A 113,797-nucleotide genomic window follows, 5' to 3' on the forward strand; every position below is an offset into this window, starting at 1 on the left:
AACCTCGATGAGGCGCTGCGCATCCGCACAGAAGAAGAAATACCCGTCTACGAAAGACTCGGCGACGTCCGCGAGAAGGCCGTCACACAGGGCAAGATCGCTGACATCCTTCAGGCCCGCGGAAACCTCGATGAGGCGCTGCGCATCCGCACAGAAGAAGAAATACCCGTCTACGAAAGACTCGGCGACGTCCGCTCCAAGGCCGTCACCCAGGGCCAGATCGCTGACATCCTTCAGGCCCGCGGAAACCTCGATGAGGCGCTGCGCATTTTGACGGAAGAAGTTCTCCAAGCCTTCGAAAGACTCGGCGACGTCCGCGAAAAGGCCGTCACCCAGGGCAAGATCGCTGACATCCTTCAGGCCCGCGGAAACCTCGATGAAGCGCTCGCGCTACATGAAACAAGGCTTGCGGTCTATGAAGACCTACAGGATATCGCCGGCATCGCGCATGCCCGATTCGCCATGGCAGGCATCCGTCTACAGCGAGGAGATCACCAGAACCAAGGCTTGCAGGACATCCATGACGACCTGGCTCAAGCCTTCGTCATCCTGCGCCAACTGCAACGTCCGGATGGCATCGGTGCCGTCGGGATGCTCCTGGCACAGGTATTGGCAATGGGCGGGCATCCGGATAAAGCCTTGGAGATCCTGGACCTGGCACAAGCGGCCTTCGAGAAACTGGGAAACACAACCGCCGTCGAACAAGCCCGTCAACTTCGCCAACACCTGACCACGCCCTCCTAACCCCCGCTACACCGTAGGGTGGGCAAAGCGCAGCGTGCCCACCCTGTACGCGCCAGCGATCGAGGCCCCGCAGGGGACGAATGAACGCCGATCGAGGCGATCAGAGCACCGGACACATGACGCTTTCGCTTTGCTGGGCACGCGACGCTTTGCCCAGCCTACGGGGTAACCTTACGGGACGACCCAAGATGTCATAGAGGTTCGGAGCATTCGGATGGCCGACTACCGCCGCTGTTTCCAACCCGGGGGCTGTTATTTCTTCACCGTGGTGACCGAAGGACGACGCCCGTTGCTGGTCGCGCACATCGATGCCTTGCGCCGGGCCTTGCGCATGGGGATGGCGCGACGTCCCTTCCAAATCGATGCATTGGTGGTGTTGCCGGATCATCTGCACACCATCTGGCGGCTGCCCGAGGGGGACGCGGACTTTTCGACGCGCTGGATGCACATCAAGCGTTGTTTCTCCACCGCCCTCGACTCCCAGCCGACCTCGCCATCGCGGCAACGACGTCGCGAGACAGGGGTATGGCAACGTCGTTTCTGGGAGCATCTCATCCGTGATGAGCAGGACTGGCGGCGACATATGGACTATGTGCATGGCAACCCCGTCAAGCACGGCTACTGCGCCGCGCCGCGCGATTGGCCGTATAGCTCCTTCCGGCGCTGCGTGAGGGCCGGGTTATACAGCCCGGACTGGGGTGGTGAGGCGCCGGAAGATCTTGGTTGGGATTCCTAGCGTCGGTCGGGCCAGGTGCAGGCTGATCCGTTACCGCGACACATGAAGGTTCGGGACGCCGGGCACGCTGCGCGTTGCCCGGTCTACAAGGTTCCACGCGCCATCGTTCGTCGGGTGGGCAAAGTGCAACGTGCCCACCCTGTACGCACCAGCATCAAGGAGCAGCGGCAAGACCGACACACGCCGATCGCGAACGCGACGCGGCGGCCTGTGACCGATGTCGGACATCGGCCACAGGCCTTTGCGAATCAATCGCCTGGGACGCTTACTTCACGCGGAATATGTCGAAGATGATCGCCTGGTCGTCACTAAAGTCCTGGTGGCCGGGGATGTAGGGCTGGGGCTCGGAGTGATGGACGTGGGTCCAGTGGCCTTGGTCGGTGAGCGCGCCGAGGGCCTGTCTGTAGGCGTCGTCATAGAGGTCGACACGGTGGCTGAGCTGGACGATGCCGCCGGGCTTGACCACGCGATGGAACTCGCGCATCAGCCCGGCCATGTTGTCGATATAGGTCAGGGTGCCGATGCACTGGGCGGCGGCGAAGTGGTTCTCGGCGAAGTCCAGCGGCTTGTTGAGGTCGACGCGCGCCAGCTCGGCGTAACAGTTGCGCGCCTCGGCTTTCTCCAGCGACTTGGGGGAGTAGTCGACACCGGTGATCGCGGTGTAGCCGAGCTTGCCCAGGTGCAGCCCGGTCAGGCCCACGCCGCAACCGGCGTCGAGGATCGGCTGCGCGGGGTCGATCTGGTGCGACTTGATCGCCTCGGCGGCGAGGCGCGGGGCCTCGTAGCCCATCGACGTCAGGTCGTCCTCGTAGGTCTCGGACCAGCTGTCGTAGTACTGCTCGAGCTCGTCGAGCTTGGCGGCGGTCACACCGATCAGCTTGCTGACATCACGATCGGCCTGATTCATGGACTTGGAGTCGGTCATGGTCTCTCCGTGGTGTTGTGGCAAGCACGAGAAGCGCACTCGCCGTGGTGATTGCCTCGCACTGGTGAGGAGCAATGCGTACCCACGTCCTGAGCATCGCGGATGACGGGCCTCACTTCATTTCGTCAGGGGTCTCTCCCCAACACATTGCAACGGTCGATAACATCGCGACGGCGCGCGCAGCCGCATCGCGCGGTTCGTTGCGCGCGCGGTCCGTTGGACACGCGCGCTTTTATGGCGTGGACCGAAGACCACACGCTGACGCCGAGCGACGATTGACATTGGCTGGCCACCCGATTCGCGGGTGGGCACGAGGCGCGAGATTCGCGCGAGACGCCGCATGCGGCGGCGTCGGGGGCCGAGGGCCACGCCACTGGGCGGCGCGACGACCTGTCGGCGGATCGCGAGGCATGGACCCGAGACCTGAGTCGGGCAGACACGCCACGCGGCGGATACGCGCACTGCTGCGCGAATGGAGACGGGACGTCCCGGCGATCATCGGCGATGACCGAGCCGCCGGATCATCAGCGGAAGCGCGATGGCGCTCCCGCGTGCGTCCTCGGTTGAACGAAAAGACGGTACAGCTTCACGCCAGTGACCTGGGCGATCCGATCAACCGGCGCATATCCGATTCCGGCGTAGATGGTGCGCGGGGACTGGCCGCGATCACCCTGTCCTGTCACGCCATCACAGGGGTCGAAACAGGCATCCCCGCAACACCCACCGACTTGGTGAGAGCATGGCGCCGTGAAGCTGATTTGTGTTTTTTATGATACCGATAAAACGAAGCGACACAAGCGAAGACTTCTCAAGAACCCCCGAAAAATGGCCATAAGACCCTGATAAAAAACAATCAAAAAGATTCGAAACCGAAAAAGTCACGCGCATGGAAAGATCGGCGAGGAACACGTAAAGAGCGCGAACACAAGAGCGCCTCGGCCCCTGAGAGGCTGGATCAGAAGACCATTCACAGCCACGCGGGAACACCTCGCCTCGGACATCGGCCTCCACCCCGGACGGGGTCCGGGGTTTACCCTCCCCGGAGGCATCCCTAGACTGGCCGATTCAGTTCCCGGAGCCAGACGCCATGCACGACACCACCGACGCCCCCACCCGCCAACTGATCGAGGACTGGACCCGGTTGCAGACCGGCACCATCGAACCCGAACGGCTCGCCCGGCTCGATCGCGACCAGCCGGAATGGCGCTGCCGGGCCGCGACCCTGGTCGCCGAGAGCCTGTTCGCCTACATCACCCTGGAGATGGTGGCCCCGGATCTGGCCTATCGGCATCGCGACCAGCCCGAGCACGAACCCGAGGCCGGCGAGATCGACGCCCGGCTGGGCGCACACCTGCTCGACTTCCTCGATTATCGCGACGAACTCGCCGAGCGCCGCGCCACCGCCGGAGCCGACTGAGCCCAGGCGCGCCGCCAACGCCCCCAGGGCAGCCGCAGCGCCAGCAGCACGCCGAGGATGACGGCATAGATCAGCGGCTCGCGCAGATCGGCCTTGACCAGCCAGAGGAAGTGCAACACCCCGAGCACCGCGATCAGGTAGACGACGCGGTGCAACCGCTTCCAGTTGCGCCGCAGCCGACGCTGCCAGCCACGGGTCGAGGTCAGCGCCAGCACGCTCATCAGCACCAGCGCCACCATGCCGACGATGATGTAAGGCCGCTCGGTCAGGTCCTCGACGATCACCGGCCAGTCGAGCGCGCGGTCGAGCCACAGATAGACGAGCAGATGGAGCATGCCGTAGAAGAAGGCGAACAGCCCCAGCATGCGCCGCAGCCGGATCGGCCAGGGCCGCCCGAGGGCGCGACTGAGCGGGGTCAGCGCGAGGGTGAGCAGCAGCATCCGCAGGGTCCACAGCCCGCTGCGATGGAGCAGCGTCTCGACCGGATTGGCCCCCAGCGCCAGCCCACCACCGAGCCCCTGCGCCAGGGTCAACGCCAGCGGCAGCAGACAGAGCAGAAAGACCCCGGGCTTGGCCCAGGCCACCCAGTCGCGCCCGGTCATCAGTAAAAGCGCCTCAGGTCCATGCCGGCATAGAGCCCGGCGACCTCCTCGGCATAGCCGTTGAACGGCAGGGTCTCGCGCCGCTTCGCCAGCCAGCCGCCACCGATCATGCGATGGCTCTTCTGGCTCCAGCGCGGATGGTCGACGGCGGGATTGACGTTGGCATAGAAGCCGTACTCGTCGGGTTGCATCCTGTTCCAGGTCGCCGGCGGCTGCTCGGCGGTGAAGCGGATGCGCACGATCGACTTGATGCTCTTGAAGCCGTACTTCCAGGGCACCACCAGCCGTAGCGGCGCGCCGTTCTGGTTCGGCAGGGTCTCGCCATAGAGCCCGGTGGCGAGCAGCGTCAGCGGGTGCATCGCCTCGTCGATACGCAGCCCCTCGCGATAGGGCCAGTCGAGCACCCGGCGACGCTGACCGGGCATCTGTTCGGGGTCGAACAGGGTCTCGAAGGCGACATAGCGCGCCTGCGAGGTCGGCTCGAAACGCGCCAGCAGCTCACCGAGCGGGAAGCCGAGCCAGGGGATCACCATCGCCCAGGCCTCGACACAACGCAGCCGATAGATGCGCTCCTGCTGATCGAACCCGCTGAGGATGTCCTCGATGCCGATCTCGCCGGGACGCGCGCACTCGCCATCGACCACCACCGACCAGGGCCGGGTGCGCAGCCGATGGGCGTGTGCCGCCGGGTCCCCCTTGTCGGTCCCGAACTCGTAGAAATTGTTGTAGCCGGTGACGAACTCGCGCGGGGTCAGTGGTTCGTCCTCGCCGGGACGCGGATAGGTCGCAGCGACGGCGCCGAGCGGCGCCAGCGCCGCCGCGCCCACACCCAGCGCGGCGCCCTGGATGAAGGTACGACGCGCGCGCCATACCTCCGGTGGGGTGATCTCGGAGGACGGGATATCGGCAGGCTTGCGAATCAGCATGACGGAGGCTCCTCGGGTCGTCACCCACCGCCGCCGACGCCACCACCACGCCCACCCCGCCAAGGGGTTAGGCACCAATAGAGCAGTGGTTTCGAGCGATCCGGCAACCGATGGAAGGATTCCCACGAGGTGGGGCAAACACCTCCCCCGCGCAAGCCCTCATCCTCGATCTAGGATCATCAAAAATTTACAAGCCGTTGATAATCAAAAAATCGCAAAGACACGAAGGACGCGAAGGGGGTTAAGCCTCCAGTCGTCAGCCTCCAGTGGGCGCCGTACTCGACGGCAGCGCGACCCTTGATGGGCACGCTGCGCTTTGCCCATCCTACGACGCTGACAGCCGCCTTTAGCTCCAGCGACTGCGCTTCGCGCCAGTGATTGAGGACAGACCACCACTGGCGGCTGGCGGCTGATCGCTGGAAGCTCTTCCCCCCCTTTGCGCGCTTTGTGCCTTCGCGGTTCAAGATGCGGTTCAAGCCCCAGACGGCGGTGGCCGCCGCGACCACCAGGCGGCGAGCAGCGCGCCGGAGAGGTTGTGCCAGATCGAGAACAGCGCACCGGGCAGTGCCGCGGCGGCGGAGAAGGACTTGATCGCGAGCGCCACGGCGAGCCCCGAGTTCTGCATCCCGACCTCGATCGCCAGGGTCCGCGCCCGCGCCTCGCCCTGCCCCAGCAGGCGCGCCAGCGTATAGCCCAGACTCAATCCGGTGAGGTTGTGCAGCACCACGGCAAGCGCGACCAGCGGCCCGAGGGTGACGAGCTGGTCGTGATTGAGCGCCACGATCACCGCGATGATGAACACGATGGCCGCCACCGAGATCAGCGGGAAGACCCGCTCGAACATCGCCAGCCGCGCCCCCAGCAGCCGGTTGACCAGCACCCCGAGTGCGACCGGCACCAGCACGATGCGCAGGATCGACCAGAACATGTCGAGGGCGGGGACCGCGACCCGCTCGCCGACATAGAGCAGGGTGAGCACGGGGGTGAGCACCACCGCGAGCAGGGTCGAGACCGTGGTCAGGGTGATCGAGAGCGCGAGATCGCCGCGCGCCAGATAACAGATGACGTTGGAGGCGGTGCCACCGGGGGCGGCGCCGACCAGCACCAGCCCGGCGAGGAGTTGCGGCGGCAGACCGAGGGCGAGTCCGATCGCCCAGGCCGCAAACGGCATCAGCAGGTATTGCAGGACCACGCCCAGGCCGATGACCCCGGGGCGACGCAACACCGCGCTGAACTGGCCCGGACTCAGGGTCGCGCCCATGCCGAACATCACCACCCCGAGCAGCGGCACGATACCGGGCTTGAGCGCGGCCAAGGGGTCTGGAAAGGTGAGCGCCAGCAGACTCGCAGCCAGCGCCCAGAGCGGAAACAGTGTGGTGATCCGATCCATGACGGGGGGCCCCGCGCCGGGCGCGGGGCCGAACGGATCAGGCCGAGGCGGCCAGGGCCTGATCGAGATCGGCGATGATGTCGTCGATGTGCTCGATGCCGACCGAGAGCCGGATCAGGTCCTCGCTGACCCCGGCGCGCGCCATCTCTTCGGGCGAGAGCTGGCGGTGGGTGGTGGTGGCCGGGTGGCAGGCGAGCGTCTTGGAGTCGCCGATGTTGACCAGCCGCACGGTGAGCTTGAGCGCGTCGATGAAGCGCGCACCGGCATCGCGACCGCCCTTGATGCCGAACGAGAGGATGGCGCTGGCCTTGCCGCCATCCATGTAGCGCTGGATCAGCGGGTAGTCCGGGCTGTCGGGCAGACCGGCATAGCGCACCCAGGCCACGCGCGGGTGGTCCTTGAGATACTGGGCGACGGCCAGGGCGTTCTCGCAGTGACGGTCCATGCGCACCGCCAGGGTCTCGATGCCCTGCAGCACCAGGAAGCTGTTAAAGGGCGCGAGCGCCGCCCCCATGTTACGCAGCGGTACCACCCGGGCGCGGGTGATGAAGGCCGCCTCGCCCATGTCCTGGGTGTAGACCACGCCGTGATAGGACGGATCGGGCTGGTTGAGCATCGGGAAGCGCTCGGCGTGCTCGGCCCAGGGGAACTTGCCGGAGTCGACGATCATCCCGGCGATGGTGGTGCCATGACCGGCCATGTACTTGGTCAGGGCGTGGACCACGATATCGGCGCCGTGCTCGAAGGGACGGTGCAGATAGGGCGAGGGCACGGTATTGTCGACGATCAGCGGCACGCCGTGGGCGTGGGCCATGTCGGCCATCGCCTGGACGTCGGCGACGTTGCCGGCGGGATTGCCGATCGACTCGCAGAACACCGCCTTGGTCTTGGCATCGACCAGGGCATCCATGGCGGCGATGTCGTTGGGCTCGGCGAAGCGCACCTCGATGCCGAGCCGCGGCAGGGTGTGGGCGAACAGGTTGTAGCTGCCGCCGTAGAGCCGCGAGACGGCAACGATGTTGTCGCCGGCCTGCGCCAGGGTGAAGATGGCGTTGGTCACCGCCGACATGCCGGAGGCGAAGGCCAGCGCACCGACCCCACCCTCCATCGCCGTGACCCGACGCTCGAGCACGTCGGTGGTGGGATTCATGATCCGGGTGTAGATATTCCCCGGGACCTTGAGGTCGAACAGATCGGCGCCGTGCTGGGTGTCGTCGAAGGCGTAGCTGGTGGTCTGGTAGATCGGGGTCACCACCGACTTGGTGGTGGGATCGGGTTCGAACCCGGCATGAATGGCAAGAGTTTCGAGTTTCATGGCGCTTCCTGTTGAATGGTCTCGTGAATCGCCCACGAGCGACGGCCGCCATCGGTCGCCGAACCGAGAATCTTATCCGCGTGATCGACAGGCTGTCGATCGGCCCGGGTCGGCGCGGGAGGCGTCAACGACCCCGGCCCCACCCAACAACGACAAGGACCAGGAGGAGATCCCGGCATGATCGAAATCAGACACCGCGACAGTGGCGAGGTGCTGGCGGAAATCGAGCGCGACACTCTCGTCGGCGCCGACCTGCGCGACATGCGGCTCGACGGCGCCGATCTCTCGGGGCTCGATCTCAGCGGCGCCGACCTCAGCGCCAGCGATCTGGTCGGCGCCCGGCTGCACGGGACCTGCCTGCGCGAGGCGATCCTGGTCGGTGCGCAGCTGCGCGCAGCCGATCTCGCCGAGGCCAACCTGACGCGCGCCCGGCTCGGGGCTGAGCGCCCGTCGCGCGCGGCGATGCTCAACGCCGCACGACTGGCCGGGGCCGATCTCAGCGGCGCCGACCTGCGCAACGTCGAGCTGCGCCAGGCCGATCTCGCCGGGGCCACCCTCGCCCATGCCGACCTGCGCGGCGCCGACTTCCAGGGCGCCAACCTGGTCGGGGTGCACGCCCATCGCGCGCTCCTGATCAAGGCCAACCTCGCCGAGGCCGATCTCAGCGGCGCCGATCTGCGCGACAGTCATCTCAACGACGCCAACCTCACCCGCGCCCGGCTCTGCGAGGCCGATCTCGGCAGCGCCTTCAGCGACGGCTTCACCGTGCTCAATCTCGCCAATCTCGAAGGCGCCGATCTGCGCGGCGCGCGGCTCTGTCATGCCTCGGCGCAGGACGCCAACTTCCGCTACGCCGATCTCACCGACGCCGATCTCACCGATGCTGTGCTCGGCGGCGCCATCCTCCATCGTGCCGATCTCACCGGCGCCGACTTCACCCGGGTGGAGCTGGCGAGCGTCACCCTGGAATTCGCCAACGTCTCCAAGGCGCGCAACGCCCAGGTGCCCTCCTACAAGAAGAACCTGCGCTGAGCCCGATACGGGCGCCGGCGGCGATCCACCGGCGCCCGACTTTGCGATACACTCGAACGCCACCCCACAGGGATCGAGCCGCCCGATGGCGGTATCAGGAGTGCCCGCATGCCGTATTTCGTCTACAGCATCACCCAGCAGCCGCTCAAGCTCGAACACCTCGACACCTTCGAGCACTACCAGGACGCCCGCGCCCTGGTGCGCAGCCGCCGCCAGGCCGCAGAGGCCCCGCCGGGCGTCGACTACCGGCTGATCTTCGCCGCCCAACAGGCCGAGGCCGAGCGACTGCTCTCGACCCCGCGCGACGAGCGCGTCATCGGCGAGGACTGAGCACAGCGCCGCTGGCCGTCCACCTCAGTCCTCACCCGGTACGCTCGAGATGGTCACGTGCACCGGGCGCTCGGCCCACAGATACTGCAATACCTTGCGCACATAGGCCTGGGTCTCGGCATAGGGCGGGATCTTGCGCCCGTGCTTGAGCACCGCACCCTCGCCGGCGTTGTAGCCGGCCAGGGCGAGACGCAGGTCATTGTCGAAGAGATCCAGCAGATCGCGCAGATAGGCCGCGCCGCCGCTGACGTTGTCGGCCGGATCGAAGCTGTCGGCGACGCCGTAGCGCGCCGCCGTGGCCGGCATCAACTGCATCAGCCCCTGGGCGCCCGCCGATGAGACGGCGCGCGGATCATAGGCCGACTCGGCGCGGATCACCGCGTGCAGCAACGCCGGCGAGAGTCCGTGACGGCGCGCGTTGGCCGAGACCAACGCCTCGTAGCGCGCGCGCCGGGCCCGCAATGAGCGGCTGAGCGGCTTGGACTCGCCCCTGGGCGAGCGCTCGATCTGCAGCTGCGAGAACCTGGAGCGGTTCTCCTCGGCGAGCTGACCGGACTCACGGTGCCACTGCAAGCGGTACTGTCCACCCTTGAGCGGCACATCGGTGAAATAGACGTTGCCGTGTGCGTCGGCATATTTGTAGACGTCGGCCATCGCGATCGGCACGCCCCCCCAGCACAGCAGCCAAACACCCCCGCCGAAGGCACCAAACAGCATCTGCCACACCTTCACGCGCGCTGATTTATCAATGCGTTGCGCCGACATCATGCGCCTCCCTGAAGTGAGTCCGACGACCATCGTCGCCACACCTGGGTTGACGTTCAGTCCCCGAGCCGGATGGCAGGAACCTCTGCGCGTTTCAGTCATGAAACAACAATCTTCACCGCCATTCAACCACGACTTCTCCAGCGAATGAAAAACAGCAAAGCGCAAAAAAATATTCTTCGAAAAACCTGTCAGAAAAACAAAAAAGAAATCATTCAGAACAAGAGAAACAGCATCAACTCAAAAAGCTGTTAAAGCAATTCCTCAAAACCATCAAAAACAGCAACTTGAAACAACAAAGCGAAACTCAAAAAAGCTTCGAAAATGACGAGCAACAGGACTTCGAGTAGATTCGAGCACCTGAATTAATAAATCACTTCATTTATTAAAACCCAAAAACAGAAAAAACAACAACAAGACCTTACCAATAACACCTAATGTTAATTCTCAGGTTTCCAAATAATCATTATTTGGCAATCTCCATTTGACTCAATCGGCCGCATGGATATAATGAAAACCCCATGGAGCGGGCACATGCACAGGATGTCGACGTCACTTCGGGCTGCTCGCCCGCTCCCAGCTGCACCACTGTCGAACGCAATGCCGTCATTTACACGTCATGCGTTCACGCTGGATGCATTAGGGAAAAATCTTCGCCATACAATCCGTTGAACATCATGTACCGGGGGGGAACATGAACAGACGCCATTTCCTGGGGCTCGCCCTATCGACCGCAGCTGCGCCCGTACTGGCCAAGTCGCCGAGCGAGCGCCCGCGGGTGCTATCCCTGCACCACATGCACACGGACGAGAAGATCGCCGTCACCTATCGCATCGGGGATCGCTACCAACGCGCAGCGCTGAACAAGCTCAATCACTTCTTCCGCGACTTCCGCACCGACGACATCGTCGCCATCGACCCGCAACTCTTCGACATCCTCTACGACGTCAAGCTGCGTCTCGGCGACCCCGACGCCACCTACCAGATCCTCAGCGCCTACCGCTCGCCCCGCACCAATGCGATGCTGCGCCGCACCTCGCGCGGCGTCGCCAAGAAGAGCCTGCACATGACCGGACAGGCCGTCGACGTCCGCTTCCCCGACCTCTCCATCCGCCATCTGCGCGATACCGCCGTCGCGCTCGGTCGTGGCGGTGTCGGTTACTACCCGCGCTCGAACTTCGTCCATCTCGACACCGGCACGGTGCGCCGCTGGGGCGCCTGAGGCATCGAAGCCCGGACGGCGCTCGCCCCCGAGGGGGACGGGCGGCGCCGGCAGACCGCCCGCCGGGGGCGCTCCACGCCCCGGCAGTAAGCCACAAAGTTCGCAAGGGTATACCCGAAGCCGCGACAGCTCAACCGAGCACGCGGAAACTCACGTTCAGCTCGGGCAGATCGACATCGGCGAGCGCCAGCTTGAGGGTGTCGTTGAGCGCCAGCCGCTCACGGGTCCGTATCCGCGCCTCCAGCGCCAGCTCGGGCACCAGCACCACCGCCCTGCGCTCCTCCAGACCGACCACCACGCCCTCGCCCCGCCATCCGGGGTTGTCACGCAGATAGACCAGCTTCCAGTGCTGATTGGAGAGTCGCTCGCCGCGGCGCACCGCAGCGGCGGCCAGCTCCGCCTGCGCGACCCGCTCGACCACCTGCTCGCGATCGAGCGGCGTCGCGCCGGCGAGCCAGGCCCGCAGCTGCTGATGGACCAGCAGGTCGGAATAACGACGCAGCGGGCTGGTGGCACGGGTATAGAGCGCCAGCCCCAAGCCGGCGTGAAGATCGGGCTCACACAGCAAGCGGGTCGGCTTGAAGCAGCGCCGGCGCGCATACATGCTCGCCAGGTCGCTGGCCTCCTCGGCCGGATCCGGTGCGGCCTGGGTGGCGAAGGGGATCGCCAGGCCGTGCTCGAGACAGAGCCGCGCGGCGGCCTCGCCGGCCATCAGCATGGCATCGGTGACCAGCTCGCGACTCTCGAGCCGCGGCAGTGAGCGGATCCGCACCTCGCCGTTCTCGACACGCACACTGACCTCGGGCAACGCCAGTCGGGTGGCGCCATTGGTCTGGCGACGGGCATGAAAACGCGCAATCGTGGCGCGCAACGCGGCAAAGGGCGCCTCATCGAGGCGTCGCTCGACCTCGGTATAGGTCAGGCGCTGCACCCTGACCCAGCTGCGATGGACCTCGATGTCGTGCAGCTCGCCCTGCTCGTCGCAACGCATGGCGAAGGAGAGCGCCGGCGAGACCGGCTGCAACCCGAGCCCGAGCCGGGTGGTGGTCTCGGGCGGGAGCATCTTGACCATGCCCTCGGGCAGATAGAGGTTGGCACCCCGACTGCGCGCCTCGAGATCGAGCGGACCGTCCGGCGCGACCAGGGCACCGACATCGGCCACGTGGACCCAGACCCGCTCGCCATCGAGACTCAGGGCGTCGTCCGGGTCCTCGTTGCCCTCGTCGTCGATGGCGAAGGCCTCGAGATGGGTGAGATCGAGCCGCGGCTCGTCCTCGTCCAGCGCCGGCACCGCGAGCGCGGCGTCCTCCCCGGGCACGCCGCGGCGCGCCGGATAGGGATTGTGGTTGGCCGGCCAGTAGGCGACCTCGACCAGCGCGCGATGGGCGTGCTCCGGGGTCTGCGGATAACCGAGCGCCTCGAGGATACGACTGCGTTCGGTCTGCCCCAGCGCCAGCCGCTCGACCTCGGCGAGTCGTCCGCGATCCTCCGCGGTCGGGGTGGCCGCACGCATGCGCTCGAGAAAGGCCTTCCAGTCACGCTCGGCGGCGGCCTTAGCCTCGCGCTCGGCGCGATCGCGCTCGACCTCGGCACGCGAGCGCACCGTGATCGACTCGGGGGTGCCGCAGAAACGCAGCCCCTCGGCAACCAGCAGCCAGCTCGCCCAGGCCGTCACCGGGGTGAACTCGGCGAAGGCCAGCTCGGCGAGATCCTCGAGCGTGGTCTGCTCGCCCTCGAGCAGCTCCCAGGCGTCCTCCACCGCGCCCTCGGGGCGCGTCTCGAGTTCACCGAGCGAACGCAACGGCCCCGGATGCAGCAGCACGATGTCCTTGGGACGCACGCGCTTGGTACTGCCGCCGTCGAGCTGGATCTCGATCTTGTCGCCGACGCCGAGGACGCGGGCCGGATGGGTCTTGTAGAGCACCAGACTGTCTACGGGCGGGGTCGCTTGATATCTCGACAAGGGGCTGATCTCTCCATATGGACGGGGCCGCACGAACGAGCGCACAGGCTCCCTGCTGGCTTCGGGTTGTGGGTGCCGACGATGGCGAAGACGGTCGCCCGGGGCGACCGTCTCCCGGGCGGCATGCAAGCCGCCGGGGTTGTCTCGGGCACGCTTCGGTCGCATAAGGATTGGCAAGTTCCCAATCAGCAACCGAAGGTTCCCAAGGCAGGGGTTGATGATGACGCAATGGCGAGACTTTCTCGACGCACACGGCGCCCGGTTCGACGATCTCGGTCAGGCGCACTTTCCCGAACACCCGACCGGCGAGGCATGCCGACTGTTCGCGCTCACCCAGTTCGATGTCCTGCTGGCCCGGGGCGAGGATGCCGCGGACTTCCTCCAGGGGCAACTCACCAACGATGTACGCGAACTCTCCGCCGAGCACACCCAGCTCACCGCGCTCTGTACCCAGAAGGGACGCGTACTGGCCTGCGGCCGGCTGATCGCGCTCGACGAGATCCGGGCGCTGCTGCTGCCCGCCGAGCGCATCGAGACGACGCTTGCCCATCTGCGGCGCTATGTGCTGCGTAGCCGCGTGCGGCTCGAGGCCGCCGGCGACCAGTTGGTCGTGCTCGGCCTGGCCGGCACCGAGGCGCCGGCGCTGCTCGAACGGCTCGAGCTGGCGGTGCCGGCGCACGCCAACGGACTCGCGCAGCGCGACGGGGTTGCGGTCATCGCCCTGCCCGACGCCACACCACGCTATCTGCTGCTCGCCGAGCTCGAACGTGCGCGCGGGCTGTGGGAGGCGCTGGCCGCGCACGCCACACCGAGCGACGGCGCGATCTGGCGACGGCTCGACATCCGCGCCGGGCTGCCCAGCGTCCATGCCGGGACCGCCGAGGCCTTCATCCCGCAGATGCTCAATCTGCAACTGATCGACGGGGTGAGCTTCAACAAGGGGTGCTACACCGGACAGGAGGTCGTCGCCCGGATGCATCACCTGGGCAAACTCAAGCGCCGCATGTATCGCGCCACCCTCACCCTCGAGCCGGCCGAGGCGCCGGCGCCGCAGCCGGGCGACGTCCTGTTCGCGGCGGCGAGCAGCTCGGGTCAGGCCAGCGGTCGGGTGGTCGACGCCGCGCCACACGGCGCCGGGCGCTACGAACTGCTGGTGGTCCTCGAGATCGCGATCGCCGAGCATGGCGAGGCGCGGCTCGGCGAGCACGGGCCGGTGCTGAAGGTTCAGCCCCTGCCCTATGCCCTCGAACCCGCGGCCTGAGGAGGCGGTTCGGTAGCTCAGGCCGCCGAACCGCGCCCCTCGGGACGCATGTGCGGGAACAGCAGCACGTCGCGGATCGACGGGGCGTCGGTGAACAGCATCACCAGCCGGTCGATGCCGATGCCCTCGCCCGCGGTCGGCGGCATGCCGTGCTCGAGCGCACGCACATAGTCGGCGTCGTAGTACATCGCCTCGAGATCCCCGGCCTCCTTCTCCTCGACCTGCTTGCGGAAGCGCTCGGCCTGGTCCTCGGCGTCGTTGAGCTCGGAGAAGCCATTGGCCAGCTCGCGCCCGCCGACGAAGAACTCGAAACGGTCGGTAACGAAGGGGTTGGCGTCGTTGCGCCGCGCCAGCGGCGAGACCTCGGTCGGGTACTCGGTGATGAAGGTCGGGTCCATCAGTTGGTGTTCGGCAGTGTGCTCGAACAGCTCGATCTGCACCTTGCCCAGGCCCCAGCCCGGCTTGACCGCGAGACCCATCCCCTCGGCGACGCGACGCGCGGCATCGAGATCATCGATGTCGGCGGCGCCGAGCTCGGGGTTGAAGTGGAGGATCGCCTCGCGCACCGTCATCCGCGCGAACGGCTTGCCGAAGTCGTAGCTCGCGCCCTGGTAGTCGATGGTGGTACGCCCGAGCACGCGCTCGGCCATCGCCCGCAGCATCGCCTCGGTGAGATCCATCAGGTCGCGATAATCGGCATAGGCCTGATAGAACTCGAGCATGGTGAACTCGGGGTTGTGCCGGGTCGAGAGCCCCTCGTTGCGGAAGTTGCGGTTGATCTCGTAGACCTTCTCGAAACCGCCGACCACCAGTCGCTTGAGGAACAGCTCGGGGGCGATGCGCAGAAACAGGTCCATGTCGAGCGCGTTGTGATGGGTGATGAAGGGACGCGCCACGGCGCCGCCCGGGATCACCTGCATCATCGGGGTCTCGACCTCGAGATAGCCGCGGGCGTTGAGATACTCGCGGATGAATTGCACGATCGCGGTACGCACCCGGAAGGTCTCGCGGGTGGTGGCGTTCATGATCAGGTCGAGATAGCGCTGGCGGTAACGGCTCTCCATGTCGGTGAGGCCGTGGAACTTCTCCGGCAGCGGACGCAGCGACTTGGTCAGCAGGCGCACGCTGTCGCACTTGACCGACAGCTCGCCGGTGCGGGTGCGGAAGAGCACGCCCTCGACGCCGAGGATGTCGCCGAGGTCGAGGTCGCGCTTGAACGCCTGATAGGCGTCGGTACCGAGCTGGTCGCGCTGCACGAACAGCTGGATGCGTCCGCTCATGTCCTGGATGTGGGCAAAGCTTGCCTTGCCCATCACCCGGCGGCTCATCAGTCGGCCGCCGAGGCGCACGCGCACCGGCTGCGCCTCGAGCGCCTCGCCGTCGACCTCGGCATAACGCTCGAGCAGGTCGGCGGCGAGGGCGTCGCGACGGAAGTCGTTGGGGAAGGCCACCCCCGCCTCGCGCAGCGCGGCGAGCTTCTCGCGCCGCTGCGCGATCAGCTTGTTCTCGTCGGCGTCGACGGCGGGCTGTTGTGCCTGTTCGGTCATCTGGGTCTCCGGGTCGTCACAGGCCGCTCTTGAGGCTGGCCTCGATGAAGGGGTCGAGGTTACCGTCGAGGACCGACTGGGTGTTGCCGATCTCGACGCCGGTGCGCAGATCCTTGATCCGCGACTGGTCGAGCACGTAGGAGCGGATCTGGCTGCCCCAGCCGATGTCGGACTTGCTGTCCTCCAGCGCCTGCTGACTGGCCTGACGCTTCTGCATCTCCAGCTCGTAGAGCTTGGCGCGCAGCTGCTTCATCGCCTGATCCTTGTTCTTGTGCTGCGAACGGTCGTTCTGGCACTGGGTGACGATGCCGGTCGGGTTATGGGTGATACGCACCGCCGACTCGGTCCGGTTGACGTGCTGACCGCCGGCGCCGCTGGCGCGATAGACGTCGATGCGCAGATCCGCCGGATTGATCTCGATGTCGACGGTGTCGTCGATCTCGGGGGAGACGAACACCGAGGCGAACGAGGTGTGACGGCGGTTGCCCGAGTCGAACGGCGACTTGCGCACCAGGCGGTGCACGCCGGTCTCGGTGCGCAGCCAGCCGAAGGCGTACTCGCCCTCGAACTTGATGGTGGCAGACTTGATGCCCGCGACCTCGCCGGCCGATGCCTCCATCAGCTCGGTCTTGAAGCCACGACGCTCGCCCCAGCGCAGATACATCCGCAACAGCATCTCCGACCAGTCCTGGGCCTCGGTGCCGCCGGATCCGGCCTGGATGTCGACGAAGGCGTTGTTGGCATCCATCTCGCCCGAGAACATGCGACGGAACTCGAGTTCGGCGACCCGGGCCTCGTAACCGGCGAGATCGGCCTCGAGCGCGGCGACGGTGTCGGCGTCCTCCTCCTCGACGGCCATCGCCAGCAGGTCATCGGCGTCGGCCAGCCCCGAGGTGAGTTCATCGATGGTCACCACCACCGCCTCCAGGGTGGCGCGCTCGCGACCGAGTGCCTGAGCGCGATCGGGCTCGTTCCAGACGTCGGGGTCCTCGAGTTCGCGCAGGACCTCGGTCAGGCGTTCTTGACGGCCATCGTAGTCAAAGATACCCCCTAAGGGACTGCAGGCGTCCCTTCAGGTCATTGATCTGCGAGGCGATCGGATTGATATCGAGCATGCGGCGCTCCAGCGGGTAAAACGTCTAATGATAATTCCTCAGCGCCAGCCAACGCCACCCCGGAACCGGCCTGCCCGGCGAGCGCCGACACCGCAGGCCGCGATCGACCACCAACGTACACACACCGACAGCGGCCGCGGCGCACAGCGGTCGCATCGCCCCGCCCCTCATGGAACGGCACCCGGGCGACGCTCTCCGGCATCGATCTCCGGGGTCATCTAGAGCCGCTCGCCAACATGCAGTCTTCGCGCCACTCAGACCCCGAGATCGGTCCTGTCATCAGCCTGCAATCCAGCGCCAGCTGGCTATACTGCAAGGTAAGGCAATCAACCGGATCCGACCCTAGCCATGGCACGTCTACCAAGATTCGTCCTGCCCGGTTACCCGCAGCACGTCATCCAGCGCGGCAACAACCGTCAGCGTATCCTCTTCGAGGAAGATGACTACTGGTTCATCTGGGAGAAGCTCAAGGCGGCGACCGAGAAGTTCCAGTGCTCGATCCACGCCTATGTGCTGATGCCGAACCACTTTCATCTGTTGCTGACCCCACACCAGGAAAACGGCATCGGCAAGCTCATGCAGTATGTCGGGCGCTATTACGTCCAATACTTCAACGCCCGTTACGAACGTACCGGCACCCTCTGGGAGGGTCGCTATCGCGCCACCCTGCTCGACCCCAAGGATTATCTGCTCCCCGTCTCGCTCTATATCGAGTCGAACGCGGTGCGCGCCGGTCTGGTCGATCACCCGGCCGATTACGGCTGGTCGAGCCACGGCGCCAACGCGCTCGGCGAGGACGATCCGCTGACCACTCCGCACACCGAATACAACCGGCTCGGACGCAGCATGAAGGCCAGACGCGAGCACTATGCGCGACTGGCCGAGACCCCCGTCGGCGAGCCACTGCTCGGGCGCATCCGCGACTCCACCAACAAGGCCTGGGTACTCGGCGACGACGCCTTCTGCACACGCATCGCCAGCGCCCTCAACCGTCGCCCGCAGCCCCGCCCCCGGGGCGGCGATCGGCGCTCGGCGGCCTATCGGCGACGCGCGGCCGCTGCGGCCGCAACGCAATGAGCACCATCGAGATCCACCGCCCCGACCCCGGGGCGGAGTACTTCTTCGAGGAAGGCTGCTTCATTCTCGAGACCTGGAACCGGGCCGATGACCCCGAGGTCTCGATCGCGCGCGCCCGGGTCGCACCCGGCACCGCCACCCGTCTGCATCGGCTCGCGGCCACCACCGAGCGCTATCTGATCCTCCGCGGCAGCGGACGCATCGCGCTCGACGACGGCACCGACCGGGATGTCGGACCCGGCGACCTGGTCCGCATCCCTGCCGCCACCCCCCAGCGCATCGCCAACATCGGCACCGATGATCTGGTCTTTCTCGCCATCTGCACCCCGCGCTTCCGCCCCGAGGTCTATCAGGACATCGACCCGGCACCGCGCGACTGACCCCGGAGATTCGTATGCGAGCGCCCTCGCCCCAGTCCGCCGCAACCATCGCCGAGGTGTTCGGTCTCTACGACCCACCGCTGTGGCTGGTCACCGCCAGCGATGGCGCACGCCGGGGCGGCTTCATCGCCAGCTCGGTGACCCGCGCCTCGATCGTCCATGAGGCGCCCCGACTCCTGCTCACCGTCGCCCGTCATCATCACACCTGGGGGTTGATCGAACGCAGCGGTCGAGCCGTGCTGCACCTGCTGCACGCCGACGATCTCGAGGCGGTGTGGCGCTTCGCTCTGGCGAGCGGGCACCATCACGACAAGTTCGCCGGACTCGAGGTCGCGCGCACCCCAAGCGGTACGCCGCGTTATGGTGCCGCCCTCGCCTGGCTCGACACCGAGGTCGAGCAGCGTATGGAGATCGGCGATCGCAGTGTCTACCTGCTTGCCGCGCACGATGCCGGACACGCCGGCACGGCGGCGCCGGCGTTGACGGTCTCCGGGCTGGGCCGCGCACCGGATGCACGGCTGGCCGAGCTCGATCGACGCTATGCCGCCGACCGCGCCACCGACGCCGAGGCCATCCGTGCTTGGCGCGCCCGAGCCCACACCGACAGAGACACCCCACCGGCATGACCATCCCCGCACCGCATGATCGCCGCCTGAGGCTGGGCGACGGGCGTCAGCTCGGTTATACCGAATACGGTGTGCCGGACGGTCACCCGGTCTGCTACTGTCACGGATTCCCCAGTTCACGCCAGGAGGCGGGGTTGCTACACCAGGCCGCGCGCATCGAGGGCATTCGCCTGATCGCCCCCGACCGCCCCGGCTACGGGCTCTCCAGCGATCGGCCGGGACGCCAGATCCACGACTGGCCGGCCGATCTTGCCGAGCTGACCGAGCGGCTCGGTATCGACCGCTTCGATCTGATCGGCGTCTCCGGCGGCGGTCCCTATGCGCTGGCCTGCCTCGCCGCCCTGCCCGCGCGGATCGAACGCTGTACGCTGATCTGCCCGCTCGGGCCGATCTATCTCGCGCCGGTCCGTCGCACCATGGCCCCGGGCGTGCGCGCCAGCCTGTCGCTCGCACGCCGTCTCCCGCGCCTGACCAACCGCTTCTACACCGGCCCCATCCCGGCGCTGCTCGCCGCCCGTCCCGAGGTGGTCGCACGGCTGCGCTATCGCAACGCAGCCGCCCCCGATCGCGCCGTGCTCGACCGCCCCGAGGTCACCGCCGCGCTCGATCGCACCATCGTCGACGCGATGCGCGATGGCGCTCACGGCGCCCGGCGCGACCTCCACCTCTACCCGCGTCCCTGGGGCTTCGAGCCAGATCGCATCGACCGGGCGATCACCCTCTGGCACGGCGATACCGACAACACCGTCCCGGTCGCCCATGCCCATTGGTACGCGCGCCACCTCCCCGACTGTCGCGCACGCATCCTCCACGGCGAGGGGCATTATTCGCTACCGGTCCGTCACGGCCACGGCATCCTCAAGGGGCTGATCACAGTCCATGACTGACACGACAGCAGTCGAGCATCCGCGCCAGCACAGCGCAACGACGCACACAGATCCCACCCCCGGCGACCTCGACCAGCAGGGCCAGACCTGAAAGAAGAAAAAAATCGTGACCGGGGGTTGACGAACCCCGGAGGCGGCATTAATATTTGCAGCCTCTTCGGGGCGCATAGCTCAGCGGGAGAGCACTGCCTTCACACGGCAGGGGTCGGTGGTTCGATCCCACCTGCGCCCACCAAATTCCGCAAAAAAGCCGGCTTCAAGCCGGCTTTTTTTATGTCCGCCGATCACACCGACCGTACCCATCGGTCCCCGGGTGCACCTGCGCCCACGCCTCTCCCCAACCGTCGATCAACTCACCCGACGACCTGATACCGATCAATCTCGGCGCTTGGCACCTACCGCTCACAGCGCAGGCTCGACACGATTGCGCCCGCCGGTCTTGGCCAGATAGAGATTGCGATCGGCAACCCGCAGCAGCGTCTCGGGCGATGCCTGCTCATCGGGAATGATGGTGGCGCAGCCGAAGCTCGCGGTCAGACAGGGGCCTTCGCCGCGCTCGGCCGAGGCCTGGGCAAAGCGGGTCCGGATCTCCTCGCGGATCATCTCGGCAAGGGCACGGGCGCTCCCGGCATCGGTCTCGGGCAGCAGCAGCACGAACTCCTCCCCCCCATAACGCGCCAGCAGGTCGGCCGGGCGTTTCAGGTGCACAGCGGCACAGCGGGCAATGCCACGCAGACATTCATCCCCGACCAGATGCCCCCAGGTATCGTTGACGGACTTGAAGTGGTCGGCATCGACCATGACCACCGAGAGCGGCGTCCGGTGCCGCAGCCCGCGCCGCCATTCGCGTTCGAGCTGCTGATCGAAGACGCGCCGATTGGCCACCCCGGTCAGGCCATCGCGCTCGGCAAGCAGCGCGAGCAGATCGCTCTTGCGCTTGAGTTGCACATGGGTGTTGATCCGCGCCCGCAGCACCGCCGCCGAGTAGGGCTTGGTGACGAAATCCATCGCTCCGGCCTGCAGCCCCTCGGCCTCGAGGTGGGGGTCCTGATCGCCAGTGACATAGATCACCGGGATCTCCGCGGTGAGCGGGTTGGCGTGCAATTGCCGACACACGTCCAGCCCGTCGATGTCGGGCAGATGGTAGTCGAGCAGGATCAGCTCGGGGGCGTCGGCGGCCAGACGCAGCGCATCCTTGCCGTTGGTGGCAATGATCAGGGTGTAGGTCTCGCCGAGGATCCTGGCGATCAGGCGCAGACTGGTAGGGTCGTCCTCGACCACCAGCAGACGCGGCCGCTCCGGCCCGGTCAGGCCATCATAGGGGTCGCGGATATCGACGATCGGCGCACTCATGATGATGTCAACCTCTCGCTCATGATCTGCAGTGTCTCCAGGGCCTGCGGATAGGCGAACCCATCGACCTGCGCCAGCAGGGTATCGACCCGTTCAGCGGCCTCATGTCCGCTCAGGCGCGCGCGCAGTTGCCGCAACAGCTCATCCGACACCATGCGGTGCCCCTGCAACAGCGACTCCAGCTCCGCGATCAGCGTCCGCGCGGCATCCAGATCCTGCCCGCCGTCATCGATCTCGCTCGCGGCAATATCTCCCTCGGCGGCAAGGTCGGTGGCCAGCGCAGTGCGTAGCGCGACGATGCCCGAGTCGAGCGCGGCCAGACACTCGGCCTCCAGCCCGTCGATGGTCTCGGCGTCGACCGTCGTCGAGGCCAGCGCACGCTCCAATGCCTGCGCCGCATGCTGCACCCCTACCGCGCCGACATTGCCCGCCGCCCCCTTGAGGGTATGCGCCAGACGCAGCGCGCCCGGCCCATCGCCGCCGCTGCGGGCGGCGGCGAACTGCGCGGGCCAGTCGGCGACATCGCGCAGGAAACCATCGAGGACGACCCGCAGCAAGGCGTCGTCGTCGTCGAGTCGCTCGCGTACCGAGGCCAGGTCGAGTTCCTCGCTCGGTGCGGCCCCTGCGGCGACATCCACCGCCCCCGTCTCGCCCTCGGACTCGGCGCCATCGAGCAACCAGCGCAGCAACACCGAGACGAGCTGCCGCGGATCGACGGGCTTGGCGATGAAGTCGTTCATCCCCGCGGCACTCACCCGCTCGCGATCGCTCTCGAATGCCGCCGCCGTCATCGCCACGATCGGCACCTCACGCCCCCGCGCGGTGGCACGGAGCGCGGCAGTGGCCTCGAAACCATCCATCTCCGGCATCTGCAGGTCCATCAGCACCAGGTCTGGCGGCTGTTCGGCAAAGCGCGCCAGCGCCTCGCGACCGTTGTCGGCCATGCTCACCTCCAGCCCCATCTTGCCGAGCATCGCCAGTGCGATCTCCTGGTTGGTGTGATTGTCCTCCACCAACAACACCCGCGCGCCACGGATGCGCTCGGCACCCGCATAGGGACTGGCCTCGAAGGGACGGGGCTCGGGCAGGCCCACCTGCCCATGTTGTTGCAGCCCGATGATGGCATCGAACAGGGATGACTGGGTAAAGGGTTTCTTCAACACCTTCTCGGGCTTCACCGGCGCCTCGACAACCGCTCGCAACAGCGCCTGGTGCTCATAGGCCGAGACCATCACCACGGTAGCCGGCCGATGACCGAGCGCGGCGGCGCCATGCATCTGATCGAGCAGCCACAGCCCGTCATGACGCAGCATTCGCCAATCGGCCAGCACCAGCGAGAAGGGCTCGCCCCGCTGATCGGCCTGCAGGATCCGTCCGAGCGCATCGTCGGTGTCGGCGACACTGTCGACCGCCAGGCGCCAGCTACCGAGATAACGCGCGAGGATCTCGCGCGCCTCGGCGTGGCTATCGACCACCAGCACCCGCCCGGGCGTGAGCGCCTCGACATGATTCGAAACAACCTCGCCATCGGCGATCTCGAGCGGCAGCGAGAACCAGAAGAGACTGCCCTCGCCCTCGCGGCTGTCGACACCGATATCACCGCCCATCAGCCGGACCAGTCGATCACAGATGGTCAGCCCCAACCCGGTTCCGCCGAAGCGGCGCGTGGTCGAGAGATCGGCCTGACTGAAAGGCTGGAACAACCGCACGGCCTGCTCGCTGCTGATCCCGATACCGGTATCGCGCACCTCGAAGCGCAGCCACCGCCGGCCGCCCTCCTCGCCTTTCCCCCGCACCGCGAGGACGACATGCCCCTGATCGGTGAACTTGATGGCGTTGCCGAGCAGGTTGTTGAGCACCTGCCCCAGACGCAGCGCATCGCCACGATAGCAACCGCTCAGTGAACGAGGCGCGTCGATCAGCAGCTCCACGTCCTTCTCCGCGGCAGTGACGGCGAACAGCTCGGCGCTCTCACGCAACAGCTCATCGAGCACGAAGGGGGCCGTCTCCAGCTCGACCTTGTCGGCGTCGAGCTTGGAGTAATCGAGGATGTCGTTGAGCAACCCCAGCAGCGCCCGGGCCGAGCGCCTGACCTTGCCCACCAGCTCACGCTGCTCCGGCTGCAGCGGGGTATCGAGCAGGATCTCGAGGAAGCCGAGCACGGCGTTCATCGGTGTGCGCACCTCGTGGCTCATGTTCGCCACGAAGTCACTCTTGGCGGCACTGGCCGCGCGCGCCTCGGCGGTGCGCTCCTCCACCCGACGCTCCAGGTCGAGATTGAGTGCCTGCAGATCACGCTCGGCCTGCTTGCGCGCGCTGACATCACTGACCACGATCAGGCCGCCGATCAACTGACCGTCCTCGTTGAACAGCGGGGCGGCGGCAACCTCGGCCGTCCACTGACGACCATCGGGGAGAGACACCTCCAGCTCCGAGGCGGGGATCGATCGCGCCTCGCGTACCGCACGCTGCAGCGGCAGCTCATCGGTTGTCAGCTGGCGGCCATCAAGACAGTAGCGGACCTTTGAACCAAAGGCGTCAGGATCTATCGAAGAAGCGGAGAGGTTGTCATCGTCGCCGAGCCCGAACAGACGTCGCAGCGCGGCATTGCCGCTGACGCGACGACAGTCGGGCGTATTGGTGAAGCCGACCCCGACCGGCAGTGCCTCGAGCAGCGCCTCGAGACGCGCCGTCATCGCCTGCAGCCGTGCCTCGATGCGGCGGCGTCGGGTGACGTCCAGGGTGATGCCACCGAGTTGGCCGCGCTCGCGCCCGGCGATGGGATAGAGTCGACCGCGAGCACTGATCCAGTGCTCGGAGCCATCCGGCCACAGCGTCCGGTACTCGGTGACATAGTCCTCTCCGGTGTGCACCGAGCGCTGCACCAGGGCGTCGACCCGTTCACGATCGGCCGGGTGCAGCGCCTCGAAGAAGCGTCGATAGCTGACCTCGGTATCGGCCGAGAGGCCGAACTGCGCCTTGCAGCGATCACTGAAGAAGAGGACGTCATCACCGATGTCCCAGGTCCAGACCCCGGCCTCGGCGGCATCGACGGCCAGTCGCAACCGCTCCTCGCTGTGGCGCAACCGCTCCTTGGCCTGCTTCTGCTCGGTGATGTCGAGCACCAGGGCGACGATGTCGGTCACCACCCCGCCACCATCACGTACCGGCGCAACGGCCACCGTCACCCAGATGCCCTCGCCATCGGCACGATGGCAGCGCTTGTCGAGCATGCACGAACGCCCCTGCTGCAGGACGGTCTCGAACATCCGCGCATCGGCCTGCGGATCCTCGGAGGTGGCGAGATCCGACCAGCGCCGGCCGATCAGGTCATCACGATCGCGACCGACGATCTCGCAGAAACGCGCGTTGACCTGCTGCAACTCTCCCTGCGGGGACATCACCATCATCCCCGCGAGCCCCTGGTCGATGAAGCTGAACAGGCCTCGCTGCGCCTCGAGACGCAGCGCCGCCTCGCGCATCCGCTCGACCCGGCGCTGGCTGCGCTGCAGCGCCCAACCCGCGCCGAGGATGACGGTGAGCAGCCCGGTGAGGATGGTGGCATAGCGCAACCAGACGGCGATGAGCTCGGCGCGATAGACCCCGCGCGGCACATGATCGACCACCTTCCACGCACCGGCGGCGGCATCCTCGAACCGCGCCGGATCGCGCGCCACCACCTGCGCTGGCACCAGGGTGTCGAAGCTCCACAGACCGTCATCGTCCTCGAACTGGCCACGCATCGCGCCGGAGATCCGTGACCAGGCGGCGGGATGACGTACCGCGAGGTTCAGCTCGGGACGCCCGCGCATGAACCCCCAGGCATCCTCGGGGCGTGTCGCCCGCAGCCAGTAGCCGTCGTGATTGAGCAGCCAGGTGCTGGTCTGACGCACGTCACCCAGCGCATCGAGCAGACGCACGCCCAGATAGTTGATGACGATGATGCCGCAGTCGTGTCCGCTGCGATCGGCCACGCGCGCGGCCAGGCGCAGCACCGGCTTGAAGGGTTGCTCGACCCCGCCGTACTCGACATTGAGATCGAGCGGCGAGACATAGATCTCGCCAACCGCCAACGCCATGGTCGCGGTGAAGTAATAGCGCGCCGACTTGTCCTGCAACGCGATCGGTGCGGTCGCTCGCGGTCCCTTCGGCGACTGATCGATACGCACGCGCTCCATGCCGGTCTCGTCGATCCAGCGCACCTGGTCGTACTGCGGCTTGGCCGTCATGAAGGCCCCCCAGTCGCGCTGCAGCGCCGACTGGCTCGCCCCCAGTTCATCGGCACAGGCGTTCAGCGCCCGACCCTGGGTCAGATAGCGCAGGTCACGACCGACCTCGCCCAACATCCGTTGCAGGGTCTCCGTGTCGTGCAGCGCCGCCTGCTCGCTCTCGATGAAGAGCCGCGCCGTCACCTGCTGGGTCGCCGCCCAGGCGGCGAAACCGACACCGACCAGGGAGGCCAGGGCCGCAACCATCAGCCAGACCAGCTGAGCTGCCTGCAATGCCCTCCAGCTCATGCTCCCTGCCTCCGCGGAAAGTATCACTGCATGGATATAATCGGCGCGCGGCGGCGCCTTTAAACCCCCGGCCCGTCGATTGCCGACGAAGCGGTCCGGGCACGAGACCGGCCGCTACTCGCCCGCCGGCGCCGGCTGCGGCGATTCGAGCGCGGTGTCGGTCGAGGCGCGGAGGGTCTTGCGGTCGGTGACGGGTGCGCCCCCGAGTGCCTGACCGAGCACCCGGTGGGCGCGCTCGGCGATGAACGTGGGCGACAGCCGGCGCTCGGCGAACAGCACCCGGCGTTCGGCGACAGCATCCAGATAGAGCAGATCCGTCGCGCCCGGCGCGAAGGGGCGGCGGCTGATCCGCGCAACGCGCCCCAGGTTCAGCCCACGACCATCGTCGAGCAACACCAGGTGCGGCGCCAGCCCGCGCGCCGGATCGGGACGCGGGAAGTCGAGCACCGCGAGCAGCTCGCAGGGACGATCGCTGAGATGGGCGCCGAGCTGGCCGACGCCCTCGATCAACTCGACGAGATAGATGGTCTCACCGACGGCGTGCCGCAACCGCTCGACCTGGCGCTGATAGTCGGCGCCCGGCCATAGGTCGTCACCCGCACTCGACACGGTCGCTGCCGACTCACCCTCTGCTGCATGGCGCATCATGGTCTCCCGGGGCTGCTCGTTTCCCGTCAGTCTGCCCCAGCGGCATGGGTTTCGGAAGGGTCGGGAGGGCGGAATCCTCGAATGACGGGATCAGGCGTAGACGTCGACGCCCAGCACCTCTTCGACATAGGCCCGCTCCTGGTGCTGCTGGACGGACTCGTAGGCGTCGAGGGCGCGGCGGGTGCGCGGGTCGGTCCCGCTGTTGGCGACGAGCAGGTCGCGAGACTCCTTGCGCGCCTGCAGGCGCTCGGCGCGTTCGACCTCGGCCACCGGCCGGGCGATGCGCTCGGCCTGATCGGCACGCGGCTGCAGCTGCTCTGGGGTCGCCTGGGGATCGCGCTCGCGCTGCTGATCGAGCGGCAGCGGATAGAGCGGATGCAGCGAGGCGTTGGAGATTTGCATGAGCGCTGTCGGTTCGGGCGTCGGTCGCGGCGAGGCATCAGCAGGGCGCGGTCACACCCGGTATCGGGCGCCTCGCCCGTCAGGCCGGACGGGTGTCGGCATTATTGCCGATACGGACTGAAAATCAACGACCTGACACCCATCAGTGTCCCCAGAGCATGTGATCGACATAACGCTTGACCCGGCGGTGACTGGGGGTATCGATGGCGGTGAACTCCAGGCTGGTACGATAACTCCCCTTGTCGCGCCTGGAGCGCAGCACCCGCGCATAGACCTCCATCGCCTTGCCGGAGCCGATCTCGGGGGCGAGCGAGAGCAGGATCTCGGTGCAGGGCGGCAGCACCATAGGCAGGTCGGCACTCATCCCATAATAGCTGAGGTCGTGCACCTTGCCGACGAAGGACTCGGAGAGGATGCGCTTGGCCACCACCTGACGGAACTCCACCGGAAAGTCGACCGAGATCCGCGGCGCCTTGCGCGGCTCGACCTCGGGGACCTCGAGGCGCTGCGGCCAGTCGACGGCCTTGAGCTCATAGAGCGTGACCGGACCGGTCTTGCCCTTGACGGTGACCTGGTTGACCGCACCGATCTCGATATGCGAGCCGGCGCCGGCCTGGGCCGATTCGCTGAGCAGGACCTGCCCGCGCAGGCTGTAGTTCTCGATCCGCGCGGCCAGGTTCACCGGATCACCGATGACGGTGTATTCGTTGTGGAGCGGCGAACCGAAGCTCCCGGCCATCAAGCGACCACTGCTGACCGCGACCCCGGCATAGAGGCTCGGCTCGTTCCAGGCGCGATGGTCGCGGTTGAGCGCGACCATCGCCCGCTGCATCTCCACGGCGCAGGCGAGCGCGCGCAGCAGGTCGTCGTCACGCCGCTCGGGGACGCCGAAGACGGCCATCACCGAGTCCCCCATGAACTTGTCGACCACCCCGCCGTAGCGGGTGACCAGCTCGACCATGCGGGTGAAGAAGCGGTTGAGCAACCGCACCATCACCTCGACCGGCTGTGACTCGACCAGTGCGGTGAAGCCACGGATATCGGCGATCACCACGGTCGCTTCGGTGGCGACGATCGGCTGGGACTCGAGCAGGAAGTCGTCGAGTTGGTCGCTCAACCGTGCTCGCAGCGCCTCGATCTCGACCGCTGCCGAGGGGGCGTTGCCGGTTCCCTCGATCGCAGCGAGGATTCGCGCGAACAGCAGTTGTTTATCTTGATGTTGCATGAGACCGGACGAACTCCACCGCGTCAGAAATTGACAATCTTCATGGGGTTCGATCCCTCGATCGGCGAAGCTGATTCATCCTCAGAATTCAGGCAGTGTCGCAGCATCGCCTCTCCCCCATCCGAACCGGAGACAAGCATTCATGGATCGTTTTACACGGATCTACAGCATCGTGCTCGGCCTCATCGCCATCGGCCTGATGGGGCTGTGGCTCAAGTCGGCCTGGCAGCCGGCGGTCTGGGAACTCGACGAGATCCTGGTCGAGGACTCGATGCTCTCGTCCTATCCCTACCAGTTCCGTGTCCGCGCCTTCAGCGATGGTGTCGCCACCATCTCCACGCCGCGCTCGTTCGACATCCCGGCGATCCGCTTCCTGGAGATCATCCATCCCAACCTCGCCAACAAGGCGCAGGATGATCCCAAGATGATTGCTGCCCAACAGGAATTGATCAACCATCAGAAACGCGCCCAAGGGTTGATCCTCGCCCAGCCCCAGGTCGAGCGTGTCGACTGGCTGCTCGACACCCAGTGGCTGGCCGATCACGGGGTCCAGGTCGGCACGCGCTGATCAACCGCTGCCGGCGGGCTGGGGCGGGGCCGACCCGCCCCAGGCGTACTCGTGCAGCAGGTAGCCGCCGACCAGCCCGCCGAGCAGCACCAGCAGCAGATTGAGCACGACCCCGCCGCCCAGCAGATAGCCTGCCGGAATCTCTTCCGGCGCCAGGGTGCGCAACACCCGCCGGTGCTGACGCACCGAGTACAGCGCGCAGCCGGCCCCGAGCAGAATGAAGCACTCCCCGAGCAGCAGACTGAGGGGCCGCGCCAGCGGCGGCCGGGCAAGTGGCGCGAACTGATCGAGCGCCATCCCGAGACGATCGATGGCGAACCCGAAGGCCTGCAGCGACAGACTGGTTCGGGTCCAGGCCAGCAGCGTACGCTCGGCGGCGAAGAGTACCCGGGGATCCTGCAAGGCGGACATCGACGCCCCTCCTGGTGCTGGTGTCACCGCCCCGGTCACCGGGACAGGGGCGTGGTAAACGACTATAGTTATGCCCCTCGAGTCACGGATCGCCCAGGCCCCTCGACCTGCGCCGTCCCCATGCCATCGACCGTTCGTTCAGACAGGGTTTCCCAATGCAGGTCAGCGCTCGCATCCCCGCCAAGCTGAAGGCGATCCTCGGATCGCATCGCCGTCAGATCTTCAATCTCCTGGCCTGGTGCTGTTTCGGCCTCGGTTTTGTCGGCATGCTGGTGCCGCTGATGCCGACCACGGTGTTCTGGATCTGCGCCGCCTGGCTGTGGCTGCGCAGTCGTCCCGAGCGGGTACGCTTCCTGATCGATCATCCGCGCTTCGGTGAGTCGATCCGCGATTTCCTCGAACACGGCGAGATCTGCCCCACCGGCAAGAAGGCCGCCATCCTCAGCATGGCCGGCAGCTATCTGATCTGGTTCTCGCTGATCGGCCCCGGGCTGTGGCCGGCGCTCACCGTGGCCACCATCCTCGCCCTGGTCGCCACCTGGATCGCCACCCGCCCCGACAATCGCCACCGCCGCCGAGCCCGTCAGCAGCAAGCGCAGGTTCGGGTCGGACTCGACGAGCTGGTCTCCTCGGCCGAGCCGGTCACCGAGACGCGCGGCGTCTCGCGCTGATCCCTCTCGACCATCATGGAGTCGGTCCTGCTGCTCGACAACGGCTCGCGCCGCGCAGCCGCGGTCGACGCCCTGCGTCGTCTGGCCGAGACGCTCGGCGCCCGCTGCGGCCTGCCGATCGAGCCGGTCTCGCTCGCCCACGCCGATCGCATCCCCGCCGATCGGCTCGACGGTCGGCCCGCGACGCTGCTCGAACCCCTGCTCGAGGCGCGTCTCAGCGCCGGCGCGCGCGATTTCCTGATCCTGCCACTGTTCTTCGGTCCCAGCGCCGCACTCACCGAGGCCGTGCCCGCGCTCGTTGCGCGACTGCGCGCGCGCCACGGCGACTTCGCCCTGCGGCTCGCTCCTGAGCTCTGCCCGCTGCCGGCGGGCGAACCCCTGCTCACCCGGATCCTCGCCGAGCAACTCGCACGCCTTGCCGAGACCACCGGCGATCGGCCACGACGGGTGATCCTGGTCGATCACGGCTCACCCAACCCCGAGGTCAGCGCGGTGCGCGCCTGGTTGGCGGCACGCCTGGCCGAGCGACTTGGTCAGGTGATCGAGCTGGATCAGGCGGTGATGGAGCGCCGCCCCGGAGCGGCCTACGACTTCAACGGGCCGCTGCTCGAGCAGCAGCTCGAACGGCTCGCGGGCAACGAGTGCGACTCGCCGATCTTTCTCTCGATGTTGTTTCTCGCACCCGGCCGCCATGCCGGCCCAGGCGGCGACATCGCCGAGATCTGCGCCCGGGCCGAACAGGCCCATGCCGGGCTGCGCATCCATGTCTCCGGGCTGGTCGGGGAGCACCCGCTGCTCCCCGAGATCCTCGCCGCGCGACTACGGCAACGGGCGACGCATCACCGACTCTGACCGGGCAGCGCGACTCGCAGGGCGCTTGAGGCGATCCTCGGTCTCCCCCATCCTTGCCCGATACGACCTCTGTTCGTGCAGCCGCAGAGCCAAGATGCGCCGCTTTCTCCGTCACCCCTCAGACATCCCCATCCACTACCGACTGCCCAACCGCAACCGCCGGCGGCGCAACCGGCTGTGCAACATCGGTCAGGGCGGACTCTGTTTCCTCTCCTGCAGACGGCTACCGGTCGGCGAATCCATCCAGGTCGAGATCCCGGTCGCCCAACCGCCCTTTTGCGCCGAGGGGGTGGTGGTGTGGTGCAGACCGCGCCGCGGTCTGTTCGAGGTGGGGGTGCATTTCGCCACCGACGAGACCAGCTACCAGCTCAGGATGGTCGAACAGGTCTGTCGGATCGAGCACTACCGGCGCCGGGTACGTATCACCCAGGGACGCGAACTCAGCAGCGAACAGGCCGCAGAGGAATGGATCCGGCGCCATGCCGCCGACTTCCCCTCTGGTTGAGCGACGGCGACACCGACAACCGACATCGATGCCGCCAGCGCGGAGACGATCAATGGAAGTGATGGACGTAGCGCAGGTTCATCCGCGCGCCCTCGGGGCGGTTCTCGGCGCCGGTCTCCCAGAAGGCGTTGAAGAACAGATGATCGTGGGGGCTGAGGTGATAGAGCGCCCCGGGACCGATGGCGAATACCCGCTCCTCGCTGTCGGCGACCGACTCGCCGTCGATCTTGGAGCGGGTGATCTGTTCGAGATAGTAACCGTTGATGCCCAGACGCAGCCGGTTGGGCAACACCTCGTAGGCGGTGGAGAAGTTGATGTGGATCGCCTGTCCGGCCTGGGTGTCCTCGGCGCCGAGCCCCTTGAAGGGATCGTTGTTCTCGGCGTTCCACAGATAGTGCAGACGCCAGGAGACGGTCCAGCGCGGATTGACGAACAGGGTCGCGGCCCAGTAGGGGTTGAACGAGAAGACGTTGCTGCTGGCGTTGATCGGGGCGTCGGCGTCGTAGCTGCCGGTCGGGAGCAGCATCTGCAGCTCGATGCGGTGCATGAAGCGCGGCCCGTTCGGCCCCATGATCGGATCCCACTGCAGGAAGGGACCGACCAGGATATCGCCGAGATTACCCCCATTGGTCGAGAGCGCGAAGTTGTCGCCGGGATCGAGATCGAAATCGACCAGCGGCAGAATCAGGTCCATGCCCCACTTGCCGCCGAACAGCAGCGGCTGATCCGACTGATAGACGAGCTGGGTGAGACTGAGGTTGAGGTCGAGTTCGGCGCGCTCCCGTCCACGTGGAGTCGGGACCCGCAGATCATCGCCGGCGGCATCCTTGAGCGCACCGTTGCGATAGAACTGCAGATACTGGCTGGCATACCAGCCCGGCCCGGATGGCGGGCCGCCATCGAGAAAGCTGGTGAACCCGAGATTGACCGCCGGTAGATCATAGGCGAGCGCGCCCTGCCCCCAGACCAGCCCCACGGCAGCGACCGCCGCCTTCCATCCTCGCACGCCCATGCACACACCTCGCTGTCGTCTTGATGGCGCGGGGCCGAGCGACGACCGGAACCGTCGCTCGCCCGCCCCAGAATGATGATCGATCGCACACGAAAAGACCGCGCGGATCTTAGAGGAATGCAGGGCGGTTGGCAAAGCCTGGGCCGCTCAGCGCGGCGCGACCTCCTCGATCCGCGCATCGCCCAACGCCTCGCGCAGCGCCGCGAGCGCCTCCTCGAGCCGGTCGCGACCACGGAAACCGAGCAGGATGTGCGGATCCTCGTCCATGTGCGGCAGGCTGAACATCTTCAACTCGGGGAAGCGCTCGCCGAAACGCTCCATCAGCGGGACCAACTGGCTCTCGGGGATACCGCGCACCTTGAGCGCGACCTCGCGCTGGCGTGCGGCCAGGCCGTAGCGCGTCTCGAGCACCTGCTCGGCCATCGGCCAGGCCATCTTCGGGAAACCCGGCAGGAACCAGTGGTCACACACCATGAAGCCGGGGATGCGGTTGACCGGGTTGTCGATCAGCGCGCAGCCCTCGGGCAGCTCGGCCATCAGGATCCGGTGCGGATAGGCCGCCTCGCCGAACCTCTCCTCGAGCAGCGCCACCGCCTCGGGGTGGCGGGTCAGCGCGACCCCGGCGGCAGCGGCCGCACAGCCGCGGGTATGGTCGTCCGGGGTGGCGCCGATGCCGCCACAGACGAACACCGGCTCGGCACGCGCCATCGAGAAGCGCAGATGCGCGGTGATCACCTCGGGGTCGTCGGGCAGCATCCACTGCCAGGCCAGCTCGTGGCCGCGACCGCCGATCATCTCCTTGAAACGCTCCAGATGCTGGTCGCGACGCGCGCCGTTGAGCACCTCGTCACCGATCACGATCAGCCCGAAGCGCTGCTGGGTCTCGGTTGCCATCTTTGTCAATCGCTCCTGTCAACAGGGGGTGTTCAACGAAAAAAGGGGGCCTTGCGGCCCCCCTTTTCACGGTCGATCGATCAAGCCCCGAGGGGCCGCGATCACTCGCCGGGCTCGACCGCCTTCATGCTCAGGCGGATACGGCCCTGCTTGTCGACCTCGAGGACCTTGACGCGCACCACGTCGCCCTCGGAGAGCTTGTCGCTGACGCTCTGCACCCGCTCCTCGCAGATCTGCGAGATGTGCACCAGACCGTCGCGGCCGGGCAGGATGGTGACGAAGGCACCGAAGTCCATCAGCCGCGCGACCTTGCCCTCGTAGACCTTGCCGACCTCGACATCGGCGGTGATCAGACGGATACGCTTCTTCGCCTCTTCACCGGCGGACTTGGCCACCGAGAAGATCTTCACCACGCCCTCGTCGTTGATGTCGATGGTGGCGCCGGTCTCCTCGGTGATCGAGCGGATCACCGAACCGCCCTTGCCGATGACGTCGCGGATCTTCTCGGGGTGGATCTTGAACTCGATGATGCGCGGCGCGTGCTCGGACATCTCCTCGCGCGGCGTCGACAGCACCTTGTTCATCTCCTCGAGGATGTGCAGACGCCCGGCCTTGGCCTGCTCCAGGGCGATCTCCATGATCTCCTTGGTGATGCCCTCGATCTTGATGTCCATCTGCAGGGCGTTGACGCCCTCGGCGGTACCGGCCACCTTGAAGTCCATGTCGCCGAGGTGGTCCTCGTCGCCCATGATGTCGGTGAGTACCGCGAACTGATCATCTTCCTTGATCAGCCCCATGGCGACACCGGCCACCGGGGACTTGATCGGCACGCCGGCATCCATCAGCGCGAGGCTGGTGCCGCAGACGCTGGCCATCGAGCTCGAGCCGTTCGACTCGGTGATCTCGGAGACCACGCGCACCGAATAGGGGAACTCCTCGATGCTCGGCATCACCGCCAGCACGCCACGCTTGGCCAGACGCCCGTGACCGATCTCGCGGCGCTTGGGGCTGCCGACACGACCCGACTCACCGACGCAGAAGGGCGGGAAGTTGTAGTGGAGCATGAAGTGCTCGCGCCGCTCGCCATCGAGTGCGTCGATGATCTGCGAATCACGCTCGGTGCCCAGGGTGGTGACCACCATCGCCTGGGTCTCGCCACGGGTGAACAGCGCCGAGCCGTGGGTGCGCGGCAGCACGCCGGTGCGGATGGTGATCGGGCGCACGGTGGCGTTGTCGCGGCCGTCGATACGCGGCTCGCCGGCGATCACCGCCGAACGCACGGTGCGCTTCTCCAGCCCCTCGATCTCGCCCATCACCTGCTGCTCGGTCCAGGCCGCGTCCTCGCCCTCGCACAGCGCGGCCAGGGCCTCGGCGCGGATGGTGTCGAGCGCGGTGTAACGCGCCTTCTTGTCGTGGATGCGATAGGCCTCGGCGATGCGCGTGCCACAGGCCTCGGCGACGGCGTCGGCGAGCGCGGTGTCACGCTCCGGGGCGCTCCACTCGAAGGGCGGCTTGCCGGCCTCGGCGGCAAGTTCACGGATCGCCTCGATGACGACCTGCATCTGCTCGTGACCGAACAGCACGGCACCGAGCATCACCTCCTCGGAGAGACCACGGGCCTCGGACTCGACCATCAGCACCGCCTGCTCGGTGCCGGCGACCACCAGGTCGAGATCGGAGTCCGGTCCGAGACCGACCACCGGGGGGTTGAGGATGTATTCACCGTCCTTGTAGCCGACCCGGGCAGCACCGATCGGGCCGTTGAAGGGCAGACCGGCCAGGGCCACCGCCGCGGAAGCACCGATCAGCGCCGGCACCTCGGGGTTGACCGCCGGGTTGAGCGACTTGACCGTCGCGATGATCTGCACCTCACGCTTGAATCCATCGGCAAACAGCGGCCGCAACGGGCGGTCGATCAGACGGGCGGTGAGGATCTCGGCCTCGCTCGGGCGACCCTCGCGACGGAAGAAGCCACCGGGGATGCGGCCAGCGGCGTAGGTCTTCTCCTGGTAGTCGACGGTGAGCGGGAAGAAGTCGCGCTCGACACCGGGGCGCTTGTCCACGACCACGGTCACCAGGACCACGGTGTCTTCCATGTTCACCAGGACGGCGCCATCGGCCTGGCGCGCGATCTCGCCGGTCTCGAGCCTGACGGTCTGATTTCCGAATTGGAACTGTTTAACGATAGGGGTGGGAATCACAGGTAAATCCTCGGGGTGTATGGTCCGTCGAAGCTTCGGGCCGTGGACCCCTGCTAACCGCCTGGCGCCGATGCTCGCCGGGGTTGGCAGGGTGGTTGTCGACGCTGACGCCGGTCACATCAGAGACAGCGCCGACGGCCAGACCGGAACCGCGTTCGCGGTCCGGTCCTCGAGCCTTCGAGTACGCGTCAGCGACGCAGCCCCAGGCGCGCGATCAGGTCGCGGTAGCGATCGAGATCCTTGCGCTTGAGATAGTCGAGCAGTTTACGCCGGGAGTTGACCATGCGCACCAGGCCACGGCGCGAGTGATGGTCGTGCTTGTGTTCCTTGAAGTGATCGGTGAGCTGCTGGATACGCGCGGTGAGCAGCGCAACCTGCACCTCGGGGGAGCCGGTGTCGCTCTCGCCACGACGGTACTCTTCGACGATCTTCTTCTTGTCTTCTGCGGTCATGGTCATTGGGTGTCTCCTGGATGAGGGTGACGATGGACAGGCACAGATCCGGCGCCGCCGGATGGATCCTCCGACAATGACCTCAGGGAATCCGACCTGTCGTGGTGTGCGCGGGGCACGCCCGCGATGACGTCCTCCGCACCGCAACGGCGCGGAGGACTGGAAACGTTCAAATCAATCGCTTCGGCTGGACCTTGCCGTCGTCGAGGATGCAGCCGACGCCGAGGAACTGCTCGGAAGGATCATAGAGCCGTACCAGCCCCTCGGTCGGCGCCTGCGGCACCAGCACCGCCTGACCCTGGCGCAGATAGAAGGCGGCATCGGCCGACAGTCGCACCGCCGGCCAGTGACCGAGTGCAGTGTCGAGCCCGAGCAGCTGGGCGTCGAGCTGAGCCAGCGCGCCCTCCTCGGCCCCGGCCATTGCCTCGACCTGATCGAGGGTGACGAAGTCGGTCTCGCCCTCGCGATAAGGCCCGACCCCGGTGCGGCGCAGCGCGCTGACATGGGCCCCACAGCCGAGCTCGCGACCGATGTCCTCGGCCAGGGTGCGGACGTAGGTCCCCTTGGAGCAGTGCACGTCGAGCTCGATCTCGGGCAGCTCACAGCTGATCAGGTCGAGCGCGAAGATCTCGATCTCGCGCGGGGTGCGCTCGACCTCGACCCCCTGACGGGCGAGCTTGTAGAGTCGCTGCCCCTGGTGCTTGACCGCCGAGTACATCGGCGGCAGCTGCGAGATGGTGCCGATGAAACCGGCGATCACCTCGCGCACCCGCGCCTCGTCGACACCCTCGACCGGACGGGTCTCGAGCACCTCGCCCTCGGCGTCGGCGGTGGTGGTGGTCACCCCCAGGCGCACCCGCACCCGATAGCGCTTGTCGGCATCGAGCAGATAGGTGGAGAACTTGGTCGAGTCGCCCAGGCAGCAGGGCAACAGCCCGGTGGCCAGGGGATCGAGACTGCCGGTGTGACCGGCTTTCTTGGCCTGATAGAACCGCTTGACGCGCTGCAGCGCGTCGTTCGAGCTCAGCCCACAGGGCTTGTCGAGCAGCAGGATGCCGGTGATCTTGCGTCCCGGTCTACGGCGCGCTGCCATCGTTAGTCACGCTCCACGTCGGTGTCTTGTGAGTCGTTCCGGTCGGTCGCACCGACGGCTTGGTCGATCAGCGCGGAGAGCCGGGCCCCGCGCTCGATCGAGGCATCGAACACAAAATGCAGTTGAGGGATGGCCCGCAGACGGACACGCTGCGCCAGTGCACGGCGCAGGTATCCGGCGAGCCGACCGTTGAGCAGTCGCTCCTGGATGGCGTGATCGACGTCGTCCGGGAAGCAGGTGAAGTAGACCTTGGCGTGCGCCAGGTCGCGCGTGACCCGCACCTCCTGAATGGTGATGCTGGTCAGACGCGGGTCCTTCACCTCGTCGCGGAGCAGCACCGACAGCGTACGCTGCAGCTCGGCGCCGACCCGCTCGGTGCGGTCGAATTCCTTCATGCTGGGTTGTAACCGTAGCTGATCAAAGTTGACGCGCCCGCTCGGTACGCTCGAACACCTCGATCTGGTCTCCTTCCTGGACGTCGTTGTAGTTCTTCACGCCGATACCGCACTCGGTGCCGGCCTTGACCTCGGGGACGTCGTCCTTGAAGCGACGCAGCGACTCCAGCGCACCCTCGTAGACCACCACGTTGTCGCGCAGCACGCGGATCGGGTTGTTGCGCTTGATCGTGCCCTCGGTGACCATGCAGCCGGCGACCGCGCCGAACTTCGACGAGCGGAAGACATCACGCACCTGGGCCAGACCGATGATCTCCTCGGTGATGATCGGGCTGAGCAGACCGGAGATGGCCTGTTTCACGTCGTCGATCAGCTCGTAGATGATGCTGTAGTAGCGCAGATCGAGCCCCTTCTCCTCCACCACGCGACGCGCGGCGGCATCGGCACGGACATTGAAGCCGAGCAGGATGGCATTGGAGGTGACGGCGAGGTTGGCATCGGACTCGGTGATACCGCCGACGCCGGTGGCGACCAGCGCGACCTTGACCTCGTCGTTGGTGAGCTTGACCAGGCTCTCCTTGAGCGCCTCGAGACTGCCCTGCACGTCGGCCTTGACGATCAGGTTGACGCTCTTCTGCTCGCCGTCCTTGAGCTGGCTGAACAGCTGGTCGAGGCTCGCGCCGCGCTGCTCCTCGAAGCGATGCTGACGCAGCCGCTCGGCACGGAACTCGGCGACCTCGCGGGCACGTCGCTCGTCGCTGACGGTAATCACGTCGTCACCGGCGTTGGGCGCGCCGGAGAGACCGAGCACCTGCACCGGGATCGAGGGACCGGCCGAGTCGACCGGCTTGCCGGTCTCGTCGAACATGGCACGTACACGACCGTACTCGCCACCGCTGACGATGATGTCGCCACGATTCAGGGTACCGGCCTGGACCAGCACCGTGGCCACCGGACCACGGCCCTTGTCGAGACTCGACTCGACGATGGCGCCACGCGCCGGACCCTCGACCGGGGCCTTGAGCTCGAGCACCTCGGACTGCAACAGGATGGCGTCGAGCAGCTCGTCGATGCCGTCACCGGCCTTGGCCGAGACGCGCACCAGCATGGTGTCACCGCCCCACTCCTCGGCCACCACCTCGTGCTGAGTGAGCTCCTGCATCACCCGGTCGGGGTTGGCCTCGGGCTTGTCGATCTTGTTGACCGCAACGATCAGCGGCACCTCGGCGGCACGGGCGTGCTGGATCGCCTCGATCGTCTGCGGCATCACGCCGTCGTCGGCCGCGACCACCAGGATGACGATGTCGGTGACCTGGGCGCCACGGGCACGCATCGCCGAGAAGGCAGCGTGGCCGGGGGTGTCGAGGAAGGAGATCGTGCCCTTCGGGGTGTCGACGTGATAGGCACCGATGTGCTGGGTGATGCCACCGGCCTCACCGGAGGCGACGCGGGTGCGACGGATGTAGTCGAGCAGCGAGGTCTTGCCGTGGTCGACGTGACCCATGATGGTCACCACCGGCGGACGGGTGACCTGCTCGGCCTGCTCGACCCGCTCCTCGAACTCGTCGAGCAGCACGTCCTCGGCATCGCGCTCGTCGGCGAACACTGGCTTGTGGCCCATCTCCTCGACCAGGATCGCGGCGGTGTCGCGATCGAGGCTCTGGTTGATGGTCACCATCATGCCCTGCTTGAACAGCTCCTTGATCACCTGCGAGGACTTCACCGACATGCGGTTGGCCAGCTCGCCGACCGAGATGGTCTCCGGGATCTCGACCTCGCGCACCACAGGTGCGGTCGGCTTCTGGAAGGCGTGCTTGTCGCTGACCTGGATCTTGCCGGCCTTGCGCCGGCGACGCAGACGACCGGCGCTGTCGTCATCGACGCCTCGACGACCGCCACGCACGTCCTTGCGTGCGCCCTTCTTGGCACCACGATCATCGCGATCATCGCGACTCTCGACGCCTTTCTTGACGGTCTTCTTGCCCTTGACGGGCTCGGCGGCGGCGCGACGACTCGGGCCGGGGGCACGCTTCTTGTCGGCGCCGGCATCCGGCTCGGCGGCCTTCTCGGCAACGACAGGTTCCTCGACGGGCGGTGCCTCGGCGGCACGCTTGGCCTCTTCGGCACGGAGGCGCTCGGCCTCGGCCTCGGCCTCGGCGCGACGCTTGGCTTCTTCCTCGCGACGCTTGGCCTCTTCCTCGCGCTGACGGCGCTCCAGCTCCTCCTGCTCGGCGAGACGACGCGCTTCCTGTTCGGCGCGCATCGCTTCGAGCTCGGCGCGGCGACGGTTGTCGTCGAGCGCCGTGCTCGTCGATTTGCGGTCGTTGCCACCCCGACCACGACGATCCGGACCGGAACGACGTCCAGCGCCGCCGGCACCGGGCTCGGCGCGCTTGTAGGTGCGCTTGCGCCGCACCTCGACATTGACGGTCTTGCCACGCACGGTGGGTGCGGGACGCGCGCCGGTACGGGCGCCGGCGGCGGCAGGCTGACGCAACTCGCTGACCGACTTGCGCTTGACCGAGACCTCGCTGGAGTCGGCGCTATCGCCGCCCTCCTCCTTGCCGTGGCTGCGCCGCAGATAGCCGAGCAGCTGCTTCTTTTCCTGCTCGGTCAAGGTGGAATCGGCGCCATTGGCACTGATCCCCGCCTCGTTCAGCTGGGTGAGAAGACGCTCGACCGGGATTCCGACCGTGGAGGCGAGTTGTTTGACGGTAACTTCACTCATGGACTGACCTATAAACCTCTATTCCTCTGCGGCTTGCACAAACCAGGGTTCGCGTGCCTTCATGATCAAGCGCGCAGCCCGCTCTTCGTCCATGCCCTCGATTTCCATGAGTTCGTCGATCGACTGCTCGGCGAGATCTTCGCGCGAGGAAACACCTCGCGCAGCGAGTGCGTCGGCCAAGGCCTCGTCCACACCCTCCATCTCGAGCAGATCGTCCGCCGGGGCCTCTTCTTCTTCGGAGGCGATGGCGCGTGTCAGCAACAGATCGTTGGCGCGCTCGCGCAGCAGCTCGACTGTCTCGTCGTCGAATTCCTCGATGGCCTGCATCTCGGCGAGGGGCACGTAAGCGACCTCTTCGACACTGGTGAAGCCTTCCTCCACCAGCACCGCGGCCAACTGCTCATCAATGCCCAGTTGGTCCATGAAGGACTGCACCGAGCGGTTGGCCTCCTGCTCGCTCTTGGCTGCGGCATCCGCTTCGTTCATGACGTTGAGTTCCCAGCCGCTGAGCTGCGTGGCCAGTCGGACGTTCTGTCCGAAACGGCCGATCGCCTGGGCCAGGTTCTCTTCCTTGACCGCGACATCCATGCTGCGAGCGTCCTCGTCGATGACGATCGAGACGACATCGGCCGGAGACATGGCATTGATGACGAACTGCGCGGGGTTCTCGTCCCAGAGGATGATATCGACGCGCTCCCCGTTGAGTTCATCAGACACGGCCTGGACACGCGATCCGCGCATCCCGACGCAGGCACCAACCGGATCGATTCGCGGATCGGCGGTACGCACGGCAATCTTGGCGCGCGAGCCGGGATCGCGCGCCGCCCCCATGATCTGGATCAGACCCTCACCGACCTCGGGCACCTCGAGCTTGAACAGCTCGATCAGCAGCTCCGGCGCGGTGCGGCTGACGAACAGCTGCGGCCCCTTGGGCTCGGAGCGCACGTCATAGAGATAGCCACGCAGCCGGTCGCCGGGGCGCACCGACTCGCGTGGAATCACCTGATCGCGCGGCACCAGCGCCTCGGCGTTGTTGCCGAGATCGAGCAGGATGGTGCCACGATCGGCCTTCTTGACGATGCCGGTGACGAGCTGTCCCTTGCGATCGATGAAGGCGTCGACGATCTTCGCCCGCTCGGCCTCGCGCACCTTCTGCACGATGACCTGCTTGGCGGTCTGGGCGGCGATCCGTCCGAACAACTCGGACTCGATCTCCTCCTCGATGAAATCGCCGAGATCGAGCTCGGGCTCGAGCACGGCTGCGGCCGACGCGGTGATCTGGCGCGCCGGGGCCTCGAGCATGCCGTCCTCGGGATCGGGGACGATCTCCCAGCGGCGGAAGGTGCAATAGTCGCCGGTCTTGCGATCGATGGCGACACGCACATCGATCTCGCCGCCGTGCTTCTTGCGCGTTGCAGACGCCAGCGCAGCCTCGATGGCCTCGAAGATGACACCTGCGGGGACGTCCTTTTCGTTGGAAACGGCCTCAACGACCAGTAGGATCTCTTTGCTCATTCAACCTAATCCGAACTCAGAACTTGCACCCCATACCCGACGGGCCGCGGCGCGTTGAGAGTACGCCCGGCGGCCACGACGGCGCCATGCTCACCAATCGACCACCAGGCGCGACGATTCGATCACACCATAGGGAATCTGCCAGACCTCGCCATCGACCTCGATCGAGACCTGCACATCGTCGCTGCCGACCAGCACGCCCTGCAGCCTGCGCCGCCCCTGGACCTTCTCGGCCAGGCGCATCTTCACCTGCTGGCCGACGAAGCGCGCATAGTGCTCGGGGAATACCAGCGGTCGCTCGACACCTGGGGAGGAGATCTCGAGGTCGTACTGACCGGGCAAGGGATCCTCGACATCGAGCACACCGCTGAGCTGATGGCTCACGCTGGTGCAGTCGTCGAGGGTGATCCCGTCGGGATGGTCGATATAGACCCGCAGGGTCGCGTTCGTTCCGTGCTGGAAGAACTCGACCCCGACGAGCTCGTAACCCATGGGTTCGACGACGCGACGCGCAAGGCGCGTCAATGTGCTGTCTGCCGGCTGCATAATCCGCCCTTCAGAAACAAAAATTGGGCCAGTGGCCCAACCTCTTGCGGTGACCCAAGCACCCATCGCACGGGCTTGTCACCAATTCGCGAGCGATAAAAAAACCCCGTAGACGGGGTTTGATGGGTGGCCAGTGCAATGGTTACCAGATCCGCCACTTCCTTAAGCGCTGAAAGTTTATAGTAACTTATTGAGTTAAGCAAGGAGCGCATCCCGCCCCGACGCGCCCGCCACGGCGGTACAAGGAGGCGCCGCCGCCCCGGCGAGCGGGGCGTGCCGACGGCGCCTCGGGGGCGGTTAGCGCACCTCGCCCGCAGCCACCGGCGGCGCATAGCCGAAGGGCGGCATCAGCGGCGGCGCATGAGGCATCGGCGGGTGCGGCCAGGCCACCGGACGCTGCGCCCAGCGCTGTTGCATACGCTCCATGCGCGCCTGCGCCAGACGCTGCATGGCGGCATGATGCGCGGCCAGGCGCGCCTGATGCGCCGCAAACGGATCGTGCGGCACGACCGGGGCCTGGGCTGCGACCGGCGAGGGCGCCGGCTGCGCCGCAGCCTCGGCGGGCTCGGGCGCGGAGGCGCCAGCCGCATCCTCGACCATCTCGGCAGCGACCTCGGGCGCGGCGGCAACCGGCGCGACTGCGGGCTCGGCCTCGGACTCGGCCTCGGGTGCGGCCGGCACCACTGCCACTGGCTCGGCGGCGGCGACCTCGGGCGAGGACGGGCTCGGCACCACCTCCGATTGCGTCGCGGGCATGGTCGAATCGGCCTGCTGTGGCGCGGGCACGGCGGCCTCATCGGCGGCGGCGAGTTCGCGTTTCTCCTGCTCCAGCGAATCCCAGTAGAGATAGCCGAAGGCGAGCACGCTCCCCCACAGGAAGAGCCTCGGGAACCAACGAATCACGGAACGGGACTTGGGCTTTTCTTCAGCGGCCATCTGAGTACTCCATGGTGAGATGGTCGGGACGAACCCCTGGCTCGCCCCGGGGCGCGACATGCGCCGCCGCCTCGGCGTGCGACGACGCCGGGAAGGCTCTGACAAAAACACGTCACCGTGCCGCGACCGCCGCAACGACGACCAGGCCCGGGGACCGAATCAGCCGTGGCCGGCCAGCTCGGTGAGGATCTCGATGATGCGCCCCGAGCAGACCTCGAGGTTGCGCTCGATCTCGGCCATGGTGATCTCGCCCTCGCCCTTGCCCGCGGCCCAGTTGACCACGAAGGCGAGGGTGGCGTAGCACAACCCCAGTTCGCGCGCGAGCGCCGCCTCGGGCATGCCGGTCATGCCGACCAGATCGCAACCGTCACGCTCGAGCCGCGTCACCTCGGCGGTGGTCTCGAGACGCGGCCCCTGGGTGGCGGCATAGGTACCGCCGTCGACCACCGCGTGACCGAGCCGCGCACAGGCACCCAGCAGCTCACCACGCAGCGACTGGCAATAGGGCTCGGTCATGTCGACGTGATCGACCCCCTGCTCGTCTCCGGTGAAGAAGGTGTGCTCGCGACCGTGGGTGTAGTCGATGATCTGATCCGGCACCCCCAGTACCGCCGGGCCATAGCGCTCGGTGATACCACCGACGGCGGCCAGGGCGACCACCCGCTCGGCGCCGCACTCACGCAGCGCCCAGACATTGGCGCGGTAGTTGACGCGATGCGGCGGCAACCGATGCCCGGCGCCATGGCGCGGCAGGAACAGCACCTCGGTCTCGCCGAGCCGCCCCCGGGTCACCGGGGCCGAGGTTTCGCCATAAGGGGTCTCGACGCGCCGCGCCTCACGCGCTTGCAGCGCCGGCAGTTCGGAGAACCCGGAACCGCCAATGATAGCCAGAACAGTCATGCAGCCACCGCCACTTCTCAAAATGGCGGCAGTTTACCGAAGTGTGCGCGGGAATCCAAAGGGCGGAGATCGGCAGTCGGCACCGAGCGCACGCGCGCTTGCCACGGCGTGCGGGATCAGCGCCCCGCGGTGGCCTCCTGCAGGATACCGGCCTCGACCAGCTTGGGCAGCAACACCTGCTCTTCGCGATCGATCCGGGCCGAAACCATCTCCAGGATTTCATGAGTTTGCGCGAGAAAGGTCTCGCAGAACTCGAAGTCGCAGTCCTTCAGCCAGCGCTTGTGGTAGGCACTGAAGGCCTGACGCAGCGGCTTCTCGCCGCTGATGAAGCCCCAGGCGATCGACTTCGCCCGCGGGTCCTCATGGATCAGCAGCCCCGGGTAGAGGCTGCGATCCTCCTCGGCGAGATGCGCGCGCACCCGCTGACCGAAGTCGCACAGCAGCTGGTGGGCGGTCCGCGCGTTGGGGCGGATCCGCAACAGTTCGGGAGCGAGCAGCGCGCGCAGATCGTCGATCATCTGGCGCAGTTCCGCGTGCGAATCGCGGTAGGTGTCGAGCGTTTGCATGTCATCCTCGAGGTTGATCGGTCGGTGGGACGCAGCAAGCAAGGGCTGCCGCCACGCCACCCGCGAGGATGTATAACAGATCGCGGAAATAGTCAAAAAGCGCTTAATTATATTGTGTTTTTCGACCATTCCCGCGGTACGGGGCGAGCCGCGCTCAGATGTCCTCGTCGGCGACCGCGTAGATGCCCCGGGCATTGCGAAAATAGTTCTTGTAGTCGAGCCCATAGCCGTAGAGATAGCGATCGACCACCTCGACACCGACGATATCGGCCTCACACTGGTGCGGACGCTGCTTGGCCACCAGCACCGCGCTCTGCACGCTCGCCGCGCCGTCCTCGTGACAGGCCCGCACCACCTGATCGAGGGTGATGCCCTCGTCGAGGATGTCGTCGACCACCAGCACGTGCTCGTCACGGATCGCGTCCGAGGGACGATGGCGCCAGGCCAGCTCGCCACCGCTGGTCGCCCCCTGGTAGCGACTGGCGTGGATGTAGTTGACCCGCAGCGGGAAGTCGAGCCGGGGCAGCAACAGCCCGGCGGTGATCACCGCGCCGGTCATCACGCAGAGGATCACCGGATCCTTGTCGCCGAGACGCTCGGTGATGGTCTCCGCCATGCGATCGAGCGCCGTCTCCATCTCCTCGTGCGACACCAGGCACTCGGCGCGCGCGGCGACACCCTCATACTGACTACGATCAAGCTTCATCCTACATTGGTCTCCGAATCTGTCGGGTCATCGAGCCCGAGATCGAGACTGTGGTGGGTCTCGAGTCGGGCGGCGTGGTCGACCGCGCGCTGCCAGTCGGGGCACTCGCGCAGATGCAATCGGTCATGGCCGCCACGTCCGTGCATGCGCACCAGGCGCAGCGCCAGGGCGGGGTCCGTGGCATCGGCGAAGCACTCCACGAGTGCGGCCGCGGCGGGGCGATTGTTGCAAATCAACAGCACGTCGCAACCTGCGGCGTGCGCGGCACGGGCGCGATCGAGATGATCGCCACCGGCGGCAGCGGCCCCCATGTTGAGATCGTCGCTGAAGATCACCCCCTCGAAACCGAGCCGCTGACGCAGGATCTCACCGAGCCAGCGCGGCGAGAAACCGGCCGGCTCGGGCGCCACCTGCGGATAGACGACGTGCGCCGGCATCAGCGCCTCGATGCCGTGCGCGATCAACCGCTCGAAGGGCACCAGATCCTCCATCGCCAGCTCGCCGAAGGGGCGCGGATCGCTCGGCAGGGCATGATGGGAGTCGACCGCCACCCCGCCGTGACCGGGGAAGTGCTTGCCGACGGCGGCCATGCCCGCGCGACGCATCCCCTCGGCCCAGGCCAGCGCCAGCTCGGCGACCTGCTCGGGCGCGGCGCCGAAGGCGCGATCACCCACGACCGCACAGAGCCCACGATCGAGATCGAGCACCGGGGCGAAGCTGAAGTCGACGCCGACGGCGCGCAGCTCGGCGGCCATCAGCCAACCGAGTCGGTCACAGAGTTCACGGGCGCGGGCGGGATCGCGAGCATGGAGCGCGGCAAAGCGCCCCATCGACGGCAGCCGGGTGAAGCCGTCGCGAAAGCGCTGCACGCGCCCCCCTTCCTGATCGACGCCGATCAGCAGACGTGGCTCGCGCAGGGCATGGATCTCGGCAGTGAGTGCGGCGAGCTGCGCGGGGTCGGCATAGTTGCGGGCGAACAGGATCACGCCACCGACGGCCGGGTGGCGCAACAGCTCGCGGTCCTCGGCGGTGAGCCTGGTGCCCGCGATGTCGAGCATGATCGGGCCTAGCGACATGGGGCGGTCATCCTGCTGCGGCTGCGGTCGGGGTCCGGCGCTGACCGGACCGGTCTGAATGGCCGTCTTTTTAACACAGCGCCGGTGGGGGAGCTACCAGCGACCAGCGACCAGCGACCAGCGACCAGCGACCAGCGACCAGCGACCAGCGACCAGCGACCAGCGACCAGCGACCGGAAGATTGAACCGCCAAGTCGCGAAGGGCGCCAAGGGGTTTAATGATCAGACCTCACGACGCGCCCTCCACTGAAGGCTGATGGCTGGCCACTGGAGGCCAAGCCTTCCTCTTCCTTCGCGATCTTCGCGGCTTTGCGGTTCACATCAGCTTCCAGCGATCAGCATCCAGCCTCCAGTCGGGGAGGCTGGTGTGCACGGTCGGGGGTTGACGGGAAAGACGGTATCTTTGCGATTCAGTCCGTTACGTACGGTTCAATCCTTCACGTGACATCCCGAGCGCGCGTCCGCACATCGAGCCGATCACGCAGCCAGTCACCGACCAGGTTGACGGCGAGGGTCACGGCGAACAGCGCCACGCCGGGGGCGATCACCAGATGCGGGGCGACCAGTAGATAGGACACGCCATCGCGCAACATGCTGCCCCAGGAGGCATCGGGCGGCTGGATGCCGAGCCCGAGGAAGGAGAGCCCGGCCTCGGCGACGATCGCCGCGGCGATGCCGAAGGTGGCCTCGACCAGCAGCGGCGCGAGCGCCAGCGGCAACAGATGGCGCCAGAGGATGCGCCAGGTACCGCAGCCGAGGGCGCGCGCGGCGAGGACGTGCTCGCGCCCGGCCAGGGTCAGCGCCTGGGCACGCGCCAGCCGCGCATAGCCGACCCAGCCGACCACGGTCAGCGCGATCACCAGGTTGTCGAGCCCGGGGCCGAGCAGACCGGCCAAGGCAATCGCCAGCAGGATCCCCGGAAAGGCGAGGAACAGATCGATCAGCCTGACCACCAACCGGTCCACCCAGCCGCCGAGCAGCCCGGCGACGAGCCCGACCAGGGTGCCGAGACTCGCGGCGAAGGCCACCACCCCGACCCCGACCAGCAGCGAGACCCGCGCACCGACCAGCAATCGCTCGTGGACCGGGCGCCCCAGATCATCGGTCCCGAGCGGCGCCCCCGGCATCGGCCCGGCGAGCATCGCCCTGAGCTCGACCCGATTCGGCGCCTCGACCAGCCAGGGCGCGAACAGCGCCGCACCGCACCAGACCAGCAACACCACGACCGCCAGACGCACCCCATCCCCCTCCTCATCCCTCATCCCCGTCCGGGAACCCCGACGCCTATGGTAGGCTCTGACCACGGTACGGGCCGAGCGCCCGAGGCGCGTTGGATTTCGGCTCCATGCCCCGATCTAACCGGACAACGGCCCGGCATCGGGCATCGCGCACGCTGTATTTGGTCAACGAGGACGAAGGCTCGCATGAACCCAAGAAACTTCCACATCCTGCTCTGGATCGCGGTCACCCTGTGGCTGGTGATGATGCTCAACGGCATGACCTCGCCGGAAGGCATCGAGACCCGCAACCTGAGTTACAGCGAGTTCCTGAGCGAACTGAACGAGGGCGCGGTGCGCGAGGTGACTATCCAGGATCAGACCATCCAGGGCACGCGAACCGATGGCTCACGCTTCGAGACCTATGACCCCAACGACCCCGGCCTGATCGGCGACCTGCTCAATCAGGGTGTGGCCATCCGCGCCGAGCCGCCCGAGCAACCGAGCGTGCTGATGCAGGTGATTGCCGCCTGGCTGCCCTTCATGTTGCTGATCGGCATCTGGTTCTGGTTCATGCGACGCAACAGCGGTGGTGGCGTCGGTGGCGGCGGCGGGATCTTCAACTTCGGCAAGAGCCGCGCGCGCCAGCACGCCGAGGGCGAGGTCAAGGTGACGCTGCGCGATGTCGCCGGCGTCGAGGAGGCCAAGGAAGAGGTCGGCGAGCTGGTCGACTTCCTCAAGAGCCCGCAGAAGTTCTCCAACCTCGGCGGTCGCATCCCGCGCGGCGTGCTCATGGTCGGCCCCCCCGGCACCGGCAAGACGTTGCTCGCACGCGCCATCGCCGGCGAGGCGCGGGTGCCCTTCTTCAGCATCTCCGGCTCGGACTTCGTCGAGATGTTCGTCGGCGTCGGCGCCTCGCGGGTGCGTGACCTCTTCGAGCAGGCCAAGAAGAGTGCCCCCTGCATCATCTTCATCGACGAGATCGACGCCGTCGGACGCAAGCGTGGCGCCGGGCTCGGCGGTGGACACGACGAGCGCGAGCAGACCCTCAACCAGCTGCTCGTCGAGATGGACGGCTTCGCCGGCACCGAGGGCGTCATCGTCATCGCCGCAACCAACCGCGCCGACGTCCTCGATCCGGCGCTGCTGCGCCCGGGACGCTTCGACCGCCAGGTCGTGGTCGGCCTGCCCGACCTCTCCGGTCGCGCCGCCATCCTCGAGGTGCACCTGCGCAAGGTGCCGGTGGCCGACGACATCGACGCGCGCACCATCGCCCGCGGCACCCCCGGCTTCTCCGGCGCCGACCTCGCCAATCTGGTCAACGAGGCGGCGTTGTTCGCCGCGCGCCGCAACAAGGCGCGTGTCGACATGGAGGACATGGAGCAGGCCAAGGACAAGATCATGATGGGCGCCGAACGTCGCTCGATGGTGATGTCCGAGTCGGAGAAGAAGCTCACCGCCTACCACGAGGCCGGACATGCCATCGTCGGTCGGCTGGTACCCGAGCACGACCCCGTCCACAAGGTCAGCATCATCCCGCGTGGACGCGCCCTCGGCGTCACCCTGTTCCTGCCCGAGCGCGACCGCTACAGCATGAGCAAGCGCCAGCTCGAGAGCCAGATCTCGAGCCTGTTCGGCGGACGCATCGCCGAGGAGATGATCTTCGGCCCCGAGCACGTCACCACCGGCGCCTCCAACGACATCGAACGCGCCACCGACATCGCCCGCAACATGGTCACCCGCTTCGGCCTGTCGGATGCCATGGGACCGCTGGCCTACGCCGAGGACGAGAGCGAGGTCTTCCTCGGTCGCTCGGTCACCCAGCAGCGCAACGTCTCCCCGGAGACGGCGCAGGCGATCGACCAGGCGGTGCGTCAGATCATCGACCGCAACTACCAGCGCTCGCGCCAGCTCCTCGATGACAACCTCGACAAGCTGCACGCGATGGCCGAGGCACTGCTGAAGTTCGAGACCATCGACAAGGCGCAGATCGACGACATCATGTCGGGACGCACCATGCGCGAACCCGACGACGATGTCGGCGGCACCCCGACGGCCGGCGGCGACGGCCCTGCCCCGGCCCCCAAGGGCAACACCCCGCCGTCGATCGTCGGCGGCCCGGTCGGCGAGGTCTGATCCGACCCGGCACGCCCCACCGGGCGTGTCGACCCGAACCGGGCGCCGCGAGACGATCGCGGCGCCCGGTGACCGGGTGATAGCATCGCGCTCCTGCACCCAATCCTCTGCCGGAGCACGCATCCATCATGTCCCAACCCAAGCTCATCCTCGCCTCCACCTCACCCTTCCGCCGCGCCCTGCTGGAGCGTCTCGGACTCGCCTTCGCCACCGCCGCCCCCGAGGTCGACGAACGCCCCCTCCCCGACGAGCCCGCCCAGGCCCTGGTGATGCGTCTGGCCGAGGCCAAGGCCCGCGCCGTCGCCGCCACTCACCCCGAGGCGCTGATCATCGGCTCGGATCAGGTCGCGAGCATCGACGGCCAGATCCTCGGCAAGCCCGGCGGCCACGAGGCGGCGATCGCACAGCTCAGCCTCTGCGCCGGGCGCGCCGTCACCTTCCAGACCGGTCTCTGTCTGCTCGATGCCGCCAGCGGCCGCGCCCAGACCCTGGTCGAACCCTTCCGGGTCCATATGCGTGCGCTCACCGAAGCGCAGATCGCCGGCTATGTCGCGCGCGAGCGTCCCTTCTCCAGCGCCGGCAGCTTCAAGTCAGAGGGGCTTGGCATCGCCCTGTTCGAGCGGCTCGAGGGCGAGGACCCCAACGCGCTGATCGGACTGCCGCTGATCCGGCTGGTGACCCTGCTGCAGGACCATGGCATCGATCCACTGACCCAGGGCACACAACCGCTCGACTGAACCGCCGAGCGCGCTCCTCTCCCGCGAGCCGAGGCGCACGCACCACCGACCTGTCCGGCACCTTCGAAATTAGGGGGTTTTGCCGATTGCACCTGATGCGACTCCCGGGCGAGACTTTAGGCTTGCACCATGCGCTCCAGGGTACTGGACGCCGTCTCTCCCCTCCCCGACGACGGGCCCGTCCGCGGGCCTTCGATGACCACAGGAGCCGCCGACCATGCGACCCGATGCCGCTCGCCGTTGCCGCCCGCGCTGGACGCTGGGCGCACTCATCCTCGCCCTGCTCGCGCTCTCCGGCTGCGCCACCACCGGGCAGCACGGTCACTATGGCTCGGAGACCTTTCCGGTCCCCGAGGAGATCGCCGACAACGTCGACTTCTGGCGTCATGTCTATGGGATCTGGCGACGCGACCAGGTGGTGTTCCACGACGACCGGCACCTGGGGGTGATCTACGAGGTCGCCACCCTGCCCGGCGCCAGCGCCGAGTCCTACACCCAGGCCCAGCGCGACTGGATCGCCGCGCGCAAGCGTCATCATGCCGATCGAGTGCGCGCGCTCGAGGCGGCGCTGCGCGAGCAGCGCTCGCTGGCACGCGCCGATCGCCAGCTGCTCGCGCAGTTCGAGGAGGCCGCTGGTCGCGAGGCGGTGTTCGGGGCCGATGAGCGGGTACGCTCGCAGCGCGGACTGCGCGAGCGCTTCAAGCGCGGGGTCGAGATCAGCGGGCGCTACGACCAGATCTTCCGCGAGATCATGCAGGCCCACGGCGTGCCCGAGGACCTGGCCTATCTGCCGCACGTCGAGTCCTCCTTTCAGACCCACGCCCGCTCGAGCGTCGGCGCCGGCGGGGTGTGGCAGTTCATGCCCGCCACCGGACGCTTGTTCATGACCGTCGACCGTCACGTCGACGAGCGCTTCGACCCCATCCTCGCCGCCGACGGCGCCGCGCGCTATCTCGCCCAGGCCCAGCGCAAGCTCGGCAGTTGGCCGCTGGCGATCACCTCCTACAACCACGGCCAGGGCGGCATGGCCAAGGCCAAGGCCAGATATGGCGATGACATCGGTCGGATCGTCGAGGAGTACGACGGTCGCTACTTCGGCTTTGCCTCGCGTAACTTCTACGCCGAGTTCGTCGCCGCGCGCGAGGTCGCCATGCATGCCAGGCGCTACTTCCCCGAGGGCCTGGCCTACGAACAGCCCTGGCGTCACGACCGCCTGGTGCTGCGTCACAGCCTGCCGCTGACCCGCTTGGCCAGCCATTACACGGTCTCGCCGAGCCAGCTCGCCTCACTCAACCTGCACTGGCGCAAGCGACTGGTCTCGGGCAGCCGCCCGATCCCGGCCGGCACCACCGTGTGGCTGCCCGCGGGCAGCCTGAAGCGCATCGCCAGCCACCCGCCGGCGATCCCGGTGGTGGTCTCGCGCACCCCGCCGACGCCCCCCCGGGTGGCCAGCACGCAGCGCGCCGAGCCGAAACCCCAGACGCGCTATCACGTCGTGCAGCCGAACGAGACCCTCTACCGCGTAGCACTGGAAAACGGTCTCACCGTCTCTCAGCTCCGCGCACTCAACCAGCTCGCGCCGGACGACAACGAGATCCATCCCGGACAACGACTGCGCATCGGCGGGATCTAGCGGCGAGCCCAGGTCGCACGCGCGGCGTCAGGGTTCACAGAAGGAGCGACACTCGGCCAGGGTCTCGAACGGGACCCGACCGTCGCAGCCACCATAGCGGAAGGGCTTGCAGCGATTGTCGCGATAGTCGTAGAAGAAGCGCGTCTGGGCCGCGCGACAGGGACCGGGATCGGGCTTGGCGAGACAGCCAACGGGGAGTTCCTTGTTGGTGTCGATACTCGGCTGACTGGCGCAACCGGCAAGCAGCGCTGCCATCAGCAGCAACGACAACGCAGATCGGCGGCGCCCCGTGGAATGGTGTGGGTGCATCGTTGAGACTCCTTCACGCACCGCTCGATTGCCTGCGATGCCGGAAGGATTGTAACCACAGAGACGACCCACTGCCGAACCCGGCACCCGCTCAGGGCTCGAGGTGGGCGAGCACCTGACGAAAGCGGTTGATGTGGGTACGCTCGGCCTGGGCCAGGGTCTCGAACCAGTCGGCGATCTCGTCAAAGCCCTCGTCACGCGCCAGCCGCGCCATCCGTGGATACATCTCGGTGGACTCGACCTGTTCCCCGGCGATGGAGGCGCGGAGGTTGTCGGTGGTCGTCCCGATCGGTAATCCGGTGACCGGATCGCCGACCGGCTCGAGATACTCCAGATGGCCGAGCGCATGACCGGTTTCGCCTTCCGCGGCCGAGCGAAACAGCATGGCGATCTCGCCATAGCCCTCGATATCGGCCTTGGCGGCAAAGTACAGATAGCGACGATTGGCCTGGGACTCGGCGATGAAGGCCTGGATCAGGCTCTGCTCGGTCTTGCTGCCCTTGAGTTGCATCTGATCTCCACGACGCTGTAGCGATTCTGCTGCGGTGCAACTCAGATTGGAGGATGGGCAATGGAAAGTTAAAATCGATTATTTCGATAAAAAAGATCGGCAAAAATGATAAATCACCCGATCCCGATGCTGAGCGCCAGCTCGCAGCTCTTCAGCCTCATGCTTGCGAGCCAGTGAGCACACTGCTAAGACTGCCATACTCGGACACACGAAGGATCGGCCAGCGTCCCGCGACATCCAGCGACACACCACCAGCCGGCGAGCCACACTGCCCCACCTGCTCCCGACCCGCTGGCGCGCCGCCCCCAGCCACCTCCTATCTTGGCCCCTCGCCGTACCGGACACCCGCTCATGCAGCCATCGCCCCAGGTCCCCGCACAGCCGCTTCGGCTCCTGCACCTCTCAGACCCTCACCTCTATGATCAGGCAGAGGGCAGACTGCTCGGCATGCGCACCCGCCACAGCTTCGAGGCGGTGCTCGAGCGCGCGCTGGCCAGCGCCCCGGCCGACGCCCTGCTGATCACCGGCGACCTGGCGCACGACGAGGCCGCCGGCGGCTATCGACTGTTGCGAGACCGGCTCGAGCAGACCCGATTGCCCTGTTACTGCGTCGCCGGCAACCACGATCACTGGCCACTGGCGCACGAGATCCTCGGCCATTTCGCACCACCCTCGGGCAGCATCGTCGCGCTCGGCAACTGGCGTCTGGCGCTGCTCGACTCGAGCCTGCCCGGTGAGGTCCGCGGACACGTCGAACCGGCCCAGCTCAGCGCGCTCGGCGCCTGGCTGGAGACCAACCAAGCGCCGACCCTGGTCTGTCTTCATCATCACCCGGTCGCCGTCGGCAGCGCCTGGATCGACAGCCTCGGGGTCGACAACGGCGAGGCCCTGGTCACACTCTGCACCGACCACCCCCAGGTGCGCGCGATCCTCTTCGGGCACGTCCATCAGGCCTTTGCCCAGCACATCGGACGGCTCGAACTGCTCGCCGCCCCGGCCACCAGCGTCCAGTTCCTCAAGCAGAGTCGCGGATTTGCCCTCGACACACGACCGCCGGGCTACCGCGAGCTCCTGCTGCATGGCAACGGTCACATCGAGACCCGCGTGGTCAGGCTCAACGATTACCCCGAACACCCCGATCTCGAGGCCAGCGGCTACTGACCTCAGCCGATCACGAAGCCGTGATAGCCGCCTTCCTCGAGCGGCTCGCAAACGACCGTCTCGACACGTGCCGCAGGCGGCCCCTGGTGCAGCCAGTCACGCAACCGCTCCACCGCGCCCGCCTCACCACAGCACACCACTTCGACCCGACCATCGGGCAGATTGCGCGCATAGCCGCTCACCCCCAGGCGATCAGCCTGCTCGCGGGTCGCACCACGAAACCACACCCCCTGCACCCGCCCCGCAACCAGACAGCGACAACACCGCCGCGCCCCGCCAGACACCCGCATCCCGTTCATCTCGCTCCCCCGTTCTGCCAATACGACGACATGCCGTGCGGGTTGCGAACACAGCCGCACGGGACCATTCTCCACCAAGTGCAGCGCGCCGGGCGGCGCGCCCGTATCGCCGACAACGACAAGGAGTGCGAACAGATGTCCTTCATCTTGGTGTTGTACTACAGCCGTCACGGGGCCACCGCGGAGATGGCGCGACAGATCGCGCGCGGGGTCGAGCAGGCCGGCCTGGAGGCGCGACTGCGAACCGTTCCGGCGATCTCCAGCGACTGCGAGGCGAGCGCACCACCGATCCCCGACTCGGGACCGCCCTATGTCACCCATGACGACCTGCGCGGGTGTGCCGGACTCGCGCTCGGCTCACCCACGCGTTTCGGCAACATGGCCGCGGCACTCAAGTATTTTCTCGACGGCACCAGCGGGCTGTGGCTCTCGGGGGCGCTCGCCGGCAAGCCCGCCGGGGTCTTCACCTCCACCTCCAGCCTGCATGGCGGCCAGGAGAGCACCCTGCTGAGCATGATGCTGCCACTGCTGCACCACGGCATGCTGCTGCTCGGGCTCCCCTACAGCGCCGAGGACCTGCTCCACACCCGCAGCGGCGGAACCCCCTACGGTCCATCGCATCTCGCCGGCCCGGACAGCGACCTGGCGGTGAGCGAGGAAGAGCAGCGGCTCTGTCAGGCACTCGGACAGCGGCTGGCGCAGACCGCGCGCAGCCTCGAGCCGAGCGGCAACCAGGGACCGATCTCGTCTTGACCCAGCCGAGTCCGCAACTGCACCTGCCGGTCGCGCTGACACGCGAGCCGACACTGACCGAATACCTGCCCGGCCCCAACGCCGAGGCGGTGGCCGCCATCGCCGCGCTGAGCGGCACGACGGGCGAGCCTCTGGTGTTTCTTCACGGCGCCAGCGGCACCGGCAAGACGCACCTGCTCCAGGCGGCCTGTCTCGAAGCGAGCGCGCATCGCCTCCAGGCGCACTATCTCCCGCTCAAGACCCCGGGGCTGACGCCGTCGCTGCTCGACGACCTCGAGCAACTCGACCTGATCGCCATCGACGACATCGATGCCGTCACCAGGGATGGCGACTGGGAGCAGGCGCTGTTCGATCTCTACAACCGTCTGCGCGAGCGTGGCCGGCAACTGCTCGTCGCCGCGCGCCAGCCACCGGAGCGGCTGACACTCGACCGCGCCGATCTGCGCTCACGTCTGCAATGGGGACCCTGCTATCGACTGCTCGCACTGACCGATCGCGACTGCGAGCAACTGCTCAGCACCTCGGCCGCGCAGCGCGGTCTGCGGCTCGGGCCGGCGCTGGTGCGCTACATCATGCACTATCACGCCCGCGACCCCGAGTCACTGCTCGCGCTGATCGAACGAATCGACGCGGCCAGCCTGCGCGAACAGCGCCAGCCGACCATCCCGATGGTGCGACGGGTCCTGCACGATGCGCCCTGAGCCCGGGTCAGTCGTGATGCGCGCCACGCACCGCAGCCTTGCGCCCCCACACCCAGACATACTGGGCGCCACTGACCAGCACCGTGGCCAGACAGCCCCAGACCAACGACTGGATCAACAGCTCGGGCAGCGGGAAGGGACCGGCATCCATGATCACCAGCACCACCAGCAGGATCTGCAGCAGGGTGTTGAGCTTGCTCGCCGGCAAGGGCGCCGCCTCTACGGTCTCGACGCGATAGTTGTAGAGCACCGCGCCGACCACGATCAGCAGATCGCGGAACACCACCGCGACCACCAGCCACACCGGAATGGCGCCGAGCGACCCCAGCACCAGGAAGCAGCACACCAGCAGCGCCTTGTCGGCGAGCGGGTCGAGGATGCCGCCGAGCCGGGTCTGCCAGCCGTAATGCTTGGCCAGGAAACCGTCGAGCCCGTCGGAGATCCCGGCGAAGGCGAACAGCGCCAGCGCCCAGCCGAACTCGCCGATGAGCAGCAGATAGACGACCGGCGCCACCGCCACCAGCCGCATCACACTGATGATATTGGGAAGATCTCTGAGCTTCACCTGTCTGTCCTGACCCTGATCGCAACCAACTGAAACACCGAAAGGTCGCGCCAGACCACTGATTTTGAAGGGCTTTCACGAACAGCCCAACGCGCCCCATGCCACGCTCCGGGACACCGCGGAGGACACCGCCCCGCCCGGGCGGCTCGCATCCTACCCGAGCCCCGGAGACTCTCCAAGTTATACCGGGCGCTGACGGTATACAATCGCGCCCTGGCACACTCAACGGAGCCCCAGCGTGACGCAGGATCCCACTCAAAACCCCTCCCCTTCGCTCAATTACCGTGACGCCGGTGTCGACATCGACGCCGGGGCCGAACTCGTCGAGCGCATCAAGCCGCTCGCCGCGCGCACCAGCCGTCCCGGCGTGGTCACCGGTCTCGGCGGTTTCGGCGCACTCTTCGAGCTGCCGCTCGGTCAGTACCGCGAGCCGGTCCTGGTCTCGGGTACCGACGGTGTCGGCACCAAGCTGCGCCTGGCCATCGAGCTCGATCGTCATGACGGCATCGGCATCGACCTGGTGGCGATGTGCGCCAACGACATCCTGGTCAGCGGCGCCGAGCCGCTGTTCTTCCTCGACTACTACGCCACCGCCAAGCTCGACGTCGAGGTCGCCAGCACCGTGGTCGGCGGCATCGCCCGCGGCTGCGAGCTGGCCGGCTGCGCCCTCACCGGCGGCGAGACGGCGGAGATGCCCGGCATGTACGGCGCCGGCGACTACGATCTCGCCGGCTTCTGCGTCGGCATCGCCGAGAAATCCGAGCTGATCCTCCCCGAGCGGGTGCGTCCCGGCGACGTGCTCATCGGCCTCGCCTCCTCCGGGCCGCACTCCAACGGCTACTCGCTGATCCGCAAGGTCATCGAGGTCAGCGGCGTCGATCTCCAGGCGCCGTTCGACGAGGCGACGCTCGCCGAGCGACTGATGGCGCCGACGCGCATCTACATCCCCGCGATCCTGCCGCTGATCCGTACCCTGCGGGTGCACGCGCTCTCGCACATCACCGGCGGCGGTCTCACCGAGAACCTGCCGCGGGTGCTGCCCGAGGACACCCGCGCGGTGATCGATCTCGACGCCTGGCAGCGTCCGGCGGTGTTCGACTGGCTGCAGCAGGCCGGCGGGATCAGTGAGCAGGAGATGCTGCGCACCTTCAACTGCGGCATCGGCATGATCGTCTGCGTCGCCGCCGAGGACCACGACGAGACCATGGCGCTGCTCGCCAACGCCGGCGAACAGGCCTGGACCATCGGTCGCATCGAGCAGGCCGAAGGCGCGCCGGAGGTGCACTACGAGGGCACGCGGACCGATGGGTGAGGCGCAGCAAGCACTCCCGGTGGTGGTGCTGATCTCCGGTGGCGGGAGCAATCTGCAGGCGCTGATCGACGGCCAGGCGCGCGGTGAGCTGCCGATCCGCATCGTCGCGGTGATCAGCAACCGCGCCGATGCGGGCGGACTCGAACGCGCCCGGCGCCATGGCATCGCCACCGCAGTGCTCGATCATCGCGACTATGCCGAGCGCGCCGACTACGATGCCGCGCTCACCGGGTTGATCGCGGATTACGATCCCGGACTGGTGGTGCTCGCCGGCTTCATGCGCATCCTCACCCCGGCGTTCGTCGCCGCACACCGCGGGCGGCTGCTCAACATCCACCCCTCACTGCTGCCGAAGTATCGTGGGCTGCACACCCACCAGCGCGCGCTCGACGCCGGTGAGCGCGAGCACGGCGCCAGCGTCCACTTCGTCACCGCCGAACTCGACGGCGGCCCGGTGGTGCTGCAGGCGCGCGTCGCCGTCGAGGCGGACGACGATGCCGAGCGCCTCGCGGCACGGGTGCTGAAGCAGGAGCACATCATCTATCCGACGGTGGTGCGCTGGTTCGCGCAGGGACGGCTCAGGCTCGATGATCAGGACCAGGCCCGGCTCGACGACGTGCCGCTGTCCGGGCCGCGCATCATCGACGCCGCCGGCTGAACCTCTCGCCCCGGCGCTCCCGACCAGGGGCGCCGGGACGTCCCCCTCAGGCGCGCTTGCCGTCGACCAGGGCGCGCTGGAAGCAATCGAGCTTGGCGAGGATCTGGCGCTTCATCCCGATCAGCTCCATGCACTGCAGCCGCGCCGCCTCCCACTGACCATTGACACGCAACCGCAGGATCTCGGTGGAGACCTCGTGCATGCGCGCATGGATACGCTCGATCTCGGCATACTCGGGCAGCTCGCCATAGCGGTCACGGCCGACGCCGGCCAGCCAGACGCCGAAACGTCGACGACACTGCTCGGCCTGATCCTCGAGCGGCAGCGCCGAGACATCGGCATCGAGCGCACCGATCACCTGACGGACCCACTTGACGTGATCGTACTGCGCCAGCAACAGCGGCAGGTCGAAGCGCTCGCCCTGTCCGCCGCGCCCCAGCAGCCAGCGCGGATCCGGCTCGAACCCCTTGAGCCAGTCGAGCATCGAGTCGGCCGGCATCGGTCGGGCGATGGCGTACCCTTGGGCATGATCGCAGCCGATGCGCATCAGCATCACGCCGTGTTCCGGGGTCTCGACGCCCTCGGCGATAACCTCCTTGCCGAACACGCTGGCCAGCCCGATCACGCCCTCGATGATCGCCAGATCCTCCTGGTCGTCGAGCATGTCGCGCACGAATGAGCGGTCGACCTTGAGGGTCTCGGCCGGGAGCTGCTTGAGATAGTTGAGCGAGGAATAACCGGTCCCGAAATCATCGAGCGCGAAACGCACCCCCATCGCCTGACAGGCGGCGATCACCGCGCGCATCGCCTCGACGTCCTCGAGCGCGACGCTCTCGAGGATCTCGAGCTCGAGCCGTTCGGGCGCCACCCCGGGGTATTCGGCCAGGATCGCCTGCAACCGCGCCACGAAGTCGATGTGCTGGAAATGGCGGGTGGCGATGTTGACACTGACGTTGAGCTCGTGACCCTTCTGCGACCACTCGGCGAGTTGCGCCAGCGCCTCGTGCAGCACCCACTCGCCGATATCGACGATCAGCGAACTCTGCTCGACCAGCGGCAGGAACTCGGCCGGGGCGAGGATGCCGCGTTCCGGGTGCTGCCAGCGGATCAGCGCCTCGACCCCGATCACCTTGCCGGTGCGCATGTTGACCTTGGGCTGATAGAACAGGCGCAGCTCGCCGTGCTGCAAGGCGCGGCGCATCCGCTCGAGTTCCTGATGATGATGCTGGACGTTGGCCGCCGCCTCCATGTCGAAGAGCTGGTAGCGGTTGCGACCGAGCTGCTTGGCCTGGTACATGGCCTGGTCGGCATGGCGCAGCAGGGTGTCGGGATCGGCGTCGTCGAAGGGATAGAGGGTGACCCCGATGCTCGCCGAGACGTCGAGCGGGATACCGTCGATCTCGAAGGGCGCATCGATGGTCTTGAGGGTGCGCTCGAGCACCAGATCCAGCTCATCGGTGTTGCGCAGCTCGGTGATCAGGAGCACGAACTCGTCCCCCCCGAGTCGGGCGACGGTATCGCCACCGCGCACCGTGCGCACCAGTCGCTTGGCGATCTCGACGAGGAAGCGATCCCCGGCGTCGTGCCCGTGATGATCGTTGACCAGCTTGAAGTCGTCGAGATCGAGGAAACAGATGGCCACCAGCCGGTCGCGCCGCTTGGCGTTGGCCAGCGCCTGATGCAACCGATCGCTGAGCAGCACCCGGTTGGGCAGGCTGGTGAGGGCGTCGTAGTTGGCCAGGCTCTCGAGCCGGCGCTGGGCATCCTTGAGATCGGTGATGTCGGAGAACATGCCGACATAGTGGGTCAGGGTGCCCTCGGCGTCCTTCACCGCGTTGACCCGCAGCATCTCGGGATAGACCTCGCCCGATCGGCGTCGATTCCAGATCTCGCCGCTCCACTGACCGAACTCACGCAGCCGATGCCACATCTCCTGATAGAACTGGTCGTCCTGCAGCCCCGACTTGAGCAGCGCCGGGGTGCGGCCGAGCACCTCCTCGCGGGGATAACCGGTCACGCGGGTGAAGGCGGCGTTGACGTCGAGGATGCGCGAGCTGGTATCGGTGATGACGATCCCTTCCTGCGAGTTCTCGAACACGCTGGCATTGAGCTGCAACGCCGTCTGCGCACGCTGGCGCTCGGTGAGGTCGCGCAGCGTCTCGACCACCGCGACCAGCCGCCCCTCGGCGTCGCGAATGGGACCGGCATCGAGTCCGAGATAGCGCTCGGTGTGCAGCAACGGCATGTCGCACCAGCCCTCGACATGGGCCGCACCGGACGCGTCGAGCCCCTCGCCGACGGCCAGGTCGTAGCGATCCCTGAGCTCATCGAGTCGCCCCTGTATCAACAGGTCGGCGAGACAGGGCTTGGGGGCACGGTAGAAGGCGCGCCAGTGCTCGGCAGTGCCGATCACCTCGGCGGCGCGCATCCCGGTGAGCCGCTCGCAGGCCGCATTCCAGATCACCACCCGGCAATCGGCATCGAGCACGAAGGCCGGCACCACCAGCTGGTTGACCAGCGCGATGGCGAAGTCCTGGTCCAGTGCGATGGCTTCTCGAGGGTCGCGGCGAGGGTTCACGCCTCAGACTCCCACGACAGGATGGGCCCGATAGCGGGCGAGTCGGCGGCAATGATGCATCGGGCGATCAAGGGCGTTGCTGGTCCCGCTCGTAACAGGACGGAGGTTGGGCAATCGACATGCCAGCCATTATAGGATCAACGCCCTCTTCCGACATCAGCACGCCTTAGTCGTCGGCCCCGGACGAGCGCCGCTCGGCGCTCGCCACCCCCCCCATCATGCGGTGGAACATCTCCCAGGAGGCGAGCGTACTGTTCATGTAGGGCTGGAACAGCTTGAGCGGCTCGTAGCCCTCGGCGCCCTCGCTGATGCGCGCGCCGATCTCGTCGAGCAGCTGGCGCTGGAAGGCCTCCACATCGGGCAGGCCGAACAGCTTGCGCATCTCCTCCGGGGTCATCTCGACATCGACCTTGATCTTCATCTCGGCGGACCTCCTCGCGGCGGTGGCTTGGATCGCGACGCCGTACGTCGCGATCGGCGTCAGTGACGGCTTGCACGCGGCACCGAGGGTGCCGCCGGCGCCGGTTCATCGATCACCACACCCGGCCGGGTACGGCGCCCGAACAAGACACAGGCGCGCTCGAAGGCGCGGCGGGCCTCGCGGGCGTTCCACTCCCACTCAGAGGGGTGGGCGGTGGCCGGGAGCTGCCAGTGACCGGTGATCAGCACCGGATCGATACGGATCTCGAGCGTCCAGTCATGCCAAACGGTATCGGGCTGCTCGTCCTCGACGAACTCCTGCTCGACCAGACGACAATAGTTGCCGACGCGGTCATCGGTGGCGATCAGCTCGGAGACCACCAGGGCATTGTCGATACAACTCTGCCAGCCGGTATGGACGGCGCTGGCCGAGCCCATCAGGGCATGGAAGAGCATGGCGGGCGAGAGGGTGAGCGACAAGGGGGTATCCAGATCGGGATCCCCGACGGTATCTTCTAAGGGCATGCGTTTCTCGGAGCAACGGGCCACCATGCCAGCGACGGCGACCCCACAGGGTGTTCGGAGCGCACTGCGGACTCCGGGGCCCGATGGTCGTGCGAGGCACGCCGAGTGGCAGCGGAGCGCCGGATCGAGATCGACGCGCAAGCGGTGGCAAGGCTGATGCCGACAGCGCGTCACGACCCGACCAGTGGCGGAGATGTCTAGTCTAAGTCGCCGCGCGCGCGGGCGGCAAATCGCGTGCATGCCCGATCATTCCCAAGACCACACTGGAGACCCCGATGTCCGTGCTTCTCGAACTGACCATCTTCCCGCTCGATCAGGGAGGCAGCGGGGTCAGCCGCTTCGTCGCCCCCGTGGTTGCGATGGTCCGCGACAGCGGCTACCCCCACCAACTCGGCCCCATGGGGACCGTGGTCGAGACCGAGACCCTGCCCGAGGCGCTGGCGCTGATCGAGCGCGCCCAGGCGATCCTCGACGCGATGGGTTGCGAGCGCGTCTATGCGGTGGCCAAGTTCGATATGCGCAAGCGCGCCGAGGGTCGGCTCGAGGGCAAGATCGCCTCGGTCGAGCATCGGCTCGGCGCCCCCGAGTGAGCGGTTTGGCACTGGCCGCGCGCGGCGCTTACCGGTATGGTTGGCGCACCGCACGACAGCCGCACTCGACAGCCCGATGAAGGTCGCGATCTTTTCCGACGTCCAGGCCAACCTCCCGGCCATGGAGGTCGCCGTCGCCCGCATCCTCGACTGGTCGCCGGACCTGGTGATCATGGATGGCGACCTGGTCAATCGCGGCCCCAGCAGCCTCGAATGCCTGCAACTGTTCGAGCGTCTGCGCCGTGAGCACGGCTGGCTGCCGGTGCGCGGCAACCACGAGACCTGGATGCTGCGCTGCCAGCGCGAGGCCCCGCGCGACGCGCTCGACGCGCGCATGCGCGCGTTCGCCGACTGGACGCTGCACCAGATCGCCCCGGCGCTGGAGACGCTCAACCAGTGGCCGGACCATCTGTGCTTCCATGCCGGCAGCGAGACGAGCTGGGTGCACGTCACCCACGGCACCATGCGCGGCAACCGCCACGGCGTCACCGCCGCGCTCCCCGACGAGACGCTACGCGACGGCGCCCTGCCCGAGGGCGTGGCGCTGTTCGTCACCGCCCACACCCACCGCCCGCTCACCCGGGTGCTCGACGGGTTGCCGATCCTCAACGTCGGCTCGGTCGGCTCGCCCTTCGACGGCGACCCGCGCGGCAGCTACGCCCTGCTCGAATTCCATCAGGGGCGCTGGCAGTGGGAGATCGTGCGCTTCGACTACGATCGCGAGCGCGCCCGCCGGACCTTTCTCGACTCCGGCTTCATCGAACAGGGCGGACCGCTCGCGCACATCCTCTACGAGGAGTGGCACCGCGCCCAGCTGCTGATGCCGCAATGGCGCGAGCGTTTCGAGACCGAGGTGCTCGCCGGGACACTCGCGCTCGAGACCGCCGTGGACAGTTTCCTCGCCGAGCTCGACACACCACCGGATTGAATCCCGGGTGCCCGGTGCCAGCCGGGACCCACCCCACGACCAGCGCCGGGCGAATCCGCCCGGCGACCAGGACCTATCGATGAGTGATACCGACAGCCTCCACCGTTTTCTCTTCGAACAGACCGACATCCGCGGCAATCTGGTGCATCTCGACGCCAGCTGGCGCGCGGTACTCGATGCCCACGACTACCCCGAGCCGGTACGCGGCCTGCTCGGCGAGGCGCTGGCGGCGGTCTCGCTGCTCGCCGCCACCCTCAAGTTCGACGGCGCGCTGATCCTCCAGGCCCAGGGCGACGGCCCGCTGCGCACCCTGGTCGCCCAGGCCACCAGCGCACGCACGGTGCGCGGGCTGGCGCGCTGGGATGGCGAGCTCGACCCCGAGGCCCCGCTCGCCGAGCTGTTCGGCACCGCCCGCCTGGTGCTCACCATCGAACCGCGCACCGGCGAGCCCTATCAAGGCATCGTCGCGCTCCAGGGCGAGCGCCTGGCCGATGCCATGGAGCACTTCTTCAGCGGCTCCGAGCAGCTGCCGACCCGACTCTGGCTCGATGCCGACGGCGAGCGCGCCGCAGGCATGCTGCTGCAGCGCCTGCCCGGCGCAGACCGCGCTGCCGAGGACTGGTCGCGGGTGGGCATGCTCGCCGACACCCTGACCCGCGAGGAGCTGCTCGCGCTGCCCGCCGAGCAACTCCTCTACCGGCTGTTCAACGAGGAGCCGGTGCGACTCTTCGAGCCCGACCCGATCGCTTTTCGCTGCGGCTGCTCGCGCGCGCGCATCGAGCAGACCGTCAAGCTGCTCGGCGCCGAGGAGATCGAGTCGATCCTCGCCGAGCGCGACGGGCTCGAGGTGACCTGCGAGTTCTGCAACCGCACCTATCGCTTCGATCCGGTCGACGCCCGCCAGCTGCTCGCCGAGGACAGCCACCACAGCTCGCCGCCGACCCAGCACTGAGCCGGGACCTGCCATGCTGACCAGTCTCCAGCCGCTGCTCGGGCTCGTCGTCATCCTTGCGCTGGCCTGGTCGGTCAGCGAGTCGCGTCGCGCAGTCCGCCCGCGCCTGGTGCTCGTGGGGCTGGGCCTGCAGCTGCTGCTCGCCCTGGCGCTCCTCAAGCTCGCCCCGGTCCAGCAGGGCTTTCTCGCCCTCAACGACCTGGTGCTCGCGCTCGAGCGCGCCACCGAGGCCGGCACCGCGCTGGTGTTCGGCTATCTCGGCGGTGGCGCCGCACCCTTCACCACCCAGTACCCGGAGAACGGCTTCGTCCTCGCCTTCCGCGCTCTGCCGCTGATCCTGGTGATCAGCGCGCTCTCGGCGCTGCTCTTCCACTGGCGGGTGCTGCCGTTGCTGGTACGCGGCTTCGCCTGGGTGCTCGAGCGCACCCTCGGCAGCGGCGGCGCGCTGGGACTCGGCGCGGCGGCCAACGTCTTCGTCGGCATGACCGAGGCGCCGCTGCTGATCCGCCCCTATCTGCGCGAGATGTCGCGATCGGCGCTGTTCGCGCTGATGACCTGCGGTATGGCCACCATCGCCGGCACGGTGATGGTGCTCTACGCGGGCTTCCTCGCCACGGCGATCCCCGAGGCCATGGGTCACATCCTCACCGCCTCGCTGATCAGCGCCCCGGCGGCGCTGGTGATCGCCGGGGTGATGATCCCGGAGACGGCGCGCGAGACCGCCGAGACCCGTGCCCCGTTGCTCAGCGAGGCGCACGGGGCGATGGACGCCATCACCCGCGGCACCCTGCAGGCGATCCCGCTGTGGCTCAATATCATCGCCATGCTGGTGGTGATGGTCGCCCTGGTGAGCCTGGTCAACCAGGCCCTCGGGCTGTTGCCAGAGATCGCCGGCGCGCCGCTGAGCGCCCAGCGCGTGCTCGGCTGGCTGATGGCCCCGGCGGCCTGGCTGATCGGCATCCCCTGGTCCGAGGCCCCCGCCGCCGGCGCCCTGCTCGGGGTCAAGACGGTCCTCAACGAGCTGGTGGCCTATCTCGATCTGGCGGCGCTGCCGCCCGAGACGCTCAGCCCACGCAGCCGGCTGATCATGACCTATGCGCTGTGCGGCTTCGCCAACCTCGGCAGCCTCGGCATCATGATCGGCGCGCTCGGCACCCTGGCCCCGGAACGACGCGCCGAGATCGTCGCCCTCGGCCCGCGCACCATCGTCTCCGGCACCCTGGCCACGCTGATGACCGGGGCGGTGGTGGCATTGGTGATCTGAGCCGCCAGCCGCCAGCCGCCAGCCGCCAGCCGCCAGCCGCCAGCCGCCAGCCGGGGGATTGAACCGCGAAGCCGCAAAGGGAAGAAGAGCCTCCAGCGATCAGCCTCCAGCCGCCAGTGGCTGGCTACCCACAAACACTGGCGCCAAGAACGTGCGCCACGGATGCGGGCAAGCCGTGCTGTCGTCGAGGGCACACACCCACTGGCGGCTGGAGGCTGGTCGCTTGCAACTCAAGCCCCTTTGCGCCCTTCGCGGCTTTGCGGTTCAATCCCGCTGGTCGCTGGTCGCTGGTCGCTGGTCGCTGGTCGCTGGTCGCTGGTCGCTCACTCCCCATCGAGCCGCAGCGGCGCGGGGCGGGCGAAGTAATAGCCCTGGGCGCGGTCGACGCCGATCTCGCGCAGCAGCGCGAGCGTCTCGGCGTCCTCGACGAACTCGGCCACCACCCGCTTGCCCATGGCGTGCGCCATGTCGGTGATGGCGGCGACGAAGATCCGGTCCTCGCGGCTGCTCTTCAGTTCGCGCACGAAGGCGCCGTCGATCTTGACCTCGTCGACCGGGAGCTGGCGCAGATAGGCGTAGGACGCATAGCCGGTGCCGAAGTCGTCGAGGGCGAAGCGACAACCGAGTGCCTGGATACGGTGCATCAGCCGGGTCGCGCTCGACAGGCACTCGATCGCCGCCGTCTCGGTGACCTCGAAGATCAACCGTCCGGGGTCGAGTTCGAGCGTCGCGAGTCGTCGCTCGAGCAGATCCAGCAACCCGGTATCGACCATCGCATTGGCCGACAGGTTGACCGCCAGGCGCAAGCCCGGATGCGCGACCAGCAAGCACAGCGCATGCTCGACGACCCAGTGGTCGATCAGCTGGATCTGTCCATTGTGCTCGGCGACCGGGATGAAGCGATCGGGATAGATCAGCGAGCCGTCGTGATCACGCATCCGCAGCAGCCCCTCGACGTGACAGGTCTCGCCGCTGGCGACCTCGACCACCGGCTGGACATGGAGCTCGAAGCGATCCTCGCGCAGCGCGCCGGCGATACGCTCGCGCCACAGGATCCGGGCATCGAGCTGCTCGCGCTCGGCATCCTCGAGCGAGAACAGATGACAGCGTCCGGGTCCCTGCCGCTTGGCCCGGTACATGGCGAGATCGGCGCTCGCGAGCAGCTCTTCGGTGGACTCGCCCTGAGCGGGAAAGAGCACGATACCGATGCTCGCCGAGACCCGGTGCAACCGGCCGCGCGACTCGATACAGACCTGTGCGATCGCCTGCTGCAGACGCTCGGCGCACCGGCGCGCCTGCTCGGGTTCGGACTCGGGCAACACCAAGGCGAACTCGTCGCCACCGAGACGCGCCAGCAGGTCACCGCGCTCGGCCAGCCCGCGCAGCCGATCGGCCACCCCCTGCAGCAACTGATCGCCGACCTGGTGACCACTGAGGTCGTTGACCTCCTTGAAGTCGTCGAGGTCGAGAAACAGCAGCGCGCCGCCGTGTCCGAAGCGACAGGCCTGGTCGACCACCTGGGCGAACGACTCGCTGAAGCGACGACGGTTGGCGAGCTGGGTCAGCGGGTCGTGCTCGGCGAGCCAGATCAGCTGCGCCTCGGCCTGATCACGGGCGCGCTGCAACCGCTCCATCCGTTCGCTGAGTTGCCACACGGTCTCGAACATCAGGCTGATCTCATCACGCTGCAACCAGCCCCGAGGCGGACGCGCGAGCCGTTCGCGCAACGCCGCATAACGCTGCTCGGCGAGCAGAGGCAAGGCCAGCGCCAACGCTCGCAGCCGACGCAGCGGAGGCTTCATGATCAGCAGCAACAAGCCCTCGGAGAGCAGCAGCCCGAGCAGCCCGAGCAACAGGCCATCGCGGGTGCTCGCGCGGATGCCGGCGCGTTGCTCGGTGACCTCGTTGATCACATAGGCATCGACCCCGGGGGCCAGCGCCGCCACCCGATAGAGCACGAACTCGCGGCCCTCGTGGCGCAGCTCCAGGGTCTCGTCGGGGGCAAGTGCGAACAGTGCGGGGCCCGCCGCCCGGAGCAGTGGACGCGAGTACTCGGGGTGCGTGAGCACCGGGAAGGCGGCCTCGCCGGCGGCACTGGCGACGGCGACCTCCGCCCCGGTGAGGGCATTGAAGTCGAGCAGTACATCGGCGAGCGAGCGTCCCAGCACCAGGCTGCCGGCATACCGACCCTGCCACAGCAGCGGCGTGGCGAGATAGTGCGCACACCCGTCGCGGCCGCGACAGACGAGCTTGCACAGCGAGCGCTCCGGGTCATCCGCCAGTGCATGGAGCAGCACCGGTGGCGGTGGCTCGACGCCCTCCGGCCAGCTCACCGACAGACGCCCCTCGGCATCGATCCAGTACGCCGAGCCGATGCCCCACTCGATCTCCAGCAACACCCCGTTGCTGGCGAGCGCGGCGGCGAGCTGGGCCGCGCGCCCCGCGCCGCTGACATCGACGCCGAACCCCGGCACCAGGGTGGCGAGCTTGGAGAGCTCGTGCTCGCGCGTCTTGAGGATCGCATGGAGCTGGCGCACCTGCTGCTCGCGCAACTGCGACTGGTGCAGGGCGAACTGCGCCTGGGCCCGCGCATTGGCGAGCAGCACCAGCGAGAGGTTGACCACCAGCAGCAACAGGCTGAGCGCGACCAGCGCCTTCCAGCGCAGGCTGAGGATCGGCGGCGAGGTGGGCGTAACGGGGGCGGTGTTCATGGACACCTCAGAACCTCAGTGAGATCTGGGCGGCAAACAGGTCCCAGTCCTCGACCACCCCGTCGCCTGGGGGGTTCTCACGGTACGAGAGGGTGAAACCGCCGTGATGACGCTGATACTCCAGACGCAGCATCAACCGCCTCCCCAGATCCCAGCGCGTCCCGACGACCCAGATCCGGGAGTGATCCGAGGCGGGACAGTGAAGGTGCAGGTCCCCCAGACGACGATCTGCATCCCCCTCCTCATAGCGCAGCATCAGCTCGATCGCCGGCGAGAGCCGATAGGCCGCCTGCAGGTACCATCCGGTCTGGATGGCGTGATGACGATCGGCCTCGGGCCGAAAATGACGCCAATCGATCAGGATATGGGCGTATTCGCCCGCCAGGGTCCAGTTCGCCGCATTGTACTGTGCCGATACCAGCCAGTAGCGGATATCCAGGTTGCCGGCGCCGATCGCAGCCTCGGAGCCGGGATCGAAGCGACTGTGCATGGCCGCGCCACTGAGTCCCAGGCGCAACCGCTCGGCGGGATCGGCATACCACAGGCTGAGCAGTGGCACCGGATGCTCGGGTTCGAGCTCGCCATCATGGTCGTCGAGCAGATAGTTCCACTCGACGTTGGCGTCAAGCAGCGGCAGTCCAGCCCCCAGGGTGGCCGAGAAGGTGCCGAGATCGGTATAGCGCTCGCCGTAGAACATCAGCCCGTCGGAGGCGAGCATCATGTTGCGCACCCGATCGAAATAGACCACCTGGGGCAGGAAGATCCCGGGACGGGTGAAGGGAACGTCACGGGTCTCGTTGTAGAGACCGATCGGGTTCTTGATCCGCCCCATGCGCAGCCCGATGCGGTGTGTCGGGGCGCTCACCAGGGTGGCGTCGGCCAGGGCGTAATCGAGCCAGGGCGTGGCGTCGCTCATCTCCCCGGCGCGCCGCACCAACACCTGGGTGGCGAGCAGCAGGCGCGGGTCGGCGCGCCAGGAGCCGTTGAGACCGAGTTCGGTGAAATCGAGCGAGCCGTCGGGACTGTCGCCGAAGAAGCGATTATCGGAGGTCCAGACCAGAGCTTGGCTGGCGAACCCGTGCAGTTGCAGCGCCGGTTCGGTCGCCCAGGCGAAGCTCGGCAGCCAGTACAGCGCCAACACCATGCCACTCATCCATGCCGCCCGCACCCTAGCGCACCTCGATGATACGTACCTCGAAGCCCGGAGGCGGAGCGTCGGCATAGCCGAGCGCCCCCGGAGTGGAAGCAACGCTGCGGACCAGCTCATGTGGCGAGGTCACGGTGATCGGCACCTGACCGGTGCCCGAGAACAGCAAACGATCCCAGACCCGTCGCAACTGGTAGGGATAGAGCCCGAGCACGCCGGTGACGAAGCGACGGTGCAGGACATGCTCGTCGGGTAGCACGAACACCCGTACCGCGTGCCCGTCCGGCCAGCGCGGTACGCGCATCATCAGATAGCGCCGCGCCTCGTTCTGGGTCAGGTGATCCACCTCCACCGCCGCGTGCGCGATCAACACCTGGGCATCGACCGAGGCCATCCAGATCAACAGCAGCGAACAGATCAGGGACTTGGCGCTGGGACGCAGGCGAGGGGCGCGACGGGATGCGAGAGGTGTCAAGGCGGATGTCCAAGGTTAGGCCCGGTCGCATATCCTGACCATCAGTTCCGTTCCATTGCGCGCGGCGATCGCCACCGGGCGGGTCATGCAACGCGCACACCATCGGCCGGGGCAAATGCCCCCGCGGGCCTCGCGCACTGCTCGGTGCCATCACCGCGCCGCCGGATGCGGCGCGGTGATGCGCGACCATACAGCATACCGAGACCCCGAGGCTATTGTCTCAGGGAAACAACGGGAATGGCGAAACCAGCCGCTCGCCACCGCCGCCGTCCGACCTGGACGGGGCGGTGGCGCCAGCAGGCGGGGTCGGTCAGTCGACCAGTTCGCCGGCGAGCACCCGCTCGAAGCGCAGGGCGCCGTCTGCCACCCCGACCTCGATCAGATCTCCGGGCGCGAACTTGCCGGCGAGGATCTCCTGGGCCAGCGGATTCTCGAGCTGAGCGCGGATCGCGCGCTTGAGCGGGCGGGCACCGTAGACCGGATCGAAACCGGCCTCGCCGAGCAGATCGAGCGCCGCGTCGCTGACCTCGAGACGCATCTCGCGATCGGCCAGGCGCCGCTGCAGATAGTCGAGCTGGATGCGCGCGATGGCGCGGATCTGCGCCTGCTGCAGCGGATGGAAGACGACGATCTCGTCGAGCCGGTTGATGAACTCGGGACGGAAGGCCTGGCGCACCACCGCCATCACCGCCGACTTCATCTCGGCATAGGCCGCCTCGCCGGCGTGCTGCTGGATGACGTCGGAGCCGAGGTTGGAGGTCATCACGATCACCGTGTTGCGGAAGTCCACGGTGCGCCCCTGACCATCGGTGAGCCGACCGTCGTCGAGCACCTGCAACAGCACGTTGAAGACGTCGGGGTGGGCCTTCTCCACCTCGTCGAGCAGGATCAGGCTGTAGGGGCGGCGGCGCACCGCCTCGGTGAGATAGCCGCCCTCGTCATAGCCGACATAGCCGGGCGGCGCCCCGATCAGCCGCGCCACCGAGTGCTTCTCCATGAACTCGGACATGTCGATGCGCACCATCGCCTCCTCGGTATCGAAGAGGAAGCTCGCCAGCGTCTTGCACAGCTCGGTCTTGCCGACGCCGGTGGGGCCGAGGAAGAGGAAGGAGCCGATCGGGCGGGCCGGGTCGGAGAGCCCGGCGCGCGAGCGGCGGATGGCGTCGCTGACCGCGCCGACCGCCTCGTCCTGACCGACCACCCGCCGGCCGATCTCCTGCTCCATGCGCAGCAGCTTGTCGCGCTCGCCCTCGAGCATCCGCGACACCGGGATACCGGTCCAGCGCGAGACGATCTCGGCGATCTCCTCGTCGCTGACCTTGTTGCGCAGCAGCCGGTTGTCGCCCTGCTCGGCCCCGGCGGCGGCCGAGGCCAGTTGCTTCTCGAGCTCGGGGATGCGCCCGTACTGCAGCTCCGACATCCGTCCCAGGTCGCCGGCGCGACGCGCCGTCTCCATCTCCACCCGGGCACGGTCGAGCGCCTCCTTGATGTGCGCGGTGCCGGCAACCGCCGCCTTCTCCGACTTCCAGACCTCGTCGAGATCGGCGAACTCGCGCTCGAGCCGCGCCACCTCGCCCTCGAGGTCGGCGAGGCGCTTGCGCGAGGCCTCGTCGGACTCCTTCTTGAGCGCCTCGCGCTCGATCTTGAGCTGGATCAGCCGACGATCGAGCCGGTCCATCTCCTCGGGCATGGAGTCGATCTCCATGCGGATGTGCGAGGCGGCCTCGTCGATCAGGTCGATCGCCTTGTCGGGGAGCTGACGATCGGAGATATAGCGGTGCGACAGGGTCGCCGCGGCGACGATCGCCGGGTCGGTGATCTCGACGGCGTGATGGACCTCGTAGCGCTCCTTGAGCCCGCGCAGGATGGCGATGGTGTCCTCGACGTTGGGCTCGTCGACCAGCACCTTCTGGAAGCGCCGTTCGAGCGCCGCATCCTTCTCGACGTACTTGCGGTACTCGTCGAGGGTGGTGGCGCCGACACAGTGCAGCTCGCCGCGCGCCAGCGCCGGCTTGAGCATGTTGCCCGCGTCCATCGAGCCCTCGGCCTTGCCCGCACCGACCATGGTGTGCAGCTCGTCGATGAAGAGGATGACATTGCCCTCCTGACGGGCGATGTCGTTGAGCACCGCCTTGAGCCGCTCCTCGAACTCGCCGCGGAACTTCGCCCCGGCGATCAGCGCGGCCATGTCGAGCGAGAGCAGCCGTCTGGACTTCAGCCCCTCGGGCACCTCGCCGTTGACGATGCGCTGCGCCAGCCCCTCGACGATGGCGGTCTTGCCGACGCCGGGCTCGCCGATCAGCACCGGGTTGTTCTTGGTGCGCCGCTGCAGCACCTGCACGGTGCGGCGGATCTCGTCGTCGCGCCCGATCACCGGATCGAGCTTGCCCTGTTCGGCACGCTCGGTCAGATCGATGGTGTACTTCTCAAGCGCCTGACGCTGCTCCTCGGCGTTGGGGTCGTCGACCTTCTGCCCCCCTCGAACCGACTCGATCGCACGCTCCAGTGCCCCCTTCGAAGCACCGGCCTCGCGCAACACCCGGCCCAGCTCGCCGCGGTCATCGAGCGCGGCGAGCACGAACAGCTCGGAGGAGACGTACTGGTCCTGGCGCTGCTGGGCGAGCTTGTCGGTCTGGTTGAGCAGCCGCCCCAGGTCGTTGCCGACGTGCACCTCGCCACCCGCGCCCTCGACCACCGGCAGCCGGTCGAGCAGCTCACCGAGCGCCGAGCGCAGCTGATTGACGTTGACATCGGCGCGGGTGAGCAGGTGGCGTACCGTGCCCCCCTCCTGATCGAGCAGCGCGATCAGCAGGTGGACCGGCTCGATGAACTGATGATCGCGACCGACCGCCAGGCTCTGGGCATCGGCCAGCGCGAGTTGGAACTTTGCCGTCAACTTGTCCATTCTCACGGTGAATTCTCCGGTTTTTTGTAAGTTATTGTCGAAGATTGGGTAGGCGCCGAATCGAATCAAGCCGCCCCCACCGCCCCAGGAATCGCCGCGCGGCGCACATCATGGGTCCGAATCGAGCGCGATTTCCGCTATCATGGGCGGGTGAATCTACGTGACCTGAAATATATCCTCGCCGTCGCCGAGACGCGCCACTTCGGGCGCGCCGCCGAGCGTTGCTTCGTCAGTCAGCCGACGCTCAGCGGCCAGATCAAGAAGCTCGAGGACGAGCTCGACGTGGTCATCTTCGAGCGCACCAACCGCTCGGTCGAGATCACCCCGGTCGGCGAGGAGATCCTCCATCACGCCCGACTGGCGCTGGAGCAGACCGCCGCCATCGAGCAGGTCGCGCACGCCCATCAGGACCCGCTGGCCGGACCGCTGCGCATCGGCGCCATCCCCACCGTCAGCCCCTATCTGGTGCCCTTGCTGCTGCGCCCGCTGCGCGCGCGCTGTCCCAAGCTGCAGCTGGTGCTCTCCGAGGAGATCACCGATACCCTGCTCACGCGTCTCAGCCACCACGAGATCGACGCCGCGCTGCTCGCCACCCCGGTCGAGGACTCCGACCTCGCCGCCATCGAGTTGTTCGACGAACCCTTCTGGCTCGCCCACCCCACGGGCCACCCGCTGCAGCAACGCGCCGAGATCAGCGCCGCGGACCTGGAGTCGTGCGAGCTGCTGCTGCTCGCCGACGGTCACTGCCTGGCCCATCAGGTGATGGAGGTCTGCCGACTGTCGCAGCGCCCCAGCCAGGGCGAGATGGCCGATCTGCGCGCCTCCAGCCTCGAGACCCTGCTGCAACTGGTCAGCGCCGGCTTCGGCTGTACCCTGGTCCCGGCCCTGGCGGTGCGCGAGACCTGGATGCGCGACCACGGTATCGTCTCGCGCCAGCTGCACCTGCCCGATGCCTATCGGCGCATCTCGCTGGTCTACCGGCGCAGCTTCCCGCGACGGCAGGTCCTCGAACGCTTCGCCGAGGTCGTGCGCGACCAGCTCCCCGATAGCGTCCACAGCCTCGGGGCCGCCGCCTGACTCCACCCCACGACCAGACGCGTCGTCACCGCCACACCCGTCGGCACAAGACCCAGCATCTTTTTGACTGCACTGGGAAAAAACCGCAACAATGCGTTCCAAGCCTTGTTGGCCGGGCTTCTAGCCCCGAATCTTCGACTAAACTCGAAGAAAAAAGGATAAGATCCGGCCAACGGATACCACGTCTCTAAAAAGCCACATTCAAGCACGGATCTTGCGATCCACCCAGGGGAGCCCATGCACACCAAACAGACACAGGCATTGTGGGAGCTACAGCGCCAGGGACTACCGGACATCGCCGAGTCGGCCGCCCGCCACTGGAGCGAGGGCCGGCGCTACGAGCCCGATGGGGCGCTGCACATCCCGCGCTCGCTCGAGACCCTGATCGAACAGTGCAACTGGGAGATCGACAGGGTCAGCGTCCAAGCCTGACCACTTCATGATGCACAGCGGACACCTGACCGTCGAGACCCATCCGGACCACCCCGGACTGGTGCGCCTGCAGGCGTGCGATCAACCGCCGCCGGTCACCCCGCAGCTGCGCTGCGCAATCCGCTTCGAGGACGTCGACACCGCTCGCATGCACGCACACCAGCGGTTGCGACGCCGTCTGGTCGACATCGACGCCGGACTCTATCGTGTCGATCCGGTCACCGCCTGCGCCGCGATCGAGGCCATCGCCCTGCCCCACCGCCGGATCATGTTCGATCCCGCCGTGGAGTCTGACCCCGGACTGGCGCCGCTGATCGCCCGCTACCGCACCCACACCCGCCGGGTCGACCTGGTGTTCAATGCCATCGGCGTCTTCGCCCTGTTGCTGTTGCTGGCGCTCGGCATCCTGCTCGGGCCCTGAGAGGAGAGAACACCGCCATGCGCATCGTCGAGGTCATCGCCGACGCCAGACACACCAAGACGCTGCTCGGCATGGCCGGTTTCTATGGCGCCGAGGACGCCTGGTGCGGCGAGGCCGGCGAGGATGGCCGGCGCGCCGTGCGCATGCTGGTCGACGACCAGTCGCGCCAGGCGCTGACCGACTCGCTGCAGGACCTCTTCAAGGCCGATGCCGACGCCCGCATCGTCATCCAGCCGGTCGACACCGTGCTCACCCGCGATACCCCAAGGCGCCAGGACGAGGAGCTGCGCCGGGCGCGGGCGATCGCCGCCACGCGCGAGGAGCTCTACAGCGAGATCGTCAAGGGCGCGCGGCTCGACACCAACCACCTGGTGCTGACCACGCTCTCGACCCTGGTCGCCGCCATCGGTCTCCTCGAGAACAATGTCGCGGTGGTGATCGGTGCGATGGTCATCGCCCCGCTGCTCGGCCCCAACATCGCCCTGGCCTTCGCCACCTCGCTCGGCGATCGCGCCCTGGTGTGGCAGGCACTGCGCACCAATGCCGCCGGACTCGGCCTGTCGCTGCTGCTCGCCGTCGCCATCGGCCTGATCTGGGAGATCGACTTCTCGCTCAACGAGCTGGCCGCGCGCACCGACGTCGGACTCGCCGGGGTCGTGCTGGCGCTCGCCTCGGGCGCCGCGGCGGTGCTCTCGCTCACCTCCGGGCTGTCCTCGACCCTGGTCGGGGTGATGGTCGCCGTCGCCCTGCTGCCCCCGACGGCAACCATCGGGCTCGCCCTCGGCAGCGCCCGCTGGGACCTCGCGCTCGGCGCCCTGCTGCTGCTCGCCGTCAACATCGTCTGCGTCCTGCTCGCCGCCAAGCTGGTCTTCCTGTTCAAGGGCGTGCGCCCGCGCACCTGGACCGAGCGCAACCGCGCACGTCAGTCGATGCGGCTCTATCTGGCGCTCTGGGCGCTGCTGCTCGCTGCCCTGATCACCGTCATCCTGACTCGCTCGGGCGGCCTGCCCCAGTTCGCCTGAGCCGCTCAGACAGCGCCCCGATGAGCGAGCCGAGCAGAGCGCGCATCGCTCGACGAGTCGTGTCATCATTGGACGATGCCGATTCGGGCACGCGCGTCCCTCATGCCCGGGGGCCAGGACGGCGCCACAGCACGGGATCGATGTGAACGTGATCGCAAACCGGCAGGTGGGGGGCAAACCGCCCCGCCTGTCAGGTCGAGATCGCCTGCCAGAAACACAATGTGTACCGAGATCGACTCGGTACTGCGACTGGCCAAGGCATCAGCGGTCCCGACCCTACGCTAACCGAGGGCTGTACCCCCAGGGATTTCCCCGCATGAAAAAGAACTATCCAGTGACGCAACAGGAGGTGTCCTTCCCGGACGACACCAACATCCTGTCGACCACCGATCTGAAGGGCGCCATCACCTACGTCAACGACCGCTTCGTCGACATCTCCGGCTTCACCGAGGACGAGCTGATCGGGCGTAACCACAACATGGTGCGCCATCCCGACATGCCGCCGGCGGCCTTTGCCGACCTGTGGAAGACGCTGAAGTCCGGGCGTCCCTGGATGGGCCTGATCAAGAACCGTTGCAAGAACGGCGACCATTACTGGGTGAGCGCCTATGTCACCCCGATCACCCACGACGGCACCGTCACCGAATACCAATCGGTGCGCACCAAGCCGAGCCGCGCCAGGGTCGAGCAGGCCGAGCGTTTCTACGCCGAGCTGATGCGCGACCGGCATCCCTGGCGCTGGCGCCTGGGCATGACCCGGGCGCGCTGGCGCCTGCTCGGCACCATCGCGCTGCTCGGTGCCGGCGCACTCGCCGCCGCCCCGTTGCTCGGACTCGGCACGCTCCAGGCCGCACCGCCGGTGCTGGTGTTCACCCTGACGGCGATCGCCCTGGCCTGGCTCGAGACCCGCCCGCTCGCCACCATCGCCGCCCAGGCGCGCATGGTCGCCGACAACCCCATCAGCCAGTACGCCTATACCCAGCGTCGCGACGAGTTCGGCGCGGTCGAGTTCGCCCTGCGCATGCTCGAGGCCGAGAGCGGCGCGGCGGTGGGTCGAGTCGACGATTCGGCGACACGACTGCTGCGACAGGCCGAGCACATGGTCGAGGCGGTGGAGTCGGCGCGCGGCACCATCCTCCAGCAGCAGTCGGAGACCGATCAGGTGGCCACCGCCATCGAGGAGATGAGCGCCAGCGTGCGCGAGGTCGCGCAAAGCGCCCAACAGACCGCCGACACCGCCCACGAGGCCGATGCCAATGCCACCAACGGCGGCGAGGTGGTGGGCGCCACCGGCGATTCGATCGGCCGGCTCGCCGAGGAGATCGAGCAGGCCGCCGCGGTGATCCACACCCTCGAGCAACACAGCGGCGAGATCAGCGCCGTGCTCGACGTCATCCGCGGCATCGCCGAGCAGACCAACCTGCTCGCGCTCAACGCCGCGATCGAGGCGGCGCGCGCCGGTGAGGCCGGGCGCGGCTTTGCGGTGGTCGCCGACGAGGTGCGCAACCTCGCCAACCGCACCCAGCAGTCGACCACCGAGATCCAGACGATGATCGAGAAGCTGCAGGCCGGCACCCGCTCCTCGGTCGAGGTCATGGGCAACAGCCGCACCCAGGCCGAGCAGAGCGTCGCCCAGGCACGCGAGGCCGGCGAGGCACTCCAGCGCATCGCCAGCGGTATCCAGTCGATCACCGACATGAGCACCCAGATCGCCACCGCCGTCGAGGAGCAGAGCGCGGTCAGCGAAGAGATCAGCCGCAGCATCGCCGATATCCGTCAAGGCGCCGACCAGACCGCCGCCGGCAGCCATGCCATCGGACAGGCCTCCAGCCAGGTCGTCGAGCTCTCCAGCGAGCTACGCACCCTGGCACGGCAATTCTGGGAACATCGGCGCTGAGGACTCCAAGATGAAGACCAATCTCCCCGTCACCGGCCAGGAGCGCTCCTTCGCCGAGACCGACAACATCATGTCGACCACCGATCTCAAGGGCATCGTCACCGATGTCAACGAGACCTTCGTCGAGATCAGCGGCTTCGATCGCGACGAACTGGTCGGCGTCAACCACAACGTGGTGCGTCATCCCGACATGCCACCGGCGGCCTTCGCCCAGCTGTGGCAGACCATCAAGTCGGGTCGCCCCTGGATGGGCCTGGTCAAGAATCGCTGCAAGAACGGCGATCACTACTGGGTCGACGCCTTCGTCAACCCGATCATGCGCGACGGCAAGGTATTCGAGTACCAGTCGGTGCGCCTGCGCCCGGCGCGCGATCTGGTCGACAAGGCCGAGCGGCTCTATGCCGGGATCCGTGCCGGACGCCTGCCGCTGGCGTTGCGCCTGCCACGGCTCTCGGCGTTCTGGCGACTGACCGGCTGGCTGGTGCTCGCCGCGCTGCTCGCCCTCGCCACCCTGCCGCTGACCGACCTGCCGCCGACCCCGGGGCTCGCCCTCATCGCGCTGCTGCTGGCGGCCGGCACCCTGGTCGCATGGATTCAGACCCGTGCGCTGGCGCGACTCAACGCACGGGCACGTCAGGTCATCGACGACCCCACCGCACAGTATCTCTATACCGGCAGCAACACCGAGTACGGCGCCATCACCCTGGCGATGCGCATGCTGCGCACCGAGAGCCGCTCGTCGGCGGTGCGCATCTCCGATACCGCGGCCAAGCTCTCGCGTCAGGCCGAGGCCGCGGTCGAGACCATCACCGAGCTGCGCGCGGCCATCCTCAACCAGCAGTCGCAGACCGATCTGGTGGCCACCGCCATCGAGGAGATGAGCGCCAGCGTGCGCGAGGTCGCGCGCAATGCCCAGCACACCGCCGACAGCGCCGACAGCGCCGACAGCGCCGCGCGCGATGGCAAACGTGTCACCATCGATACCCGCGAGGCCATCGCACGACTCTCCGATGAGGTCGAGAACGCCGCCGCGGTGATCCACACCCTCGAGCAGCACAGCGACGAGATCAGCGCCGTGCTCGACGTCATCCGCGGCATCGCCGAGCAGACCAACCTGCTCGCGCTCAACGCCGCGATCGAGGCGGCGCGCGCCGGCGAGCAGGGACGCGGCTTCGCGGTGGTCGCCGACGAGGTGCGCAACCTCGCCAATCGCACCCAGCAGTCGACCACCGAGATCCAGGCGATGATCGAGAAGCTGCAGGACGGCGCGCGCGCCTCGGTCGAGGTGATGCACGGCAGCCGCGCCCAGGCCGAGCGGAGCGTCGCCCAGGCGCGCGAGGCCGGCGGCGCGCTCGAGGCGATCGCCGCCAGCGTGCAGCAGATCACCGACATGACCACCCAGATCGCCACCGCCGTCGAGGAGCAGAGCGCGGTCAGCGAGGAGATCAACCGCAGCGTCACCAATATCCGCCAGTCGGCCGACGGCAACGCCACGACCACCGGCGAGATCGAGCGCACCGCCGAGACACTGGCCACCCTCGCCGAGGAGCTGCGGGTGCTCGCCGATCAGTTCTGGAGCCACCGGGTCTGCATGACCGATGCGGTTCGCCTGAACGGCTCGGCGGGCGGGAAACGCGGCTGACCTGGCGCAAGACGCCGACGATGCTCTGCGCCATCGTCGGCGTCTTTCGCGTAAGCTAGGGTCGCGAATGCCCAGATCAGACGAGAGCGCGACCGATGGATGACACCCTCAAGCGACTGCTCGATGTCGAGATGCGGGCCGAGCGGCTCGCCCAGCAGGCCGAGACCGAACAGGGCCGGATCGTCGATCAGGCGATGGCCGAGGTCCACGCCGAGCAGGCGCGTTTCACCGCCAGGATCCCGGAGCTGCGCCAGGGCTTCGTCGCCAAGGCCGGAGAGCGCGCCGAACAGAGCATCGCCCAGCTGCGACGTCGCTATGACGAGCGCCACGTCCACCTGCGCGATCAGGCCGAACAGCGCGAGGCCGAGGCACTCGAGGCCGCCTTCCAGGTCCTGATCGACACCAGCCGCTGACCCCGCGCCATGGCCGATGCCGACCACGCCTATCTCGACGCCCGGGTCTCGATGATGGCCACGGGGCTGCACGACCCGGACACCATCGATCGACTCGCCACCCTGCCGCTGAGCGCCCTGGTCGACCAGCTCGGGCTCGACGCCCTGCTCGACGCCGCACCATCACCGCGCGCGCGTAGCCGCGCCATCGAGCAGGCGCTGGTCCACCAGCTGCTCGCCGAGCTGCAGGTGCTGATCCGACCGCTGCAGGGCGACGAGCGCGAGCTGATGCTCGCCTGGGGGCGCAAGTATGCGCTCTACAACCTCAAGACCCTGCTGCGCGGCAAGCTCCATGCGCTCGAGGCCGAGACCATCGCCGAGCAACTGTTCGACCTGCCCGCCCCGATCCGGCTGCCGATCCATACCCTGTTCCGCGCCGAGAGCGTCGAGGAGCTGCTGCGCCAGCTCGAGACCGGTCCCTACCGCCAGATCGCCCGCCAGGCACGCGAGGTCTATGCCCGGCGCCGCGAACCCTTCGCCCTCGAGGCGGCGATCGACCAGCACTACTACCTCGGGCTGGCGCGCCACGTCCGCACCTTCGGCGCACCGCACGGCACCGCGCTCAGACGCCTGATCGGCGCCGCGCTCGACCGCGTCGACCTGCTGTGGCTGCTGCGCTTCCGGCTCTGCTACGGACTCTCACCCTCCGAGACCTTCTACTGGCTGGTGCCCTCGACCGGACTGCTCGGACGCGAGCGACTGCTGCGTCTGGTCGCGCTCGACGGGCTCGAACCGGTCATCGAGGCCCTGCCCGCGCCGCTCGCCGGTCAGCTCGCCGGCAGCGAGGACATCGCCGAGGTGCAGCGACGCGTCAACATCCACAGCGCCACCATCGCCCGCGCCCTGCTCGCCCACGGCGACTCGGCGCCAGCGCGCGCGCTGGCCTATCTGATGCTGCGCGAGGCTGACCTGCTGAGGCTGTTCGCCATCATCCAGGGGCGTCTGCTCGGTCTCGCCCAGCACACCATCGACGCGGCGCTCGAGCGCGCCCCCTCGGGCTGTACCTGGCGCGCCGCGGCCTGTACCCGGCGAGAGGAGACCTGATGCTCTCGCCCACGGCGATGAAACACGTCCGCCTGCTGGTCCTCGCCGAGGACCTGCCCACCGCCTCGCTCGCGCTCGCCGAGACCGGTCTCTTCCACCCCGACGCGCGCGCCCCGGACGAGGCGCGGCTCGACACCGCCCCGGCACGCGACTATCGTCGCCATCACGAGCGTGCCCGACAGCGGCTCGACAAGCTCGCCGAGCTGCTCGACCTCGCGTTGCCGCAGCACATCGACCAGCCTCGGGTGATCGAGCCCGAGTCCCTCGCCGCGCTCGATCACTGGCTCGGCGAGCTGTGGCAGACCGCCTCGGCCCATGCCGAGGGCCTGCGCCAGCTCGACGACGAGGCGCGCCTGGTCGCCGAGCACCAGGCCGCGCTCGCCAACTTCGCCGCGCTCGACATCGATCTGGCGGTGCTGCGCAACAACACCCGTTTCCTCGATATCCATGTCGGCATGGTGCCGCGCGAGAACCTCGCCCGGCTCGGCGGCGCGCTCGGGCTCGCCCACTATCTGGTCCACGTCTACATGCAGCGTGGCGACCAGACCCATGTGGTGATCGTCGGTCCCAGCGACGCCGCCCCCGAGTCACTGCCCCAGGTGCTCGCCGCCGCCGGCTTCCAGGCGCTGCCGATCCCGGTCGAACTCGACCGCGAACCGGCGCGGGTACGCCAGCAGCTCGAGACGCGCAGCGCCGACATCGCCCGACGCCGCGCCGCGCTCGAACGCGAGCTTGCCGAGTGGGGTGCCGACCATCGCGCACAGCTGCTTGCCGCGCAGCAGACCCTGCTGCTCGCCGCCCCGCTGGTCGCGCTCGACCCGGCGCTGCGCGCCAGCGGACCGCTCGCCCATCTCGCCGGCTGGGTGCCGGCGAGTGCGGTCGAGGCGCTCGAACAACGCTTGCGCGAGACCCTCCCGCATCCCTTCGCCCTGAGTGCCCGCGACCCGCGCGCCGACGAGCGAAGGTTGGTGCCGACGGTGATCACCCGCAATCGCCTGCTCGCGCCCTTCGCCACCCTGGTCGGTCAGTACGGCATCCCCGAGTACGGCGAGGTCGACCCCACGCCGCTGTTCGCCGTCACCTTCCTGCTGATGTTCGGCAGCATGTTCGGCGACCTCGGTCAGGGCGCGGTGATCGCGCTCGCCGCCTGGCTGCTGCGCCGACGGCTCGGGCGCTTCTGGCCCTTCGGACTGCTCGCCGGGTTGTCGTCGATGGCCTTCGGACTGGTCTTCGGCAGCGTCTTCGGCAACGAGCACCTGATCCCGGCGCTGTGGATGAGCCCGCTCACCGATCCGCTGCGGATGCTCACCCTGGCGCTCCTCTGGGGGGTGGGGTTCATCACCCTCGCCTGTACGCTGGCGATCTACAACCGGGTGGCCGTCGGGCGCTGGCGCGACGCCGTGCTCGGGCATCACGGTGCGGTCAATCTGGTGTTCTATCTCGCGCTGGTCGGCGCCGGGGTCGGACTCGCCGAGGACGGCGCACTCGCCCCCTGGCCGGCGACCATCGCCGGGCTCGCCCTCGCCACCCTGGCCTGGGCGAGCTGGCGCGAGCAACAGGGCCCGCTGATCGAGCGCGCGCTGGTGGTCTTCATCGCCACCCTGGAGACGGTGATCGGCTATGTCTCCAACACCCTCTCCTTCCTCCGCGTCGCCGCCTTCGGACTCAACCATGTCGCGCTCGCCATCGCCGTCTACACCCTCGCCGGGATGCTCGGCGAGGTCGGCCACCTCATCACCCTGGTCCTCGGCAACCTCTTCATCATCGTGCTCGAGGGCGGGATCGTGATGATCCAGGTGATGCGACTGCAGTACTACGAGGGGTTCTCGCGTTATTTCTCCGGGGACGGACACGCCTTCGCGCCACTGCGCCTGCCGCGTGACTGACCCCGGCACCATCCACCACATCAGGAGCGTCACATGTATTGGCTCGTCGCCCTCATGACCCTGGCCATCCTCGGCCTGATCCTCACCGGACTGGTGCTGGAGCTGCGCCCCCGCGCCAGCGCCCGGCTCCGTGACTGGTTCCGCCCGGCGCTCGGCACCCAGCTGGTGGTCTTCGTCGGCGCCCAGCTCGGGCTGCTCGTGCTCGGGCTCAACGACGCCCTGGCCGCCACCGAGACCCTCGCCGAGACCGCCGCGCCCGAGATCAGCCTCGGCATGGGGCTGGCGATCATCGGCGCCGGTATCCCCACCGCGATCTCGACCATCGGCGCCGGCATCGCCGTCGGCCCGATCGGCGCGGCCTCGCTGGCGGCGATCACCGAGAAGCCGGAGAACCTCGGGCGCACCCTGATCTATCTCGGTCTGGCCGAGGGCATCGCCATCTACGGGCTGGTGGTCTCGATCCTGCTCATCAACAAGATCTGAGCGCGGCATGGACACCCCCAGCACCGAGACCGCCACCCCGGCGCGGCTTGTGTTCATCGGTGACGAGCGGCTCGCCGACGGCTTCCGGCTGATCGGCTTCGAGGCCCACGAGAACCCCGCCCCGGAGACCGTCGAGCGCCTGCTGCGCGGGCTGCTGCGCGCGCGGGCCAAGGCGCTGGTGGTGGTCGACGACGCGCTGATGGCCGCGGACATCCCCAGCCTGCAACGCATCCGCCGCGAGGGCGGACGCATCGTGGTGGTCGCGGTGCCCGCGCTCGGCGCCGAGCCGCCGCGTCTGTCCAGCGCGGTGGCCGATCGGCTCGATGCGCTGTTCGGCGCCGCGCCGGACGACGAGACGGAGGAACGACATGACCCAGGTCGATGAACTCGAACAGGCGATCCTCGCGCGCGCCGAGCGCCTCGCCGCCGAGTATCGGGCGCGCGCCGCCAGCCGTCGCGACACCATCCTGCGCGAGGCCGCCGAGCGGCTGCGCGCGCGCGAGCAACACGAGGAGCAGGTCGCCCGCGCCCTGGCCGAACGCAGCTTCCGCCAACAGGTCCAGGCCAGCGAGCTGAAGCTCCAGACCCATCTCGACCGGGTGCGCTGGAACCTGATGCAGGCCGTCGAGCGCGGCCTCGAGGAGCGGATGCGCGCCTTCATCGCCGAGCGCGACACCTATGGCGACTGGCTCGCGACGCTGATCGTGCGCGATGCCGGGCTGATCGAGCAGCCGCGGCTGCGCGTCGAGGCCAACGCCCACGATCTGGTGCTGCTGCGCGAGCGCTGGGCGGCGATCCTCGCGGCGCTGCCCGAGGGGCGCGAGGCCGAACTGGTCGAGGAGCCGATTGCCGCCCTCGGCGGGGTGCGGGTCAGCGACGCCGAGGGGCGGGTGCGCATCGACGACACCCATGCCGGTCGGCTCGAACGGCTGCGCCCCGAGATCCAGCGCGTGATCCTCGAACGCCTGCTCCCCAACGGGCTCGATACCGCCAACCTGTTCAATGGATGATGCCGTGAAAGACGCCAACAGAACCGGCCGGGTGCGTGACATCAACGGCCCCATCGTCACCATCGAACTGCCCGGCGCACGCAGCGGCGAGCAGGTCAAGCTCGGCGAACTCGGGCTGCTCGGTGAGGTGATCTCGCTGCGTGGCGGCGATGCCATCGTCCAGACCTACGAATCGACCGACGGGCTGCGTCCCGGCGAGCCGGTGCGCGGACTCGGCCGACCGCTCTCGGTCGAACTCGGCCCCGGGCTGCTCGGCGGCATCTTCGACGGCGTACAGCGACCGCTCGAGGCGATCGCCCTGGCCTCGGGCGACCACATCCGCCGCGGCATCGACCTCAACGCCCTCGACCGCGCCCGCGAGTGGCGCTTCACCCCCAACCCGGCGCTCGAACCCGGCGCCCGGATCGGCGGCGGCACCCTGCTCGGCACCGTCCCGGAGACGGCCACCATCGAGCACCGCGTGCTGGTACCGCCCGGTATCGAGGGCGAGCTGGAGGAGATCGCCCCGGCCGGCGACTACGACCTCGAGGCGACCATCGCCCGGGTGCGCGACGCCCACGGCGCCAGCCGCAGGCTCGGGCTCTATCACCGCTGGCCGGTGCGCCAGCCGCGCCCCTACCGGCGCCGCGACGACGGCGTCGCGCCGCTGATCACCGGACAGCGGGTGATCGACACCTTCTTCCCCCAGCTCAAGGGCGGCAAGGGCGCGGTCCCCGGCCCCTTCGGCGCGGGCAAGACCGTGGTGCAGCAGCAGATCGCGCGCTGGTCGAACGCCGACATCGTCATCTATGTCGGCTGCGGCGAGCGCGGCAACGAACTGGTCGACGTGCTCGAGACCTTCCCCCAGCTCGACGACCCCTACACCGGGCGCAAGCTGATGGAGCGCACCCTGCTGGTGGCCAACACCTCCAACATGCCGGTGGTGGCGCGCGAGGCCTCGGTCTATGTCGGCCTGACCATGGCCGAGTACTACCGCGACATGGGCTACGACGTGGTGATGCTGGCCGACTCCACCAGCCGTTGGGCCGAGGCGTTGCGCGAGGTCTCCGGACGGCTCGGACAGATGCCGGTCGAGGAAGGCTACCCGGCCTATCTCGCCTCGCGTCTGGCCGCGCTCTACGAGCGCGCCGGACGGGTCGAGACCTTCGCCGGGGCCTCCGGCTCGGTGACCCTGATCGGCGCGGTCTCGCCGCCGGGCGGCGACTTCTCCGAGCCCGTGACCAGCCACACCAAGGACATCGTCGAGACCTTCTGGGCGCTCTCCAAGGAGCTGGCCGACGCCCGTCACTACCCCTCGATCGACTGGGTCGGCAGCTTCTCCGGGCATGTCCACACCGCCGCCGAGTGGTGGCACCAGGAGATCGACCCGAACTGGGAGCAACGCCGCACCGCCGCCCTCGCCCTCCTCGCCCGCGACGCCGAACTCTCGCGCATCGTCAACCTAGTCGGCCCCGAGGCCCTCTCCGACCCCCAGCGCTGGGAGCTGGAAGGCGCCGCGCTCATCAAGGAAGGCGTGCTGCAGCAGAGCGCGCTCGACGACATCGACACCTTCTGCTCACCGGCCAAGCAATTCGCCCTGCTGGATCTGGCCATCGAGATCTACCGCAGCGGCGAATCGCTGATTCGACTCGGCGTGCCGGTCTCGGAACTGCAGAACCTACCGCTATTGGCCAAGATGCGCCGGATCAAGTCACTGTATTCGAGCGAAGAGCTGGATCGGATACAGGGGTTTCGGGATGAGGTGGAGGAGGCGATGGAGGGTGTTCGGGGTGAGTATGCGAAGCTGGATAGAGGAGCCGACGTGTAAAAGATGTATTGCTGTCGAAAAGTCGCAGATCATGAGTGGCGTAGAGATTCCGCCTAACTCTTAAAACTTAGACATCAGCCCAACATAATATTTATAATTTCCATCCAACACAACTCAATACCCTATAGAGCAAAAAAGCACCATGCTTTCAATCGATTTATTTTACTCTTTAGTCGAGATCGCAAACAATAAGCTACTTTCCCGGACACCGACCATTATCACCTACGATAAAACCACGAAAATAATCGAAAATACCTCCAATAACGAAAAAGCAATAAGGCAAGAAGTGGGTGATGGCGCTAATATTTATGCATTGTGGTCAAGAGACAATGACTCCGACTCTTGGCGCACCATGTATATCGGACAAAGAACACAACGATTCGTTATAGAACGAATCAAACAGCATCTTTTCAATACGCCAAATGGGACACAATCCAAGCTTGAAAAAGTAAGGCTGCTAGCTCAGGAAGGAAAGCAAATCGGGATCACTACTGTGCTAATAAATCCAGACCCTCTTCGATTATCAGTTGAAGATCAACTGATTTATTCTAACACAAGCACCAACACCGACTTACCTTGGAACAACAAAAGCAGAAATGTTGCGCTACGAAGCACATAACAACGCCACCACCCTATTCCAGAAAGTAAGTCTAGCGTAAGTAAATTAGAGACTCGCGTGCTGCTGGAAAAATCTCCCTAGAGGAAATAATTTCTCGCGCAGTAAAGATCTCCGAAGCTAGGCTGCAGAACTACGCGAAAGAAAACTACAAGAAGACTCATCGTTACGTTAGGTCGCGCCAAAAAAAACACCATAACCTACGGAGTGATCCTAGAACGCGAAGGGCTTTGTTCCTTTGGGAAGTCGCTCGAATCATCTAATACCAGAAGAATATCTCGGCGCGATCTACGTTTTTTACGAAAAGTAATGCCTGAGGCATCTGCGAATGCAAGCAAGCGTGAACATTGCCGAGAAGCTGGTCGCCAACTTGTCGTAACGGGTAGCGATTCGTCGGCAGGCCTTGAGCCAGCCGAACAACCGCTCGATGACGTTGCGCTTGCGATAGCTGGGCTTGTTGAGCGTCCGAGGTCGGCCAGGCTTGGGGTTGCGCAGCCCCTTGCGCTGCGAGATTACCGGACGGATACCGCGCCGATCGCAGTAGTGGCGGACGACCTCGATGAGCGCTGGGCAAGCGGACCTGATCGAGGAGCGGTTGGGCATGGCGAATGTCGCTGTGCTGCCCCGGAGAGAGCAGAAAGCTCAAGGGAGCGCCCTTGGCATCTCAGAACAGGTAGATCGGAGTTCGTAACGTCTCGACATCTGGCCTCTTCTCCTGCAAAAACGAAGTCAGTGTATCAAGCAGGTTTTTCGTACAAAACGTAGCCTCCCAGAAGGCTGTCAACCCAACAAACCCACAGACGCAAGACGCAAGCCTATAATGTACGCGTCGCCGAGACATCAACCGGACACATAGCGCTGAGATAAAGAGTCGATCTACTTGCTACGTGCAGTCCGGCGCGGCGACGACGAGTCGCAGGATGAGTAAGTTGCCTGAGCCATATGCGACAGTCCGGAAGGAGCGATAGTCCGCGCTCGTTGAATCTCTCGGAGGCCATCATGGGGTAACTACCCATTGGCCCAAAAACAGCCGACGCTCTGAGGCTCAAAGATACCAATTCGCCTACACGCGGATAATTATCAATAGAATTGAATAGGAAATAATAGCCACAATGACTATCGACGAACTCCGCAAGCTCGCCCCTGATGTTTTCGGTGACAAGTCCGAGGCCGAGATCGTCGCGGCGCTCGCGGAGTACCGTGGTGTCGATCCGCAGCTCCAAGCCTATGAACTGGGCCTGGACATCAAGGACTACGCCCCCAGACCCAGCGTGGGAGAAATCATTGCGGAAAACTGGTTCTTAATACTTTTATTTGCCATGTTGCTAACGGCCTGGGCTCTTAGGCGTCAACTTGCAGCATGGGCAACAGAATTACCGCCTTTCAATAAATCACTAATAGCCGGGGGCGGTTTTTTCATATTTTCGAGCTTGTTCCCGCCGATCAAGTATGCCGAATCAACTTCTTACTACAGCGACAAAGAGGAAGCATTCAAGCTTTTATGGAACCTGAACCGCAATGAGGCTATAGATTGGTCAATATTGGCCATTGAGTGGACAGTCATCGTCGTGGCAACCTTGGTCATCGCGGTATCGCTCCCAAAGAAGCCTAATTGAGGCGAGAGTCCCGCTGCGTCGACGAGTCCACTAAGCACGGGGTTTCTCTTGGCAAGCAGTTTCACCTAACCTGCCGTTTGTACGAAAAACCTGCTTGATACACTGACTTCGTTTTTTCAGGAGAAGAGGCCAGATGTCGAGACGTTACGAAACCCCAGAAGAGGCCTGGGCGCTGATCGCCGATCTGTTTTCCCTTCCGCAGCGCAAGGGTCGGCCACGCCGGGACGACCGCCTGATGCTCAACGGCATTTTCTGAGTGGATCTGAGCCTGGATCACAAGATCCTGAAGGAGGTCATCGAAAAAAGCGCTGAGTGCGCTGGCCAAGCGCCATCCATCCGCCGGGTTTCGCAAGCTCTATGTGCGGCTGAGCCGCGCCAGACATTCCAGAAACCACAAGCGGGTGAATTCCCAGGCCAACCAAGCCCCCAAGCATGTGCGGCTCGATCGAGCCGAACGAGGATCATCGCATCATGAGCATCAAGGAATACCGCACCGCCATCGAAGCCAGGGGCGGCCTCCTGGTGGTCAGGGACACGCCGGGCGTGGCCTTCGGCGACCGGGTGCGGATCGAGAACCATGCGGGCCAGATCCGCAACGGTCAGGTCATCCGCGCGGCGGACGAGGAGGTGCTGATTCTGGTCTTCGAGGGCACGGATGATCTGGACCTAGAGAACACCTGGGTCCGCTTCCTCGACGAGCCGGTGGAGATCGCGCTCTCGCCCGAGATCCTGGGGCGCGAACTCAACGGCCTCGGCGAGCCGCGCGACGGGCGCCCGCCGGTACTCTCGGGGCTGCGGCGGCCGGTGGGCGGCTCGGCCATCAATCCGGCCGCCCGCACCTATCCGCGCGAGTTCATCCAGACCGGCGTCTCGACCATCGACGGGCTCAACAGCCTGGTGCGGGGGCAGAAGCTGCCGATCTTCTCGGGCTCGGGCCTGCCGCACAACCGGCTCGCGGCCCAGATCGTGCGTCAGGCCAGGCTGGTCGACGAGAACTCCAGCTTCTCGATCGTGTTCGCGGCCATGGGCGTCTCCTACGCCGACGCCAAGTTCTTCCGCGACGAGTTCGCCAACTCGGGCGTGCTGCGCAACGTGGTGATGTTCGTCAACCTCGCCGACGACCCGCCGGTGGAGCGGCTCACCCTCCCCCGCGCCGCGCTCACCGCCGCCGAGTATCTGGCCTATGATCTCGACCACCACGTGCTGGTGGTGCTCACCGACATGACCAACTACGCCGAGGCGCTGCGCGAGGTCGCCACCGCCAAGGGCGACGTGCCCGCGCGCAAGGGTTATCCGGGCTATCTCTACTCCGACCTGGCCGAACTCTACGAGCGCTGCGGCCGTATCCACGACCGACGCGGGTCGATCACCATGATGCCGGTCGTCTCCATGCCCTCGGACGACATCACCCACCCCATCCCCGACCTCACCGGCTATATCACCGAGGGGCAGATCGTGCTCTCGCGCGAGCTGCACAATCGCGGCATCTACCCCCCGGTGCACATCTCGCCGAGCCTGTCGCGGCTGATGAAGGACGGCATCGGCAAGGACGACACCCGCGAGGACCACCCCCGGGTCGCCGCCCAACTCTACAGCCTCTACGCCCGCGCCCAGGAGACCCGCAATCTCGCCTCGATCATCGGCGCCGACGAGCTGTCCGAGCGCGACCAGCGTTTCCTCAAATTCGCCGATGCCTTCGATGCCCAGTTCGTCACCCAGGGCGAGCACGAAGAACGCTCGATCATCGACACCCTGGATCTGGCCTGGCGGCTGATGGCGCGTTTCCCGCGCGAGCAGCTCACCCGACTCCACGAAACCGACCTCGCGCGACACCTGCCCCATGACGACTGACGACACCATCGACTGCGCCGACTGCCGTGCCTGCTGCTGTCGGCTCGAGGCGGTATGCCTGACCGACACCGGGGTGCCGGCGCGTTTCCTCACCGAGGACGCCTGGGGCCGGACCTGCATGCTCCGGCTCGACGACGGCTGGTGCGCCGCGCTCGATCGCGACACCCTGCGCTGTCGCATCTACGCGCAGCGCCCGCTGGTCTGTCGACTGTTCGAGATGGGCGGCCCCGACTGTATCGACGCGCGCCAGGACGCCAACCTTGCCCCCTCGGGCTGAGCACCGGAACCAGGCACCATGACCGAATCGCTGATCAAGATACCGCCGACCAAGAGCAGCCTGCTGCGGCTACAGCAGCAGGCGCAGTTCCTGATCGCCGGACACGATCTGCTCGAACGCAAGCGCGAGCTGCTCACCCGGCTGGTCTACGAACGCATCGACGAGTACCGCGCGCTGCGGCGCGAGACCGAGACCGCGCTCGGCGCGGCCTATCACTGCCTCAGCCTCACCCACCTGCGCATGGGCAGTCGCGGCATCCGTCAGGCCGCGCTCGGCGCCGAGCCGGCGCTGCGCGTCAACGTCCTGCCGCACCGCGCGCTCGGCGTCGAGTACCCGGCGGTGGCCAGCGAGCGCCTGCCGCTCAAGCCCGTCGGCCTGCTCGGCACCGATGCGAGCTTCGACGCCACCCGCGCCAATCTCGCCGAGGCCGCGGTGCTGCTCGCCCGTCTCGGCGAGGTCGAGACCGCGCTGCACCGACTGATGGAGGAGCAACGCAAGGCGCAGAAACGCGTCAACGCGCTCAAGTACAACATCATCCCCCGCTACCAGCGCACCATCCGCTTCATCCGCTCGGCGCTGGAAGAGGAAGAACGCAACGCCCTGTTCCAGGTGAAGCTGCTGCGCGAGAGACAGAGGTAGCGGCCGGGAGAATTGAACCGCAAAGACCCGAAGGGCGCGAAGACGATAGAAGAGAAAGGCGTTCAGACGTGTAGGCCGGGCAAAGCGCAGCGTGCCCGGCGAGTGGGTTGCGAATCAGCTTCCAGCGGTCAACTTCCAGCCACCAGTCACCAGTCACCAGTCACCAGTCACCAGTCACCAGTCACCAGTCACCAGTCACCAGTCATGGGGCTCAGACTGGAGACTGAAGGTTTCTCGTTGGTAGCGCATTCGTCGGCTCGTAGGGTGGGATGCGTGACCGTGCGAAGACGTTGAGGATCAGCGCCGAGGCCATCCGGTCACGCACCCCATCCCGAACGATCGATGACCGGTCGGGCGAGGCGCGCCAGCCCTCCCCACTGGAGGCTGAAGGCTGGTGCCTGGACGCTCCTGTTCGCCGCTCAAAGCTCCCGACCCAGTTCCACCATCCGGTCGAGCAGCGCGAACAGGGCCTGGTGGAGTCGGGCGTAGTGCTCGGGGGGCTGGGCGCGAATATGCTCGGGCGATTGCACGAAGGGGCCGGTCTCGGTGAGTTCGTCGGCGCAGTGGACGAGCAGCCGCTCGACGCCCTCGGTGGTCGCCTCCAGATGGCACTGCAGCCCCAGCACCCGGCCCTCGAAGAGAAAGCCCTGGTTGGCGCAGGCGGCGCTCGCGGCGAGCGGTTGCGCGCCCTCGGGCAGGGCGAAGGTGTCGCCGTGCCAGTGGAAGACCTCGAACCCCTCGGGCAGCGCCGCGAACAGCCCCGAGGCGCGACCCTCGGCGCTGAGTTCGAGCGGGAACCAGCCGATCTCGCGCTCGGGGTTGCGACATACCCGCGCGCCCAGCGCGGCGGCGATCTGCTGGGCGCCGAGACAGATGCCGATCAGGTTCTTGTCGGCGCCGATGGCGCGCGAGATGAACGCGCGTTCGGTGGCGAGCCAGGGATGGCGCTGCTCCTGATCGACCCCCATGGGACCGCCCATCACCACCAGCCAGTCGATCTCGGCGAGCGCGGGCAGCGGCTCGCCGAGATCGAGCCGCACCACCTGCAGCGCGTGGCCGCGGGCACGCACCCAGTCGCCGATCGCCCCCGGCGCTTCGAAGGGGACATGTTGCAGGACACAAACGCGCATCGGATCATTCATCATCACGACCTCAGCAACCCGAACCCTCGGAGAGCAGGTCGAGATCGTTCTGGATCATCGCCTTGGCGCGATAGAGTCCGATCAGCGTCTTGGCATCGGTGATGGTGGCGTCATGACACCAGTCGAGCGCCTGACTGAAGGGCAGCCAGTGGACCTCGATCAGCTCGCCGGGTTCGTGCGCGACCGGCTGGCTGGTGAGCCCGCGCGCCAGCCACAGATGGATGACCTCGGTGAACACCCCGGGCGAGGCGTGCATCGGCCCAAGATCGTTCCACTCCTCAGCCACCAGCCCGGCCTCCTCGGCCAGCTCGCGCACGGCGGTGCGCTGCGGCGTCTCGTCGGGATCGATGCGCCCGGCGGGCAGCTCCCACAGCCAGCCTCCGGCAGCGTGGCGGAACTGGCGCAGCAGACAGACCCGGTCCTGGTCGTCGAGCGCGACCGTGGCCGCACCACCGGGATGGCGGACGATCTCGAGCGCCACCTCGGCGCCGTCCGGCAGCTCTACCTGCTCGCGGTTGACGTCGATCACCTTGCCGGCGTACAGGGTCTCGCAGTTGATGATTCGGGCTTCGGACATGGCAACCTCGTTTCGCTATCAATGCGTTGCGGGGCGTCGCACGCAAGGGCCGAGCGCGCCTCCGGGCCGTCTGCTCCGGACCTCCCCCGCTGACGCACGGAGCATAACCGTAACCCGGCGGCACTGTCGCCCCGGCGCGTCGATTTGGTGGGCACTCGCGCCAGGTTCTAAACTACCGCACCCTGTCCACCCGATTCGACAAGCCGGATCGGAGCAATACCTGCGAGGAGCGACGGCTTGACCCAAGACCCAATCATCATCTCCATCACCTTCAGCATCTATTTCGTCATCGTGCTGCTGATCGGCTGGTACGCCTATCAGCGTACCCGCGATCTCTCCGACTTCATCCTCGGTGGCCGCCGACTCGGCAGCGGGGTCGCGGCGCTCAGCGCCAGCGCCTCGGACATGAGCGGCTGGCTGCTGCTCGGCCTGCCCGGCTTCGCCTATGCCTCCGGGCTCGAGTCGATCTGGCTCGCCGGCGGCCTGCTGTTCGGCACCTGGCTCAACTGGCTCGTGGTCGCCGCCCGACTGCGCGTGTTCAGCTTCGCCTACGGCAACGCACTGACGCTGCCCGAATACTTCGCCAATCGCTTCGCCGACGCCAGCGGTCTGCTGCGCGGCATCGCGGCGGTGTTCATCCTGCTGTTCTTCCTGATCTACACCGCCTCCGGCCTGGTCGCCGGCGGCAAGCTGTTCGAGTCGGTCTTCGGCCTGCCCTATGTCTGGGCCGTCGGCATCGCGGTGCTCTCGATCATCGTCTACACCGCCATCGGCGGCTTCCTCGCCGTCTCCTGGACCGACGTGATGCAAGGCCTGCTGATGGCCGTGGCGCTGATCGCCGTGCCGATGCTCGCCATCGCCTTGGCCGGCGGCAGCGACAACGCGATCGATCAGCTCAACACCCTCAATCCCGAGCTGCTCGACCCCATGACCAAGATCGACGGCACCGCCATCGGCTGGATCGGCATCGTCTCGCTCGCCGCCTGGGGCCTCGGCTACTTCGGCCAGCCGCACGTGCTCGCGCGCTTCCAGGCGATCGCCTCGCCGCGCAAGGTGGCCACAGCACGCCGCATCGCCGTCACCTGGGTGGCGCTCACCCTGATCGGCGCCACCCTCACCGGGCTGGCCGGCATCATCACGCTCGATGCGCCGCTGCTCGACGACGCCCGCGAGACGGTGTTCATCGAGCTGGTCAACCTGCTGTTCCACCCGGTGATCGCCGGCATCCTGCTCGCGGCCATCCTCGCCGCGATCATGAGCACCGCCGACTCGCAGCTGCTGGTCAGCTCCTCGGCTTTCACCGAGGACGTCTACCGCACGCTGATGCGCCGCGAGGCCAGCGAGCGTGAGCTGGTGATGGTCGGGCGCGCGGCGGTGGTCAGCATCGCGCTGTTCGCCTTCGCCCTGGCGATGGACCCGGATGCCATGGTGCTCGATCTGGTCGCCTATGCCTGGGCCGGGTTCGGCGCCGCCTTCGGCGCGCCGCTGGTGCTCTCGCTCTACTGGCGGCGGATGACGCGCCTGGGCGCGCTCGCCGGCATCATCGTCGGCGGTCTCACCGTGGTGGTGTGGAAGCAGCTCGACGGCGGTCTGTTCGCGCTCTACGAGATCGTCCCCGGCATGCTGTTCTCGGCCCTCGCGGTGGTGATCGTCAGTCTGTTCGATCGTCAGGGTCAGGAGCACCTCGGCGAGCGCTTCGACGAGGTGCGCGAGCAGTTGCGTGTCGAGATGCGCGGCTGACCCCCGCCCCACGAGACGTGCAAGGCGTCTCGGCGGCGCCGCCCCGGCGGGACCGGGGCGGCGCCCATCGTCAACGATCGGCACGACACCGCCAGCAGGGCTGCATGCTCACCGGGGTGTTCATCTCCCCGTAACCGATCGTACATAGAATGAAACCCAACAGACCCCGACCCCAGGCGCCCGTGCCCCAGCGGCACGAGGGCCGCGCCAGTCGCTCCGATCCGAGCTCTTTGGCGACGCCGCGCCGACGCCGCGCCCATTGCACCCAGGACCCCCGAAGATGCCCACCATTCTTGTCATCGACGACGAACCGGATATCCGCGAAGTGATGCGCTTTGCGCTCGAGAGCGCGGAGTTCCGCGTGCTCGAGGCCGGTCATGCCGACGAGGCCCGCAAGCTGCTCGCCAGCGACCAACCCGACCTCATCCTGCTCGACTGGATGCTGCCCGGGCGCTCCGGTCTGGAGCTGGCCCAGCAACTCAAGCAGAACCCCAAGACCCGCGGTCTGCCGATCATCATGATCAGCGCCCGAGGCGAGGAGGAGGATCGCGTCAAGGGGCTCGACACCGGCGCCGACGACTACATCGCCAAGCCTTTCTCGCCGCGCGAGATGATCGCCCGCACCAAGGCGGTGCTGCGCCGCGCCAAGCCGAGCGAACCGGCCGACGAGATCGAGATCGGCGGACTGCGCATCGACAACATCGGCCACCGCGTCAGCGCCAATGGCCGCCCGGTGGAGGTCGCCCCCACCGAGTATCGTCTGCTGCACTTCTTCATGACCCACGCCGACCGCGCCTTCAGCCGCTCGCAGCTGCTCGATCAGGTGTGGGGCGATCAGGTCTATGTCGAGGAGCGCACCGTCGACGTCCATATCCGGCGGCTGCGCAAGGCGCTGGAGCCGACCCGTCACGACGGCCTGTTGCAGACCGTGCGCGGCGTCGGTTACCGCTTCTCGGACAAGACCTGAGCCGGCAGGCCCCAGCCCCGATGCGCCGTGCCCTGCTCTTCGAGCTCGCGCTCTTCGCCGTCCCCTCGGGCGGCGCCCTGATGCTGTGGCTCGGCGGTCTGGCGCCGGCCTGGAGCGTCCCGCTGGCGAGCGTCCCCGCGCTCGGGCGCCATATCTTCCGACTGATCGACCTCAGTACCCTGATCCGCCGCCAGCACCGGCTCGCCCCACCCTTCCCGCGCGGACTCTGGGGCGAGGTCTATCGCAACATCGCCCGCTACCAGCAGCGCGGGCGCAAGGGGCGCAAGCGCCAGATCCGCTTCACCCGTCGCTTTCGCGAGGCGGCCAACGCCGTCCCCGACGCCCTGGTGATCCTCGACAAGCACCACCGCATCGACTGGGCCAACCCCGCCGCCGCACAACTGCTCGACATCCACTGGCCGGAGCAGGACGGGCAGCACTTCCTCGACGTCTTCTGCCACCCCGAACTCGGCGACTTCCTCCACGACGGCGAATACCTGCGTCCGCTCGACATCGCCCCCAGTCACAACCGCGCGCTGATGATCTCGCTGCGCATCGCCCCCTTCGGCGAGCGCAAGCGCCAGCGTCTGGTGGTGGGGCGCGACATCACCAAGGTCTATCACCTCAACATGATCCGGCGCGACTTCGTCGCCAACGCCTCGCACGAGCTGCGCACCCCGCTGACGGTGATCGGCGGTTTCGTCGAGAACCTGCTCGACGCACCCAACACCCCCGAGCCCCACCGCCGCCCGCTGACCCTGATGCACAACCAGGCCGAGCGGATGCGCTCGATCATCGAGGATCTGCTCACCCTCTCGCGTCTGGAGATGCACGACAGCCCCGCCGACCAGCACAGCGTCGACGTCCCCGAGGAGCTGCGACTGATCCTCCAGGAGGCGCAGGCCATCGGCGATGCCGGTCACCGACTCGACCCCCTGATCGACACCGGACTGCTGCTGCTCGGCAACCAACCCGAGCTGCGCAGCGCCTTCTCCAACCTCGTCTTCAACGCCATCAAGCACACCCCCACCGGCACCCGCATCCGCATCCGCTGGTGCCAGGACAAGGACGGCGCAACCTTCGTCGTCGAGGACGACGGCCCCGGCATCGCCCCCGAGCACCTGCCCCGGCTCACCGAACGCTTCTACCGCATCGACGCCGCGCGCTCGCGCCAGTCCGGCGGCACCGGGCTGGGACTGGCGATCGTCAAACACGTGCTCAACCGTCACGACGCCAGCCTCAACATCTCCAGCGAACTCGGCCAGGGCACCACCTTCGCCTGCCACTTCCCCACCACCCGCACCCTGCGCCGCGACGCCCCCGTCCCCCACGTCGACACCACCCCACCCACTCCAAGCCGCTCGGCCAACGGCGAGGGTTGAGGCAACACCCCATCTAACCGAAAGACGCATCGAGATCGATGGGTCGTCTGGCATATCTCGATCGTCATCACCGCGACAGCAGCATCCAATCTGATGTCTCCGAGATCGGCCACCCAAACCGGCGCAACATCACGCGGCCCCTAAACCACAGCGACATTGGCGACGCCATCGGGCACACGAAGCGAACGGCGTACAATAAACCCGACGTCCAGGCTCGCGGCTCGGTCAACGGCAGATCACGACTCGATCGAGGCCCCGCCCGCCGACCCAGCAGTGTCAGACCCCGTCCGATTGTGCGAAGATCGGCGACAACCTTTTTGACCAACCATTCAAGCAATCCATGTCTTCGACTCTCGAATCCAGCCAACCCACCCCCACCTCTTCCGACGCCTGCGTGGTGCCGAGCGATCCGACCGCGGCGCCGGTGAGCGACCCGCGTCTCTGGCACCTCGGCACCCGCGTGGTGGCGATGCCGAGCGACACCAACGCCTATGGCGACATCTTCGGCGGCTGGCTGATGGCGCAGGCGGATCTGGCCGGGAGCACGGTGGCGATCCAGGTGGCGCAGGGTCGGGTGGCGACGGTGGCGGTCAAGGAGTTCCGCTTCCTCGCCCCGGTGCTGGTCGGTGATCTGGTCGATCTGTTCGCGCGGATGCAGCGTCTCGGCAACAGCTCGGTGACGGTCGAGGTGCAGATCTGGGCACAGCGCGAGCCCGACCCGGCCAGTCGCCACCAGGTCGCCGCCGCGGCGATCACCTATGTCGCGGTGGACGACGATGGCCGACCGCGCCGGATCACGCCACCGCCGGCGCTGAGCGACTAGCGCCGTCCCGGGCGCACGCCCGACCACCCTGCCGCGACATCTTGTCGCCCCACCCCGCAACACGAGGATTCGCACCATGTTCGAAGCAACCAAGGTCGGCCGCTCGGTGAGCAAGCAGGACTTCAAGGAGCAGCAGACACAGCTGCGCACCGACCTGCTGGCCGCGCAGCGCGAGCTGAAGGCCGCGCAGGTGCCGGTGGTGGTGGTGATCTCGGGGATCGAGGCGGCGGGCAAGGGCGAGGTGGTCAATCGGCTCAACGAGTGGCTCGACACCCGCGGGGTGCAGACCTTCGCCTTCTGGGACGAGTCCGACGAGGAGCGCGAGCGCCCGCGCTACTGGCGGTTCTGGCGGGCGCTGCCGGGGCGCGGCGAGATGGCGATCCTGTTCGGCGGCTGGTATCAGACGCCGATCGAGCACCGCTTTCGCGATCACTGCGGCGATGCCGAGCTCGACGCCGAGCTCAACCGCATCGTCGACTTCGAGCGGATGCTGATCCAGGACGGGACGCTGATCGTCAAGTTCTGGTTTCACATGTCGGAGTCCGACCAGAAGGCGCGGCTCAAGGAGCTCTCGCGCGACGACAAGAGCCGCTGGAAGATGCTCCCGGACAAGAGCAAGTTCTCCGAGCAGTACGCCGCCTTCGAGGAGGTCGCCGAGCGGGTGATCATGCACACCGATCGCGGCGTCTCGCCCTGGTATCTGATCGAGGCCGGCAACCGCCGCTATCGCGACCTCACCGTCGGCAAGACCCTGCTCCATGCGATGCGCGCGCGCCTGGCCGCCGCCGGCCCCACCGACGAGCCGGTCTCGGGCATCGGCAGCCCGGAGCTGCCGGCCGGCGAGCAGGCGCAGATCACCCTGCTCGATCAGCTCGATCTCTCGCTCGCGCTCGAGCGCGACCCCTACAAGGCCGAGCTCAAGCGGCTGCAGAACGAGATCAACGAGCTGGCCTGGCGCGCCTACACCCAGAAGCGCTCGACGGTGCTGGTGTTCGAGGGGGTGGACGCCGGCGGCAAGGGCGGCGCCATCCGTCGCATCACCAACGCCATCGACGCCCGGCTCTATCGCGCCATCCCGGTGGCGGCGCCGAGCGACGAGGAGAAGGCGCACCACTATCTGTGGCGCTTCTGGCGCCAGATCCCGCGCGCCGGCTATATCACCCTCTACGACCGCTCCTGGTACGGGCGGGTGCTGGTCGAGCGCGTCGAGGGTTTCGCCACCGACGCCGAGTGGCGCCGCGCCTACTCCGAGATCAACCGCTTCGAGGAGCAGCTGGTCGACAGCGGGGTGATCCTGCTGAAGTTCTGGCTGCACATCAGCCAGGACGAGCAGCTCAAGCGTTTCAAGGACCGCGAGAACGTGCCCTACAAGCGCTACAAGATCACCGACGAGGACTGGCGCAACCGCGAGAAGTGGCCGCAGTACAAGGAGGCGATCAACGAGATGGTGGTGCGCACCAGCACCCGCCACGCCGCCTGGACCCTGGTCGAGGGCAACGACAAGCCCTATGCGCGGATCAAGGTGCTGCGCACCATCTGCGCGGCGCTGACCGAGGCGCTCGAGGGCGAGCAGCCACCGCCGGCGGGTTATCTGCCCTGCGGCGAGCGTCGCCCGCAGCCAGCCGAGACGGCGACCGCGGGCAAGAAGGACAAGTGAGGATTCAGCCGGGCAGGTCGAACAGACGCAGCGCGTTGTCGCGGGTGAGCGCGGCGATCGCCTCCGGGGTCGAGCCGCGCACCTCGGCCAGGCACTCGGCCACGTGGGCGACCCAGGCCGGCTGGTTGGACTTGCCGCGATGCGGCACCGGGGCGAGATAGGGGGCGTCGGTCTCGATCAGCAGGCGCTCGTCCGGGACCTGGCGGGCGACCTCGCGCAGCTCGGCGGCGTTTTTGAAGGTGACGATCCCGGAGAAGCCGATGTGGAAGCCGAGTTCGAGGGCACGGCGCGCCGTCTCCCAGTCCTCGGTGAAGCAGTGCACCACGCCGCCGACCTCGCCCGCGCCCGCCTCCTCCAGGATTTGCAGGGTATCGGCGCGGGCCTGACGGGTGTGGATCACCAGCGGCTTGGCGCAGGCGCGCGCGGCGGCGATATGGGTGCGGAAACGGCGCTGCTGGCGCTCGGCGTCCTCGGCGCCACGGTAGTAGTCGAGCCCGGTCTCACCGATGGCGCGCACCCGGGGATCGTCGGCGAGCGCGAGCAGGCGCGCCACGTCGGGGTCCTCGCCCTCGTTCTCGTTGGGGTGGACGCCGACCGAACAGAAGACCTCGGGATAGGGCTCGATCAGCGCGCGCATCGCCGGATAGTGCTCCAGGTCGATGCCGATGCTCATCAGGTGGGTGACGCCCGCGGCGCGGGTCGCCGCGATCAACGCGGCGAAGTCGCCGCCATGAGGGGTGAGGTCCACCCGGTCGAGGTGGCAGTGTGAATCAACCAGCATCAAAAACAGCCTACATGGTGTGGGTGGGACGCTCGGAGTTGAGCATGCCCGCCAGATATTCTTCGATCTTGCGCCGCGCCGCGCCCTTGTCCTGATCGCTGAACTGCACCCCGACGCCGACCGAGCGGTTGCCCTCGGCGCCGGGCGGGGTGATCCACACCACCCGACCGGCCACCGGGATGCGGTCGGTCTCCTCCATCAGCTGCAGCAACAGAAAGATCTCGTCGTCGAGCTGATAACGCTTGGTGGTGGGGATGAACAACCCGCCGTTCTTGATGTAGGGCATGTAGGAGGCGTAGAGCGCGCTCTTGTCGCGGATGGCGAAGTTGAGGATGCGCTGCTGGCCGCCCAGCGCGCCCAGCGAGTTGGTCGGTGAACTCATCGATCGGGACCCTCGGGTGTGGATGCGTGCGGACGCCACGCGAGATCACGCCGACGCGGCTCGGCCGGACACGGCCAGCTCGCGCCATTCGATGGCCAGCGACTCCAGCAACAGTTGGGCGTTGACGCTGCCCTCGCACTGGGTGCGGGCCTCGAGCACCCGCCTGAAGAAGCGATGCGCGGCCACCGGATCGAGCCGTGAGGCGAGCGCGGCGAGCGCCTCGCGCTGATCGGGGTTGTCGAGCCGGGGCGGCGTCGCGCTCGCGCCCAGGCGCAGCAGATCGCAGAGCCAGCCGGCCATCCACTCCAAGAGTAACGCGGCGCCGAGCTTGTTCCAAGCCGCCGCCTCTGCGAGCGGCGCGCGCTCCCCCCGGGCCAGGGCGATGAACCCCTGGAGACGCTGCGCACGCGCCTCCAGGCGCTCGGGGTCGAGCCGGTCGAGCGCGGCCAGCGGCGCGCCGTGGGCCAGACGCAACGCCAGCGCGGCCTGCTCATCGGGCAGACGACCACGCAGCCAGGCGAGCGCCTCGGCCTCCGCAGGCAACGCGATACGCAGCTGCTGACAACGGCTGCGGATGGTCGCCGGCAGCCGCTCCGGGTGCTCGGCAACCAGACACAGCAGGGTGCGCCCGACCGGCTCCTCCAGGGTCTTGAGGAGCGCGTTGGCCGCCGCTGCGTTGAGATGATCGGCGGGATCGATCAGCACCACCCGCCGCGCGACCCGGCTCGGGGTCAGCGCCTCGCCGGCGCAGAGGGTACGGATCGCGGCGATCGGGATGTCACCGGACTTGCTCTCGGGGTCGGGACCGACACGCACCAGGTCAGGATGATTGCCGGCGGCGAGCAGCACACACTCCGCACAGCGCCCGCAGGCCTGCCCCTCGGTGTCGGGTGCGGCGCAGAGCAGCGCACGGGAAAAGCGTTCGAGCAGAGCACGCTTGCCGACCCCGGCCGGTCCGCTCAGCAACAGCGCGTGCGGCAGCCGATCGGCGGCGCGCGCCTGTTGCAGCCGCGCCCAGGGCGCGGCGAGCCAGGACGGCAGTCGATCGCGCCCCTGGCTCATCGTCCGGCCCCGAGCGTCTCGTGCAGCTCCACGGCGAGACGCTCGATCTCGGCGCTGACCGACTCCAGCGGTGCGGCGGCATCGATCACCCGATAGCGCTCCGGCATGGTCGCCGCCCGCGTCAGATAGACCGAGCGCACGGCCTCGAAGAAACGCAGGGTCTCGCGCTCGAAGCGATCGGTCGTGCCGGCACGGGCGCGGGCACGCGCCAGCCCCTGCGCCGGCGGCAGATCGAACACAAGGGTCAGATCCGGGCGCAGCGCCCCCTGCACCAGCCGCTCGAGGGTGGCGATGGGAGCGACGTCGAGCCCGCGCCCCCCTCCCTGATAGGCGTAGGTGGCGTCGGTGAAGCGATCGCAGATCACCCACACCCCGGTCTCGAGCGCCGGGCGGATGGTCTTGTCGAGATGTTCGGCGCGGGCGGCGAACATCAGCAGCAGCTCGGCGGTCTCGCACATGGCGCCGTGCTCGGGATCGAGCAACAGTTCGCGGATGTGCTCGGCGATCGGCGCCCCACCCGGCTCACGGGTGGTGATGACGCGCCGCCCCTGGGCTCGCAGCGCCCCGGCGAGACGCTCGACCTGGGTACTCTTGCCCGCGCCCTCGATCCCCTCGAGGGTGATGAAACGACCAGCTTCGGTTGATGCAGACATCTATTTTCCCAGGATATAGCGACGCACCGCGCGCTTGTGCTCGGCATAGGTGGCCGAGAACTGGTGGGTGCCGTCGCCCTTGGAGACGAAGAACAGGGCGTCGCCGTCGGCCGGGTGCAACACCGCATGGATGGTGCCGCGACCGGGCAGCGAGATCGGCGTCGGCGGCAGACCGTCGATCACATAGGTGTTGTAGGCGGTCGCCTCGCGCAGGTCGGAGCGGCGGATATCGCCCTCGTAGCGCTCACCCATGCCGTAGATGACGGTTGGATCGGTCTGCAGCCGCATCCCCATGCGCAGCCGTCGCACGAAGACCCCGGCGATCTTGGCCCGCTCATGGGTCGCGGCGGTCTCCTTCTCGACGATGGAGGCGAGGATCAGCGCCTCGTAGGGGGTCTCGACGGGCAGGTCCTCGGCGCGACCGGCCCACTCCTCGGCGAGCACCAGCTTCATCCGCTGCATCGCACGACGCAAGACGTCGATCCCGCTGGTGCCGCGCGGGAAGGCATAGGTATCGGGGAAGAAGCGCCCCTCCGGGTGCTCGCCGGGATGGCCGAGCCGGGCCATCAGCTCGGCATCGCTGAGCGCGGCCAGCCCCTCGCCGCCGAAGTGCGGATGGGCGTCGATCGCCTCGACCGCGCGCCGGAAGGTCCAGCCATTGACCAGGGTGATCGGGTACTGCACCACCTTGCCACGCACCACGTGATCGAGCACCTCGACCGGTGTCATCGCGGCGGTGAGGGTGTACTCGCCGGCCTTGATGCGCGTCTGGTCGCCACGCCGGTAGGCCAGCGCGATGAAGTAGTAAGGATGCGGGATGATGCCGCGCTCGGTGAGCCGCTCGGCGATCTGGCCGAGCGAACTGCCGGTCGGGATGTCAAAGACGATGGATTCACGATCGAGCGCGATCGGCGTCGTCTCGAAACGCTGGTAGTCGACCCACAACCCGGCGCCGAGCACACCCAGGGCAATGAGCAGGATCAGGAGGATTCGCAGCAGGGTCATTCGGTGAGTCGTCATCCAGGCGTGTGCGAGGCGGCCCGCACCGCGTGCAAGAGGTCCCAGGGCTGATCGTCGAGGTCGAAGCGCCGCGCTTCGAGCCTGGCCACCGGCCAGACAGCGATCACCGCATTGGTGAGAAAGAGCGCGCGGGCGCGCTCGAGGTCATCGCCGTTCAGGCGGCGCACCTCACAACCGATGCCGGCCTCGGCAGCCAGCTCTCGCACCAGTTCGCGCACCGTGCCGGTGATACCGGCCTGATCGAGCGCCGGGGTGTAGAGCCGCGCACCGTCCCACAGGAACAGGTTGCTCATGGTGCCTCCGCAGATGGCGCCATCCGGGGTCTGCATCAAGCCCTCGGCGATGGCGCCATCGTCCCACTCGCGCCGTGCCAGCACCGCATCGAGCCGGTTGAGGTGCTTGAGCCCGGCCAGCGCCGGATTCACCGAGACCGGCGTACGACAGTAGCGCACCGCCACGCCCCGTCGCCAGTCCGGCCCCGGCGGGCGTGGATAGAGCAGCAGGATCCGCCGGGGCTCGGGCCGCATCGGCGGCCGGTAGCCACGTCCACCGCTGCCGCGCGTGAGCATCAGCTTGAGCACCCCCTCCTCGACGCCATCGAGCAGCGTCGCGAGCTCGGATTCGAGCTGGGCGGCAGGCGGGAGCGGGAGCCCCAGGCGCGCGCAGCCATGCGCGAGTCGGGCGAGATGACGTGACCACTGACAGGGCCGGCCGGCACGTACCAGCAGGGTCTCGAACAGACCGTCACCATAGTGCAAGGCGCGATCGGTGATCGTCAGATCAGACAGCGGACAGCCGTTGAGCAGCACCCGCAGCGGGGCGCCCGGCGTGTCATGAGTGGGTTGTGGGGAGACGCTGGAATCGCTCAACACACGACTCCTGGAGCGGCGGGAAGCGCCCACCGGGGCACGGCGCGAGAGGCGCCGTCCCCGATGGGTACGCGGGGTCAGACCCGACGGAACACCAGGGTGCCGTTGGTACCGCCGAAACCGAAGGAGTTCGACATCACCACGTCGAGCTTCGACTCGCGTGCGGTGTTGGGCACGTAGTCGAGGTCGCACTCCGGATCCGGGGTGCTGTAGTTGATGGTCGGCGGCGCGACCTGATCGCGCAGCGCGAGCACCGAGAACACCGCCTCGGCGCCACCGGCGGCGCCCAGCATGTGACCGGTCATCGACTTGGTGGAGCTGACCATGGTCTTGTAGGCATGGTCGCCGAGCGCACGCTTGACCGCGAGGGTCTCGCCTCGGTCGCCTGCCACGGTCGAGGTGCCGTGGGCGTTGATGTAGTCGACCTGATCCGGGCTGATGCCGGCATCGTTGAGCGCCATCAGCATGCAGTCGGCCGCACCCGAGCCATCGGTCAAGGGCGCGGTCATGTGGTAGGCGTCGGAGTTCATGCCGACACCGACCAGCTCGGCATAGATGTGCGCGCCACGGGCCTTGGCGCTCTCGTACTCCTCGAGCACCACCACGCCGGCGCCGTCGCTGAGCACGAAGCCGTCGCGCTCCTTGTCGAACGGACGGCTGGCGCCGACCGGATCGTCGTTGCGGGTGGAGAGTGCGCGCGCCGCGGCGAAGCCGCCGAGGCCGACCGGCGAGGTCGCCATCTCGGCGCCGCCGGCGAGCATCACGTCGACATAGCCGTGACGGATCATCAGCGCGGCCTCACCGATGTTGTGGGTGCCGGTCGCACAGGCCGAGACGATCGAGTAGTTCGGCCCCCTGAGGCCGAATTTGATCGAGAGATTGCCCGCCACCATGTTGACGATGTTGGCGGGAACGAAGAAGGGAGAAATCCGACGCGGCCCCTTGGAGCGATAGGCCTCGTAGTTGTTCTCGATACCGGTGATGCCACCGATGCCGGAGCCGACGGCGACGCCGATGCGGCGGCAGTTCGACTCATCGATCTCCAGTCCGGAGTCGGCAATGGCCTGAGAGCCCGCGGCGACACCGTAGTGGATGAACTTGTCCATCTTCTTGGCGTCTTTCTCGGCGATGTACTCGCTGGGATCGAAGCCATAGATCGGCCCACCGAAGCGGGTGCTGAACGGTTCGATGTCGAAGTGCGTGATCGGCTGGATCCCACTCCTGCCGGCAAGGATGCTGTCCCAAGCGGACTTGACGTTCAGACCAACTGGCGCCACCAGACCCAACCCAGTGACAACTACCCTTCTGCCTGCCATTGCTTACCCCTTCTCGTTCAGTACACCACGATTTGGCGGGTCGAGCCGCGTGCGGCGTCCGTCTCCGACGGACGACTGCGCGCGGACAGCAACCCTGCCTCAGGCCTGGTGCTCGTTGATGTAGTTGATGGCCTGCTGGACCGTGGTGATCTTCTCAGCGTCTTCGTCAGGAATCTCGGTCTCGAACTCCTCCTCGAGGGCCATGACCAGTTCCACGGTGTCGAGGGAGTCCGCGCCCAGATCGTCGACGAAGGACGCCTCGGCGGTCACTTCTTCCTCTTTGACACCCAGTTGCTCGACGACGATTTTGCGAACTCGATCTTCAACGCTGCTCATAATGAAAGATTCCTCCGGAATGAATAAAGTGGCCCTCGCTGAGCCAGCCCGTATTCTAGTGACAAACGAGGGTCGATGAAAGCCAATAAATAGCCTTAGGTGAAAACCCTAACCGATTGATATAAGTCATTTATATCAATCAAGGAAAAGATTTTCACGCCATGTGCATGCCACCGTTGACATGCAGCGTCTCGCCAGTGACATAGGCCCCGCCGGGAGAGGCGAGGAAGGTCACGGCCGCGGCGATCTCCTCAGGGGCACCGAGTCGACCGAGCGGGATGGAGCCGAGCAGCGCATCGCGCTGGGCATCGGGCAGCACCCGGGTCATGTCGGTGTCGATGAAGCCTGGGGCGACGCAGTTGACAGTGATGCCACGGGCGCCGACCTCGCGGGCGAGCGATTTGGTGAAGCCCATCATCCCGGCCTTGGCCGCCGCATAGTTGGTCTGACCGGCGTTGCCGCTGGCCCCCACCACCGAAGCGATGTTGATGATGCGCCCCTTGCGCACCTTGGTCATCGGACGCAGGCAGGCCTTGACCAGACGATAGATCGAGGTGAGGTTGGTCTCGATGACCGAATCCCACTCCTCGTCCTTCATCCGCATCAGCAGGTTGTCGCGAGTGATCCCGGCATTGTTGACCAGGATGCTGGGCGCACCGAGACGCTCGTTGAGCGTCGCCAGGGCGCTGCTGATCGACTCCGCATCGGAGACGTTGAGCACCAGACCGATACCCTGATGGCCGGCGTCCTTGAACGCCTGCTCGATCGCCGCGGCGCCGGCTTCGCTGGTCGCGGTGCCGGCCACTGCCGCACCCTGCTCGGCCAGCGCCATGGCGATGGCACGACCGATTCCACGCGAGGCGCCCGTAACGAGCGCGATTTCACCCTTAAGCATTGGCAGTCGCCTCCAGTGCCGCATCGAGGGTCTTCGGGTCGAAGACCGACAGCGTCGTCATGTTCCTGTCGATACGCTTGCAGAGTCCGGCCAGCACCTTGCCCGGGCCCGACTCGATGGCGGCCGGCACCCCGTCGCCGGCGACCTTGCGTACCGTCTCGACCCAGCGTACCGGGCGATAGAGCTGCTGCACCAGGAGATCGCGCAACTCGGCGACATCCGCGGCCGGGGCAACGTTGACGTTGTGCAGCACCGGCACCTGGGGCAGCGAGAGATCGAGTTCGGCGAGACGCTCGGCGAGCTGCTCGGCGGCCGGACGCATCAGCGCACAGTGCGAGGGCACGCTCACCGGCAGCTGTACCGCGCGCTTGGCGCCGGCGGCCTTGGCCGCCTCCACCGCGCGCGCAACCGCGGCGCTGGCGCCGGCGATGACCACCTGTCCGGGGGAGTTGAAGTTGACCGCCTCGAGCACCTCGCCGCCGGCCTGCTCGGCGCAGAGTGCGATCACGGTGTCGTCGTCGAGTCCGAGCAGCGCGGCCATCGAGCCTTCGCCCGGCGGCACCGCCGCCTGCATCAGCCGGCCACGCTCGGCGGCCAGACGGACGCCATCGGCGAAGCCCAGGGCCTCGGCGGCGACCAGGGCGCTGTATTCGCCCAGCGAGTGCCCGGCCATGACCGTGGCGGGAGCACCACCGGCCTGACGCCACACCCGCCACACGGCGATGCCGGCGGCGAGCATGGCGGGCTGGGTGTTCTCGGTGCGGTTGAGCGCGTCCTCTGGACCGCTGCTCACCAGTTGCCAGAGATCCTGACCGAGGGCGTCAGAGGCCTCCTCGAAGGTCTGGCGAACGCTGGGATAGGTCGCGGCGAGGGCATCGAGCATGCCGAGCGCCTGCGACCCCTGACCGGGAAAGAAAACGGCGAGTTGTTGTGGCATCGCAATACAGGAAGATCAAGAGGGAAATCAGTAACGGACCAGGACCGAGCCCCAGGTGAAACCGCCTCCGAAGGCCTCCATCAACAGCGTCTCGCCACGACGGATACGCCCGTCGCGTACCGCCTGATCGAGCGCCAGCGGAATGGAGGCCGAGGAGGTGTTGCCGTGCTCGGCAACGGTCACCACCACCCGTTCCATCGGCAGATCGAGCTTGCGCGCGGTCGCCTGGATGATACGGATATTGGCCTGATGGGGGATCAGCCAGTCGATGTCCGACTTGGTGAGGCCTGCGGCCTCGAGGGTCTCCTCGACGATGCGCCCGAGGGTGGTGACGGCGATGCGGAACACCTCGTTGCCCTTCATCTGAACGAAGCGGGCGTCGGGGTGACCGTTGCCGAGCCCACCGGGGACCTGCAACAGGTCCTTGTAGGCGCCATCGGCGTGAAGATGGGTGGAGAGGATGCCAGGCTCGTCGGCGGCCTCGAGCACCACCGCACCCGCGCCGTCGCCGAACAGCACGCAGGTGGTGCGGTCGTTCCAGTCGAGGATGCGCGAGAAGGTCTCGGCGCCGACCACCAGCGCGCGCTTGGCCGCGCCGGTGCGGATGAACTTGTCGGCCACGTCCATTGCATAGACGAAGCCGGCGCACACGGCCTGCAGGTCGAAGGCCGGGCAGCCGTGCACATCGAGACGCTGCTGCAGCAGGGTCGCGGTGCTCGGGAAGAACTGGTCGGGCGTGGTCGTCGCCACCAGGATCAGGTCGAGGTCGGAGGCGGTGATGCCCGCCGCCTCCAGCGCCCTGCGCGCGGCCTGCTCGGCCAGATCGCAGCAGCTCTCCCCGTCGCTGACCAGGTGACGTTTCTCGATTCCCGTGCGTTCCCGGATCCAGGAGTCTGAGGTATCGACGACAGCCTCGAGATCTGCGTTGGTCATGACGCGGGCCGGCAGATAGCTCCCGGTCCCGAGAATGCGGGAATACTTCATCAGGCGGTTTCCCTGTACTGTCCGCTGCCCTCGAGCTGACGCCCGACCTGTTCACCGATCCGCTTGGGGATGTCCTCGCGGATCTCCTTCTCGGCGATATAGATTGCGTTTTCGAACGCGATCTCATCGGCGCCGCCGTGACTCTTGATCACGATACCGCGCAGTCCGAGCAGGCTGGCACCATTGTAGCGACGCGGATCGATGTCGCGGCTGAAACGCTTGAGGATGGGCATCGCGGCCAGTCCGGCAAGCTGGCTGAACCAGTTGCGCTTGAACTGCTTGCGCAGCGAATGACGCACGAACTTGGCCACGCCTTCGCTCGACTTGAGCGCGACGTTGCCGATGAAGCCATCGCAGACGACCACGTCGACGTCATCGAGGTAGATGCCATCACCCTCGACATAGCCGACATAGTTGAGGCTGCTGTTGAGCAGCAACTCGTGGGCCTGCTTGACCTGCTCGTTGCCCTTGATCTCTTCCTGGCCGATGTTGAGCAGCGCGACCTTGGGCTGCTCGATGCCATCGACGACGGCTGCCAGTTCGCTGCCCATGACGGCGAACTGGAACAGATGGGCCCCGGAGCAATCGACGTTGGCGCCGAGATCGAGCATATGCGTATGACCGTGCAGCGAGGGCACCGTGGTGCTGATCGCCGGTCGATCGATGCTCGGCAGGGTCTTGAGGACGAACCGCGCGGTCGCCATCAGCGCCCCGGTATTACCGGCGCTGACACAGGCACCGGCCTCGCCGGCACGCACCAGGTCGATGGCCACGCGCATCGACGAGTCTTTCTTGCTGCGCAGCGCCCGCGATGGCAGTTCATCCATCGCCACCTCCTGGGAGGCGTGATGGATCCGCAGGCGCTCGCGACTCACCCCGCCGACATAGCCCTCAAGACGCTGCTCGTCGCCGACCAGGATCAGATTGGCGTGCGGGTTGTCCGCGAGATACTTGAGCGCTGCCGGGACCACGACACTCGGGCCGTGATCGCCGCCCATGGCGTCCAGTGCAATGGTGCAGGGTTGTGCCATCGATGCTCGACTCGCGTGTCGCGACCGTGACCCGAAACGGACCGACCGGATCACTCAGACTTGTCCACAACCTTGCGGCCGCGATAGAAACCGTCGGCCGAGACGTGATGACGACGGTGGGTCTCGCCGCTCGAGGGCTCGACCGAGAGCGTCGGCTTGCTCAGGGCGTCGTGGGAGCGACGCATGCCGCGCTTGGAAGGGGTCTTGCGATTCTGCTGAACTGCCATTGTTATCTCCAGGTACGGATCTGACGCCTCGTTGGCACGAGACGTCGCGTTGATCGAAATTGCGAAACCATCAGCCCTCGTCGTCGCGCCCGCGCGACTTCAGACTCGCCAGAATCGCGAACGGGTTGTCTCGCTCCGGCGTCGTCTCCAACAACGGCTCGGACTCGGGCGGCGAGGCATCGGTAGAAACCGGCGCCTCACACTCACCGGGCGCATGACGCGGCACCGCCGGGATCGCGAGCAGTAGCTCGTCCTCGATCCAGTCAAGCGGCTGCACCGGCTCGTCGTCTTCGACCAGCACCGGGTCGAGTGTCTCGTCGAGCTGCTCGGCCTGCTGCTCGCTGCGCACCAGCGCCAGCCTCAAGGGCGCGCTCACCGCAACGGCGACCTCGCCGAGACAGCGCTGACAGGGCAGCCGCAACACCGCATCGACGTCCCCGAAGACACGCACGCGCCCCCGGGGATCACGCTCGAAGGCGAGACGGTAACAGACCTCGGCCTTGCCCTGCGCAAGCGGGGCGAGACCGAGGACGGCCTCGGCAAGCCTCGGCAGCCGCGCAAGCTCGATCGTGCCGGTGAAGACACGCGCGGCCTGCGCGGCACGCCATGGGTCCAGTCGCTCAGGTAACGACGCTGACATAAGCTAATCAAATTAACCCAGTTTTGGCGATTTCGTCAACTTTCACGAATCAACCACCGCCCACCAGCGCGAGCAGGATACCGGCGGCCACTGCCGAACCGATGACACCGGCCACGTTCGGCCCCATCGCATGCATCAACAGGAAGTTGTGATGATCCGACTCGAGACCGACCTTGTTGACCACGCGCGCGGCCATCGGCACCGCCGAGACGCCGGCGGCGCCGATCAGCGGATTGACCTTGCCACCGGTGACCTTGCACATGATCTTGCCCATGATCACACCGGTGGCGGTACCGATGCAGAAGGCCAGCGCGCCGAGCAACAGGATGCCGAGCGTCTGCACGTTGAGGAACATCTCGGCCGAGAGCTTGGAGCCGACGGCCAGACCCAACATGATGGTGACCACGTTGATGATCTCGTTCTGCGCGGCGCGGCTGAGGCGATCGACCACACCCGATTCACGCAGCAGGTTACCGAACATCAGCATGCCCATCAGCGGTGCGGCCGAGGGCAGCAGGGTCACGCACAGCACCAGCACCGCGAACGGGAAGAGGATGCGCTCGAGCTTGGAGACGTGGCGCAGCTGCTCCATCTTGACCTGACGCTCGGACTCGCTGGTCAGCGCGCGCATGATCGGCGGCTGGATCAGCGGCACCAGGGCCATGTAGGAGTAAGCGGCCACGGCAATGGCGCCGAGCAGATCGGGCGAGAGGCGCGAGGCGAGGAAGATCGCCGTCGGGCCGTCGGCGCCACCGATGATCGCGATCGAGGCAGCATCGGCCATGCTGAAGTCGAACCCGGGGATCAGGTTCAGCGCCAGCGCCCCGAGCAGGGTGGCGAAGATGCCGAACTGCGCCGCGGCACCCAACAACAGGGTCGAGGGGCGCGCGATCAGGGCGCCGAAATCGGTCAGCGCGCCGACCCCCATGAAGATCAGCAGCGGGAAGATCCCGGTCTCGATGCCGACATGGTAGATCATGCCCACCATGCCGTCGGGACCACCGATCCCGGCCACCGGCGTGTTACAGAGGATGGCGCCGAAGCCGATCGGCAGCAGCAGCAGCGGCTCGAACTTCTTGGCGATCGCCAGATAGATCAGCAGACCGCCGACGCCGATCATCAGCGCCTGACCCCAGGTGAAATTGGCCAGTCCGGTGGACTGCCACAGTAGCAACAACTTTTCCATGGGTCCGCGCTCAGCTCAGGGTCAGCAGGGCCTGACCGACCTGCACCGCGTCCCCCTCGGAGGCGCAGACCGCAGCTACGGTTCCACCCTCGGGCGAGCGCACCTCGGTCTCCATCTTCATCGCCTCGAGGATCATCACCACGTCGCCGGAGGCGACCTGATCACCGGGCTTGACCAGCACCTTGAACACGGTACCGGCCAGCGGCGCGGGCACCTCGCTCGCAGCACCCGCAGCAGGCGCCGGGACGGCGGCCGGGGCGGCACCCGCAGCCGGGGCGATCATCTCGACCGCACCCTCGGGCGAGACACGGACGTTGTAGGCGTGACCGTCGACCTCGACACGATAGGCCTCGGCCATCGCCGCGCCGCTCGCGGCAGCGGCAGGTGCGGCCTTGTCGGCAGCGGCGACCGGTGCCTCGGTCCAGGGCGCCGGCTCGAAGGCCGAGGGGTTGTCGCGGTTCTCGATGAACTTCAGCCCGACCTGGGGGAAGAGCGCGTAGGTGAGCACATCGTCGACCACCTCGTCGGCCAGGCTCAGCGAACGCTCCTCGGCGATCTCCTGGAGCTGCGCGGTCAGCGACTCCATCTCCGGGGAGAGGTTGTCGGCCGGGCGGCAGGTGATCGGGGTCTGACCCTCTTCGAGCACGCGCTGCTGCAGCGCGGCGTCGACCGGCGCGGGGGTGGCACCGTACTCACCGCGCAACACGCCGGCGGTCTCGGCGGTGATGCTCTTGTAGCGCTCACCCATGAGCACGTTGAGCACCGCCTGGCTGCCGACGATCTGCGAGGTCGGGGTGACCAGCGGGATGAAACCGAGGTCCTCGCGCACCTTGGGGATCTCGACCAGCACCTCGTCGAGACGATCGCTCGCACCCTGCTCGCGCAGCTGGTTCTCCATGTTGGTGAGCATGCCGCCCGGCACCTGGGCGACCAGGATGCGCGAGTCGACACCCTTGAGCGCACCCTCGAACTTGGAGTACTTCTTGCGAACGTCACGGAAGTAGGCGGCGATCTCCTCGAGCAGGTTGAGATCCAGCCCGGTGGCGCGATCGGTGTCCTCGAAGATGGCGACCACGGACTCGGTCGGCGAGTGCCCGTAGGTCATGCTCATCGAGGAGACGGCCGAGTCGACCATGTCGATACCGGCCTCGACCGCCTTGACGATGGTGCTGGTGCTCATGCCGGTCGTGGCATGGCTCTGCATCGCGATCGGGATCGAACAGCTTTCCTTGAGGCGAGTGACCAGCTGCTCGGCGACATAGGGCTTGAGCAGGCCGGCCATGTCCTTGATGCAGATCGAGTGACACCCCATGTCCTCGAGACGACGACCCATGTCGACCCAGTAGTCGAGGTCGTGCACCGGGCTCACGGTATAGGACATGGTGCCCTGAGCGTGCTTGTCGGTGGCGAGGACGGCCTTGATCGCAGCCTCGAGGTTGCGCAGGTCGTTCATCGCGTCGAACACGCGGAAGACATCGATACCGTTGGTCGCGGCACGCTCGACGAAGGACTCGACCACATCGTCGGCATAGTGCCGATAACCCAGCAGGTTCTGGCCGCGCAGCAGCATCTGCTGCGGGGTGTTCGGCATCGCCGCCTTGAGCTGGCGCAGACGGTCCCACGGATCCTCGCCCAGATAACGGATGCAGGCGTCGAAGGTCGCCCCGCCCCAGCTTTCCATGGACCAGTAGCCCACCTGATCGAGCTTGGGCGCGATCGGCAGCATGTCTTCAAGACGCAGCCGAGTAGCGAGCAGGGACTGATGGGCGTCGCGCAGGACGACCTCGGTGATACCGAGCGGCTTGGGATCGTTCATGGTGAAGGTTCGATTTCGAAGTTCGCGATCAGGGGCGCCGCCGGTCAGGCGGGTACACCCCCCGACGACGCCCCGGTTACAGACGGACCCCTGGGTGTCAGGTCCGGCGTCGCTTCCGGTATTGGACGACGGCGGCCGTGATCGCCGCGGTCAGGCGACGATCGGTGACGGCCCCGGCACCTTGCGGGAAGGCGGGCCGCGCCTCGGGCGCGGTCTCCTCTGGGGCCCAGCGGCGCACGGCGGCGGCCACCAGGTGAAGCACGCCGATGAGCAGGATCAGGAA

At 67.2% G+C, this 113,797-nt stretch carries 110 protein-coding genes, 1 tRNA gene and 2 pseudogenes (1 of these 113 cut by a window edge); 52 read left to right on the plus strand and 61 right to left on the minus strand.

Annotation, left to right across the window (positions count from 1 at the left end; genetic code table 11):
* Positions 1–744 (plus strand): lipopolysaccharide assembly protein LapB (locus tag EBL85_RS00005; RefSeq protein ID WP_148040499.1); only part of this gene is annotated, 744 nt, incomplete at its 5' end.
* 214 nt (positions 745–958) lie between these two features.
* The gene (locus EBL85_RS00010) at positions 959–1,480 is read left to right on the plus strand and encodes a transposase (RefSeq protein ID WP_123141809.1); all 522 of its coding nucleotides are present in this window, start codon (positions 959–961) and stop codon (positions 1,478–1,480) included.
* Positions 1,481–1,745: 265 nt separating this feature from the next.
* Here EBL85_RS00010 and EBL85_RS00015 read toward each other — a convergent pair whose 3' ends face one another.
* Positions 1,746–2,405, minus strand: a complete 660-nt coding sequence (locus tag EBL85_RS00015; protein WP_123141810.1) for a class I SAM-dependent methyltransferase — start codon at positions 2,403–2,405, stop codon at positions 1,746–1,748.
* A 1,087-nt stretch (positions 2,406–3,492) separates the two neighbouring features.
* On the opposite strand from EBL85_RS00015, the gene EBL85_RS00020 reads away from it, so the two are divergent.
* Positions 3,493–3,822 carry a hypothetical protein gene (locus EBL85_RS00020; RefSeq protein WP_123140248.1) on the plus strand — a complete coding sequence of 110 codons (330 nt, stop codon included), beginning with the start codon at positions 3,493–3,495 and terminating at the stop codon, positions 3,820–3,822.
* Here the strand turns inward: EBL85_RS00020 and EBL85_RS00025 are convergent.
* The 4 genes from EBL85_RS00025 to EBL85_RS00040 form a co-directional block, all read right to left on the minus strand.
* Positions 3,774–4,424, minus strand: coding sequence for a sulfite oxidase heme-binding subunit YedZ (locus tag EBL85_RS00025; RefSeq protein WP_123141811.1), 651 nt, complete (start codon positions 4,422–4,424; stop codon positions 3,774–3,776). The two genes, EBL85_RS00020 and EBL85_RS00025, sit on opposite strands and share 49 nt — an antisense overlap.
* Positions 4,424–5,350 carry a protein-methionine-sulfoxide reductase catalytic subunit MsrP gene (msrP, locus tag EBL85_RS00030; protein WP_123141812.1) on the minus strand — a complete coding sequence of 309 codons (927 nt, stop codon included), beginning with the start codon at positions 5,348–5,350 and terminating at the stop codon, positions 4,424–4,426. Before msrP ends, EBL85_RS00025 begins: the two co-directional genes overlap by 1 nt.
* Before the next feature lie 472 nt (positions 5,351–5,822).
* Entirely contained in the window at positions 5,823–6,740 is a 918-nt protein-coding gene (locus EBL85_RS00035) for a bile acid:sodium symporter family protein (RefSeq protein ID WP_123141813.1), read from the minus strand.
* 37 nt (positions 6,741–6,777) lie between these two features.
* Positions 6,778–8,055, minus strand: a complete 1,278-nt coding sequence (locus EBL85_RS00040; RefSeq protein ID WP_123140244.1) for a bifunctional O-acetylhomoserine aminocarboxypropyltransferase/cysteine synthase — start codon at positions 8,053–8,055, stop codon at positions 6,778–6,780.
* Between the two features lie 177 nt (positions 8,056–8,232).
* On the opposite strand from EBL85_RS00040, the gene EBL85_RS00045 reads away from it, so the two are divergent.
* Both EBL85_RS00045 and EBL85_RS00050 read left to right on the plus strand, forming a co-directional pair.
* Positions 8,233–9,087 (plus strand): pentapeptide repeat-containing protein, encoded by an 855-nt coding sequence (locus EBL85_RS00045; RefSeq protein WP_123141814.1) that lies wholly within the window; start codon positions 8,233–8,235, stop codon positions 9,085–9,087.
* A 108-nt stretch (positions 9,088–9,195) separates the two neighbouring features.
* Positions 9,196–9,417, plus strand: coding sequence for a hypothetical protein (locus tag EBL85_RS00050; RefSeq protein WP_062276091.1), 222 nt, complete (start codon positions 9,196–9,198; stop codon positions 9,415–9,417).
* A 24-nt stretch (positions 9,418–9,441) separates the two neighbouring features.
* Here EBL85_RS00050 and EBL85_RS00055 read toward each other — a convergent pair whose 3' ends face one another.
* The gene (locus tag EBL85_RS00055; protein ID WP_165913479.1) at positions 9,442–10,134 is read right to left on the minus strand and encodes a lytic transglycosylase domain-containing protein; all 693 of its coding nucleotides are present in this window, start codon (positions 10,132–10,134) and stop codon (positions 9,442–9,444) included.
* Between the two features lie 742 nt (positions 10,135–10,876).
* On the opposite strand from EBL85_RS00055, the gene EBL85_RS00060 reads away from it, so the two are divergent.
* Complete coding sequence (locus EBL85_RS00060; protein WP_123140242.1) at positions 10,877–11,404, plus strand: DUF882 domain-containing protein; 528 nt, start codon at positions 10,877–10,879, stop codon at positions 11,402–11,404.
* Positions 11,405–11,534: 130 nt separating this feature from the next.
* Here EBL85_RS00060 and EBL85_RS00065 read toward each other — a convergent pair whose 3' ends face one another.
* Positions 11,535–13,367 carry an RNB domain-containing ribonuclease gene (locus EBL85_RS00065; protein ID WP_123141815.1) on the minus strand — a complete coding sequence of 611 codons (1,833 nt, stop codon included), beginning with the start codon at positions 13,365–13,367 and terminating at the stop codon, positions 11,535–11,537.
* Between the two features lie 220 nt (positions 13,368–13,587).
* On the opposite strand from EBL85_RS00065, the gene EBL85_RS00070 reads away from it, so the two are divergent.
* A complete protein-coding gene (locus EBL85_RS00070) occupies positions 13,588–14,628 on the plus strand; it encodes a folate-binding protein YgfZ (RefSeq protein ID WP_223805962.1) in 1,041 nt (346 codons plus the stop codon).
* Positions 14,629–14,645: 17 nt separating this feature from the next.
* On the opposite strand, the gene lysS is transcribed toward EBL85_RS00070, so the two are convergent.
* Both lysS and prfB read right to left on the minus strand, forming a co-directional pair.
* Entirely contained in the window at positions 14,646–16,175 is a 1,530-nt protein-coding gene (gene lysS, locus EBL85_RS00075; protein ID WP_123140239.1) for a lysine--tRNA ligase, read from the minus strand.
* Positions 16,176–16,191: 16 nt separating this feature from the next.
* Positions 16,192–17,290, minus strand: a protein-coding gene (gene prfB, locus EBL85_RS00080; RefSeq protein WP_123140238.1) for a peptide chain release factor 2 whose coding sequence is annotated in 2 segments (ribosomal slippage) — positions 16,192–17,214 and positions 17,216–17,290 — 1,098 coding nt in all. Because the reading frame shifts where the segments join, the coding sequence is not laid out codon by codon here.
* A 348-nt stretch (positions 17,291–17,638) separates the two neighbouring features.
* On the opposite strand from prfB, the gene EBL85_RS00085 reads away from it, so the two are divergent.
* The 5 genes from EBL85_RS00085 (at position 17,639) to EBL85_RS00105 (ending at position 20,495) form a co-directional block, all read left to right on the plus strand.
* Positions 17,639–18,367: a transposase gene (locus EBL85_RS00085; protein WP_123140237.1), complete on the plus strand. Its 729-nt coding sequence runs from the start codon at positions 17,639–17,641 to the stop codon at positions 18,365–18,367.
* Positions 18,364–18,747: a cupin domain-containing protein gene (locus EBL85_RS00090; protein ID WP_123141816.1), complete on the plus strand. Its 384-nt coding sequence runs from the start codon at positions 18,364–18,366 to the stop codon at positions 18,745–18,747. The genes EBL85_RS00085 and EBL85_RS00090 overlap by 4 nt, the downstream gene beginning before the upstream one ends.
* A 14-nt stretch (positions 18,748–18,761) precedes the next feature.
* On the plus strand, positions 18,762–19,373 hold the full coding sequence (locus EBL85_RS00095) for a flavin reductase family protein (protein ID WP_123141817.1): 612 nt from the start codon (positions 18,762–18,764) through the stop codon (positions 19,371–19,373).
* Positions 19,370–20,260 (plus strand): alpha/beta fold hydrolase, encoded by an 891-nt coding sequence (locus EBL85_RS00100; RefSeq protein ID WP_123141818.1) that lies wholly within the window; start codon positions 19,370–19,372, stop codon positions 20,258–20,260. Before EBL85_RS00095 ends, EBL85_RS00100 begins: the two co-directional genes overlap by 4 nt.
* Positions 20,261–20,420: 160 nt before the next feature.
* A tRNA-Val gene (locus tag EBL85_RS00105) sits at positions 20,421–20,495 on the plus strand.
* A 167-nt stretch (positions 20,496–20,662) separates the two neighbouring features.
* Here the strand turns inward: EBL85_RS00105 and EBL85_RS00110 are convergent.
* From EBL85_RS00110 to EBL85_RS00130, 5 genes are all read right to left on the minus strand, one after another.
* A complete protein-coding gene (locus tag EBL85_RS00110; RefSeq protein WP_223805965.1) occupies positions 20,663–21,613 on the minus strand; it encodes a diguanylate cyclase domain-containing protein in 951 nt (316 codons plus the stop codon).
* Positions 21,610–26,130, minus strand: coding sequence for a PAS domain S-box protein (locus EBL85_RS00115; RefSeq protein WP_123141819.1), 4,521 nt, complete (start codon positions 26,128–26,130; stop codon positions 21,610–21,612). Before EBL85_RS00115 ends, EBL85_RS00110 begins: the two co-directional genes overlap by 4 nt.
* A gap of 114 nt (positions 26,131–26,244) precedes the next feature.
* Complete coding sequence (locus EBL85_RS00120; protein ID WP_123141923.1) at positions 26,245–26,775, minus strand: hypothetical protein; 531 nt, start codon at positions 26,773–26,775, stop codon at positions 26,245–26,247.
* A 93-nt stretch (positions 26,776–26,868) separates the two neighbouring features.
* Positions 26,869–27,180: a hypothetical protein gene (locus EBL85_RS00125; protein WP_062276070.1), complete on the minus strand. Its 312-nt coding sequence runs from the start codon at positions 27,178–27,180 to the stop codon at positions 26,869–26,871.
* Between the two features lie 142 nt (positions 27,181–27,322).
* Positions 27,323–28,405, minus strand: coding sequence for an adenylate/guanylate cyclase domain-containing protein (locus EBL85_RS00130; RefSeq protein ID WP_123140232.1), 1,083 nt, complete (start codon positions 28,403–28,405; stop codon positions 27,323–27,325).
* 142 nt (positions 28,406–28,547) lie between these two features.
* On the opposite strand from EBL85_RS00130, the gene EBL85_RS00135 reads away from it, so the two are divergent.
* The gene (locus EBL85_RS00135) at positions 28,548–28,973 is read left to right on the plus strand and encodes a hypothetical protein (RefSeq protein WP_123140231.1); all 426 of its coding nucleotides are present in this window, start codon (positions 28,548–28,550) and stop codon (positions 28,971–28,973) included.
* On the opposite strand, the gene EBL85_RS00140 is transcribed toward EBL85_RS00135, so the two are convergent.
* The gene (locus EBL85_RS00140) at positions 28,974–29,384 is read right to left on the minus strand and encodes a YidH family protein (RefSeq protein ID WP_123141820.1); all 411 of its coding nucleotides are present in this window, start codon (positions 29,382–29,384) and stop codon (positions 28,974–28,976) included.
* A 155-nt stretch (positions 29,385–29,539) separates the two neighbouring features.
* Here EBL85_RS00140 and EBL85_RS00145 point away from each other — a divergent pair, with 155 nt between their 5' ends.
* From EBL85_RS00145 to EBL85_RS00155, 3 genes are all read left to right on the plus strand, one after another.
* Positions 29,540–30,055, plus strand: coding sequence for a YbaN family protein (locus EBL85_RS00145; protein ID WP_123141821.1), 516 nt, complete (start codon positions 29,540–29,542; stop codon positions 30,053–30,055).
* A 15-nt stretch (positions 30,056–30,070) separates the two neighbouring features.
* Entirely contained in the window at positions 30,071–30,907 is an 837-nt protein-coding gene (locus EBL85_RS00150; RefSeq protein WP_123141822.1) for a sirohydrochlorin chelatase, read from the plus strand.
* Between the two features lie 94 nt (positions 30,908–31,001).
* The gene (locus EBL85_RS00155) at positions 31,002–31,412 is read left to right on the plus strand and encodes a PilZ domain-containing protein (protein ID WP_123141823.1); all 411 of its coding nucleotides are present in this window, start codon (positions 31,002–31,004) and stop codon (positions 31,410–31,412) included.
* A gap of 49 nt (positions 31,413–31,461) precedes the next feature.
* Here the strand turns inward: EBL85_RS00155 and EBL85_RS00160 are convergent, their stop codons facing one another.
* From EBL85_RS00160 to EBL85_RS00230, 15 genes are all read right to left on the minus strand, one after another.
* Positions 31,462–32,424 carry a transporter gene (locus EBL85_RS00160; protein WP_123141824.1) on the minus strand — a complete coding sequence of 321 codons (963 nt, stop codon included), beginning with the start codon at positions 32,422–32,424 and terminating at the stop codon, positions 31,462–31,464.
* A 147-nt stretch (positions 32,425–32,571) separates the two neighbouring features.
* Positions 32,572–33,318: a molybdopterin-binding protein gene (locus EBL85_RS00165; RefSeq protein ID WP_123141825.1), complete on the minus strand. Its 747-nt coding sequence runs from the start codon at positions 33,316–33,318 to the stop codon at positions 32,572–32,574.
* A gap of 101 nt (positions 33,319–33,419) precedes the next feature.
* The gene (gene pnp, locus EBL85_RS00170) at positions 33,420–35,519 is read right to left on the minus strand and encodes a polyribonucleotide nucleotidyltransferase (protein ID WP_123140224.1); all 2,100 of its coding nucleotides are present in this window, start codon (positions 35,517–35,519) and stop codon (positions 33,420–33,422) included.
* Positions 35,520–35,707: 188 nt separating this feature from the next.
* On the minus strand, positions 35,708–35,977 hold the full coding sequence (gene rpsO / locus EBL85_RS00175) for a 30S ribosomal protein S15 (RefSeq protein WP_062276050.1): 270 nt from the start codon (positions 35,975–35,977) through the stop codon (positions 35,708–35,710).
* A 163-nt stretch (positions 35,978–36,140) separates the two neighbouring features.
* Positions 36,141–37,064: a tRNA pseudouridine(55) synthase TruB gene (truB, locus tag EBL85_RS00180; protein ID WP_123141826.1), complete on the minus strand. Its 924-nt coding sequence runs from the start codon at positions 37,062–37,064 to the stop codon at positions 36,141–36,143.
* A gap of 2 nt (positions 37,065–37,066) precedes the next feature.
* On the minus strand, positions 37,067–37,459 hold the full coding sequence (rbfA, locus tag EBL85_RS00185; protein ID WP_123140222.1) for a 30S ribosome-binding factor RbfA: 393 nt from the start codon (positions 37,457–37,459) through the stop codon (positions 37,067–37,069).
* A 22-nt stretch (positions 37,460–37,481) separates the two neighbouring features.
* Positions 37,482–40,187, minus strand: coding sequence for a translation initiation factor IF-2 (gene infB, locus EBL85_RS00190; RefSeq protein ID WP_123141827.1), 2,706 nt, complete (start codon positions 40,185–40,187; stop codon positions 37,482–37,484).
* Between the two features lie 18 nt (positions 40,188–40,205).
* Positions 40,206–41,702 (minus strand): transcription termination factor NusA, encoded by a 1,497-nt coding sequence (gene nusA, locus EBL85_RS00195; RefSeq protein WP_123140220.1) that lies wholly within the window; start codon positions 41,700–41,702, stop codon positions 40,206–40,208.
* A 90-nt stretch (positions 41,703–41,792) separates the two neighbouring features.
* A complete protein-coding gene (rimP, locus tag EBL85_RS00200; RefSeq protein ID WP_123140219.1) occupies positions 41,793–42,248 on the minus strand; it encodes a ribosome maturation factor RimP in 456 nt (151 codons plus the stop codon).
* Between the two features lie 297 nt (positions 42,249–42,545).
* Positions 42,546–43,184 (minus strand): hypothetical protein, encoded by a 639-nt coding sequence (locus tag EBL85_RS00205; RefSeq protein ID WP_148040500.1) that lies wholly within the window; start codon positions 43,182–43,184, stop codon positions 42,546–42,548.
* A gap of 159 nt (positions 43,185–43,343) precedes the next feature.
* Complete coding sequence (locus EBL85_RS00210; RefSeq protein ID WP_123140217.1) at positions 43,344–44,084, minus strand: S-methyl-5'-thioinosine phosphorylase; 741 nt, start codon at positions 44,082–44,084, stop codon at positions 43,344–43,346.
* 116 nt (positions 44,085–44,200) lie between these two features.
* Entirely contained in the window at positions 44,201–44,650 is a 450-nt protein-coding gene (locus EBL85_RS00215; protein WP_062276038.1) for a hemerythrin domain-containing protein, read from the minus strand.
* Positions 44,651–44,804: 154 nt separating this feature from the next.
* The gene (locus tag EBL85_RS00220) at positions 44,805–45,356 is read right to left on the minus strand and encodes a hypoxanthine-guanine phosphoribosyltransferase (RefSeq protein ID WP_123140215.1); all 552 of its coding nucleotides are present in this window, start codon (positions 45,354–45,356) and stop codon (positions 44,805–44,807) included.
* A complete protein-coding gene (gene nagZ, locus EBL85_RS00225) occupies positions 45,353–46,432 on the minus strand; it encodes a beta-N-acetylhexosaminidase (protein WP_123141829.1) in 1,080 nt (359 codons plus the stop codon). Before nagZ ends, EBL85_RS00220 begins: the two co-directional genes overlap by 4 nt.
* Positions 46,433–46,869: 437 nt before the next feature.
* Complete coding sequence (locus tag EBL85_RS00230) at positions 46,870–47,694, minus strand: ABC transporter permease (RefSeq protein WP_190288008.1); 825 nt, start codon at positions 47,692–47,694, stop codon at positions 46,870–46,872.
* Positions 47,695–47,856: 162 nt separating this feature from the next.
* Between EBL85_RS00230 and ftsH the strand changes: the two genes are divergently transcribed.
* The 3 genes from ftsH to EBL85_RS00245 all read left to right on the plus strand — a co-directional run bounded on the left by ftsH (position 47,857) and on the right by EBL85_RS00245 (position 52,155).
* A complete protein-coding gene (gene ftsH / locus EBL85_RS00235) occupies positions 47,857–49,785 on the plus strand; it encodes an ATP-dependent zinc metalloprotease FtsH (protein ID WP_123140212.1) in 1,929 nt (642 codons plus the stop codon).
* Between the two features lie 128 nt (positions 49,786–49,913).
* Complete coding sequence (locus tag EBL85_RS00240) at positions 49,914–50,522, plus strand: nucleoside triphosphate pyrophosphatase (protein WP_123141831.1); 609 nt, start codon at positions 49,914–49,916, stop codon at positions 50,520–50,522.
* A 217-nt stretch (positions 50,523–50,739) separates the two neighbouring features.
* On the plus strand, positions 50,740–52,155 hold the full coding sequence (locus EBL85_RS00245; RefSeq protein WP_123141832.1) for a lytic transglycosylase domain-containing protein: 1,416 nt from the start codon (positions 50,740–50,742) through the stop codon (positions 52,153–52,155).
* Between the two features lie 27 nt (positions 52,156–52,182).
* On the opposite strand, the gene EBL85_RS00250 is transcribed toward EBL85_RS00245, so the two are convergent.
* Positions 52,183–52,464 carry a BPTI/Kunitz domain-containing protein gene (locus EBL85_RS00250; RefSeq protein WP_123140209.1) on the minus strand — a complete coding sequence of 94 codons (282 nt, stop codon included), beginning with the start codon at positions 52,462–52,464 and terminating at the stop codon, positions 52,183–52,185.
* A 91-nt stretch (positions 52,465–52,555) separates the two neighbouring features.
* Positions 52,556–52,975, minus strand: a complete 420-nt coding sequence (locus EBL85_RS00255) for a rubrerythrin family protein (RefSeq protein ID WP_123141833.1) — start codon at positions 52,973–52,975, stop codon at positions 52,556–52,558.
* 351 nt (positions 52,976–53,326) lie between these two features.
* Between EBL85_RS00255 and EBL85_RS00260 the strand changes: the two genes are divergently transcribed.
* A complete protein-coding gene (locus EBL85_RS00260) occupies positions 53,327–54,136 on the plus strand; it encodes a metallophosphoesterase (RefSeq protein ID WP_123141834.1) in 810 nt (269 codons plus the stop codon).
* Positions 54,137–54,138: 2 nt separating this feature from the next.
* Here EBL85_RS00260 and EBL85_RS00265 read toward each other — a convergent pair whose 3' ends face one another.
* A complete protein-coding gene (locus EBL85_RS00265) occupies positions 54,139–54,435 on the minus strand; it encodes an acylphosphatase (protein WP_123140206.1) in 297 nt (98 codons plus the stop codon).
* 135 nt (positions 54,436–54,570) lie between these two features.
* Here EBL85_RS00265 and wrbA point away from each other — a divergent pair, with 135 nt between their 5' ends.
* Entirely contained in the window at positions 54,571–55,188 is a 618-nt protein-coding gene (gene wrbA / locus EBL85_RS00270; protein WP_123141925.1) for an NAD(P)H:quinone oxidoreductase, read from the plus strand.
* Positions 55,185–55,889: a DnaA regulatory inactivator Hda gene (gene hda / locus EBL85_RS00275; protein WP_123141835.1), complete on the plus strand. Its 705-nt coding sequence runs from the start codon at positions 55,185–55,187 to the stop codon at positions 55,887–55,889. Before wrbA ends, hda begins: the two co-directional genes overlap by 4 nt.
* 7 nt (positions 55,890–55,896) lie before the next feature.
* On the opposite strand, the gene EBL85_RS00280 is transcribed toward hda, so the two are convergent.
* Positions 55,897–56,454: a CDP-alcohol phosphatidyltransferase family protein gene (locus tag EBL85_RS00280; RefSeq protein WP_123140204.1), complete on the minus strand. Its 558-nt coding sequence runs from the start codon at positions 56,452–56,454 to the stop codon at positions 55,897–55,899.
* 238 nt (positions 56,455–56,692) lie between these two features.
* On the opposite strand from EBL85_RS00280, the gene purM reads away from it, so the two are divergent.
* Together purM and purN are read left to right on the plus strand one after the other, a co-directional pair.
* On the plus strand, positions 56,693–57,766 hold the full coding sequence (gene purM / locus EBL85_RS00285; protein WP_123140203.1) for a phosphoribosylformylglycinamidine cyclo-ligase: 1,074 nt from the start codon (positions 56,693–56,695) through the stop codon (positions 57,764–57,766).
* A complete protein-coding gene (gene purN / locus EBL85_RS00290) occupies positions 57,759–58,424 on the plus strand; it encodes a phosphoribosylglycinamide formyltransferase (RefSeq protein WP_123140202.1) in 666 nt (221 codons plus the stop codon). The genes purM and purN overlap by 8 nt, the downstream gene beginning before the upstream one ends.
* A gap of 46 nt (positions 58,425–58,470) precedes the next feature.
* On the opposite strand, the gene EBL85_RS00295 is transcribed toward purN, so the two are convergent.
* The 3 genes from EBL85_RS00295 to EBL85_RS00305 all read right to left on the minus strand — a co-directional run bounded on the left by EBL85_RS00295 (position 58,471) and on the right by EBL85_RS00305 (position 61,947).
* Positions 58,471–61,002, minus strand: a complete 2,532-nt coding sequence (locus EBL85_RS00295) for an EAL domain-containing protein (protein ID WP_123141836.1) — start codon at positions 61,000–61,002, stop codon at positions 58,471–58,473.
* A 166-nt stretch (positions 61,003–61,168) separates the two neighbouring features.
* Positions 61,169–61,423: a DUF6489 family protein gene (locus EBL85_RS00300; protein ID WP_123141837.1), complete on the minus strand. Its 255-nt coding sequence runs from the start codon at positions 61,421–61,423 to the stop codon at positions 61,169–61,171.
* A 59-nt stretch (positions 61,424–61,482) separates the two neighbouring features.
* On the minus strand, positions 61,483–61,947 hold the full coding sequence (locus EBL85_RS00305; RefSeq protein WP_123140199.1) for a hypothetical protein: 465 nt from the start codon (positions 61,945–61,947) through the stop codon (positions 61,483–61,485).
* Positions 61,948–62,222: 275 nt separating this feature from the next.
* Here EBL85_RS00305 and EBL85_RS00310 point away from each other — a divergent pair, with 275 nt between their 5' ends.
* The 4 genes from EBL85_RS00310 to EBL85_RS00325 all read left to right on the plus strand — a co-directional run bounded on the left by EBL85_RS00310 (position 62,223) and on the right by EBL85_RS00325 (position 65,681).
* Complete coding sequence (locus EBL85_RS00310; RefSeq protein WP_005223833.1) at positions 62,223–62,537, plus strand: MTH1187 family thiamine-binding protein; 315 nt, start codon at positions 62,223–62,225, stop codon at positions 62,535–62,537.
* A gap of 76 nt (positions 62,538–62,613) precedes the next feature.
* Positions 62,614–63,465: a metallophosphoesterase gene (locus tag EBL85_RS00315; RefSeq protein WP_123141838.1), complete on the plus strand. Its 852-nt coding sequence runs from the start codon at positions 62,614–62,616 to the stop codon at positions 63,463–63,465.
* A 79-nt stretch (positions 63,466–63,544) separates the two neighbouring features.
* A complete protein-coding gene (gene hslO, locus EBL85_RS00320; protein ID WP_123141839.1) occupies positions 63,545–64,417 on the plus strand; it encodes an Hsp33 family molecular chaperone HslO in 873 nt (290 codons plus the stop codon).
* Positions 64,418–64,430: 13 nt separating this feature from the next.
* The gene (locus tag EBL85_RS00325; RefSeq protein ID WP_123141840.1) at positions 64,431–65,681 is read left to right on the plus strand and encodes a NupC/NupG family nucleoside CNT transporter; all 1,251 of its coding nucleotides are present in this window, start codon (positions 64,431–64,433) and stop codon (positions 65,679–65,681) included.
* A gap of 323 nt (positions 65,682–66,004) precedes the next feature.
* Here EBL85_RS00325 and EBL85_RS00335 read toward each other — a convergent pair whose 3' ends face one another.
* From EBL85_RS00335 to clpB, 4 genes are all read right to left on the minus strand, one after another.
* Complete coding sequence (locus EBL85_RS00335; protein WP_123140194.1) at positions 66,005–68,392, minus strand: bifunctional diguanylate cyclase/phosphodiesterase; 2,388 nt, start codon at positions 68,390–68,392, stop codon at positions 66,005–66,007.
* A gap of 7 nt (positions 68,393–68,399) precedes the next feature.
* Positions 68,400–69,536 carry a porin gene (locus tag EBL85_RS00340; protein ID WP_223805967.1) on the minus strand — a complete coding sequence of 379 codons (1,137 nt, stop codon included), beginning with the start codon at positions 69,534–69,536 and terminating at the stop codon, positions 68,400–68,402.
* A 25-nt stretch (positions 69,537–69,561) separates the two neighbouring features.
* Positions 69,562–70,014, minus strand: coding sequence for a hypothetical protein (locus EBL85_RS00345; protein ID WP_223805969.1), 453 nt, complete (start codon positions 70,012–70,014; stop codon positions 69,562–69,564).
* A 310-nt stretch (positions 70,015–70,324) separates the two neighbouring features.
* Positions 70,325–72,925 (minus strand): ATP-dependent chaperone ClpB, encoded by a 2,601-nt coding sequence (clpB, locus tag EBL85_RS00350; RefSeq protein WP_123141842.1) that lies wholly within the window; start codon positions 72,923–72,925, stop codon positions 70,325–70,327.
* A 144-nt stretch (positions 72,926–73,069) separates the two neighbouring features.
* Here clpB and EBL85_RS00355 point away from each other — a divergent pair, with 144 nt between their 5' ends.
* From EBL85_RS00355 to EBL85_RS17030, 14 genes are all read left to right on the plus strand, one after another.
* Complete coding sequence (locus EBL85_RS00355) at positions 73,070–73,996, plus strand: LysR substrate-binding domain-containing protein (protein ID WP_123141843.1); 927 nt, start codon at positions 73,070–73,072, stop codon at positions 73,994–73,996.
* A gap of 237 nt (positions 73,997–74,233) precedes the next feature.
* Positions 74,234–74,428 (plus strand): hypothetical protein, encoded by a 195-nt coding sequence (locus EBL85_RS00360; protein WP_123140190.1) that lies wholly within the window; start codon positions 74,234–74,236, stop codon positions 74,426–74,428.
* A 7-nt stretch (positions 74,429–74,435) separates the two neighbouring features.
* Positions 74,436–74,849: a hypothetical protein gene (locus tag EBL85_RS00365; RefSeq protein WP_123141844.1), complete on the plus strand. Its 414-nt coding sequence runs from the start codon at positions 74,436–74,438 to the stop codon at positions 74,847–74,849.
* Positions 74,850–74,866: 17 nt separating this feature from the next.
* Positions 74,867–75,871, plus strand: a complete 1,005-nt coding sequence (locus EBL85_RS00370; protein WP_123140188.1) for a TIGR00341 family protein — start codon at positions 74,867–74,869, stop codon at positions 75,869–75,871.
* A gap of 316 nt (positions 75,872–76,187) precedes the next feature.
* On the plus strand, positions 76,188–77,768 hold the full coding sequence (locus EBL85_RS00375) for a PAS domain-containing methyl-accepting chemotaxis protein (RefSeq protein ID WP_123141845.1): 1,581 nt from the start codon (positions 76,188–76,190) through the stop codon (positions 77,766–77,768).
* Positions 77,769–77,778: 10 nt separating this feature from the next.
* Entirely contained in the window at positions 77,779–79,410 is a 1,632-nt protein-coding gene (locus EBL85_RS00380; protein WP_123141846.1) for a PAS domain-containing methyl-accepting chemotaxis protein, read from the plus strand.
* Between the two features lie 95 nt (positions 79,411–79,505).
* Positions 79,506–79,823: an ATPase gene (locus EBL85_RS00385; protein WP_123140185.1), complete on the plus strand. Its 318-nt coding sequence runs from the start codon at positions 79,506–79,508 to the stop codon at positions 79,821–79,823.
* Between the two features lie 9 nt (positions 79,824–79,832).
* Entirely contained in the window at positions 79,833–80,906 is a 1,074-nt protein-coding gene (locus EBL85_RS00390; protein ID WP_123140184.1) for a V-type ATPase subunit, read from the plus strand.
* Positions 80,906–82,792: a V-type ATP synthase subunit I gene (locus EBL85_RS00395; RefSeq protein WP_123141847.1), complete on the plus strand. Its 1,887-nt coding sequence runs from the start codon at positions 80,906–80,908 to the stop codon at positions 82,790–82,792. The genes EBL85_RS00390 and EBL85_RS00395 overlap by 1 nt, the downstream gene beginning before the upstream one ends.
* A 33-nt stretch (positions 82,793–82,825) precedes the next feature.
* Positions 82,826–83,275 carry an ATP synthase subunit C gene (locus EBL85_RS00400; protein ID WP_005223689.1) on the plus strand — a complete coding sequence of 150 codons (450 nt, stop codon included), beginning with the start codon at positions 82,826–82,828 and terminating at the stop codon, positions 83,273–83,275.
* 7 nt (positions 83,276–83,282) lie between these two features.
* Positions 83,283–83,660 carry a V-type ATP synthase subunit F gene (locus EBL85_RS00405; protein WP_082806062.1) on the plus strand — a complete coding sequence of 126 codons (378 nt, stop codon included), beginning with the start codon at positions 83,283–83,285 and terminating at the stop codon, positions 83,658–83,660.
* Positions 83,644–84,285 (plus strand): V-type ATP synthase subunit E, encoded by a 642-nt coding sequence (locus EBL85_RS00410; protein ID WP_123141848.1) that lies wholly within the window; start codon positions 83,644–83,646, stop codon positions 84,283–84,285. The genes EBL85_RS00405 and EBL85_RS00410 overlap by 17 nt, the downstream gene beginning before the upstream one ends.
* Positions 84,278–86,092 (plus strand): V-type ATP synthase subunit A, encoded by a 1,815-nt coding sequence (locus tag EBL85_RS00415; protein ID WP_369964106.1) that lies wholly within the window; start codon positions 84,278–84,280, stop codon positions 86,090–86,092. The genes EBL85_RS00410 and EBL85_RS00415 overlap by 8 nt, the downstream gene beginning before the upstream one ends.
* A 142-nt stretch (positions 86,093–86,234) precedes the next feature.
* Positions 86,235–86,711 (plus strand): hypothetical protein, encoded by a 477-nt coding sequence (locus tag EBL85_RS17030; protein ID WP_148040501.1) that lies wholly within the window; start codon positions 86,235–86,237, stop codon positions 86,709–86,711.
* Between the two features lie 294 nt (positions 86,712–87,005).
* Here EBL85_RS17030 and EBL85_RS00420 read toward each other — a convergent pair.
* Positions 87,006–87,372: pseudogene (locus tag EBL85_RS00420) on the minus strand (transposase); the annotation flags it as partial.
* Between the two features lie 448 nt (positions 87,373–87,820).
* Between EBL85_RS00420 and EBL85_RS00425 the strand changes: the two are divergent.
* The 5 genes and pseudogenes from EBL85_RS00425 to EBL85_RS00445 all read left to right on the plus strand — a co-directional run bounded on the left by EBL85_RS00425 (position 87,821) and on the right by EBL85_RS00445 (position 91,091).
* Positions 87,821–88,324, plus strand: coding sequence for a hypothetical protein (locus tag EBL85_RS00425; protein WP_123141850.1), 504 nt, complete (start codon positions 87,821–87,823; stop codon positions 88,322–88,324).
* Between the two features lie 133 nt (positions 88,325–88,457).
* Positions 88,458–88,574, plus strand: a pseudogene (locus tag EBL85_RS17360) (transposase); the annotation flags it as partial.
* Positions 88,575–88,795: 221 nt separating this feature from the next.
* Positions 88,796–90,175 (plus strand): V-type ATP synthase subunit B, encoded by a 1,380-nt coding sequence (locus tag EBL85_RS00435; RefSeq protein ID WP_123141928.1) that lies wholly within the window; start codon positions 88,796–88,798, stop codon positions 90,173–90,175.
* Positions 90,165–90,452 (plus strand): YkgJ family cysteine cluster protein, encoded by a 288-nt coding sequence (locus tag EBL85_RS00440; protein WP_123141851.1) that lies wholly within the window; start codon positions 90,165–90,167, stop codon positions 90,450–90,452. The genes EBL85_RS00435 and EBL85_RS00440 overlap by 11 nt, the downstream gene beginning before the upstream one ends.
* 18 nt (positions 90,453–90,470) lie before the next feature.
* Positions 90,471–91,091: a V-type ATP synthase subunit D gene (locus tag EBL85_RS00445; protein WP_123141852.1), complete on the plus strand. Its 621-nt coding sequence runs from the start codon at positions 90,471–90,473 to the stop codon at positions 91,089–91,091.
* A gap of 419 nt (positions 91,092–91,510) precedes the next feature.
* Here EBL85_RS00445 and EBL85_RS00455 read toward each other — a convergent pair whose 3' ends face one another.
* Both EBL85_RS00455 and EBL85_RS00460 read right to left on the minus strand, forming a co-directional pair.
* Entirely contained in the window at positions 91,511–92,221 is a 711-nt protein-coding gene (locus EBL85_RS00455; protein ID WP_223805970.1) for a type 1 glutamine amidotransferase, read from the minus strand.
* Positions 92,222–92,243: 22 nt separating this feature from the next.
* Entirely contained in the window at positions 92,244–92,810 is a 567-nt protein-coding gene (locus tag EBL85_RS00460; protein WP_005223698.1) for an NUDIX hydrolase, read from the minus strand.
* Positions 92,811–93,047: 237 nt separating this feature from the next.
* Here EBL85_RS00460 and putP point away from each other — a divergent pair, with 237 nt between their 5' ends.
* The 5 genes from putP to pap all read left to right on the plus strand — a co-directional run bounded on the left by putP (position 93,048) and on the right by pap (position 99,379).
* The gene (putP, locus tag EBL85_RS00465; protein WP_123140744.1) at positions 93,048–94,550 is read left to right on the plus strand and encodes a sodium/proline symporter PutP; all 1,503 of its coding nucleotides are present in this window, start codon (positions 93,048–93,050) and stop codon (positions 94,548–94,550) included.
* A gap of 280 nt (positions 94,551–94,830) precedes the next feature.
* Positions 94,831–95,517: a phosphate regulon transcriptional regulator PhoB gene (gene phoB, locus EBL85_RS00470; RefSeq protein ID WP_123140745.1), complete on the plus strand. Its 687-nt coding sequence runs from the start codon at positions 94,831–94,833 to the stop codon at positions 95,515–95,517.
* A 20-nt stretch (positions 95,518–95,537) separates the two neighbouring features.
* Complete coding sequence (gene phoR / locus EBL85_RS00475) at positions 95,538–96,899, plus strand: phosphate regulon sensor histidine kinase PhoR (RefSeq protein ID WP_123141855.1); 1,362 nt, start codon at positions 95,538–95,540, stop codon at positions 96,897–96,899.
* 340 nt (positions 96,900–97,239) lie between these two features.
* Complete coding sequence (locus tag EBL85_RS00480) at positions 97,240–97,722, plus strand: acyl-CoA thioesterase (protein WP_005223702.1); 483 nt, start codon at positions 97,240–97,242, stop codon at positions 97,720–97,722.
* A gap of 76 nt (positions 97,723–97,798) precedes the next feature.
* Complete coding sequence (gene pap / locus EBL85_RS00485) at positions 97,799–99,379, plus strand: polyphosphate:AMP phosphotransferase (RefSeq protein ID WP_123141856.1); 1,581 nt, start codon at positions 97,799–97,801, stop codon at positions 99,377–99,379.
* A gap of 4 nt (positions 99,380–99,383) precedes the next feature.
* On the opposite strand, the gene EBL85_RS00490 is transcribed toward pap, so the two are convergent.
* The 17 genes from EBL85_RS00490 to EBL85_RS00570 form a co-directional block, all read right to left on the minus strand.
* Positions 99,384–100,160, minus strand: a complete 777-nt coding sequence (locus tag EBL85_RS00490) for a TatD family hydrolase (protein ID WP_062274392.1) — start codon at positions 100,158–100,160, stop codon at positions 99,384–99,386.
* A gap of 10 nt (positions 100,161–100,170) precedes the next feature.
* Positions 100,171–100,542: a PilZ domain-containing protein gene (locus EBL85_RS00495; protein ID WP_082806048.1), complete on the minus strand. Its 372-nt coding sequence runs from the start codon at positions 100,540–100,542 to the stop codon at positions 100,171–100,173.
* 45 nt (positions 100,543–100,587) lie between these two features.
* Positions 100,588–101,604: a DNA polymerase III subunit delta' gene (gene holB / locus EBL85_RS00500; RefSeq protein ID WP_123141857.1), complete on the minus strand. Its 1,017-nt coding sequence runs from the start codon at positions 101,602–101,604 to the stop codon at positions 100,588–100,590.
* Positions 101,601–102,257, minus strand: coding sequence for a dTMP kinase (gene tmk / locus EBL85_RS00505; RefSeq protein WP_123140749.1), 657 nt, complete (start codon positions 102,255–102,257; stop codon positions 101,601–101,603). The genes holB and tmk overlap by 4 nt, the downstream gene beginning before the upstream one ends.
* Complete coding sequence (gene mltG, locus EBL85_RS00510) at positions 102,258–103,262, minus strand: endolytic transglycosylase MltG (RefSeq protein WP_223805972.1); 1,005 nt, start codon at positions 103,260–103,262, stop codon at positions 102,258–102,260. It abuts the gene before it with no gap.
* A gap of 11 nt (positions 103,263–103,273) precedes the next feature.
* Positions 103,274–104,149 (minus strand): aminodeoxychorismate lyase, encoded by an 876-nt coding sequence (gene pabC, locus EBL85_RS00515; protein WP_369964107.1) that lies wholly within the window; start codon positions 104,147–104,149, stop codon positions 103,274–103,276.
* 74 nt (positions 104,150–104,223) lie between these two features.
* Positions 104,224–105,462: a beta-ketoacyl-ACP synthase II gene (gene fabF, locus EBL85_RS00520; RefSeq protein ID WP_123140752.1), complete on the minus strand. Its 1,239-nt coding sequence runs from the start codon at positions 105,460–105,462 to the stop codon at positions 104,224–104,226.
* Between the two features lie 99 nt (positions 105,463–105,561).
* Positions 105,562–105,798 carry an acyl carrier protein gene (gene acpP / locus EBL85_RS00525; protein ID WP_005223711.1) on the minus strand — a complete coding sequence of 79 codons (237 nt, stop codon included), beginning with the start codon at positions 105,796–105,798 and terminating at the stop codon, positions 105,562–105,564.
* A 154-nt stretch (positions 105,799–105,952) separates the two neighbouring features.
* Positions 105,953–106,693, minus strand: coding sequence for a 3-oxoacyl-ACP reductase FabG (gene fabG, locus EBL85_RS00530; protein WP_123141860.1), 741 nt, complete (start codon positions 106,691–106,693; stop codon positions 105,953–105,955).
* On the minus strand, positions 106,686–107,630 hold the full coding sequence (gene fabD, locus EBL85_RS00535; RefSeq protein ID WP_123141861.1) for an ACP S-malonyltransferase: 945 nt from the start codon (positions 107,628–107,630) through the stop codon (positions 106,686–106,688). The genes fabG and fabD overlap by 8 nt, the downstream gene beginning before the upstream one ends.
* Positions 107,631–107,657: 27 nt before the next feature.
* Positions 107,658–108,614, minus strand: a complete 957-nt coding sequence (locus EBL85_RS00540) for a beta-ketoacyl-ACP synthase III (RefSeq protein ID WP_123140755.1) — start codon at positions 108,612–108,614, stop codon at positions 107,658–107,660.
* The gene (plsX, locus tag EBL85_RS00545; protein ID WP_123140756.1) at positions 108,614–109,645 is read right to left on the minus strand and encodes a phosphate acyltransferase PlsX; all 1,032 of its coding nucleotides are present in this window, start codon (positions 109,643–109,645) and stop codon (positions 108,614–108,616) included. The genes EBL85_RS00540 and plsX overlap by 1 nt, the downstream gene beginning before the upstream one ends.
* A 50-nt stretch (positions 109,646–109,695) precedes the next feature.
* Entirely contained in the window at positions 109,696–109,872 is a 177-nt protein-coding gene (gene rpmF / locus EBL85_RS00550; RefSeq protein WP_005223716.1) for a 50S ribosomal protein L32, read from the minus strand.
* Between the two features lie 70 nt (positions 109,873–109,942).
* Positions 109,943–110,512: a YceD family protein gene (locus EBL85_RS00555; RefSeq protein ID WP_123140757.1), complete on the minus strand. Its 570-nt coding sequence runs from the start codon at positions 110,510–110,512 to the stop codon at positions 109,943–109,945.
* Between the two features lie 49 nt (positions 110,513–110,561).
* Positions 110,562–111,698, minus strand: a complete 1,137-nt coding sequence (locus tag EBL85_RS00560) for a sodium ion-translocating decarboxylase subunit beta (protein ID WP_062274423.1) — start codon at positions 111,696–111,698, stop codon at positions 110,562–110,564.
* Positions 111,699–111,708: 10 nt separating this feature from the next.
* Positions 111,709–113,514, minus strand: a complete 1,806-nt coding sequence (gene oadA, locus EBL85_RS00565; RefSeq protein ID WP_123141862.1) for a sodium-extruding oxaloacetate decarboxylase subunit alpha — start codon at positions 113,512–113,514, stop codon at positions 111,709–111,711.
* 97 nt (positions 113,515–113,611) lie between these two features.
* On the minus strand, positions 113,612–113,797 hold the 3' portion of the coding sequence (locus EBL85_RS00570) for an OadG family protein (protein WP_207301260.1). It continues 78 nt past the right edge of the window; only the last 186 of its 264 coding nucleotides appear in the window; its start codon lies beyond the right edge, outside the window; it ends in the stop codon at positions 113,612–113,614.

The organism is Marichromatium sp. AB32 (assembly GCF_003718675.1).
In the GTDB taxonomy this organism is placed as follows: domain Bacteria; phylum Pseudomonadota; class Gammaproteobacteria; order Chromatiales; family Chromatiaceae; genus Marichromatium; species Marichromatium gracile.

Coding starts and splice junctions, on each gene's coding strand:
- EBL85_RS00010 (WP_123141809.1), top strand. CDS start 959: ATGGCCGACTACCGCCGCTGTTTCCAACCCGGGGGCTGTTATTTCTTC.
- EBL85_RS00015 (WP_123141810.1), bottom strand. CDS start 2,405: ATGACCGACTCCAAGTCCATGAATCAGGCCGATCGTGATGTCAGCAAG.
- EBL85_RS00020 (WP_123140248.1), top strand. CDS start 3,493: ATGCACGACACCACCGACGCCCCCACCCGCCAACTGATCGAGGACTGG.
- EBL85_RS00025 (WP_123141811.1), bottom strand. CDS start 4,424: ATGACCGGGCGCGACTGGGTGGCCTGGGCCAAGCCCGGGGTCTTTCTG.
- msrP (WP_123141812.1), bottom strand. CDS start 5,350: ATGCTGATTCGCAAGCCTGCCGATATCCCGTCCTCCGAGATCACCCCA.
- EBL85_RS00035 (WP_123141813.1), bottom strand. CDS start 6,740: ATGGATCGGATCACCACACTGTTTCCGCTCTGGGCGCTGGCTGCGAGT.
- EBL85_RS00040 (WP_123140244.1), bottom strand. CDS start 8,055: ATGAAACTCGAAACTCTTGCCATTCATGCCGGGTTCGAACCCGATCCC.
- EBL85_RS00045 (WP_123141814.1), top strand. CDS start 8,233: ATGATCGAAATCAGACACCGCGACAGTGGCGAGGTGCTGGCGGAAATC.
- EBL85_RS00050 (WP_062276091.1), top strand. CDS start 9,196: ATGCCGTATTTCGTCTACAGCATCACCCAGCAGCCGCTCAAGCTCGAA.
- EBL85_RS00055 (WP_165913479.1), bottom strand. CDS start 10,134: ATGCTGTTTGGTGCCTTCGGCGGGGGTGTTTGGCTGCTGTGCTGGGGG.
- EBL85_RS00060 (WP_123140242.1), top strand. CDS start 10,877: ATGAACAGACGCCATTTCCTGGGGCTCGCCCTATCGACCGCAGCTGCG.
- EBL85_RS00070 (WP_223805962.1), top strand. CDS start 13,588: ATGACGCAATGGCGAGACTTTCTCGACGCACACGGCGCCCGGTTCGAC.
- lysS (WP_123140239.1), bottom strand. CDS start 16,175: ATGACCGAACAGGCACAACAGCCCGCCGTCGACGCCGACGAGAACAAG.
- EBL85_RS00085 (WP_123140237.1), top strand. CDS start 17,639: ATGGCACGTCTACCAAGATTCGTCCTGCCCGGTTACCCGCAGCACGTC.
- EBL85_RS00090 (WP_123141816.1), top strand. CDS start 18,364: ATGAGCACCATCGAGATCCACCGCCCCGACCCCGGGGCGGAGTACTTC.
- EBL85_RS00095 (WP_123141817.1), top strand. CDS start 18,762: ATGCGAGCGCCCTCGCCCCAGTCCGCCGCAACCATCGCCGAGGTGTTC.
- EBL85_RS00100 (WP_123141818.1), top strand. CDS start 19,370: ATGACCATCCCCGCACCGCATGATCGCCGCCTGAGGCTGGGCGACGGG.
- EBL85_RS00110 (WP_223805965.1), bottom strand. CDS start 21,613: ATGAGTGCGCCGATCGTCGATATCCGCGACCCCTATGATGGCCTGACC.
- EBL85_RS00115 (WP_123141819.1), bottom strand. CDS start 26,130: ATGAGCTGGAGGGCATTGCAGGCAGCTCAGCTGGTCTGGCTGATGGTT.
- EBL85_RS00120 (WP_123141923.1), bottom strand. CDS start 26,775: ATGCGCCATGCAGCAGAGGGTGAGTCGGCAGCGACCGTGTCGAGTGCG.
- EBL85_RS00125 (WP_062276070.1), bottom strand. CDS start 27,180: ATGCAAATCTCCAACGCCTCGCTGCATCCGCTCTATCCGCTGCCGCTC.
- EBL85_RS00130 (WP_123140232.1), bottom strand. CDS start 28,405: ATGCAACATCAAGATAAACAACTGCTGTTCGCGCGAATCCTCGCTGCG.
- EBL85_RS00135 (WP_123140231.1), top strand. CDS start 28,548: ATGGATCGTTTTACACGGATCTACAGCATCGTGCTCGGCCTCATCGCC.
- EBL85_RS00140 (WP_123141820.1), bottom strand. CDS start 29,384: ATGTCCGCCTTGCAGGATCCCCGGGTACTCTTCGCCGCCGAGCGTACG.
- EBL85_RS00145 (WP_123141821.1), top strand. CDS start 29,540: ATGCAGGTCAGCGCTCGCATCCCCGCCAAGCTGAAGGCGATCCTCGGA.
- EBL85_RS00150 (WP_123141822.1), top strand. CDS start 30,071: ATGGAGTCGGTCCTGCTGCTCGACAACGGCTCGCGCCGCGCAGCCGCG.
- EBL85_RS00155 (WP_123141823.1), top strand. CDS start 31,002: ATGCGCCGCTTTCTCCGTCACCCCTCAGACATCCCCATCCACTACCGA.
- EBL85_RS00160 (WP_123141824.1), bottom strand. CDS start 32,424: ATGGGCGTGCGAGGATGGAAGGCGGCGGTCGCTGCCGTGGGGCTGGTC.
- EBL85_RS00165 (WP_123141825.1), bottom strand. CDS start 33,318: ATGGCAACCGAGACCCAGCAGCGCTTCGGGCTGATCGTGATCGGTGAC.
- rpsO (WP_062276050.1), bottom strand. CDS start 35,977: ATGACCATGACCGCAGAAGACAAGAAGAAGATCGTCGAAGAGTACCGT.
- truB (WP_123141826.1), bottom strand. CDS start 37,064: ATGGCAGCGCGCCGTAGACCGGGACGCAAGATCACCGGCATCCTGCTG.
- rbfA (WP_123140222.1), bottom strand. CDS start 37,459: ATGAAGGAATTCGACCGCACCGAGCGGGTCGGCGCCGAGCTGCAGCGT.
- infB (WP_123141827.1), bottom strand. CDS start 40,187: ATGAGTGAAGTTACCGTCAAACAACTCGCCTCCACGGTCGGAATCCCG.
- nusA (WP_123140220.1), bottom strand. CDS start 41,702: ATGAGCAAAGAGATCCTACTGGTCGTTGAGGCCGTTTCCAACGAAAAG.
- rimP (WP_123140219.1), bottom strand. CDS start 42,248: ATGCAGCCGGCAGACAGCACATTGACGCGCCTTGCGCGTCGCGTCGTC.
- EBL85_RS00205 (WP_148040500.1), bottom strand. CDS start 43,184: ATGGCCGCTGAAGAAAAGCCCAAGTCCCGTTCCGTGATTCGTTGGTTC.
- EBL85_RS00210 (WP_123140217.1), bottom strand. CDS start 44,084: ATGACTGTTCTGGCTATCATTGGCGGTTCCGGGTTCTCCGAACTGCCG.
- EBL85_RS00215 (WP_062276038.1), bottom strand. CDS start 44,650: ATGCAAACGCTCGACACCTACCGCGATTCGCACGCGGAACTGCGCCAG.
- EBL85_RS00220 (WP_123140215.1), bottom strand. CDS start 45,356: ATGAAGCTTGATCGTAGTCAGTATGAGGGTGTCGCCGCGCGCGCCGAG.
- nagZ (WP_123141829.1), bottom strand. CDS start 46,432: ATGTCGCTAGGCCCGATCATGCTCGACATCGCGGGCACCAGGCTCACC.
- EBL85_RS00230 (WP_190288008.1), bottom strand. CDS start 47,694: ATGAGGGATGAGGAGGGGGATGGGGTGCGTCTGGCGGTCGTGGTGTTG.
- ftsH (WP_123140212.1), top strand. CDS start 47,857: ATGAACCCAAGAAACTTCCACATCCTGCTCTGGATCGCGGTCACCCTG.
- EBL85_RS00240 (WP_123141831.1), top strand. CDS start 49,914: ATGTCCCAACCCAAGCTCATCCTCGCCTCCACCTCACCCTTCCGCCGC.
- EBL85_RS00245 (WP_123141832.1), top strand. CDS start 50,740: ATGCGACCCGATGCCGCTCGCCGTTGCCGCCCGCGCTGGACGCTGGGC.
- EBL85_RS00250 (WP_123140209.1), bottom strand. CDS start 52,464: ATGCACCCACACCATTCCACGGGGCGCCGCCGATCTGCGTTGTCGTTG.
- EBL85_RS00255 (WP_123141833.1), bottom strand. CDS start 52,975: ATGCAACTCAAGGGCAGCAAGACCGAGCAGAGCCTGATCCAGGCCTTC.
- EBL85_RS00260 (WP_123141834.1), top strand. CDS start 53,327: ATGCAGCCATCGCCCCAGGTCCCCGCACAGCCGCTTCGGCTCCTGCAC.
- EBL85_RS00265 (WP_123140206.1), bottom strand. CDS start 54,435: ATGAACGGGATGCGGGTGTCTGGCGGGGCGCGGCGGTGTTGTCGCTGT.
- wrbA (WP_123141925.1), top strand. CDS start 54,571: ATGTCCTTCATCTTGGTGTTGTACTACAGCCGTCACGGGGCCACCGCG.
- purN (WP_123140202.1), top strand. CDS start 57,759: ATGGGTGAGGCGCAGCAAGCACTCCCGGTGGTGGTGCTGATCTCCGGT.
- EBL85_RS00300 (WP_123141837.1), bottom strand. CDS start 61,423: ATGAAGATCAAGGTCGATGTCGAGATGACCCCGGAGGAGATGCGCAAG.
- EBL85_RS00305 (WP_123140199.1), bottom strand. CDS start 61,947: ATGCCCTTAGAAGATACCGTCGGGGATCCCGATCTGGATACCCCCTTG.
- EBL85_RS00310 (WP_005223833.1), top strand. CDS start 62,223: ATGTCCGTGCTTCTCGAACTGACCATCTTCCCGCTCGATCAGGGAGGC.
- EBL85_RS00315 (WP_123141838.1), top strand. CDS start 62,614: ATGAAGGTCGCGATCTTTTCCGACGTCCAGGCCAACCTCCCGGCCATG.
- hslO (WP_123141839.1), top strand. CDS start 63,545: ATGAGTGATACCGACAGCCTCCACCGTTTTCTCTTCGAACAGACCGAC.
- EBL85_RS00325 (WP_123141840.1), top strand. CDS start 64,431: ATGCTGACCAGTCTCCAGCCGCTGCTCGGGCTCGTCGTCATCCTTGCG.
- EBL85_RS00335 (WP_123140194.1), bottom strand. CDS start 68,392: ATGAACACCGCCCCCGTTACGCCCACCTCGCCGCCGATCCTCAGCCTG.
- EBL85_RS00340 (WP_223805967.1), bottom strand. CDS start 69,536: ATGGTGTTGGCGCTGTACTGGCTGCCGAGCTTCGCCTGGGCGACCGAA.
- EBL85_RS00360 (WP_123140190.1), top strand. CDS start 74,234: ATGCACACCAAACAGACACAGGCATTGTGGGAGCTACAGCGCCAGGGA.
- EBL85_RS00365 (WP_123141844.1), top strand. CDS start 74,436: ATGATGCACAGCGGACACCTGACCGTCGAGACCCATCCGGACCACCCC.
- EBL85_RS00370 (WP_123140188.1), top strand. CDS start 74,867: ATGCGCATCGTCGAGGTCATCGCCGACGCCAGACACACCAAGACGCTG.
- EBL85_RS00375 (WP_123141845.1), top strand. CDS start 76,188: ATGAAAAAGAACTATCCAGTGACGCAACAGGAGGTGTCCTTCCCGGAC.
- EBL85_RS00380 (WP_123141846.1), top strand. CDS start 77,779: ATGAAGACCAATCTCCCCGTCACCGGCCAGGAGCGCTCCTTCGCCGAG.
- EBL85_RS00385 (WP_123140185.1), top strand. CDS start 79,506: ATGGATGACACCCTCAAGCGACTGCTCGATGTCGAGATGCGGGCCGAG.
- EBL85_RS00390 (WP_123140184.1), top strand. CDS start 79,833: ATGGCCGATGCCGACCACGCCTATCTCGACGCCCGGGTCTCGATGATG.
- EBL85_RS00395 (WP_123141847.1), top strand. CDS start 80,906: ATGCTCTCGCCCACGGCGATGAAACACGTCCGCCTGCTGGTCCTCGCC.
- EBL85_RS00400 (WP_005223689.1), top strand. CDS start 82,826: ATGTATTGGCTCGTCGCCCTCATGACCCTGGCCATCCTCGGCCTGATC.
- EBL85_RS00405 (WP_082806062.1), top strand. CDS start 83,283: ATGGACACCCCCAGCACCGAGACCGCCACCCCGGCGCGGCTTGTGTTC.
- EBL85_RS00410 (WP_123141848.1), top strand. CDS start 83,644: ATGACCCAGGTCGATGAACTCGAACAGGCGATCCTCGCGCGCGCCGAG.
- EBL85_RS00415 (WP_369964106.1), top strand. CDS start 84,278: ATGGATGATGCCGTGAAAGACGCCAACAGAACCGGCCGGGTGCGTGAC.
- EBL85_RS17030 (WP_148040501.1), top strand. CDS start 86,235: ATGCTTTCAATCGATTTATTTTACTCTTTAGTCGAGATCGCAAACAAT.
- EBL85_RS00425 (WP_123141850.1), top strand. CDS start 87,821: ATGACTATCGACGAACTCCGCAAGCTCGCCCCTGATGTTTTCGGTGAC.
- EBL85_RS00435 (WP_123141928.1), top strand. CDS start 88,796: ATGAGCATCAAGGAATACCGCACCGCCATCGAAGCCAGGGGCGGCCTC.
- EBL85_RS00440 (WP_123141851.1), top strand. CDS start 90,165: ATGACGACTGACGACACCATCGACTGCGCCGACTGCCGTGCCTGCTGC.
- EBL85_RS00445 (WP_123141852.1), top strand. CDS start 90,471: ATGACCGAATCGCTGATCAAGATACCGCCGACCAAGAGCAGCCTGCTG.
- EBL85_RS00455 (WP_223805970.1), bottom strand. CDS start 92,221: ATGCGCGTTTGTGTCCTGCAACATGTCCCCTTCGAAGCGCCGGGGGCG.
- EBL85_RS00460 (WP_005223698.1), bottom strand. CDS start 92,810: ATGTCCGAAGCCCGAATCATCAACTGCGAGACCCTGTACGCCGGCAAG.
- phoB (WP_123140745.1), top strand. CDS start 94,831: ATGCCCACCATTCTTGTCATCGACGACGAACCGGATATCCGCGAAGTG.
- phoR (WP_123141855.1), top strand. CDS start 95,538: ATGCGCCGTGCCCTGCTCTTCGAGCTCGCGCTCTTCGCCGTCCCCTCG.
- EBL85_RS00480 (WP_005223702.1), top strand. CDS start 97,240: ATGTCTTCGACTCTCGAATCCAGCCAACCCACCCCCACCTCTTCCGAC.
- pap (WP_123141856.1), top strand. CDS start 97,799: ATGTTCGAAGCAACCAAGGTCGGCCGCTCGGTGAGCAAGCAGGACTTC.
- EBL85_RS00490 (WP_062274392.1), bottom strand. CDS start 100,160: ATGCTGGTTGATTCACACTGCCACCTCGACCGGGTGGACCTCACCCCT.
- EBL85_RS00495 (WP_082806048.1), bottom strand. CDS start 100,542: ATGAGTTCACCGACCAACTCGCTGGGCGCGCTGGGCGGCCAGCAGCGC.
- holB (WP_123141857.1), bottom strand. CDS start 101,604: ATGAGCCAGGGGCGCGATCGACTGCCGTCCTGGCTCGCCGCGCCCTGG.
- tmk (WP_123140749.1), bottom strand. CDS start 102,257: ATGTCTGCATCAACCGAAGCTGGTCGTTTCATCACCCTCGAGGGGATC.
- mltG (WP_223805972.1), bottom strand. CDS start 103,262: ATGACCCTGCTGCGAATCCTCCTGATCCTGCTCATTGCCCTGGGTGTG.
- fabF (WP_123140752.1), bottom strand. CDS start 105,462: ATGGCAGGCAGAAGGGTAGTTGTCACTGGGTTGGGTCTGGTGGCGCCA.
- acpP (WP_005223711.1), bottom strand. CDS start 105,798: ATGAGCAGCGTTGAAGATCGAGTTCGCAAAATCGTCGTCGAGCAACTG.
- fabG (WP_123141860.1), bottom strand. CDS start 106,693: ATGCTTAAGGGTGAAATCGCGCTCGTTACGGGCGCCTCGCGTGGAATC.
- fabD (WP_123141861.1), bottom strand. CDS start 107,630: ATGCCACAACAACTCGCCGTTTTCTTTCCCGGTCAGGGGTCGCAGGCG.
- EBL85_RS00540 (WP_123140755.1), bottom strand. CDS start 108,614: ATGAAGTATTCCCGCATTCTCGGGACCGGGAGCTATCTGCCGGCCCGC.
- plsX (WP_123140756.1), bottom strand. CDS start 109,645: ATGGCACAACCCTGCACCATTGCACTGGACGCCATGGGCGGCGATCAC.
- rpmF (WP_005223716.1), bottom strand. CDS start 109,872: ATGGCAGTTCAGCAGAATCGCAAGACCCCTTCCAAGCGCGGCATGCGT.
- EBL85_RS00555 (WP_123140757.1), bottom strand. CDS start 110,512: ATGTCAGCGTCGTTACCTGAGCGACTGGACCCATGGCGTGCCGCGCAG.
- EBL85_RS00560 (WP_062274423.1), bottom strand. CDS start 111,698: ATGGAAAAGTTGTTGCTACTGTGGCAGTCCACCGGACTGGCCAATTTC.
- oadA (WP_123141862.1), bottom strand. CDS start 113,514: ATGAACGATCCCAAGCCGCTCGGTATCACCGAGGTCGTCCTGCGCGAC.